Source organism: Kitasatospora sp. NPDC058048, from assembly GCF_042885555.1.
Classification (GTDB): domain Bacteria; phylum Actinomycetota; class Actinomycetes; order Streptomycetales; family Streptomycetaceae; genus Kitasatospora; species Kitasatospora lactacystinica.
In genome coordinates this window covers 1-112,354 of record NZ_JBHVRT010000028.1, presented here as the reverse complement: position 1 = coordinate 112,354, position 112,354 = coordinate 1, and the positions used below count along the sequence as shown (strand labels likewise).

Sequence of the window (112,354 nt, the reverse complement as noted above, 5' to 3'; positions counted from 1 at the left end):
GCCGAGGACGGTGGTTTCGGTGTCGAGGCGGTCGTAGCCGACGAAGTCGGTGCGGCCGTGGCGGGCGGACAGTTCGCGGTAGGCGTCCTGGCGGCGCAGGGCCTCGGCGGTCTTGGCCTTGCCTCCGGCCTTGGCGCGCTTCTGCTGTTCGGCGAGCAGGGCGGTGAAGCGGTCCTCGTCGACGGTCAGGCCGGCATCGCGGGCGGCCTCGATGGTCAGCTCGACGGGGAAGCCGTAGGTGTCGTGCAGTTCGAAGGCGGTCTCACCGGTGAGGGCAGTGGAACGGCCCTCACGGCTGCGCGTGATGGCGGCGTTGAGCAGCCGGGTGCCCTGGGTGAGGGTGCGGGTGAAGGACTCCTCCTCGGCGATGACGACCTGCTCGATGAGGCTGGCCTGGTGGTGGAGTTCGGGCCAGACATCGCCGAGGTTGGCGATGACACTGGCAGTGGCCGGGGCGAGAGCGGGCTGGTCGATGCCGAGCAGACGGGCGTGCCGGATCGCCCGGCGCATCAGACGGCGTAGGACGTAGCCGCGGCCGTCCTTGGCGGGCAGGACGCCGTCCGCGATCAGGTAGGCGATCGAGCGGGCGTGCTCGGAGACAACCTGGAACGAGACCTTCTCCTTGCCGCTGCCGGAGCCGCTGCCCGGGTAGTCGCGGCCGGCGAGTTCCTGGACGGTGGTGAGGGTGGGCAGGAGGAGGTCGGTGCTGCAGACGTTCTCGACGCCTTGGAGGATCGCGGCGAGGCGGTCGAGGCCGAGGCCGGTGTCGATGCTCTGCTGGGCCAGGTTGCCGAGGATCGGGAAGGTGCCGTTGTCGTCGTCCTCGCCGCGCATGGACTGCATGAAGACGAGGTTCCAGATCTCGACGTACCGTTCGCCGTCGACGGCCGGGCCGCCCTCGCGTCCGAACGCCGGTCCGCGGTCGTAGTTGAGCTCGGAGGAGGGGCCGCAGGGGCCGGGGACGCCCATGTCCCAGAAGTTGTCCGCGCCGAGGCGCTGGATCCGATCGGCGGGGACGCCGATCTTGCGCCAGAGCTGTTCGGCCTCGTCGTCCTCCTGGTGGACGGTGATCCAGAGGCGGTCCTTCTCCAGGTTGTAGCCCTGGGTGAGGAGTTCCCAGGCGTAGGCGATGGCGTCGGCCTTGAAGTAGTCGCCGAAGGAGAAGTTGCCCATCATCTCGAAGAACGTGGCGTGCCGGTTGGTGCGGCCGACGTTGTCGATGTCGGAGGTGCGGGCGCACTTCTGGATGGTGGTGGCGCGGGGGTACTCCGGGGTGACCTCGCCCAGGAAGTAGGGCTTGAACTGGTTCATGCCGGCGTTGGCCAGCAGCAGGGTCGGGTCGGAGGGAATGAGCGGGCTGGACGGGACGTGGCGGTGGCCGCGCGTGGTGAAGAAGTCCAGGAAGGTGGAGCGGATCTGCGTCGAGCGCATGGCGGTAGGGCCCTCACGGAAGAGTCGCGGAGAGGTGGGGGGTGATCACACGCCGAGCCGGGCCGAGAACGAGGACTGAGTGGTTCTCAGTTCTCCAGCTCGGCGCAGATAGCTCGCGCCCCCACGGTGTAGACCATGACTCCGGTATTCCGTCGCTCTGAGGTGGCGCAGCCGACAGCGGACGCAACGGTGCGCTGCGACTGCGCCACCAACAGTAGCGGCTCCGGGGTCAAGATCGCTTGGAGTTGTCCTCCTGACGGCCGATGCCGACCAGGAGGGGCAGGACGAAGGCGGCGTGGTCGGCGCGGGGCATCACGAGGTGGGCTCCGGCCCGGGTGAGCGCTTCAGGGCCGGCGAAGCCCCAGCCGGCTCCGACGGCGGTGACGCCCGCGGCGTGGGCGGCGTGGATGTCGGTCTCGGTGTCGCCGACGAAGATGCCCGCTCTCGGGGTGACGTCGAGCCGCTCGAGGGCGAGCAGCACGCCGTCAGGGGCGGGCTTGGGCTGGGCGTCCTCGTAGCAGACGACGGTGTCCAGCTGGTCGAGGATGTCCTGCGGCAGCAGCCAGTTGACCCGTTCGCGGCTTCTCAGGGTGACGACACCGGTGCCGACTCCCGCCTCGCGGAGCGCGGCGAGGGTTTCGGCGACGTAGGGGAACACCTCGGCGGTCAGGGTGGCCGTGGCGCTCGCCGCGGCCCAGCCATCCTCGTTGATCGGTCCGTCCAGCCCGAGGTCGGACAGGACGTACTCGCGCGGGGTGGTCGCGGCGGCGGTAGGGAGGTCGGCGACGGTCACCCGCCTGCCGAGCGCGGCGGTCGCATAGCCTGCCAGGGTGGCGAGTTGGGCGTCCCGGCTGTCGACGAGGACGCCGTCGAGGTCGAAGAGCACGGCCCGCTTCACGCGGCACCGCCCGCCCGGGGCGCCGGCAGGTCGGCCTCGGTGAACAGCGAGTTCAGGGTGACGCGGTGCTCGGCCAGCAGCGTCCGGCCGCCGAGCGGGCGCTCAAGGACGCAGAGCGCGTGGGTGACCGGTCCGCCCACCATCCGCAGGATGCGTGCCATGTGGAGCAGTTGGGCGCCGGAGCGGACCACGTCGTCGACGAGGACGATGCGGCGGCCGTCGATGGGAAGGCCCTCGACCTGGTGGAACGATCCGTAGCCCTTGGGCTTGCGGCGCACGAAGACGGCGGGCAGGCCGGTGGCGGCGGACAGCGCCACGACGAGGGGGACGCCGCCGAGTTCGATGCCGGCGAGCACCTGGGCGTCGTCGGGGACGAGGTCGGCCATGGCGGTGGCGGTGTCGCGCAGGAGCGCGGGGTCGGAGGCGAGCCGGTACTCGTCGAAGTACGCGTCGAGCCGGCCTCCGTCGGCGAGCTTGAACGGGGCGTTGACGCACGCGGTTTCGGCGAGTCGGGCGGCGAGGCCGTCCGACGGGGTGCGGGTGATCATGCTCCTCCGATCGGGGTGGTGTCGAGCGAGGCCAGGTGGGCGCGGAAGGCGTCGGCGGACTCGGCGGTGGCGAGGAAGCCGAGCGGCCGGGTCGGGGTCTCGTACAGCCACCGCTCCTCGCGCAGGAAGGCGAGCAGGCGCAGGGCCGCCGCGCCCGCGAGACAGACCGGCACGGGCCGGATGGTGGTCGCGTAGTAGAGGGCAGCGGTCAGCTCGTGGAGGGTGCCGACTCCGCCGCCCATGGCGACGACCAGGTCGGCGTTCTCCAGGTAGTGGTTGAGGCGGGCGCCGGGGTCGGGCAGGTGGACGGACAGGGTGGTGTGGGGGTTGAACGCGCCCCACTCGTCGTGCTTGCCGGTCAGGGTGACGGCGGCGACCGTGGCTCCCTGGCCTCCGGCTCCGCGGGCGGCGGCCTCCATGAGCCCGTTGTAGCCGCCGTGCAGGAGCTGGTAGCCGGCGTGGGCGAGGGCCCGGCCGATCTCCTCGGCCAGCGTCTCCTCCTGGGCGGAGGCGGGGACGACGCCGCCGAAGAAGACGGCGGTCAGGCCCTCGCGGGCCCGGCTGGCGGCCGGGCCCGCGAGGTGGAGTGCGTTCACACCAGCTCCTGGTAGGTGCGGTAGGCGGCGACGGCGTCGTGCAGGCCGTCGAGCGCCTGCGGGCAGGCCCGCTCGGCCAGGGCGAGCACCCGCTCGATCGCCTCGGTGACGTCGACCGCCTCCGGGACGGCCGGGCCGCTGATCGCGGCGTCCAGGTCGCCCAGGCAGGCGCGGCCGATCGGGGTGACGGCGATCTCCTCGCGCAGCTGGTACCAGCCCCAGAACCGGGAGGCGGGGGCCAGGGCGGTCTTGATCAGGTCCTTCGTGGCCGTGTGCAACCGGTGCCACTCGGAGTACGCCACGAACCGCTGGCCGCGCTTGATCCGCTTGTGCAGGAGAACGGCCAGCACCAGGTGTTCGATCAGCAGCTCGACGCAGGAGCGCGGCCGGGCGAGGAAGGCGGCGGCGAAGCTCTCGGCCGCCGCGACGTCCGGCGCGGCGACCGGTCCGGGCCGGCGGTCGAGGAGGACGGCAGTGCTGACCGTCTCCTGCAGCCGCGGGATCCGGGAGGCCGGCGCGACGTAGAGGTCGATCTGGTGGAGCTTGCCCTCGTCCGGGACGAGGAAGACCATCCCGACACCGCCGAGGTCGGCGACGATCGTGTCGCGCCAGCCGGGCAGCAGGGCGCCGGCCTCGACCGGCATCAGGGTGTCCAGGGCCTCGACGAACGACGGGAAGTGGGCGTCGTGGACGCCGGCGACGAAGTCGACGTCGGACAGACGGTCGGCGGTGCCGTGGGCCAGCGACCCTCGGACCATCAGGTGGGTCACCGCCGGGGAGGTGGCCAGGACGTCGGCGAGCTTCGACAGCAGCGGCAGCTGCGCGGGCCGGTTGGCCTGGGTGATCGCCGCCAGTTGCAGGGTGGGCATGCGCTTCTTCCTTCCGGGCGTAGGTGCGGGCTGGGATCAGGCGGGGATCGCGAGGAGGCGGCGCTTGGCGGTCTCCCAGCGCGTCGCGGCCTCCATGTCGCCGAGGGAGGTGTGCAGTTCGGCGATCAGGTCGTAGACCGTGCCTTCCGGCAGGGCGTACGTGTAGAAGAGCCGCAGCAGCATCCGCTCGGCCGCCTCCGTGTAGCCGAGGGTGGCCATGTTGCGGGCGTTCTCCAGCCGCGCGGCCAGGACCGTCTGGTCGGCGACGGGCAGCGGCTCCGCGACCACCGGGCTGAGCGCGGGACGTCGGGCCAGGTGGCGGTAGGCGTCGTCGGCGTACACGTCGGCGATCAGGTGGATCCGGTCCGGGCCGAGCAGGTTGCACACCCCGTGGGCGTAGGTCGGAGTGAGCCGCCAGATCCGCCCGCCCGTCATGTGCACCTTGGTGCCGCCGGTGACCAGGAAGGCGGACCTGTTGGTGTGCAGCGGGATGTGCAGCCGGTGCCGCTCGACCTGGTCGAGCTCGTCGTAGTCGCGGTGCTCCCAGAGGAAGGCGTTGCCCTCCAGCCGGGCGAGCCGCACCCACATGAAGTCCAGGCCGAGGTCGGCCAGGAACGCGGCGGTGGCCGGCATCCGGCCCAGCAGGTCGGTCGGACGGGCGGCGCAGTCGCCGATCGTCACGTCGGCGGCGTCGCCGGAGGCGTTCATCAGCGAGGTGGTCCACCAGCCGCCGGACTGGTAGGCGCCGTACTCCTCCTTCCAGGGGGCCTGGGCGGTCAGGGCTTCGTGGCGCATCCGCTCCAAGGGGGCGGAGTCCACGGCGTCCAGCTGGGCGATCTGCCCGGCCAGAGCGGTCAGGGTGTTGTCCATCGGTTCCCTCCTGTTCCGGCTTTCGGCATGGCGAGCCGGAGGGCACGTGGTGCTGGATGAATCGGATCGGGCGCCGCTGCCGGCACACCTGATCCCACGCTTCGCTGTCGGGAGTGCATGGACAGCGACGTGGTGGTCGGGATGGCGGCGCCGGGTGTGGCACCGACAGGGGGCCGGGTTTGCGGGAGGTGGTCCCGGCAGGCACTGTTCAGTGAACCGATCCAGGGGCACGATGGGTAGGCGATTCGACACGTAGAGTGGTTTACGCGGTTTACTGCTCCAAGTCGGAGGATCGGTCGTGGCCACGTTCAAAGAGCCCAATCACCGCCTCAGGGAGGCTATTTCAGCCGCCGGATGTACCTATGAGTCGTTGGCGGGCGCGGTGCGGCGGGTCGGTGCGGAGAATGGCGAGAGCTTGTTGACCAACAAGTCCGCCGTGGCCCACTGGATCAATGGCGCACAGCCGGCCGGGCAAGTAGGTCAGTACATCGCGGAGGCGCTGTCCCGTCGCTCCGGGCGCCGCGTCACCCTCGCCGAACTCGGCTTCGCGAGCCCGGAAGAGTCGTTGGCGGCGAGTATCGATCCAGTGGAGGCGGCCGCCAACCTCGGTCGCGCCGATGTGGAGCGTCGGACCTTCCTGGCTGCTGCTGCCTTTACCACCACCGGAGTGGCGATGCCGCTGCTCTACGACCCCGAACCGGTTTCGCGTCTGATGCGAGCTCGAACCGGCATGGCGAGGGTGGGCGAGCTGGAAGTCGAAGTCGTCCGACAGATCACGGCAGTGTTCAGCGCGGCGGACGAACGGCTCGGCGGCGGGCATGGACTGACGACCGTGACCGCCTATCTTGCCGACACGGCAGCCCCGATGCTCAATGGCCGTTTTCCTGACGAAGATACGCGGCGTCGGGCCTTCGGGGCGGTCGCTGAACTTGCCTACCTTGCGGGGTGGAAGCACCATGATCTCGGCCAAGAAGGCGCGGCCCAGCGCTACTACCAGGTCGGCTACCAGCTCGCTGTCGAGGCCGATCCTCATGGTCATGCCGGTTGGATGATGCGTGCCCTGGCCCACCAAGCGCTCAGCCTCAAGCTGTCCAACCACTGTGTCGCGCTGATCGAGAACGCGCTCACCCGAAGCATCGGACGGGTGGACAGTAGGACCGAAGCGTTGCTCCACATCACCCATGCACGCGCTTTTGCTGCAATCCGTGATAAGCCTGCGGCAGCCAAGGCGCTCCTCGCAGCGGAGAACTCGCTTACCCGTGGCGGCGATCAGCAGCCGAGCTTCTCGCTCGTCAGTGGACCGGCAGCCGGCACCGTCGCCAGCCATACGGCGCGTACTCTCACTGATCTTGGAGATCACGTGGGAACGGAGCGGCAGCACCGTGCCGCATTGATCCGTTGGGACGCCGAGAAGTACAGGAGAGTCCATGCCCTCACCTATGCCGATCTCGGCGACAGCGTGGAGGCGCAGGCGCGGGCGGACGAGGCGGTGGCGATCTGGGGGCGGGCGCTCGATCTGATGGAAGGTATGACTTCGGATCGGACGAGAAAGGCGATCTCTTCGATTCGCCCACGCTTGGCGGTCTACCGTAGGCGTGGTGTCCCAGGAGCCGTTGACTTGGAACGCCGCGTACGCGAGGCACTGACATGACAGCCGCACCGCAGGAAGGACCCGACCGACGTGGCTCACTCGACCGTTGATCAGAGCACTCTCGAACCGGCCACGGAGTCGATGACCTTGCTGGTCGCGGCTGTCATCGTCCATGATCTCGAAGCCCAGCGGGTCGTTCTCCTGCGGAGAGGGCCCAAGGCGAAGTTTGCGCAGGGCATGTGGGATCTGCCGGTTGGCAAGAACGAACCCGGCGAGCCGATCACGGAGACCGCGGTGCGTGAGCTCAGGGAGGAGACAGGACTCGTTGTCAGCCCTGACGATTTGTGCCTGGCCCACGTCATCCACGGGGCCCGGGGCGTCGAGGCGCCCAACGGCTTTCTGACCGTCGTCTTCGCCGCTCATCGGTGGTCCGGCGAACTTGCCAACGGGGAGCCTGACAAGCACTCGGAAGTGGCGTGGGTCGGTGTCGATGCCGTACCGGACGAATTTGTCTCCACCACTAAGGGGGCACTGATCAGCTACCTCGGCGATGGTCCGAGCATTTCCCTCGACTCATGGCAGGGTTGACTGCGGTGTGGGCTCTCGGCATGCCGAGAGCCCACACCGGAATCCCGTCCATCTGAATAGCTTTTGTTCTCCTGAGGGAGTGTCCCACGGCATCGCTGCAGGTGTGGATGGCAGCCCGGATGAGGGGAGTTCGGCGAACTGCCTGCCGGGGAGGGGACGGGTGGGCCATCCTCGTGGCCATGACCTCCGAGCAGTCGCCGTCCGCAGGCGGGCCCCGCCCGTCCCGCGGCCTGGTCCTCACCGTCGCCGCCGTGCTGGTCGTCCTGCTCGCGGTGGTGGCCACCGCGGTGCTGTGGCCGGACGACAAGAAGCCGGCCGCCGCGCCGCCGCCGCCCACGCCGACTCCCACGGCCACCCAGACACCGACACCCACCCCTACGCCCACGCCGCAGCCGCCGTACGCGTTCTTCCCGGTCGGCGCCTGCTTCGACCACCCGCAGCTGAGCCCGGTGATCACAAAGCCCGAGGAACGCCCCTGCGCCGGCGACCACGACGGCGAGGTGATCGCCGACCTCAAGCTCGCGGACGGCATCACCGGCGACATTCCGCTCGCGCTCGCCATGCGGGACGGCTGCAAGGAGGCCGAAGCCGCCGCCAAGGCCCGGCAGGGCGACGGGAAAACCTACTACGGCCGCCAGTTCGGCCCGGCGACCGCCAACTACCAGCAGGGCTGGCGCGACTACACCTGCACCCTGACCGCGAGCAACAAGCAGGGCGGCCCCAAGCTCACCTGGCAGCTGCACCCGTAGCGGACTCGTTGTCGGAGGCCGTCGCCCTTCTGCTTTCGGAGCTGGTTCGCTTCTTCGGCCCGCCGGCCCGCCGGCCCGCCGGCCCGCCGGCCCGCCGGCCCGCCTCGCGCGGGCGAGGCGGGCGGGGTGGGTAGTTCTTTCGGTGGTGCCCCTCGGATGCATCCGAGGGGCACCATCAATATTTTTTGAGTCCAGTCGTAATTTTTAGGCCGGGCTCATTGGGCTCTGGCTATGGGTCTGCTCATCGGATTTGCGCTGGTCCTCCACGGGGGAGGGGCCAAGGCGGTCGCCTTCCTCGAGGTGGTTTGGCCCGTGCGCCCCGCTGATGGAGCGGGGTGCACGGGCTCTCAGATATGAGGCCTCCTGGCCGGTGCGAGCTAATTCGGTGGCGATTGTTTCTCTTCTCGGGGTGCCTCTCTCCTCGGTGCATCGAGGAGAGAGGCATCCCGATCTTCTGTAGATTTCTTGTTTTCGAGAGTTTTGCGCTTTCTTCTCTTTTGTGGGCGAGTGATCTGATTGTCTCTCATTTATTGAAATTGCTTTTTCTTGGATGTGAGGGGAGTGCTGCGTGCAGGGCGAACAGGGGGCCGGGGTCGGCCGAGGGCGGCGCTCCGGCGCAGGGAGCGCCGCCCCGCAGGGCAGCCGGGGCGGGCTGACACAATGGTGCTCATGTCCACCACACCCGCCGCCCCCGGCAGCACCGCCCTCGCACCCGAGATCGCCGCGCGGCTCAAGCGCTCCGAGGACGGGCTGGTCCCGGCCATCGCCCAGCAGTACGACACCGGCGAGGTGCTGATGCTCGGCTGGATGGACGACGAGGCGCTGCACCGCACCCTGACCACGGGCCGCTGCACCTACTGGAGCCGCAGCCGCCGCGAGTACTGGGTGAAGGGCGACACCTCGGGCCACGTCCAGGCGGTCAAGTCGGTGGCCCTGGACTGCGACGGCGACACCCTGCTGGTGAAGGTCGACCAGACCGGTGCGGCCTGCCACACCGGCGACCGCACCTGCTTCGACGCCGACGTGCTCCCGCTGTCCTGACCCCACCCCGTCCACAACTCCAGAAGGTGCCGCCCGTCATGGATCTCGAAGCCTTCCGCAAGCTCGCCGTCGACACCCGGGTCATCCCGGTCACCCGCAGGCTCCTCGCGGACGGCCTCACCCCGATCGGCCTCTATCGCAGCCTCGCCGAGGAGCGCCCCGGCACCTTCCTGCTGGAGTCCGCCGAGCAGGGCCGCAGCTGGTCGCGCTACTCCTTCGTGGGGGTGCGCAGCGCCGCCGCGCTCACCGTCGGCCCGGACGGCGGGGCGCGCTGGCTCGGCAGCCCGCCGGTCGGCATCCCCACCGCCGGCGACCCGCTGGAGGTGCTGCGCGCCACCCTGCAGGCCCTGCACACCCCGCGCCGGCAGGACGACGGCCTGCCGCCGCTCACCGGCGGCCTGGTCGGCTACCTCGGCTACGACATCGTCCGCCGGCTGGAGAAGCTGCCCGACCTCAACCCGGACGACCTGGGCCTGCCCGAGCTGACCATGCTGCTCGCCACCGACCTCGCGGTGCTCGACCACGTCGACGGCACGGTGCTGCTGATCGCCAACGCCGTCAACCACAACGACCTGGCCAGCGGCGTGGACGAGGCCTGGGCGGACGCGGTGGCCCGGCTGGACGCGATGGAGGCCGAGCTGTTCAAGCCGGTCGACCCGGGCCTGGCCACCTTCACCCCGGCCGGCCCCGGCGAGGTGCACTCGCCGTTCGGCGGCGAGCCGTACCGGGCCGCGGTGGAGGAGATCAAGGAGCGGATCCGGGCCGGCGAGGCCTTCCAGGTGGTGCCCTCGCAGCGCTTCGAGGCGCCCTGCCCGGCCTCCGCGTTGGACGTCTACCGCGTGCTGCGCACCACCAACCCCAGCCCGTACATGTACCTGTTCCGCTTCCCCGGCCCGGACGGCGGGACCGAGGGCGGCTTCGACGTGGTCGGCTCCAGTCCGGAGGCGCTGGTCAAGGTCAGCGACGGCGAGGCGATGCTGCACCCGATCGCCGGCACCCGGCACCGCGGCGCCACCCCGCACGAGGACGCGGAGCTGGCCGCCGAGCTGCTCGCCGACCCCAAGGAGCGGGCCGAGCACCTGATGCTGGTGGACCTCGGCCGCAACGACCTCGGCCGGGTCTGCGAGCCGGGCAGCGTCGAGGTGGTCGACTTCATGCACATCGAGCGCTACAGCCACGTGATGCACATCGTCTCGACGGTGACCGGCAAGGTCGCCCCGGGGCGCACCGCCTTCGACGTGCTGACCGCCTGCTTCCCGGCCGGCACCCTCTCCGGCGCGCCCAAGCCCCGGGCGATGCGGATCATCGAGGAGCTGGAGCCCACCCGCCGCGGCCTGTACGGCGGCTGCGTCGGCTACCTGGACTTCGCCGGGGACTCGGACACCGCGATCGCGATCCGCACCGCCGTGCTGCGCGGCGGCACCGCGTACGTGCAGGCCGGCGCGGGCGTGGTCGCCGACTCCGACCCGCACGGCGAGGACACCGAGTGCCGGAACAAGGCGGCCGCCGTGCTGCGGGCGGTCGCCACCGCCAATACGCTGCGGAGGCCGGAACTGTCCTGAGGTGCGAGGAGGCGGCCGGGATGCCCGAGGTGCCGTACGACGAGCTGCGCTGGGCGGTCGTGCTCGGCGCCGCCGGGCAGCTCGGCGAGCAGCCGGCGGGCCACGGCCGGGTGCTCTCCGGGGTGGCGGTCGACTTCCCGGGGGTACCCGGCGCACCCGCGCCCGACTCCGCACCCGCACCTGATCCGGGGTCGGGTTCCGTATCCGTGCCCGAACCCGGCACGGTGCTCGCCCCGGACCTGGCCGTGCTCGCCCGGGACGCGGTGCGGGGCGGGCGGGGCCGGTTCGCCGCGGCCGGGGTCGAGGCGGTGCTGGAGGTGGCCCGGCCCGGCCTGGCGGAGGCGGCGAGGGCGTACGCGCGCAGCGGCGTGCCGCTGTACGTGGTGGTCGATCCGGTGGCGGCGGTCTGCACCGTGCACACCGCGCCGTCCCCCGAGGGGGTGTACCGGGAGGCGGAGCGGGTGCCGTTCGGCAACGACCTGTTCCTGCCGCTCGGCGGCCGGACGGTGGTGCTGCGGACGGACGACTTCCCCACGCCGTGACCCACCCTGTCCGCGACGCCGTGACCCACCCCGTTCCCCGCCCGGTTCCCTTCCCGTTCCCCACCCCGTTCCCCACCCCGGGTACGGACCAGGGCGTCGGCCGGGGGATAGTGGACGGGTGACTGAGCAGACCCCCGCCCCCGCCAAGCCCGGCCGCCGCACCCTCGGCGTGATGCTGCTGCTGACCGTGCTGAGCGCCGTGCTGGTGCTGACCGCGGTCGGGCGGACCTGGGCCGAGGGCCGGGCCGGCACCCTGGACGTGTCCGTCAGCGGCGGGAAGATCTCCGAACTGCCCGGCGGGCTGGCCCTGGTGGGCCTCGCCGCGGCCGTCGCGGTGTTCGCGGTGCGCGGCGTCGGACGGCTGGCGGTCGGCGCGCTGACGCTGCTGGCCGGGCTGGGCGTGGCCGCCGCCTCGGTGGCCGGGGCGGGCGACACCGCCGCGCTGGACACCGAGGCCGCCCGCAAGCTGGCGCTGACCGGCTCGGCGGCCACCGAGGTCTCGCACACCGCCTGGCCCTGGGTCGCGCTGGTCGGCGGGCTGCTGCTCGCGCTGGCCGGACTGCTCACCCTGCGCTACGGCCGGGGCTGGCCCGCGATGGGCAGCCGCTACGAGGCGCCGACCCGCAAGGCCCCGGCGAAGACCGACACACCGGGGGACCTGTGGAAGGCCCTGGATCGGGGCGAGGACCCGACCGCGGTGTGAGCTGCGCGCATGTGACGCGATAGACCCGCCACCCGCTTTGGGCCACCGGTGTGTGGCCCGGCACAATGGAACCCGTCAACCCGCCGGCGGCCCCGCAGGCCCGGCCGGGCCCCGAGAGCCAAGGAGCACCACTCAGATGGCAGCAGCAGCACACGGCCACACCCCCGCCGCCTGGACCGGCGTCGTCATCTCCTTCGTCGGCTTCGGCATTGCGGGCGTCGCGATGATCCTGCCGTCGGTGCTGCTCGTCTGGGTCGGCCTGGCGGTCGTCCTGGCCGGCGGCGTGGTCGGCAAGGCCATGTCCATCGCGGGCATGGGCCAGCAGGCCAGCACCAACGTCTACAAGTCGGCCGAGGAGCAGGTCGCGGCCCGCGAGGCCCGCGCCGCCGTCGCCGCCTGACGACGGGTTCGTCGCACCACACGTTTGTCGTACATCGGAACGGCGGGCGCGCCACGCCCGCCGTTTCGTCGTGTCCGGGCCCGACCCGGGCAGAATCGGGGCGTGACCTCCGCCCCCACCGCTTCCGCCCCGCCGCCCGTGCTGCGCCGGCTGAGCCCGCCGCTGACCGCGCTGGCGGCGGTGGCCGTCCCCACCGCCTACGTCGCCGTGGTGGACCCGAACACCCCCGGGCACTACCCCGACTGCCCGTTCCTGACCGCCACCGGCTGGTGGTGCCCCGGTTGCGGGGGGCTGCGCTGCGTCCACGCGCTGACCCACGGGGACCTCACCGGCGCCCTGCACGACAACGCCGTCGCCGTCCTGCTGTTCGGGGTGCTGGCGGTGCTCTGGCTGCGCTGGGGCTGGGCCGCGCTGACCGGCGGGCCGCCGCCCAGGACCACCGTCGGGGCCCGGCGCTGGGTGCTGATCGCGCTGCTGGTGCTGGTGTTCACCGTGGTGCGGAACTCGCCGGTCGGCGCCGGGCTGGCACCGCCGCTGGTGTGATCGGGCCCGTCGAGCCGTTCTGCCAGGTCGGGCCGTGAGCCGCCGGGCCGTGCCGTGAACCGCCGTTGCGGGCCGTGAGCCGCCGTTCCCGGCCGTCGGCCCCGTTTCCCGGCCACCGGTCGGCTCCGGCCGGAAGAGCGTCCTAAACCGGTGCGAAGTCCGTCCGAAAACCGGTGCGGGGCCGGTGAAGCCCCAGCTGGGGACCGCCGTTGCGGGGGTCCGGTCCGCGAGACGTGGTTCGAACCGATGCGCCCCCCGCCCCCGGGTGCCGATACCATCGAAGTGCCGGTGGGCCGTCGCCCGCCGACTCGCGCCGACCAACTGGCAGAAAAGATGGGGGCTCCTGAGTGAGTGTGCTCGACTCGATCATCGAAGGGGTCCGCGAGGACCTCGCCGAGCGACAGGCCCGGGTCTCCCTGGACGAGCTCAAGGAGCTCGCCGCCAGGGCACCGGAGGCCAAGGACGGCGTCGCCGCCCTCAGGGGCGACGGGGTCCGGGTGATCTGCGAGGTGAAGCGCTCCAGCCCGTCCAAGGGCGCCCTGGCCTCGATCGCCGATCCGGCCGCCCTGGCGGTCGACTACGCGGCCGGCGGTGCGGCCGCGATCAGCGTGCTGACCGAGCAGCGCCGCTTCGGCGGGTCGCTGGCCGACCTGGACGCCGTCCGCGCCGCGGTGGAGACCCCGCTGCTGCGCAAGGACTTCATCGTCACCGCCTACCAGCTGTGGGAGGCCCGTGCGCACGGCGCCGACCTCGCGCTGCTGATCGTCGCGGCCCTCGACCAGCCGGCCCTGGTGTCGCTGATCGAGCGCGCCGAGTCGATCGGCCTCACCCCGCTGGTCGAGGTGCACGACGAGGAGGAGATCAAGCGCGCGGTGGACGCCGGCGCCCGGATCATCGGCGTCAACGCCCGCAACCTCAAGACGCTCGAAGTGGACCGCAACACCTTCGAGAACGTCGCCCACGCCATCCCGGACGGTATCGTCAAGATCGCCGAGTCCGGCGTGCGCGGCCCGCTGGACGTGATCAACTACGCCAACCTCGGCGCCGACGCGGTACTCGTCGGCGAAACCCTGGTGACCGGCAAGGACCCGCGTGCCGCGGTCGCCGACCTGGTCGCCGCCGGGGCCCACCCCGCCGTCCGGCACAAGGACTGACACCCATCCCATGAAGATCGCCGCCCGACTCGCCCCCGGTTGCCGCCCGCGCGGCTGCCGCGCACCCGCACGCCGGGTGCTGGGGCGTCGGGTGCGGTACGTCATCGGGTGCGAGCCCGGGCAGGTGCCGGGGCGGCGATGGCGCGTGACGTCCGGCTGAATCCGGTCCGGCCGACCTCCGGCCGGGAAGACGTCATCGTCGTCCATCTCCGTTCAAGGGAAACCACCATGTCCGAAAAGGACTACCTGCCCGGCGCCCAGGTGCCGGACGCGCGCGGCTACTTCGGCGCGTACGGCGGCCGCTTCATCCCCGAGGCGCTGGTCGCCGCGGTCGAGCAGGTCGCCGAGGAGTACGAGAAGGCCAAGGCCGACCCGGCCTTCGCCGCCGAGCTCGACGCGCTGCTCAAGGACTACACCGGGCGCCCGAGCCCGCTGACCGACGTGCACCGCTTCTCCGCCGAGGCGGGCGGCGCGCGCGTCCTGCTCAAGCGCGAGGACCTCAACCACACCGGCTCGCACAAGATCAACAATGTGCTGGGCCAGGCGCTGCTCACCAGGCGGATGGGCAAGACCCGGATCATCGCCGAGACCGGCGCCGGCCAGCACGGCGTGGCCACCGCGACGGCCTGCGCCCTGTTCGGCTTCGACTGCACCATCTACATGGGCGAGGTCGACACCGAGCGCCAGGCGCTCAACGTCGCCCGGATGCGGATGCTCGGCGCCGAGGTGGTGGCCGTCAAGTCCGGCAGCCGCACGCTCAAGGACGCCATCAACGAGGCGTTCCGGGACTGGGTCGCCAACGTCGACTCCACCCACTACCTGTTCGGCACCGTCGCCGGGCCGCACCCGTTCCCGATGATGGTCCGGGACTTCCACCGGATCATCGGCGTCGAGGCGCGGCAGCAGGTGCTCGACCGGACCGGCCGGCTGCCGGACGCGGTCGTGGCCTGCGTCGGCGGCGGCTCCAACGCGATGGGGATCTTCCACGAGTTCATCCCGGACGCCGGGGTACGCCTGATCGGCTGCGAGGCGGCGGGCGAGGGCGCCGAGACGCCCCGGCACGCGGCCACCCTCACCAAGGGCGACCCGGGGGTGCTGCACGGCTCCCGGACGTACGTCCTCCAGGACGAGGACGGGCAGACCGTCGAGTCGCACTCGATCTCGGCGGGGCTGGACTACCCGGGGGTCGGGCCGGAGCACGCCTGGCTGAAGGACACCGGGCGGGCGGAGTACCGGCCGGTCACGGACGACGCCGCGATGCAGGCGCTGCGGCTGCTGTCCCGCACCGAGGGGATCATCCCGGCCATCGAGAGCGCCCACGCGCTCGCCGGGGCGCTGGAGCTGGGGCGCGAGCTCGGGCCGGAGGCGACCATCCTGGTCTCGCTGTCGGGGCGCGGGGACAAGGACATGCACACCGCGGCCGAGTACTTCGGCCTGTACGACGAGCAGGCCGGCGGCGCGGGCGACGGCGCCGCCGAGGGGGGTAAGTGATCATGACTTCCAAGCTGAGCGCCGGCAAGCTGAGCGGTGTCCTGGCGGCCGCCAAGGCCGAGGACCGGGCCGCGCTGATCGGGTACCTGCCGGCCGGTTTCCCGACCGTGGACGGCGGCATCCGGGCGGTCAACGCGCTCATCGAGGGCGGCTGCGACGTGGTCGAGGTCGGGCTGCCGCACTCCGACCCGGTGCTGGACGGCGCGGTCATCCAGACCGCTGACGACATCGCGCTGCGGGGCGGCGTGCGGATCAAGGACGTGCTGCGGACCGTCCAGGAGGTCGCCTCGGCGCACCCCGAGGCCGCGGTGCTCGTGATGACGTACTGGAACCCGGTCGACCGCTACGGCGTGGCGCGGTTCGCGGCGGACCTGGCGGCCGCCGGCGGCGCCGGGTGCATCCTGCCGGACCTGCCGGTGGAGGAGTCCGAGGAGTGGCGCAAGGCGGCGGACGAGCACGGGCTGGACACCGTGTTCGTGGTCGCCCCCAGCAGCAAGGACGCGCGGCTGGCGGAGGTCACGGCGGCCGGGAGCGGGTTCGTGTACGCGGCCGCGGTGATGGGCGTGACCGGGACGCGGTCGGCCGTCGGGTCGATGGCCGAGGACCTGGTCGCCCGGACCAGGGCGACGACGGACCTGCCGGTCTGCGTCGGGCTCGGGGTGTCGGACGCGGTGCAGGCGGCCGAGGTCGCCCGGTTCGCGGACGGCGTGATCGTCGGGTCGGCGTTCGTGAAGCGGATCCTGGACGCGGGCGAGGACGAGGCGGCGGCGCTGGACGCGGTGCGGGCCCTCGCCGGAGAGCTGGCCCAGGGCGTCCGCAGGAGCTGACGCGGTAGGAACATCCGGCCGACGGCCCTCCACTCCTCGGGGAGTGGGGGGCCGTCGGCTTTTCGCGGGGCGTGGGCACGGGCGCGCGGCTCCTCCCCGCGCTCCGGCCGGACTGCGGGCCCGAACGGGTGAACAAGGGGTGGGGACACGCATCAGCCGGGGTTGACGGACGTTGAGTGGAGGGACGAGTGCACGAACGGTTGCGGTGACGAGCGGAAGGGGTGAGCCGGTGCGGGGTCTCCAGCGGGCCGTTCTGCTGCGGGCGGCGGCAGCCGTGCTGGCGCTCGCCGCCGCGGTCGGGGTGCACGTGGAAGTGGGGCACGCGCTGGCCAGGCGCGGGGCCGAGCGCGCGGAGCGGGAGGCGGTGGCGTGCGCGGAGGCGGCCCGGCACCCCGATCTGTTCGAAGCGGGGTGGTCGGCGGGGTGCCGCTGACGCGCAGGTGTTCGGTCCATTCGGACAGAACGTCACCCGTCCGGCTTCATTCCTGAATGCGGAGGAAACCACCCCCCATTCCTCGCGGTTCCTCAGGGAGTGAACGAGTTTCCCGAGGGGGGTTCCCTGATGACCGCGCAGCCCGGTGGCTCCGCGCCCACGCCCCGGGCGGCGAGACCGGTGCCGGCCTGGAGCGAGTGGCTCGGCACGGTCGTGCGGCTCGGCCTCGCGGTGGTCTGGGGATGGGCCGGGCTGGCGAAGGTCTCCGACCCGGCGGAGGCCGCCCAGGCCGTCCGGGCCTACGAGATCCTGCCCGAGGGCCTGGTCAAGCCGATCGGCTACGGCCTGCCGTTCCTGGAGCTGGCCCTGGCCGTGCTGCTGGTGGTGGGCCTCGGCGTCCGGCTGGTGGCCGGGGTCTCCGCGGTGCTGCTGCTGGTCTTCATCGCCGGGATCGCCTCCGCCTGGGCACGCGGCATCTCGATCGACTGCGGCTGCTTCGGTGGCGGCGGGCACGTCGACGAGTCCCGGACCGAGTACCTCCAGGAGATCCTGCGCGACACCGGGTTCCTGCTGCTGGCCGGGTGGCTGCTGTGGCGGCCCCGCACCCGGCTGTCGGTGGACGCCTGGCTGGCGAACTGACCCCCACACCCCTGCACCCGACGAAGGCCCCCGACCGTGGATGTCAAGGCAATGAGCGAGAAGAACCGAGAAGGCAAGCGCACCGCCCGCGAGCGGATGCTGGAACAGCGGGAGGCCGAGGAGGTCTCCTCCCGGCGCAAGAAGAAGCTGATCGTGGGCGGTTCCGTGCTCGCGGTGATCGCCGCCGCGGTGATCGTCGGCGTCGTGGTGCAGAACCAGCGCTCCAAGCCGGAGACGCCGACCGCCGTCCCGGCCGGGACGATCGGCGACAAGAACCTGGTCATCCCGGTCGGCGCGGGCAACGCGCCCTCCGTCCTCACGGTCTACGAGGACCCGCGCTGCCCCGCCTGCGGCACCTTCGAGCGCGAGTTCTCCTCCACCATCGACCAGCTGGAGGACGCCGGGAAGATCTACACGAACTACCACATCGTGTCGTTCATCGACCGGGCCGTGGGGGGCAAGGGCTCCAAGACCGCCGCCAACGCCCTGGGCTGCGCCCAGGACGCCGGGCACTTCCGGGACTTCCACGACGTGCTGTACCGCAACCAGCCGGACGAGACCAACGACGCCTTCGGCGACAAGACCGTGCTGCTCAGCCTGGCCAAGCAGGTCAACGGCCTGGACACGCCCGAGTTCCAGTCCTGCGTCAACGACAACAAGTTCGGCGGGTGGGTGTCCGCGGTGCAGCAGGACTTCGACAAGTCCAGCTTCAAGTCCACCCCGACGGTGCTGCTCAACGGCCAGCCGATCTACCCGAAGAACGGCAGCGAGGAGATCACCCCGGCCAACCTGGTGGCCTGGGTGGACGCCGCGAACCAGGGCAAGCAGCTGGGTACGGCGGGTTCGCACGGGCAGACCCCGGCGCCGACCAGCACCGCCTCGGAGGCCAACAACCCGTCGCCGACGGCCGGCTGAGCCCGCTCCGCCGCGCCGCTCCCTCCCCGTCCGGAGGGGGCGGCGCCGCCCGTTGTTCGGTTTCTGTGACCACAAGGGGCCCCGAACGGGCCGTCGGACCCTGTAGCGTCGGAACTGCCATGGATATCGCCTACATTCCCAGCCCGTCGCGGGGCGTCCTGTACCTGGGACCGATCCCGCTGCGCGCCTACGCCTTCTGCATCATCCTCGGTGTCGTCGTTGCCGTCTGGCTCGGCAGCAAGCGCTGGGTCGCCCGGGGCGGTGCCAAGCACACCGTCGGCGACATCGCCGTGTGGGCCGTGCCGTTCGGCCTGGTCGGCGGCCGCCTCTACCACGTGATCACCGACGGTGGCCGGCTGTACTTCGCCGAGGGGAAGAACCCCTGGGACGCCCTCAAGATCTGGGAGGGCGGTCTCGGCATCTGGGGCGCCGTCGCGCTGGGCGCGGTCGGCGCCTGGATCGGTGCCCGCCGCCGGGGCGTGCCGCTGCCCGCGTACGCCGACGCCATCGCACCGGGCATCGCGCTCGCGCAGGCGCTGGGCCGCTGGGGCAACTACTTCAACCAGGAGCTGTACGGCCGGTCGACCACTCTGCCGTGGGGCCTGGAGATCGACAAGACGCTGGCCAACGGCGAGGTCGTGAAGGGCGTCTACCACCCGACCTTCCTGTACGAGTCGCTGTGGTGCGTCGGCGTCGCGGTGCTGGTGATCTGGGCGGACCGCCGGTTCACGCTGGGCCACGGCCGGGCGTTCGCGCTGTACGTGGCCGCGTACACGGTGGGCCGGTTCTGGACCGAGTGGCTGCGGATCGACGAGGCGCACGTCTACTTCGGCCTGCGGCTGAACGACTGGGTGTCCATCGGGGTGTTCGTCGCCGCGGTGGCGTACTTCGTGATCGTGGGCAGGACGCGGCCCGGGCGGGAGGACCCGGCGAGCATCGATCCGGCCGCGCACCTGGCGGCGGAGGACGCCGAGTCCGGGGAGAAGAGCGGCACGAGTGGGAAGAGCGGGAAGAAGGCTGAGGAGAAGGCCGACGGGAAGCCGGTGCTGCGCGAGCCGGCCGGGCCCGTGGCCGACGTGGCGGCCGCCGAGACGGTCGGCGAGGACGTCAAGAACCCCATCTGACCTGGGGCTTCCCCCGGCCGAGGCCACCCTTCGCGAGGTTTGCGAAGGGTGGCCTCAGTGGTGTTCGGACAGCCTTACTTTGCTGGAAATGCCCAGGTCAGGCGGGCTACGTTCAGGGCTGACGAACCACGACGGAGGGGAACGACGATGAGCACGATCACCATGGAGGCCGACGCCGGACACCAGCCCCGGATACCCGCGGCCGACCACCACCGGGACGTCAACGGGGGCTGGCTGCGGCCGGCCGTGTTCGGCGCGGTGGACGGGCTGGTGTCCAACTTCGCGCTGATGACCGGCGTGGTCGGCGGCGCGGCGTCCAACGGGACGGTGATCCTGACCGGGCTGGCGGGCCTGGCGGCCGGCGCCTGCTCGATGGCGGCGGGGGAGTACACCTCGGTGGCCTCGCAGCGGGAGCTGGTGCAGGCCGAGATCGAGGCCGAGCGGCTGGAGCTGAGCCGCAATCCGCACGGGGAGCTGGCCGAGCTGGCCCAGCTGTACGTGTCGCGCGGGGTGGACCCGGAGCTGGCGCACGAGGTGGCCCGGCAGCTGTCCGCCGACCCGGAGCTGGCCCTGGAGGTGCACGCCCGCGAGGAGCTGGGCGTCGACCCGACCGACCTGCCGTCGCCGCTGGTGGCGGCCGGCTCGTCGTTCCTGTGCTTCGCGCTCGGCGCGCTGCTGCCGCTGCTGCCCTACCTGCTGGGGGCGACCGCGCTGCTGCCGGCGATGCTGCTGGCCGGGGCCGGGCTGTTCCTGTGCGGCGCGGTGGTGGCCCGGGTGACGGCGCGCAGCTGGTGGTTCAGCGGGCTGCGGCAGCTGGTGCTGGGCGGTGCGGCGGCCGGGGTGACCTACCTGCTCGGGTGGCTGATCGGCGGCCATGTGGGCTGACCGGAGTCGTGCATGACTATGCTGAGCAGTGCGTGACGTTTCACACATGGGCGCCCGGCGACGCCTGGCACTGTCTCACCATTCGGGCCCCCGAGCCGCGGATTCGCATCCGCGGACGGGCTCCCGGGATGGAATCGCAGGCGTCCATGATCGGCTTCTGTGGCGGTCCGGTTTCGCCCCTGTTTCGGGCGGTGGACGGTTGGGCACAATCGTCGGGACGTGCACTGTGGCGCGTCCTCCCACACACCCCCTGACCTGCGTGTCGTCCCGCCATGTGGACGGGATATTCCGCTTCTCGGGATCGTGGGCATCATGTAACTTGCACGACACCGCACCATCGCATCAGGGCCAACGTCGTCCCTACTTGCACCAACTTGCCGAAAGACGACGACGGGAGAGCCGATGCTGTCTGCATCCATGCACTCCGCCAACGAGCCCCAGGCCGGCGCCGCCCGCCAGCCGTACGCGCTCGTGCCGGATGCGCGACCTGCTGCTCAGGGCCTGTACGACCCGCGGAACGAGCACGACGCCTGTGGCGTCGGTTTCGTCGCCACGCTGACCGGCATCGCCGACCACACCATCGTCGAGCAGGCGCTGAACGTCCTGCGCAACCTGGAGCACCGCGGCGCCACCGGCGCCGACCCCGACTCCGGCGACGGCGCGGGCATCCTGACCCAGATCCCCGACGCCTTCCTGCGCGGGAAGGTCTCCTTCGAGCTCCCGGCGGCCGGCTCCTACGCCGTCGGCATCGCCTTCCTGCCGGAGGACGACGAGAAGGACGCCGCGGCCGTCGCCCGGATCGAGGGCATCGCCGCCGAGGAGGGCCTGACCGTCCTCGGCTGGCGCGACGTCCCGGTCACCCCCGACCTGCTCGGCGCCGCCGCCCGCAGCGCGATGCCGCGCTTCCGGCAGGTCTTCCTGGCAGGCGCCGACCGGGCCGGCATCGAGCTGGACCGGATCGCCTTCGTGGTCCGCAAGCGGGCCGAGCGCGAGGCCGGGGTGTACTTCCCGTCGCTGTCCGCGCGCACCATCGTCTACAAGGGCATGCTGACCACCGGCCAGCTGGAGCCCTTCTTCCCCGACCTGTCGGACCGCAGCTACGCGTCCGCGATCGGCCTGGTGCACTCGCGGTTCTCCACCAACACCTTCCCGAGCTGGCCGCTCGCCCACCCGTACCGCTTCGTCGCCCACAACGGCGAGATCAACACGGTCAAGGGCAACCGCAACTGGATGCACGCCCGGGAGTCGCAGCTCGCCACCGACCTCATCCCCGCCAACAGCAACGGGCAGGGCCTGGAGCGGATCTTCCCGATCTGCACCCCGGACCACTCCGACTCGGCCTCCTTCGACGAGGTCCTGGAGCTGCTCCACCTCGGCGGCCGCTCGCTGCCGCACTCGGTGCTGATGATGATCCCGGAGGCGTGGGAGAACCACGCCACCATGAGCCCCGCCCGCCGCGCCTTCTACCAGTACCACTCCAACCTGATGGAGCCCTGGGACGGCCCGGCCTGCGTCACCTTCACCGACGGCAACCAGATCGGCGCCGTGCTCGACCGCAACGGCCTGCGCCCGGCCCGGTACTGGATCACCGAGGACGGCCTGGTCGTCCTCTCCTCCGAGGTCGGCGTGCTCGACATCGACCAGGAGAAGGTCACCAGGAAGGGCCGCCTCCAGCCCGGCCGGATGTTCCTGGTGGACACCGCCGAGGGCCGGATCGTCCCGGACGAGGAGGTCAAGTCCGCCCTCGCCGCCGAGCACCCCTACGAGGAGTGGGTGGACGGCGGGCAGATCCAGCTGGCCAAGCTGCCCGAGCGCGAGCACATCGCCCACACCCACGCCTCCGTCACCCGCCGCCAGCAGACCTTCGGCTACACCGAGGAGGAGCTGCGGGTCGTCCTCGCGCCGATGGCCCGCACCGGTGCCGAGGCGCTCGGCTCGATGGGCACCGACTCGCCGATCGCCGCACTGAGCGAGAAGCCCCGCCTGCTGTTCGACTACTTCGTGCAGCTCTTCGCGCAGGTCACCAACCCGCCGCTGGACGCCATCCGCGAGGAGCTCGTCACCTCGCTGCTGTCCAACCTCGGCCCCGAGGGCAACCTGCTGGCCGCCGAGGCCGCCGCCTGCCGCTCGGTCGGCATCACCTTCCCGGTGATCGACAACGACGAGCTGGCCAAGCTCGTCCACATCAACGCCGACGGCGACCAGCCCGGCCTCAAGGCCGTCACGCTCTCCGGCCTCTACAAGGTCGCCACCGGCGGCCAGGGCCTGGCCTCCCGGCTCGCCGAGATCGCCGCCGAGGCCGACGCGGCGATCGCCGACGGCGCCCGGATCATCGTGCTCTCCGACCGGCACTCCGACGCCGAGCACGCGCCGATCCCCTCGCTGCTGCTCACCTCGGCCGTCCACCACCACCTGATCCGCACCAAGCAGCGCACCCAGGTGTCGCTGCTGGTCGAGGCGGGCGACGTCCGCGAGGTGCACCACGTCGCGCTGCTGATCGGCTACGGCGCCGGGGCGGTCAACCCGTACCTGGCGATGGAGTCGGTCGAGGACCTGGTCGCCCAGGGAGTGTTCATCGCGGGCGTCGAGCCCGAGAAGGCCATCCGGAACCTGATCAAGGCGCTCGGCAAGGGCGTGCTCAAGGTCATGTCCAAGATGGGCATCTCGACCGTGGCCTCCTACCGCGGTGCCCAGGTCTTCGAGGCCATCGGCCTCTCCCACGACCTGGTCGACGGCTACTTCGCCGGCACCACCACCAAGCTCGGCGGCATCGGCCTGGAGGAGATCGCCCGAGAGACGGCCGCCCGGCACGCCAAGGCGTACCCGGCCTCCGGCATCCCGGCCGCGCACCGCGCCCTGGAGATCGGCGGCGAGTACCAGTGGCGCCGCGAGGGCGAGCCGCACCTGTTCGACCCGGACACCGTCTTCCGGCTCCAGCACGCCACCCGCAACCGCCGCTACGACATCTTCAAGCAGTACACCGACCGGGTGAACGAGCAGTCCGAGCGGCTCATGACGCTGCGCGGCCTGTTCCAGCTGGACGGCCTCGGCCGGGAGCCGATCCCGGTCGAGGAGGTCGAGCCGGTCTCCGAGATCGTCAAGCGCTTCTCCACCGGCGCCATGTCCTACGGCTCGATCTCGCGCGAGGCGCACGAGACCCTGGCCATCGCGATGAACCGCCTCGGCGGCAAGTCCAACACCGGCGAGGGCGGCGAGGACCCGGACCGGCTGTACGACCCGGAGCGCCGCTCGGCGATCAAGCAGGTCGCCTCCGGCCGGTTCGGCGTCACCTCCGAGTACCTGGTCAACGCCGACGACATCCAGATCAAGATGGCCCAGGGCGCCAAGCCCGGCGAGGGCGGCCAGCTGCCCGGCCACAAGGTGTACCCCTGGGTCGCCAGGACCCGGCACTCCACCCCGGGCGTCGGCCTGATCTCGCCGCCGCCGCACCACGACATCTACTCGATCGAGGACCTGGCGCAGCTGATCCACGACCTCAAGAACGCCAACCCGGCGGCCCGCATCCACGTGAAGCTGGTCTCCGAGGTCGGCGTCGGGACGGTCGCCGCGGGCGTGTCCAAGGCCCACGCGGACGTCGTGCTGGTGTCCGGGCACGACGGCGGGACGGGCGCCTCGCCGCTCACCTCGCTCAAGCACGCCGGCGGGCCCTGGGAGCTCGGACTCGCCGAGACCCAGCAGACGCTGCTGCTCAACGGGCTGCGCGAGCGCATCGTCGTCCAGACCGACGGCCAGCTGAAGACCGGCCGCGACGTGGTGATCGCCGCGCTGCTCGGCGCCGAGGAGTTCGGCTTCGCGACCGCCCCGCTGGTGGTCTCCGGCTGCATCATGATGCGCGTCTGCCACCTGGACACCTGCCCGGTCGGCGTCGCCACCCAGAACCCGGTGCTGCGCGAGCGGTTCTCCGGCAAGCCCGAATTCGTGGTCAACTTCTTCGAGTTCATCGCCGAGGAGGTCCGGGAGATCCTGGCCTCGCTGGGCCTGCGCTCGATCGAGGAGGCCGTCGGCCACGCCGAGCACATCGACACCCGGGCCGCGATCGACCACTGGAAGGCCGCCGGGCTGGACCTCGCCCCGCTGTTCCACGTGCCCGAGCTGCCCGAAGGGGCCGCCCGGCACAGCACCACCACCCAGGACCACGCGCTCGACAAGGCCCTGGACAACCAGCTGATCACGCTCGCCGAGGACGCGCTGGAGCGCGGCGACGCCGTCCGCATCCAGCTGCCGATCCGCAACGTCAACCGCACCGTCGGCACCATGCTCGGCCACGAGGTGACCAAGCGGTACCGGGGCGAGGGCCTGCCGGAGGGGACCATCGACGTCACCTTCACCGGCTCCGCCGGGCAGTCCTTCGGCGCGTTCCTGCCGCGCGGCGTGACCCTGCGCCTGGAGGGCGACGCCAACGACTACGTCGGCAAGGGCCTCTCGGGCGGCGTCGTCGTCGTCCGCCCGGCCCGCGAGGCGGCGGCCATCGGCAACGACGCCCAGAACCACGTCATCGCCGGCAACACCATCGGCTACGGCGCCACCTCGGGCCGCGTCCACCTGCGCGGCAAGGCCGGCGAGCGCTTCGCCGTCCGCAACTCCGGGGCCACCCTGGTGGTCGAGGGCGTGGGCGACCACGGCCTGGAGTACATGACCGGCGGCCGGGTCGTCGTCCTCGGCGAGACCGGACGCAACCTCGCGGCGGGCATGTCCGGCGGCATCGCGTACGTCCTGGACCTGCGCCCCGCCAACGTCAACGACGGCATGGTGGGCATCGAGGCCCCCACCGCCGCCGACCGCGACTGGCTGCGCGACACCGTGCAGCAGCACTACGAGGAGACCGGCTCCACCGTCGCCGCCGAACTCCTGGCGGACTGGGGCAGCGGGGTCTCCCGCTTCTCCAAGATCATGCCGACCGACTACAAGGCAGTGCTCGCCGCCAAGGACGCCGCTGAGCGCGATGGCCTCTCCGAGGCCGAGACCACCGCGAAGATGATGGAGGCGGCTAATGGCTGACCCCAAGGGCTTCCTGACCACGCCCAAGCAGCTGGCCGAGCGCCGCCCGGTCGACGTCCGACTCAAGGACTGGAACGAGGTCTACGTCGAGCGCAGCCTCCTGCCGATCATCACCGAGCAGGCCGGCCGCTGCATGGACTGCGGCATCCCGTTCTGCCACAACGGCTGCCCGCTCGGGAACCTCATCCCCGAGTGGAACGACCTGGCCTACCGGGACGACTTCGTCGGCGCGATCGAGCGGCTGCACGCCACCAACAACTTCCCGGAGTTCACCGGCCGGCTCTGCCCGGCTCCGTGCGAGTCCGCGTGCGTCCTCGGCATCAACCAGGACGCGGTGACCATCAAGAACGTCGAGGTCACCATCATCGACAAGGCCTGGGACCGGGGCGGGGTCACCCCGCAGGTGCCCGAGCGGCTCTCCGGCAAGACCGTCGCCGTGGTGGGCTCCGGCCCGGCCGGCCTCGCCGCCGCCCAGCAGCTCACCCGGGCTGGGCACACCGTCGTGGTGTACGAGCGGGCCGACCGGATCGGCGGACTGCTGCGCTACGGCATCCCCGAGTTCAAGATGGAGAAGCGCCACATCAACCGCCGCATCGAGCAGATGCGGGCGGAGGGCACCCGGTTCCGCACCGGCGTGCACGTCGGCGAGGACATCACCGGCCAGCAGCTGCGCGAGCGCTTCGACGCCGTGGTCGTCGCGGCCGGCGCCACCACCGCCCGCGACCTGCCGGTGCCCGGACGCGAGCTCAAGGGCATCCACCAGGCCATGGAGTACCTGCCGCTGGCCAACAAGGTGCAGGAGGGCGACTTCGTCGAGTCCCCGATCAGCGCCAAGGGCAAGCACGTGGTCGTGATCGGCGGCGGCGACACCGGCGCGGACTGCGTCGGCACCGCGCACCGGCAGGGGGCGGCCTCCGTCACCCAGCTGGAGATCATGCCGCGGCCCGGCGAGGAGCGGCCCGGTCACCAGCCGTGGCCGACCATGCCGATGACCTACAAGGTCACCTCCGCGCACGAGGAGGGCGGCGAGCGGATCTACTCCGTCAACACCACCCGCTTCACCGGAGACGAGGACGGCAACGTCCAGGAACTGCACCTCGTCGAGGTGGAGTTCAAGGACGGCCGGTTCGAGCCGGTGCCCGGCACCGAGCGGGCCGTCCCGGCGCAGCTGGTCACCCTGGCCATGGGCTTCACCGGGACGGACGTGCGGAACGGGCTGGTCGAGCAGCTGGGAGCGGACCTCGACGCGCGCGGTAACATTGCCCGCGATGGCCGGTTCGCCACCAATGTCGATGGCGTGTACGTCTGCGGAGACGCCGGCCGTGGCCAGTCGCTGATCGTCTGGGCCATCGCGGAAGGCCGTTCGGCCGCCGCCGCGGTGGACAGGTACCTGGGCGGCAAGACCCCGCTTCCCGCCCCGATCCGGCCCACGGACCGCCCCCTGGTGGTCTGACGGACGGACGGTCCGACCGGCCTCCACCGAACGCCCGGCGCCGCATCGCCGGGAGCTCAACCCGCTGCCCCCGCCAGCGTCGCCGGGCCAACGCGGTCTCCTGGCGCCTGCCCTCTTCCCCGACCAGTTGGAGGGCGGGCGCCGTCGCGTTCCCCGACGGCCGTCCGGCGCCGGGAGCAGCGGCTCGGGGCCCGGAACTCCGGGCCGGGGACGACCCGGACACCGCCCGGGCTGCGGCGACTCCCGGACAAACGTCCGGAGCCGTGATCCGTCCGGCGGGATCCCGCACAGTGGGCTGTTGTTCGTCGGTGCCAAGTGGCAGACTGCGGCCGACGGCCGGGGGGCTGGGCGAGTGCGGAGGACGACTTCGATGGGCACGACTCAGGCAGGCGGGGGCGCCACCGTACGGCGTCTGCTGCTCGGCACCCAGCTGCGCAAACTCCGCGAGGCCAGAGGCGTCAGTCGGGAGGAGGCCGGGTACTCGATCCGCGCCTCCGAGTCCAAGATCAGCCGGATGGAGCTCGGCCGGGTCGGCTTCAAGGAACGCGATGTGGCCGACCTGCTGACCCTGTACGGGGTCGAGGCCGACCAGGAGCGGGCCACCGTCCTCGGACTGCTGCGCGACGCCAACGTCAGCTCCTGGTGGCACGAGTACGGGGACGTGCTGCCCGGCTGGTTCCAGAACTACCTGGGGCTGGAGGAGGCCGCGGCCGAGATCCGCAGCTACGAGGTCCAGTTCGTCCACGGGCTGCTCCAGACCGCCGACTACGCCCGGGCCGTGGTCACCGCCGGCGGCCACGTCCACGGACCGGAGGAGATCGAGCGCCGGGTCGACGTCCGGCTCAAGCGGCAGGCGGTGCTGACCGCCGAGCGGGCGCCGCAGCTGGTCGCCGTCCTGGACGAGGCCGCGCTGCGCCGGCCCTGGGGCGGGCCGGAGCTGATGCGCGGCCAGCTGGACCGGCTGCTGGAGCTCGGCGAGCTGCCCAACGTCCGGCTCCAGGTGCTGCCGCTGGGCAACGCCGGGCTGAGCGCGGAGAGCGGCGCCTTCACCGTCCTGGGCTTCGCCGAGGCCGAGTTGGCGGACGTGGTGTACCTGGAGCAGTTCACCACCGCGCTCTACCTCGACAAGCCCGCCGAGGTGGCCGAGTACCGGCACGCGATGGACGACCTGGTCGCGGACAGCCTCAGCCCGGAACCGACCCGGAACCTGCTGTACGCGATGCGTCAGGAGTTGTAATTCGTCAGTACGATGACTTCCCATCAGGTCGGTGTATGAGAGGGAACAGATGTCGTACTTCTCCGAGTTGGCGCTGCAGTACATCGACGGCGAGTGGTGCAGCGGCAGCGGCTCCTGGGACATCGTCGACGTCGACCCCTACACCGGCGACAAGCTCGCCACCATCACCGTCGCCACCGGCGCCGAGGTCGACCGGGCCTACCGTGCCGCCGAGCGCGCCCAGAAGGCATGGGCCGCCGCCAACCCGTACCAGCGGCGGCTGGTCTTCGAGCGCGCGCTGCGGCTGCTGGAGGAGCGCGAGCCGGAGATCGTCCCGGCGATCATGGCGGAACTCGGCGGCACCGCGCTGAAGGCGGGCTTCGAGCTGTCGCTCGTCAAGGACGTGCTGCGGGAGTGCCTGCACCTGTCGGTGGCCTCCGAGGGCCGGCTGCTGGCCTCGCCCGCCCAGGGTCGGGAGAACCGGCTCTACCGGCTGCCGGTCGGCGTCGTGGGCGTGATCAGCCCCTTCAACTTCCCGCTGTTCCTGGCGCTCAAGGCCGTCGCCCCGGCCCTCGCGCTCGGCAACGGCGTCGTCCTCAAGCCGCACCAGGAGACCCCGGTCGTCGGCGGCGGACTGATCGCGAAGCTCTTCGAGGACGCGGGGCTGCCGCCCGGCCTGCTGAACGTGGTGATCACCGACATCGCCGAGATCGGCGACAGCTTCCTGGAGCACCCGGTGCCCAAGGTGATCTCCTTCACCGGGTCCGACAGCGTCGGCCGGCACGTCGCTACCGTCGCCGCCGCGCACTTCAAGCGGACGGTCCTGGAGCTCGGCGGCAACAGCGCGCTGATCGTGCTCGACGACGCCGACGTGGACCACGCCGTGGACGCCGCGGTGTTCAGCCGCTTCGTCCACCAGGGACAGGTCTGCATGGCCGCCAACCGGGTGCTGGTGGACCGCCGCGTCGAGGCCGAGTTCACCGAGAAGTTCGTCGCCAAGGTCGCCTCGCTCACCGTCGGCGACCCGAGGGACCCGGCCACCCACATCGGCCCGCTGATCAACCCCGTCCAGGCCGGCGCCCTCGACGCCCAGGTCGACCAGGCGCTCGCGGCCGGCGCCACCGCGCTGCTGCGCGGCACCACGGTCGGCAGCCTGATGGCGCCGACCGTGCTCACCGGCCTCGCCGAGGACGCGCCGATCCTGCGGAACGAACTCTTCGGCCCGGTCGTGCTGCTGGTGCCCTTCGACGGCGAGGACGAGGCCGTGCGGCTCGCCAACAACACGCCGTTCGGGCTCAGCGGCGCGGTGCACACCGCGAACGTCGAGCGCGGCGTGAAGCTCGCCCAGCGGATCGAGACGGGCATGATCCACGTCAACGGCGGCACCATCGCCGACGAGCCGGGCGTGCCCTTCGGCGGCGAGAAGAACTCCGGCGTCGGCCGCCTCAACGGCGAGTCCACGGTGGACGCCTTCACCACGCTGAAGTGGATCTCCGTCCAGCACGAGCGCGCGGTCTTCCCGTTCTGACCGGGGGTTCCCGAAGACACGGAGGGCCTCCCGGCGGCAGTCGCCGGGAGGCCCGTGGTCTCAGGCGGGGTAACGGAGCAGGGTGTCGGTGGCGAGCTCGAAGCCGAACGGGGCCGGGAGCGGCACACGGTCACCGAACTTGCCGTTCCACCGCTGGTGGTAGCCGCTGCCTGAGGGCTCGGAGTAGAGCGTCAGGTCGCCCTCGCGGGGATCGATCACCAGGTACAGCGGGATGGCCATCAGCGGGTAGTCGCGGACCTTGCCGACCAGGTCGTTCTCCGGGTTCGACGGGGAGACGATCTCCACGGCGATGGCCGCCTGCTCGGCGGGGACCTGGTTGCCGCCCTCCTCCAGCGCCGAGAGGGGGATGTAGGTCAGGTCGGGGTTGCGCAGCTTGCCGACGTTCGGGGAGGCGAGGTCGGTGTTCTCGCTCGGCATCAGGTCGGCGGGTTCGTGGGCCTCGAACTGCCTGCGGATGAGCAGCAGGTTGCGCTGGTGGATCACCGAGGGGCCGGCCATCATGATGATCTCGTCGCCGGAGATCTCGATCTTCCACCCGTTGGGAGGCGTCAGACTCTGCGCGTAGGCCAGCAGCCGGGCGTGGCGGTCTGGGATCTGGAACTCGCTCATGGCGTCATTCTTCCACCGGGCAGGCCGAAAGGCCGTCGCCGGCGGGGCGACGGCCTTTCGGCGGGGGTGTCGGTCAGAAGACCGGCTGGCCGGCGCGGACGAGGCGCCAGGAGTCGGTGAAGAACTCGGCGGGGTCGATGGTGCCCTTGGCCTTCACCCAGGCGATCATGGTGTTGCGGATCTCGTCGGAGTTCGACCAGACCATCTTGGCCTTGGCGACGTGCGGGAAGTTGCCGCCGCCGTTGGCCCGGTAGTTGTTGACGGCGAAGACGAACTCGGCGGCCGGGTCGATCGGCTTGCCCTGGAAGGACAGGTTGACGATCCGCGAGCCCTTCGGCTGGGCGATGTCGATGTCGTAGCTCAGGCCGTAGACCGAGTCGTAGTTGTAGTCCGGGGTGGCCTCGGCGCCGGTCAGGGCCTCCTTGTCGACCGGGGCGCCCGGGGCGAGCTGGTTGTAGTACTTGACCGAGTACTCCAGGTAGTCCTTGAGCTGGGCGCCCGTCAGGACGCGGGCCTCCAGGGTGTTCTCGTAGATGTAGAGGCCCGCGGCGTCGCGCAGCTTGACCTGGCCGGACGGGATCAGCGCGGTGCGGTTGAACGGGGCGGCCTGGGCCAGCACCGGGAGCTTGGCGTACTGCCCGCCCGCCAGCGCGGCCTTGACGGCGTCGGCCTGGACCTTGCCGATCAGGTCGATGATCGGGGTGGCCTTGAAGCGGGCGTCGGCGATCGACAGCTCGATCTTGCTGGTGCCGATGTTCTGGTTGACGTACGCGACGACCTTCTTGTGCTGCCCGGCGATCGCGTTGGTGATCTCCGGGTTCTCCGGCACGGTGTTGGAGTTCAGCAGTCGCGCGGAGACCGAGGAGACCTTCCAGGCGCCGGCCGCGAACTCGACCTCGAAGTCGAAGCAGGTCAGCCGCTGGCCGTAGCAGAGCGGCTCGGAGAGCACGACCGTCCGGCCGGTCTTCTTGTTGACGACCAGGCGCTGCGCGATCTCCTTGTGGGCGTGGCCCACCAGCACCGCGTCGATGTCGGGGACGGTCTCCGCCAGGGCCACCGAGGCGTTCTCGGCCCAGGGCAGCTGGTCGCCCCAGGTGGTCGCCTCGTCGCAGCCGGAGTGCGAGGAGACCACGATGACGTCCGCGCCGGCGGCCTTCATCTTCGGCACCCAGGCGGCGGCGGTCTCGACGATGCCGGGGAAGACCATCTTGCCGCTGACGTTGGCCTTGTCCCAGATCGCGATGCCCGGGTTGGTGAGGCCGAGGATGCCGACCTTCACCGGGCGGCCGCCGCCCAGCCGCAGCTCCTTGATCACGTACGGCTTGAAGGCCGGCTTCTCGTTCTTCGCGTTCAGCGCGTTGGCGCCGAGCAGCGGGAACTCCAGCTGGTCCTGGTAGGCCTTCAGGAGCGGGATGCCGTAGTTGAACTCGTGGTTGCCGAGCGCGGCGGCGTCGTACTCCATGAGGTTCATGGCGACGGCCATCGGGTGGTCCGGCACGGTGTCGGCCTCGGTGTCGATCGACTCGATCCGGGCGTAGTAGTAGGACAGCTGGGTGCCCTGGATGGTGTCGCCCGAGTCGATCAGCAGGCAGCGGTTCCAGCCCTTCTCCTCGCGCACCTGGTTGGCCAGCGTGGAGATCTTGGCGAGGCCGACCGCGTTGTGGGCCTTGTCGCTGTACTCGGCGTCGGTGAAGTAGTCCCAGTTGAGCACCCGGCCGTGCAGATCGGTGGTGCCCATGACGGTGAAGGCCTGCTTGTTCGGCTGGCGCTGCTGGCCCTTGGCGGCCGCCGTGTCCGGCTGGGCGGCCGCGGCGGAGGGGGCGGCGGCCAGGGTGGCGCCACCGGCCAGGGCGGCGCCGGCGGCGGTGGCGGCGGACCGGGTGACGAAGTCACGGCGGTTCAGGGGCATGGACGACTCTCCCGAGTGGGAACGACGGCGGATGGACCGTCAACTGGCTTTCGTTGGCAAGTGCGCGTGTACGCGTCGACGCGCGTAGAAGGACGCGCGTAGAAGTGTGCCGTGCGGCCCGGGGTGGTGGATAGCCCCCGGACCTGTCCAAGAGGTGAGATCTTGGCGACTCGTTCGTGACGGGAACGGGGGAGGTCCAGGGTGGTAGGGCCGGCCGACGGAGGACGGGGGTCGGTCGGCGGACGGCGGGTCAGGACGGCAGGTCAGGACAATTCGCCCATGAGCCGGTCGACCTCGTGGCCCAGCCGGAGCGCCGGGTCCGGATCGTCCGGCCCCGCCCACGGCTGCCAGGTCCGCGCCCGCAGGTAACCGGCCACCGCGACCGGCAGCCGGTGCCGGACGATCCGCTCCGCCACCGGGCCCGGGCCGGCCGCCCGCAGCGCTGCCAGCAGGCCGTCCACCCCGGCGGAGGGCGGCAGCGGCACGCTGTCCAGGTAGGCGGCCAGCGCCACCAGCTCCGGGTCGGGCGCGGGGGGCCGCTCGGGCGCCGGGGGCCTCGGCTCCCCGCGCTCCGGCTCCCCGCGCCCGTGCGCGGGCGCCCCTTCCAGCGGGTGCGCCCCTTCCGGCGAGCGCGCCCCGGAGGCCTCGGCGCCGCCGAGGGCCGTCCCCGCTCCCGTCCCCGTGCCCGTTCCGGTGCCGATCCCCGCGCCCGCCCCGGGCCCCGGTCCGATCCCGGCCCCCTCGCGGGGCCTCGGGGCGGGCGTCAGCAGCGCGCCCACCCCGTACAGCCCGACCACGACCCCCGGCCACCAGACCCCGCCCAGTCCGGCGAAGTGCAGCCCCAGGCCGACCGCGCCACCGGCGCAGCCGACCAGGTTCCGGGCCGACTCCAGGTAGCGCAGCACCCGGGGGCCGAACCCGTCACTGGTAGCCACGGATCTCCTCGAACACCCCGTCCAGCGAGCCCGTACCGTCGAACAGCTTGCCGCCGCTCAGGTCCGCGATCCCCTGGAGCTGACCCACCGCCGCCTCCCCGAACTTGATCGGGAACACCGGGATCGACTTCTCCCCGGCCGGCAGCGCGTCGTGGAAGCGCTTGAAGTCGCCGTCCGTCGCACCGGCGTTGCTCTCCCCGTCCGTCATCAGCACGATCGAGGTGAACCGGTCGTCGCCGGCCGCCGCCTGCTGACGCTCGATCACCCGGTACGCCTCCTCCAGCGAGGAGTACACCGCCGTCCCGCCCGAGGCGGCCAGCGACTGCACGTCCGCGTCGATCGACGCCAGCTCCGTCTCCGGGCCCGGCCGGCTGCCGGTGGCCGGCACCACGTGGGTCTTGGTCCACTTCACCGCGGAGGCGAAGGAGAGCAGCGTGATCTCCTCGCGGTCCCGGAAACGGCGCGTCCCGCGGGTGTCGTCCGCCCCGGTCAGCCGGCCCAGCGCGCTCTTCAGCGCGGCGATCCGCGAGCCCTCCATCGAGCCCGAGGTGTCCAGCACGTACACCGTCCTGGACGGGCGGCGCAGCTCGTTCTGGTACGAGGCCAGCAGGCCGTCCGCGACCGCCCGGGTGCCCGGGAACGGCAGCTCCCGGCGGCGGTCCGCGGGCAGCCCGGCGGCCGGGGCCGCGCCCGCCGTCACCGGTCGGCGCAGCGTCGTCTCGGAGATCCGTTTCTGCACGTCCTCCTTGAGCAGGTACGCGGCCAGCCGCTGGAAGGAGTCCCGCTGCTCCTGCGCGGCGGAGGACATCAGCGACAGCGGGTAGTCCGCCGACACCACGCCGTCCGCCGGCCGCACCACCGTCAGCTGCTGCTGCGGCGGCAGCGTCCGGTTCAGCGACAGCAGCACCGACTCGTAGTTCACCAGCGCGCTCACCGTGCCCGACTCGGCCCGGGCGTACGCCTGCGCCAGCCAGCCGGAGGAGCCCGAGGTCAGCTTCTGGCCCTTGAAGAACTCCTTCAGCTGCGGACCCGCCTTCTGCACGTCCGCGTCGGTCAGCGCCGCGCCCGCGCCGGAGAAGGCCGAGGCCACCGCGACGAGGGTGGAGAAGCCCGAGTTGGAGCGGGACGGGTCGGCCATCCCGTACGGCAGCTTTCCGGCCGCCGCCGCCGCGCCGACCTGCGCCCAGGTGACCTTGGAACCGTCGCCCCAGCCGAGTTCGCCGAGCGCCGAGGAACGCACCCCGATCGCCACCGGCGACACCATCACCGGGGTCTCGGAGACCACCTTGGACTTGCCGGCCGGATCGAGCCGCAGGTACTGGTTCGACGGGAACCACACGGCGTCGTACTTGCCGTCGGCCCGGCCCGAGGAGACGGCGTCGGCGCCGTCCAGGGTGCCCGTCCAGGAGAACTGCACGGTCACCCCGGTGGCCTTCCGGGCATCCTCCAGGACCGGTGCCAGGTCCTGGAGTTCACTGCCCGCCAGGACGCGCAGCACGCCCGGGCGGGCGGTCTCGGCGGGCGGGTCGGTGGGCTTCGGGGCGGGGCTGTCGCCGCCACCGGAGGAGGTGCAGGCGGTGGCCGCGGCCAGCACGGCGGCCAGCGCGGCCGTGAGCCAGCCGCGGCGCTTCATCGGGATGGTCACTTGGTCCCCTTCGCCGCGGTGGTCAGCTTGAGCAGGTTGTCCAGCGAGGGCAGGGTCGCCTGCTTGACCTTGGCCGCGGTCAGATCGGGTGCGAAAGTCGGCTTCTTCTCCCGCATCAGGTTCGCGAAGGCCTCCGGTGCGGCCTGCGGCCGGAGCCCGAACCGGGCCTCCAGGCCGCGGAGCACCTCGTCGTTCTGGAGGACGTCGGCGAGCTTGCGGCCGTTGTCGGTGTGGGCCACGACGGTGTGGTCCGAGTAGACCGTGGTGTCCGGGTACAGCACCACCATGTCCCCGGTGGGCTTGCCCTGCAGCGACAGGGCGGCGGCCTGCGACTCGTACGCGAAGATCAGCGGGCTGCCGATCCCCGCGCCGAAGTCCCGGAACGGCTCGTCGCTGCTGCTCTTCTGGATGCCCTGCAGCGCGTTCGCCTTGTACAGGACGTCCTTGACGGCGGCGACGCCGGCGTCGTCCGACACCACCTGGTGGTTGTTGGCGATGTAGGAGAGCAGCGCGAGGTACATCGCGCCCGAGGACGAGCTCTCCGGATCGGTGGTGGTCACGAAGAGCTGGCCGGACAGCTCGGGATGGGCGCCCGCGCCGGTCAGGTCCTCCCAACGGCGGTTGCCCTTCAGTGCGTTGACGTACTCGTCCATCCGGAACGTCCAGACCCCGGTGACGGCGTCCAGGTCGGCCAGCTTGTTCTCCTTCAGGACCTTGGCCACCGACTCGTGCGCCACGATCACCAGCGGCGAGTAGAACGGGACCATCGGGGAGTCCTGCAGCTTCCAGATGCGCTGGATCTCCCGCGCCGGTGCCGAACTCGCCGGGAAGGCGAAGTCCAGCCCCGGCGTCTTGCCCGCCTGGTCGCTCATCGTCCAGGAGCCGGTGGAGTCCGTCCGGACCACCAGGCCCTGCTTCGCCAACTCGGCCTTGACGTCGTCGTTCTCGAAGAAGGCGCGCTTCTCCGAGCCGATCAGGCCGGTGACGGTGACCGTTTCGGTGGTGTCCTTCTTCGGGTCGTCGGGGATCAGCGCGAAGGCGACCCCGCCCAGCAGGGCCAGGGCCGCAACCACCCCCAGTGCGCGTCGCATGCCGAACGCCTCCCCCTCGTCCGCTCCATCGTCCGGGTGGTGACCCGGAGCGCCCCGGCATCCACCCGGGGGTGACGAGCGTCCCGCCGGGCGGGGAGCGGCGGCGGAAGCGGCGGTGAACCAGGGGTGAACACCCCTTCACGGAATCGCATCGGCAGGTGGCGCGGGAGGCGCGGGAGGCGTACGGGCGGCGCGCGGCGGCGACGTGGAGCGGGGCGCTCGCACAGCGGTCCGAGGATGTGTCAGATTGTTCAACTCGCCTTACCGCAACGGTCATCCCGCAGTCCGGACCCGCGTCGTGGTTACGCGCCGGTAATGCCTAGTCTCAGCACTATGCGCCGAGCAAAAATCGTCTGTACCCTCGGGCCCGCCACCGACTCGTACGACCAGATCAAGTCCCTGGTCGACGCCGGGATGGACATCGCCCGACTGAACCTCAGTCACGGCTCGCACACCGAGCACGAGGAACGCTACCGCCGCGTCCGCAAGGCCGCCGACGAGACCGGCCGCAGCGTCGGCATCCTCGTCGACCTTCAAGGCCCGAAGATCCGGCTCGACACCTTCGCCCACGGACCCGTACTTCTCGAACGCGGCGACGAGTTCACCATCTCCACCGACAACGGCGTCGTGGGGGACAAGGACCGCTGCGGAACCACTTACTCCGGGCTCGCCGGAGACGTCAGCCGCGGCGAGCGCATCCTGGTCGACGACGGCCGGGTCACCCTGGAGGTCGTCGCCGTCGACGGGCCGCACGTGCGCTGCCTGGTCATCGAAGGCGGCCTGGTCTCCGACCACAAGGGCCTCAACCTCCCCGGCGTCGCCGTCTCCGTCCCCGCACTCAGCGACAAGGACGTCGCCGACCTGCGGTGGGCGCTGCGCACCGGGGCCGACCTCATCGCGCTCTCCTTCGTCCGCAGCGGGCGGGACGTCGAGGACGTCCACCGGATCATGGCGGAGGAGGGCCGCCGGGTCCCGGTCATCGCCAAGATCGAGAAGCCGCAGGCGGTGGAGAACCTGGAGTCCGTCGTCGACGCCTTCGACGGGATCATGGTGGCCCGCGGCGACCTGGGCGTGGAGATGCCCCTCGAACAGGTCCCGCTGGTCCAGAAGCGCGCCATCAAGCTCGCCCGCCGCAACGCCAAGCCGGTCATCGTCGCGACCCAGATGCTCGACTCGATGATCAACACCTCCCGGCCGACCCGCGCCGAGGCCTCCGACGTCGCCAACGCCGTCCTGGACGGGACGGACGCGGTGATGCTCTCCGGGGAGACCTCGGTCGGCAAGTACCCGGTCGAGACCGTCAAGACCATGGCCCGGATCGTCGAGGCCGCCGAGAACGACATCCTGGCCGCGGGCCTCCCGCCGCTCACCACCGGCAGCAAGCCGCGGACCCAGGGCGGCGCCGTCGCCCGCGCGGCCGCCGAGATCGGCGACTTCCTGCACGCCAAGTACCTGATCGCCTTCACCCAGTCCGGCGACACCGCCCGCCGGCTCACCCGCTACCGCTCGCCCATCCCGGTGCTCGCCTTCACCTACGAACCGGCCGTACGCAGCCAACTCGCCCTCACCTGGGGCGTGGAGACCTTCCTCGGCCCGTTCGCCCCGACCACCGACCAGATGGTCGAACAGGTCGACGCGGCACTCCTGTCGCTCGGCCGCTGCCAGAAGGGCGACATCGTCGTCATCACGGCGGGTTCACCCCCCGGCCTGGCCGGCTCCACCAACCTCGTCCGCGTCCACCACGTGGGAACGCTGGACGCCTGAGGCTCCCGGCGGCGCGGCCCTTCCACGGGCCGCGCCGCTGTCAGTACTTGGGTCCGATGTGGACGTCCATGAGGGCGAGGGAGTCCTTGCGGGCGACGGAGATGTTCGTCGCGCCGGTGGCGCGCGCAGCGGCCTTCCACCGGACGCCGACGGCGTCGAGGGTGGCGGTGAAGAGGCCGATGATGTCGGTGGAGGTGTTGGTGAAGAAGTACCGGGGGTACTCGTAGCGCTTCGTGGCGCCGCCGACCGTACGGGTCGCCCAGTTGGTGATGCGGCACCCGTCGGAGTGGATCAGGCCGCGCAGGAACGCCCAGGGGTGGGCGTCCACGATCGCCTGCTGCCAGGGGGCGAGGACGATCGGCCGCAGGTGCTTCGGGCCGGGGCCGTGCTGGGGGAAGAGGCAGGGCCAGTGCTTGCTGGTGCTGACGACGCTCGTGCAGCCCGGCGCGTGGACACGGTTGACCTTGTTGTGCGGCATGACGGCGGAGACGGCCCGCACGCACTCCTCGATGAGGCCGGGCCAGGTGTCGCAGCAGGCGATGCGGAGGGCGTAGACACTGCGGCGGCCCTCACTAATGCAGCCGTCTCCGAGGTAGAGGCCGAGGAGGTAGGCGTAGTCGGCGTGCGGGCGCGAGGGATCGAGTCGGCCGTCTCGGAGCGGGCATTCGGCGCTCATGCGGGGGCTGGGGACGGCACCGGATGCCCACTCGCGGATCGAGGACCGGGATATTCCGGTCGCGCGGCTGACCTGGCTGAAGGTCAGCCCGGATCCGTGGAGTTCGAGCGCCCGTTGCCGCGTGGCCGTGTCGTACATGCCGCTGTCAGTACTTGGGCCCGATGTGGACGTCCATGAGGGCGACGGAGTCCTTGCGGGCGACGGAGATGTTGACCTGGCCGGTGGGGCGGGGGAGCGAGGCCTTCCATTGGACGCCGACGGCGTCGAGGGCGGCGGTGAAGAGGCCGATGATGTCGGTCGAGGTGTTGGTGAAGAAGTAACGCGGGTATTCGTAGCGGCGGACCACGCCGTCGACCGTCCTGGTCGTCCAGTTGGTGATGCGGCAGCCGTCGGAGTGGATCAGGCCGCGCAGGAACGCCCAGGGGTGGGCGTCGACGATCTCCTGCTGCCAGGGCTCCAGGGCCATGGTGCGCTCGTGCTTCTTGCCGGGGCCGTGCTGCGGGAAGTAGCACGGCAGGTGCTTCGAGTACACCTTGACGTTGTGGCAGCCGGGGCGCCGAACGCGGCAAGGGGTGAGGGTAGGGAAGACCTGCCTCATGGCCGCCTCGACGGCGTCCATGATTCCGGGCCACTTGTCGTCGCAGGCTATGAACAGACTGGCGGTCCGGTGCTGCTTCGGGTGGCTGATGTGACCGTCGCCCAGGTAGAGCCCGAGCAGGTACGAGTACGCGGGGCGGTCGAGATCGTCGCCGTAGCAGTGCAGGCAAGGGGAGCGCCTGCGGCCTGGGAGCCCGCCGCGTTTGGCCAGATCGCGGTGCTTCCACCAGGAGACCGTGCCAATGGGAAGGCCGAGTCGACGAGCTGTCTCAGCGGTGCCGGCTCCACGCCGCAGGAGATGGACAGCTTGTTCGCGAACGGAGAACTCGTGCATGGTGCCGAGCGTGTGCGAATGTTCCGGACCGGTCGGGCGAATGGTCGAAAGTCCACTCGAACCGGTGAAGATCGCCAACCATTGCCTGAGTGGCGGCTTCCTTTGATTTGAAGGAAAAGTGCCCCGAGTGGGATTCGAACCCACACTGTATGGTGTTTGAGACCATTGCCTGCTGCCAATTGGGCTATCGGGGCCTACGAATCGAAGCCCAGGGGCCCGACCGACTGACTCAAACATACCGTGTCTAGGTACCCTCGTGCATGCAGTACCCCGCCGGAACTAGGAGCCCCGTGAGCACCGCCGACGAGCAGGCGCAGCCGCTTGAGACCGATATGCCCCAGATCACCCGGATTGTGATCGCCGAGGACGAGGCGCTGATCCGCCTCGACCTCAAGGAGATGCTCGAGGAGGAGGGGTACACCGTCGTCGGTGAGGCCGGTGACGGGGAGACGGCGGTGCGGCTGGTGGAGGAGCTGAAGCCGGATCTGGCGATCTTCGATGTGAAGATGCCGGTGCTGGACGGGCTCTCCGCGGCCGAGCAGATCCACGACAAGCACCTGGCGCCGGTCCTGATGCTGACGGCGTTCTCGCAGCGGGAGCTGGTGGACCGGGCGCGGGACGCCGGGGCGATGGCGTACATCGTCAAGCCGTTCTCGAAGTCGGACCTGGTGCCGGCGATCGAGATGGCGGTCTCCCGGTACGCCGAGATGCGGGCGCTGGAGAAGGAGATCGGGGACCTCAGCCAGCGGCTGGAGACCCGGAAGCTGGTGGACCGGGCGAAGGGTGTGCTGCAGACCAAGTTCGGGCTGAACGAGCCGGCCGCCTTCCGGTGGATCCAGAAGACCTCGATGGACCGCCGGATGACGATGGCCGCGGTGGCCGAGGCGGTCATCGAGGAGGGCGAGGCCCAGGACCGCAAGAAGGCGGACGAGGCCAAGGGCGAGTAAGTGGTACGGGAAGGGCCCGGCAGAACGTTTCTGCCGGGCCCTTCGACGTGTGCACGGGCTCAGTCCTCGCCGAGGTAGGCCTTGCGGACGGACTCGTCGTGCAGGAGGTCGGGCCCGGTTCCGGAGAGGACGATGCGGCCGGTCTCCATGACGTACCCCCGGTCGGACAGGGACAGCGCCGCCTGGGCGTTCTGCTCGACCAGGAGGATGGTCGTACCGGAGGACTTCAGTTCCACGATGGTGGACATGATCTTCTGCATCATCAGCGGCGAGAGCCCCATCGAGGGTTCGTCCAGCATCAGCAGCTTGGGCCGGGACATCAGCGCCCGTCCCATCGCGAGCATCTGCTGTTCGCCGCCGGAGAGCGTGCCGGCGGCCTGGCGCCGGCGTTCGCCGAGGATCGGGAACAGGCCGTAGGCCCGTTCGACGTCGGCGGTGATGCCGGCGGCGTCGGTGCGCAGGAAGGCGCCGAGGAGGAGGTTCTCCTCGATGGTCATCCGGGGGAAGATGTGCCGTCCCTCGGGGGAGTGGGCGAGGCCGAGGGCGACGATTTTGTGCGCGGGGACGGTCGAGAGGTCCTGGCCGTCGAAGGTGATCCGCCCGGCGGTGGGCTTGAGCAGGCCGGACAGGGTGCGCAGGGTGGTGGTCTTGCCCGCGCCGTTGGTGCCGATGAGGGTGGTGACCTCGCCCTGTTCGACGGTGAAGCCGATGCCCTTGACGGCCTCGATCTTGCCGTAGGCGACGCGGAGGTCCTCGACCTCGAGGAGTGCGGTCACTGGTCGGTCTCCGTAACGTTCTCCGGAACAGCCGGGGTGGTGCCTTCGAGCGGGGCGCCCAGGTAGGCGGTGATGACGCGTTCGTCGTTCTGGACGGTCTCGCGGTCGCCCTCGACGATCTTCTGGCCCTGGACGAGGACCGCGGTGCGGTCGCAGAGGTTGAAGATGAAGCGCATGTCGTGCTCGATGACGAGGATGGAGACGCCCTTGTCGCGGATCGCGAAGACGAGTTCCTCGGCGGCCCGGGTCTCCTGGGGGTTCATGCCGGCGGTGGGTTCGTCGAGCAGCAGCAGGCCGGGTTCGGAGGCGAGGGCGCGGGCGATCTCCAGCTTGCGCTGCTCGCCGTAGGGCAGGTTGCGGGCGAGGTGGTCGGCCTTCTCGGCGAGGCCGGTGAACTCCAGGAGTTCCATGGCCTTCTCGCGGCTCTGCGCTTCGGCGCGGTGGTAGCCGGGGCCGCGCAGGATGGCGGAGAAGATGCCTTCCCTGGTGCGGGTGTGCCGGCCGACCAGGACGTTCTCCAGGACGGTCATGTTGGCGAACAGCCGGATGTTCTGGAAGGTGCGGGCGATGCCGGCCTGGGTGACCAGGTGGGGCTTGGGCGGCAGCAGGGTGTCGCGGAAGCGGACGGCGCCCTCGGTGGGGACGTACAGGCCGGTGAGGCAGTTGAAGAAGGTGGTCTTGCCGGCGCCGTTGGGGCCGATGAGACCGATGATCTCGCCTTCGCCGACGGTCAGGGAGACGTCGTTGACGGCGGTGAGGCCGCCGAAGCGCATGGTGACGCCGGTGACTTCGAGCAGGGGTGCGGCGGTGGTGGTCATCGGGTCGGTCACGCCCCTGCCTTGGTGAGTGCGGTCGGCTCGCCGGTGGCCTGGGCCGGGAGGGCGGCCTCGTGGAACTCCAGCTGCCGGCGCCGGTTGGGGATGAGGCCTTCGGGGCGCACCCGCATCAGGACGATGAGGGCGGCGCCGAAGGCGAGGAGCTGGTAGTCGGCGAGGAATTCGAGCTTCTTGGGGATGAGGAAGAGCAGGGTGGCGCCGGCCAGCGGGCCGCTGATGGTGCCCATGCCGCCGAGGATGACCGCGGCGAGCAGGAAGGCGGAGTTCGGCGGGAGGGCTTCGGCGAAGGTGTACTGGTCGGGGGTGACGGTGTAGCTGACGTGGGCCTGGACGGTGCCGGCCAGGCCGGCCAGCAGGGCGCCGAGGGCGAAGGCGAGCAGCTTGAGCCGGAAGCCGTTGATGCCCATGGCCTCGGCGGCGGTCTCGTCCTCGCGGATGGCGACCCAGGCGCGGCCGATGCGGGAGTCGCCGACCCGGGCGAAGACCAGCACGACGACGGCGGTGACGAGCAGCATCAGCAGGTAGTAGTTGGAGAAGCGGCCGAGTTCGACGCCGAGGACGGTGTGCGGCTTGCCGAGGTCGAAGCCGAGGATCTCCAGGTCGGGGATGCGCGGGATGCCGTTGGAGCCGTTGGTGACCTTGGGGCCGGTGGTGCCGTTGAGGTTGAGCATGGTGATGCGGAAGATCTCGCCGAACCCGAGGGTGACGATGGCGAGGTAGTCGCCGCGCAGTCGCAGGGTGGGGGCGCCGATCAGGACGCCGAAGATCATCGAGACGACGGCGCCGGTGAGCATCGCGGCCCAGAACGGGAACTGGACGTGGATGGGCGAGGCGGGGGAGCCGGAGACCAGGGCGGCGGCGTAGGCGCCGACGCCGAGGAAGGCGACGTACCCGAGGTCGAGCAGGCCGGCCAGGCCGACGACGATGTTGAGGCCGAGGGCGACGGTGGCGAAGATCAGGATGTTGGTGGCGACCGAGGTGTACTGGTCGCTGGTCTGGGTGAACGGGAAGCCGGCGGCGGCGGCGAAGGCGGCGCCGGTGGTGACCGGGCGGTGCTTGACGGTCAGCGCGCGCAGCCGGGCGAGCAGGCCGGACTTGGCCAGGGCGGGGACGGCGAAGGCGACGAACAGCAGGTAGCCGGTGAAGAGTTCGCCGTACTCGGTGTCGATGCCGAAGGTGATCGCGAACAGTCCGGTGCCGAAGGCGAGGACGATCAGCAGCACCTCGGCCCAGGAGGGGAGCTCCCGCGCTGCGGCCAGCGGGCGGTCGATCCGGCCCAGCCGCAGTGCGCTGTTGGCGAGGTGGCCGAGCTGGAGCAGCAGGACGGCGCCGGCGGCGATGGCGAGGCCGCCGGCGAGGGCGGTCAGGACCGGGGCGACCGGCTTGTCCGTGGGGACGGCGTGGGCGCCGAACCAGGCGGCGGGGGCGACCGGGACGAGCAGGAAGAGGCGCTTGTCGAGGATCCGCAGCGGGACGGCGGTGCGGCGGTCGAGCGGCAGGGCGAGGGCGCCGAGGACGGCGAGCAGGCCGCCCGCGGCGAGCACCCAGCCGCCGGGTTCGAGGTTGGCGAGGCCGCCGAGTTCGGCGGAGACGGCGGCGACCGCGTAGACGGCGACGGCGAGGGCGCCGGTGGCGGCGAACAGGACGGCGTTGTTGCTGCGGGTGGGGGCGGCCCAGCGCAGTCCGGGGACGCCCTGGGCGGCGAGCAGCAGGACGAGGGCGAGCAGCCCGGCGGCGAGGGCGAGCCACTGGAGGCCGGCCGGGGAGCCGTAGTACGTGAGGTCGCCGGGGAAGTCGGAGGTCCAGGTCCAGGACATGGCGGCGGAGGCGGCGGTGGCGAGGGCGCCGAGTGCGGTGACGGCGGCGGCGGCGCGGGCCGGCAGCGGGATGACCGGGGTCGTTTCGGTGCGGGTGGTGGTCATGGTGGTCACGCCCTGTCCGCGACGCGCTCGCCGAGCAGGCCCTGGGGCCGGATCAGGAGCACGAGGATGAGGAGTACGAACGCCCAGACGTCCTTCCAGGCGCCGCCTCCGAAGAGGTGCATGCCGGGCAGGTGCTGGATGTACCCGGTGGCGAGGGCTTCGGCGAGGCCGAGGGCGAGGCCGCCGAGCATGGCGCCGTAGATGTTGCCGATGCCGCCGAGGACGGCGGCGGTGAAGGCCTTGAGGCCGAGGATGAAGCCCATCCGGAAGTCGACCTGGCCGCTGCGCAGCCCGTAGGCGACGGCGGCGACGGCGGCGAACGCGGCGCCGATGGCGAAGGCCATGACGATGATGCGGTCGGTGTCGATGCCCATCAGCTTGGCGGTGTCCGGGTCCTGGCTGGTGGCCTGCATGGCGCGTCCGGAGCGGGTGCGGGTGACGAACCAGCCGAGGGCGAGCATGCACAGCGGGGCGGCGATGATCAGGAAGAGGTCGCTGCGCTGGATGGTGACGGAGCCGAGGCTGAACGGGTCGCCGGGGAGCTTGGGGAAGACCCGGGCCTTCTTGGCGTCCGGGTAGAAGGAGAAGACGAGCTGCTGGAGGAAGATGGACAGCCCGATCGCGGTGATCAGCGGGGCCAGTCGGGGGGCGTTGCGCAGGGGGCGGTAGGCGAAGCGCTCGGCGGCGACGGCGGTGAGGGTGGAGACCAGGATGCCGGCGATCAGCATGAGCGGCAGGGCCAGCCACAGGGTGGTGCCGCCGGGGAGGGCGAGGTAGGCGGTCAGGGCGCCGAAGCCGCCGACCATGACGATCTCGCCGTGGGCGAAGTTGATGAGCTGGACGATGCCGTAGACCATCGTGTAGCCGATCGCGACGAGTCCGTAGAGGGCGCCGAGGATCAGGCCGTTGGCCAGCTGCTGCGGTAGGTCGTGCACCGCTGGGCCTCCGTAGTGCGTTCGGGGGTGTCCGCGTGGGTGGTGGATGTGGGTGCGCGCGGGGGCACTCGTGGCGCCCCCGCGCGCGGTGGTGGTGAAGTGGCGCTGGTGGTGCTGGTGGTGACTGGGCGTCAGCCCTTGAAGGTGCCGGACTTCTCCACGGCCCACTTGCCGTCCTTGACGGTGTAGACGGTGAGCTGCTTGTTGGTGGTGTCGCCGAACTCGTCGAAGGAGACCTTGCCGGTCACGCCGTCGAAGCTGACCTTCTGGACGGCGTCGCGGACGGCCTTGCGGTCGGGGACCTTGCCGTTGTTGTCCTTCACGGCCTGCTTGACGCCCTGGATGATGGCCCAGGCGCTGTCGTAGGAGTAGCCGCCGTAGGTCTCGTAGGCGTCCTTGTAGCCGGCGGTCTTGTAGTCGGCGATGAACTTCTTGGCGGTGTCGAGGGATTCGACGGGCAGGCCGACGGCGGTGGCGTAGTCGCCCTGGCTCTTGGGGTTGAGCTTGATGAAGTCGCCGCTCTGGATGCCGTCGCCGCCCATCAGCGGGATGTTGACGCCGGCCTCCTTGAGCTGGAGGGAGAGCGGGCCGGCCGCGGGGTACTCGCCGCCGTAGTAGACGGCCTCGGCGCCGGAGCTCCTGACCTTGGTGACGATGGCGGCGAAGTCGCGGTCGTCGGGGTTGACGTGCTCCTCGCCGACCAGCTGGCCGCCGAGCTTGGTGAACTCGCCCTTGAAGGTGCCGGCCAGGCCCGCGCCGTAGGTCTTCTGGTCGTCGATCAGGAAGACCTTGGTCTTCTTGGCGTCGGTGTAGAGGAACTGGGCGGCGAACGGGCCCTGGACGGCGTCGGTGGTGGCGGTGCGGAAGTAGGACGTGAACGGGCGCTTCTTCTCGCCGCTGGCCCACTTCTCGCCCTGGCTGAGGGCGACGCCGGTGTTGGCGGGGGAGACCTCGACCAGGGAGGCGTCGTCGAAGATCTGCTGCATCGACTGGGCCACGCTGGAGTTGAGCGGGCCGACGACGCCGAGGACCTTGGAGTCGCCGACCAGCTGGGTGGCGTTCTGCTGGCCGGGGGCGGGCTTGCCGGTGTCGTCCAGGGCCTTGATCTCGAACTTGACGCCGGGGACCTCGTTGGCCTCGTTGGCCTTCTTGATCGCGAGGTCGACGGAGTTGCGGATGCCGAGGCCGAGGGCGGAGAGGTCGCCGGTGAGCGGGGCGTCGACGCCGATGACGACGGTGGTGGAGCCGGAGTTGGAGGTGCCGCCGTCGGCCTTCTTCTCTCCGCGGGAGCCGCAGGCGCTGAGGCTGAGGGCGCCGATCACGGCAATGCTCACGACAACTGCTGAACGATGACGCACGAGGGTCCCCTTCGGTTCAGGAGGCGCCCGCGCCTGAATGGCGGGAGCCGGAGTGCGCGGAGGGCCTGGCCCAATCGAATGGCGCGGTGACTGGCCGTGACTCTAGATGCCGTTGGGCGGCTCGGGCAGTGCTGAGGGCAGGCTGTGATTCTCTTGTTATGAGCACACGGAGCATTTGTCTCACGATGTGGTCGTTCTGGCTCGATCGATCCCGCGATGCCGGGCGTTTACGCGCTGGTAGGGCGATGTAAGGCCCAGAAATGGGGGTTGCAGCTGGCAGCGCCGATAATCGGACACCTGTGTCCGATGCCCTGCTTTCGACCTTGAGCGTCCGGATTTCGGACAAGGAGGGCGCGACCGGATGATCCCGGGGCGCCCGCGGGCCTCGGAACCGGCAATTGATCGGATTTCCTACTTGTTACGCAGCGTTACAGGGGCGGGTTTGCGCCGACCGCGCCCGGACATGCGAAGGCCCCCTTGTCCAGACCAACGCCTGCCCAGGGTGGCGGAAGGTCAAACAAGGGGGCGGAAAAGGGACTTGATGTTGTCCGGAGTGAACTCGCCGGTCCGGTAGGGACGTTGTCGGGCGGGACGGCGCGGTCGGAGCCGCCGTCAGAGGTCGCGCAGCATGCAGGTCAGTCGGCAGCTGGTGATCCGCCGGCCGGTGTCGTCGGTGATCGCGATCTCGTAGGTGGCCGCGGTGCGGCCCTTGAACACGGCCGTCGCCACCCCGGTCACCAGCCCGGAGGTGGCCGAGCGGTGGTGGGTCGCGTTGAGGTCCACACCGACCGCGTACCGGCCGGGACCGGCGTGCAGCATCGCCCCGATCGAGCCCAGCGTCTCGGCCAGCGCCGCCGACGCGCCGCCGTGCAGCAGCCCGTACGGCTGCTGGTTGCCCTCCACCGGCATGGTGCCGACCACGCGGTCGCCGGAGGCCTCGACGATCCGGATGCCGAGCTTGTCGCCGAGGTGGCCGCCCGAGAAGGTCTCCGGGTTCACGCCGAGCTTGGCGAAGTGGTCCAGCACGTCCTGCGGGACGTTCAGGACGGGGGCGGTGCCGGGAGTGGTGTCGGGGGCGTCGAGGGGTGCGGTGCCGGGGGCCGCATCGGTCATGGGGGAACTCCTGCCGCTGGGATCTGCTGGGGGGATGTGCCGCCTGTGATCGTACGACCGTCCTACTCATAGGTAGCAGCTGTGGTCGAACCGGCGCGGCGTCCTTTTTGTCGGTGCCGGGCCATAGGATCGGTGGCCGGTAGTGGAATCGGCAGGAACGGACGTTGACGTGGCTACGCAGAGTACGGACAAGGGCGCGACGGGTGGCGGCGGGGCCGGCCCGCGGCCCCGGCTGATGCTGCTCGACGGGCACTCGATGGCCTACCGGGCCTTCTACGCCCTGCCCGTGGAGAACTTCAACACCTCCACCGGCCAGCCCACCAACGCGGTCTACGGCTTCGCCTCGATGCTCGCCAACACCGTCCGGGACGAGCAGCCCACCCACCTCGCCGTCGCCTTCGACCTCTCCCGGCAGACCTTCCGCTCCGTCGAGTTCCCCGACTACAAGGCCAACCGCGCCAAGACGCCGGACGAGTTCCGCAGCCAGGTCGGCCTGATCGGCGAACTGCTCGACGCCATGCACGTCCCCCGGCTGACGGCCGAGGGCTTCGAGGCCGACGACATCATCGCCACCCTGGCCACCGCCGCCGAGGCGGCCGGCTACGACGTCGACATCGTCACCGGCGACCGCGACTCGCTCCAGCTGGTCACCGACCACGTCACCGTGCTCTACCCGACCAAGGGCGTCTCCGAGCTCACCCGCTACACCCCGGAGAAGGTCGCCGAGAAGTACGGCGTCACCCCGCGCCAGTACCCGGACCTCGCCGCGCTGCGCGGCGACCCGTCCGACAACCTCCCCGGCATCCCCGGCGTCGGCGAGAAGACCGCCGCCAAGTGGGTCAACCAGTTCGGCTCCTTCGACGAACTCGTCGCCCGCGCCGACGAGGTCAAGGGCAAGATCGGCGAGAAGCTGCGCGACCACCTCGACTCGGTCAAGCGCAACCGGGTGCTCACCGAGCTGGTCCGCGACGTCGAACTCCCGCTCGGCGTCACCGACCTGGACCGCAAGCCGTTCGACAAGGACGCCGTCGGCTCCCTGATGGAGTCGCTGGAGTTCCGCAACGCCAACTTCCGCGACCGCGTCTTCGGCATCGACCCGACCACCGGCTCGGATGCCGCCGAAGCCGAACTCGCCCCCGGCGTCGAGGTGGACGGCGAACTCCTCACCGACCCCGGCACCCTGGCCGCCTGGCTCGCCGAGCACGCCTCCGACGGCAAGACCACCGTCGCGCTCGCCGCCGTCTACCAGTGGGCGCTCGGCGCCGGCGAGGTCACCGAAGTGGCGCTCGCCGCCGGAGAGACGGCCGCCTGGTTCGACCCGGCGCTGCTCGCCGAGGAGGACGAGCGGGCCTTCGCCGCCTGGCTCGCCGACGCCGGCGCCCCCAAGGCCCTGCACATCGCCAAGCAGGTCATGCGGGCCTTCGCCGAGCGCGGCTGGACCATCGAGGGCGTCGTCGCCGACACCGCGCTCGCCGCCTACCTGGAGAAGCCCGGCCGCCGCACCTTCACCCTGGAGGTGCTCGCCGAGGAGTACCTGGCCCGCTCGCTCACCCCGGCCCCCGCCACCGAGAGCGGCCAACTCTCCTTCGACGCACCGGAGGAGGACGAGACGGCCGCCGCCCGGTCGCTGATGCTCCAGGCCCGCGCCGTGCTCGACCTCGCCGCGCTCTTCGACACCCGCCTCGGCGAGGTCGGCGCCGCCGAGCTGATGCACGACATGGAACTGCCCATCGCCGCCCTGCTGGCCCGGATGGAGCGCTACGGCATCGCCGCCGACCGCGAGTGGCTCACCGGCCTGGAGGCCCAGTTCGCCACCGAGATCCAGCGCGTGGTGGAGGAGGCGCACGCCGCCGCCGGGCACGAGTTCAACCTCGGCTCGCCCAAGCAGCTCCAGGAGATCCTCTTCGGCGAGCTCGCGCTCCCCAAGACCAAGAAGATCAAGACCGGCTACACCACCGACGCCGACGCGCTCACCTGGCTGGCCACCCAGACCGACAACGAACTGCCGGTCATCCTGCTGCGCCACCGCGACCAGGCCAAGCTGCGCACCACCGTCGAGGGCCTGCTCAAGACCGTCTCGCCCAAGGGCCGGATCCACACCACCTTCAACCAGATGGTCGCCGCCACCGGCCGGCTCTCCTCGCAGGACCCGAACCTGCAGAACATCCCGGTCCGCACCGAGGAGGGCCGGGCGATCCGCCGCGCCTTCGTCGTCGGCGAGGGCTACGAGTCGCTGCTCACCGCCGACTACTCCCAGATCGAACTGCGGATCATGGCCCACCTGTCCGAGGACGAGGCGCTGCTGCAGGCCTTCGCCTCCGGCGAGGACCTGCACAACACCGTCGCCTCCCAGGTCTTCGAGGTGCCGCGCGCCGCGGTGGACGCCGAGATGCGCCGCAAGATCAAGGCGATGTCCTACGGCCTGGCGTACGGACTCTCCGCGTACGGGCTCTCGCAGCAGCTCGGCATCAAGCCCGCCGAGGCCCAGGGCCTGATGGACACCTACTTCGAGCGCTTCGGCGGCGTGCGGGACTACCTGCGCCGGGTCGTCGACGAGGCCCGGGCGACGGGCTACACCGAGACCCTGCTCGGCCGCCGCCGCTACCTGCCGGACCTCAACAGCGACAACCGCCAGCGCCGCGAGATGGCCGAGCGGATGGCCCTCAACGCCCCGATCCAGGGCTCGGCCGCCGACATCGTCAAGATCGCCATGCTCAGGGTCGACGAAGCGCTGCGCGCGGCCGGCCTCACCTCCCGGATGCTGCTCCAGGTGCACGACGAAATCGTGCTGGAGCTGGCCCCGGGCGAGCGCGAGCAGGTCGAGACCGTCGTCCGCGAGCAGATGGCGGGCGCCTACCCGCTGCGCGCCCCGCTGGACGTCTCGGTCGGCGTCGGCCCCAACTGGGAGGCCGCCGCGCACTGACGGCACCGCTGTCGCACGGGCCCGGGCACGCGAGTGTCCGGGCCCGTTCCGCCACCCCGGCACCCTGACCGGAAGCGGTCGGCGGTCCTGAGCTTCGGGCCGCGGCCCCGGAAGGCATCCTGCGGACCACCCCCTCCACCACCGGCCCCGTCCTGCCCGAGGACGGCGACTCGCGTCGCGAGCGCGGGCACCCGGCGCTCGATCAGGCCCTCCCGGCCCTCGTCCCTCCGGGGCTGCTCGGCGTCCTCCGCCTGCCCGCGATCCTGCTCGCCGTCGCGGCGGGGGCCCGCCGGCGGTGCCGCTCGGCATCGTCGCCGCGATCGGGCCGGCCGGGACCTCCCGCGCCACGCTGTCCCCGCTGGTTCACCCGCGGGTGGGCGGCGTGCACCGGGAAAACCGCAGGTCGGGCCGCCCGATGAGCGCGGGCCCCGGGACGCTCGGGCTCGCCGGGCGGCCGGGCTCGAAGAGTGGCCCAGTCGGCCCGCGGGGAATTGGTCCGGCAGGATGGGTCAATTCCCCACTACCGTAGGCACAATGACAACAGGACCCACGTCGACCGACCAGCCCGTGTCCCTGGCCGAGGCGCCGATGCGTCAAGCCCGGAACTCCGCCGCCTACTGGACCCTCACCGGCCTCTGCCGGGGACACGAGGTGATCCGGCGTCGCGGATTCGTCGCGGTCGACGGCGACGCGCGTGCAGGACTGCGGATCCTGATCCAGGAGCCCGACCTCGACCCGGGCGAACTGGCCGAGGTGAGCGAGCTGACGCGCCGGGCCGCGGGCCCCGTGAACGTCGAGGATCCGTTCAGCTCGACCGACCTGAACCACCTCGGCATGCGCAACTGGCAGATGCCGATCATGCTGCGCCAGCCCGGGCCCGTCGGAGAACCGGCGCTGGACGTGATCCGGGTACGGCAGTCCGAGGACCTCCAGGCGGCCGAGCGGGTCGTGATCGAGGGCTTCGAGCTGGACGGGTTCGAGCCCCACCGACCCGGCGAGCTGTTCCCGACGGCGTTGATCGAACAGTCCGGCGTGGACGTGTTCGTCGCCACGCTCGACGGCGTGGCCGCGGGAGCCTGCGTCAGCGTCGTGGCCGACGGCGTCGGCAGCCACTACTGGGTCGGTACGTCGTCGGCGTTCCGGTCGCGTGGCGTGGGCCGGGCCGTCATGCTCGGCGCCCTCGCCCACCTGGCGGACCTGCCGGCCACGCTCACCGCTTCGAAGCTGGGCAGACCGCTGTACGAGTCGCTGGGCTATGTCACCGCGACACCCTCGACCTGGTGGGCCTCGCCCTCCGGGACGGCGCCCGGGTTGGAGTGAGGCTGCCCCGGCCCGGCACCCTCGAACTGATGGTGCATCAGGTGCGCCGGGTATCGCGTGCATTGGCCGTGTCAGGGCTCTGGCCGGTCCTGTTCGGCAGTCCTACGCTCCTGGCATGGCTCTGGATGATGTCCTGCGCACCGGCCCCGCCTCGACCGACATCGTCCTGCGCGAGGGCGGCGGCACCCGGCGCAGTGCGCTGCTGTACTGCCTGACGGCCGTCGGGAGCGCGCTGAAGGCGCCGCTGGTGCTCTTCGCGCCGACGTTCACGGTGGCGTTCGTCCTGTGGCTCTTCGGCGCGACCGGGGGCACCGTCGCCGCGGTGGTCGGGGTGATCGTGGGGGTCGAGTACCTGCTTGCCGTCCCGGTGATCGCCCGGATGGAAGTGACCACCGTCCACCGGATCGAGTTCGCCCCGCCCGAGGCGGCGGAGCGTTACCGGCTGGTCCGGGGCGGGCGCCCCGACGACTGGCGGCCGCTGACCGAACTGCCCGCCGTCTGGCTGGTGCACAGCATCATGGAGCCCTACGAGGGCGATCGCGCGCCGGTCGAGAAGGCGCTCGTCGGGCGGCTGGACTTCACCGGCGGGCAGGTGGTGTGGAAGCCGCCCGCCGGCACCGACGCGGAGCGCCTGCGGGAGGCCCTGACCGTGCTGCTCGGCCCCGCCGGCGTCGAGGTCGAACTGATCACCAAGCGCAGCGTGCGGCCCAAGCCCTCGCCGGCGTCCTACTCGCCGTGGATCTCCGGAGGCTCGGGCTCGGCGAACTCGGGCGGCTGCTGAACCGCTCCGTGCAACCCTGGTCGCGATCGCGATCTCGTCGGTGATCTCGGCCGGCTGCCAGGACCACTGCCCGTTCGGGTCGCACTCCGGGAGTGCCACATGCCGTCCGCGGTGACGGCGAAGTCGAAGGTGCCGAAGGTCAGTCGGACGTCGGAGAGGTAGCGGGGGATCGCCTCGGCGACCGGCTTGTCGACCGGCTCGTCGACCGTGCCGGCGGCGTGCTCGGCGGTGAACTCCCGCGCCTCGTGCTCGTCGTCGGCGATCAGCGTGTGGGGTGCCCGGAATCCGAGATGGTTGACGTGGCGCGCCCCGGCAGCGACGCCAGGATGCCACCCGCCCCCCAGACGGTTTGCGCGGCGGCGAACCGGCGGTCCTCGCCGCTGAGGCCGGCAGGCCCCTCGTAGGGCGAGGCACCCCCGTGCAGGTCGGTGCCGGGATCGAGGCGGACCACCGGGGTCATTTCCGGCAACTCCACTGCTGCGCAGAACCGTTCATTGGCCCGCCCTGGTGGGGCGGGGGTGCTGGGGAGCAGGAAGTCGGCGGGGCCGACTTCCTGCGTGCGCCACCGAGGCCGCCGACCGGTCCGGATCGTCGGAATCACTCGTCACTGCTCGCGTTCGCTCACGGGGACCGAGGACCGGGAGGGGAACCGGGCAGGTCGGCCGCGACCAGCTCGGCAGCGCGCTCGGGGTTGCCGTCCGCGCGGGCGAGCAGCGCCTCGATGTCGTAGCCCGAAGGCCCGAAGGCGGCGCCGACGCCGAGGGAACGGCCCCAGCCGAAGCGTTCCATGGAGACGGCGGCGCCCAGGTCGGGACGGACCCGGTCGAGCGTGCAGACCAGCTCCCAGGCGAAGGCGTCCAGGCGGGCCCGCCGAGCCGGGTTGCAGGCGTTCACGGCGTCGGTGACCCAGTCGTCGCCGGGCTCGTACTCCGGGAGGGCCGGCAGCGGTTCGAGGGCATCCGTGGTCGGGGCCGCGCTGAACGTGAGGAGGTGGGCGCCCTCGGGGTTGTCGACCAGTTCGGCCAGGAACGGCACGGCGCGGGGGTCGTGCCGACAGGCCAGTCCGCGGATCGCCTCCGTACGTGTGTCGGTGTGCTCGTCTGCCGTCCGCTCCCAGAGCGCGGCCCGGATCGCGGGGCTGTCCACCTCGGCCTGGACGCCGAGGGTGAACGTCGCCCAGTTGCGGACCTCCGGGTCCGGGTCCTGACTCAGCCCGACGAGGGCGCAGATGTCCGGTCCGTCCGACAGGCCGGTGAGGACCTCCGCGAACGAGCGGGCCACCTCCTCGCGGACCTCGGCGTCAGGATGTTCGGCGAGGGCGACGAGGACGGGCACGGCGCGCGGGTCGTACGTCTTCTCGATCGCGCGCGCCAGGGACCGCAGCACGCCGGCCTCGGTCTCCCGCTGTGCCAGGGTGACCAGCGCGGTGGCCGTCCCGGCGCGGACCGCCTCGTGGTGATAGCTGGTGTCGCGCAACAGGTCGCAGCCCGCCCGGCGCTCGATCGGATCGGCCGAAGCGATCAGCTCCAGGCCGAGCGGCAGCGCCGCCGCCCCGTCGGCGGCCGCCCGCCACAGCAGCGATACGTACTCGGCCCAGCCGTCGTGGTCGTCCGGGTCGTCCGAGGTGGCGATGGCGCGCGCCGCCACCAGTGCCCGCGTGACCAGCTCCGCCACGGTGTCCGTTTCCATGCGGGCATTCTGGTGCACGAACCGCGAGAGCACGCGGGAATTGTCGGCCCGACCGCGCCTCCGGTCCACGCGCGCGTCGACAATCCGGGGCGCAACCGGGCCCGACCGAGACCCCAACTTGTCTTCGAGCTAACGGGATTTAGCGCAGATTCTTCGCTGCGCCCCGGTGCTGCTGTGGCAGTCAGGATCCGGTGCCGGCGCTCGCCTGCGGGCCGGTTCGCGAGCTTGGCGACGATCGGGTCTTCCGCATGGCGGGGCTGTGGGGGTGCGCAGGAAGTCGGCGGGGCCGACTTCCTGCGCAGCGGAGACGAGTTGGAGTAGAGGCGACGTGGGCCCACACGTACTTGCCGACGCCGCAGGCGCGGGATTCGCAGCCCCAGCGTTCGGCGAGTTCGTCGACGACGAGCAGGCCGCGCCCGTGCTCGTCGTCCGGCGCGGCGAGTCGCTCGCCGGGTGCGGTGTCCGCGAGACGCGCGAGGAGACAGGCATCGAGGTCGAGATCACCGGGATCGTCGGCACGTACACCGACCCCCGCCACGTCTTCGCCTACGACGACGGCGAGGTCCGCCAGGAGTTCTCCATCTGCCTCCTCGGACGCCCTCTCGGCGGGGAGTTGCGGGTGTCCGACGAGTCCCACGGGGTGGCGTGGTTCACCCCGGCCGAAACGGATGGGCTGCCGATGGTGGCGAACATCCGCAAGCGGCTGGCCGACTGGCGCTCCGGTGCGATCCCCGTGGTGCGCCAGTGCTGTGACCGGGATGGTCCACGGTGATCGGAACGCGGTTCGCGGGACGAGCGCACGCGCAACGGCTGGTATTACTGGGGCATGCAGGAAGAGACGGCACGCTCCGCGATCGACACGTTCATCTCCGCGTTCAACGCCTCGGACGACAGCTATGTGACGGCCCTGCTCTCCCAGGCCCTGACCTCGGACGTGGTCTTCTGGGGGCCGTTGGGCCGCAGCGAAGGAATCGCGGCGGTCGAGCGGTTCGTGCTGGACATCCGGCGCCACCCGGCGGGGACCGGCACGATGGCGCGCTGCTCGGCGGTGGACATGCCTGGCGAGTGGGCCCGGTACCAGTGGGTCTTCACCATGCCGGACGGAGGCCCCCGCCTGGCGGGAACGGACGTCGTCCATCTGCGGCGGAGCCTCATCGACCAGGTCATCGTCTTTGCGGGGGAGATCGAGCCGTCCGCCTCCTGAGTCGTCCTTCTGTCGCTGTCCTTCTCGTGAACGTGTCCCTTTCGGCACTCCGGGGCTGCGGTTCGCGGTCGGTCGGGCTGCGGCGTCGAGGGGCGCCCGACCCAGCGGATGCCCTTCTCGCTGCGGATGCGGGCGCGTTCCTTGCGTTGGGCGGCAAGTACCAAGTACGTCGGGGTGGCGAGAGTGTGCTCTAGCCTTGCGCGGCTTACTGGTTCGGTCAGGGAGTTGCGAGTGAATGAGGTCTTGCGGGCCATTCATCGTTGCGATGAGGTCCCCGTGGTCGTTGTCGATGGGTTCGAGTCTGCTGAGGAGGCTGTCGCCGGTTCGGGCCCGGCGGTGACGGTGACCGTGTGCGAGAGCCACGTCGGAGCGGCCGATGCATGGCTGAAGGGCTTCCATCCGATTCTGCGAGCCGACGAGAGCGTCGGGCAGGGGTGTGGATGGGTGCACGACTTCCGCGAGCCGGAGGTTGTTCTGCGGGCTCATGTCGATGCCTGGCTGGGCCGACTGAGCGGCCTGGACCTCGCGGACTACGACGACTGGGCGGCGTACCTGTCTGCGGCGCACGAGCGGCTCTGCACCCTGCACGGGCTTGAGCTGGGTCATACGGGAGGCGGTGGGGCCGTGTCCTCGATTGGTATGGCTGCCGGCGAAGGAGACGGCGGTGGCCTGGAGGTGGCCTTGCATTTCCTCGGCCATGCCGAGGTGCTCGCCGCAATGGGCCTGATGACCGACAGCCCGGATTCCTGCTGCTGAGCGGTGCCCTGGCTCCGACTGTGATCCGGCGGAGGCCGGGGCCCGGCATCGCGGGTTCAACTCAGTGGGCCGAGTGTGCGAGTTGCCCGAGATCCCACTGCCGGCAGATGGGTAGTGGGGTCTTCCGTTGCTACTTCCGAGTGTTGGTGCGGCGGGTGGGCTCTGCGGTGGTCGGGTCCTCGGGCCAGGGGTGGCGGGGGTAGCGGCCCCTGAGGTCGGCGCGGACGGCGCGGTAGCCCTCGCGCCAGAAGCTCTCCAGATCACCGGTGACGGCGGCGGGGCGGCCGGCGGGGGAGAGCAGGTGGATGGTCAGCGGTATGCGGCCGCCGGCCAGGGCGGGGGCCGCTGTCCAGCCGAAGAGTTCCTGCAACTTGACTGCCAGCACCGGGCGTTCGGTGGTGTAGTCGACTCGTATCTTCGAGCCGGACGGCACGGTGATGCGTTCGGGGGCGAGGTCGTCGAGGCGGCCGGCCTCGCCAGTGGCCCAGGGGAGGAGCCTCTGGAGGGCGGCCGTCGTATCGATCCTCGCGAGGTCGGAGCGGCGGCGGGCGCGGGAGAGTTCGGGCTCCAGCCATTCCTCCGCGCGTTCCAGCAGCGCCTCGTCGCTGACGTTGGGCCAGGGGTCTCCGATGGCGGCGTGGAGGAACGCCAGGCGCTCGCGGAGGTTGGACGGGAAGCTCAACAGCGTGCTGATGCCCTCGCGCGTGAGGCCTTCGAGGAGGGCTGACCGGACGAGTGAAGAGTCGGGGCGGTTGAGGGGCTTCTCCGCGAGCTCGATGGCGCCCAGCGACTCGACCCGGCGGGAGACGACTTCGCCGCGGCGGGTGTCCCAGTGGACCTCCTCGCGAGCGGTCAGCAGCGCCGCACCCGCGACCAGAGCAGTGTCCTCGTTCAGCGCCGCGGCGTGCAGCACCCGGGCCGAGTGCGAGCCCGCCGGGCGGTCGGCGACTGCGACGGCGAGCCAGGGCACGGCGCCGAGTGTGGTGCCGCGGGCGAGTTCGGCGGCCGTGCCGGAGGCCATCAGGTACGGGCTGCGCTCGCCGGGGGCGGGCTTGTCGACCCGGGCGCGGGCGATGCGTTCGGGGAAGGCGAGGGCGACGACGAGGCCGGCGGCGGCGCCGTCGGAGAGCTGGGTGGCGGGCTCGGAGCCGGTGCCGCGCAGGAGGCGGCGGACCTCGTCGCGCCAGCGGCCCGCGTAGGGGTCCCGGGAGGAGCGAACGGTGCGCCAGACCGCGCCGAGGTCGTCGCCGAGCGCGCGTGGTGGTTCCTCGGAGAGCAGCGCGACCACCTCGGCGGCCCGCCGCGCACCGACCGCCGCCGCGCCGTCGACGAGGGCGCGGCCGAGCCGGGGGTGCAGTCCGGTGCGGGCGAGGCGGACGCCGCGGGCCGTGGCCCGCCCGTCCGGGGAGACGGCGCCGAGGGCCTGGAGGGTCTGTCGGGCGGCGGCCATCGCCCCGGCGGGCGGGGTGTCGGGCAGGGCGAGGCCGGTGGCGTCCGGGTCGCCCCAGCAGGCGGCCTGGAGGGCGAAGGGGGTGAGGTCGGCGAGCGCGATCTCGGGGGTGGGGAAGCGGGCGGCGAGGGCGTCCTCGGCCTCGTTCCAGCAGCGGTAGACGGTGCCGGGGGCCTCGCGGCCGGCGCGGCCGGCGCGCTGGCGGGCGGCGGCGAGGGAGGCCCGGACGGTGACCAGTCCGGCCAGTCCGCGGGCGTGGTCGGTGCGGGGTTCGCGGGCCAGTCCGGCGTCCACCACGACCCGGACGCCCGGCACGGTGAGGCTGGACTCGGCGACGGCGGTGGTGAGGACGACCCGCCGTGCGGGGGACGGGGTGAGGGCGGCGTCCTGTACGGCCTGCGGGGCGCGGCCGTGCAGTTGCAGCACCTCGGCGGTGACGCCGCCCAGTTGCCCGGCGACCCGGGCGATCTCGCCGACGCCGGGCAGGAAGCAGAGCACGTTGCCGTCGCGCTCGTGCAGGGCCCGCCGGACGGTCGAGGCGACGTGGCCGAGCAGGGCCGGGTCCACCCGGGTGCCGTGGGCGGGCCGGACGGCGCGCGGCGGCGGCGCCCAGACCACCTCGACCGGGTGGGACGTCCCGTGCGCCTCCACCACGGGCGCGCCGCCGAGCAGTTCGGCCCAGGCCTCGGTGTCGGAGGTGGCCGAGGCGCAGACCAGCCGCAGTTCGGGTCGCAGCGCCGTCCGGACGTCGAGCAGGAAGGCGAGCGCGGTGTCGGCGTCCAGGTGCCGTTCGTGGCATTCGTCGAGCACCACCACGTCCACGCCGGGCAGTTCCTGGTCGCGCTGGAGCCGTTGCAGCAGCACGCCGGTGGTGACCACTTCGACCACGGTGTCCGGGCCCGCCGTGCGCTCGCCGCGCACGGTGTGGCCGATCCGGCCGCCGACCGGCTCGCCGAGCAGCCAGGCCATCCGCCGGGCGGCCGCCCGTACCGCGAGCCTGCGGGGTTCGGCGACCAGCACCCGGCGCACCGGCCCGTCCGGACCGTCCGGATCGAGCAGTCCGGCCAGGGCGAGCGGCACCAGGGTGGTCTTGCCGGTGCCGGGCGGTGCGGCGAGGACGGCGGTGCCGTGTTCGTCCAACGCGCGGTGCAGGGCGGGCAGAGCGGTGCGGACGGGCAGTTCGCGCCAGGCCGGGTTCATGGAGGGGCTCAGCCCCGCTCGGTGACGAAGATCGCCGTGCCGGGGATCAGCCGCCCGCGCAGCGGGGACCAGCCGCCCCACTCCTGTTCCAGTCCGGCCGGCCACTCGGGCTCGACCAGGTCCACCAGCCGGAAGCCGGCGGTGACGAGTTCGCGGACCCGGTCGCCGAGGGTGCGGTGGTGTTCGACGTAGGTGGCGTGGCCCTGTTCGTCCTGCTCGACGTAGGGGGTGCGGTCGAAGTAGGAGGACGCCGCGGTGAGGCCCTCGACGCCGGGCTCGTCCGGGAAGGCCCAGCGGATCGGGTGGGTCACCGAGAACACCCAGCGCCCGCCGGGCCGCAGGACCCGGTGGACCTCGCGCATCAGCGCGGTGGTGTCGGCGCTGAACGGGACGGCGCCGTAGGCGGAGCAGGCGAGGTCGAAGGAGGCGTCGGCGAAGGGCAGGACGGCGGCGTCGGCCTGGACGACGGCGACGGGGTCGGTGCCGCGGCCGAGGTCGATCCGGCGGGAGTGCTGGAGCTGGCGGTAGGAGATGTCCAGGGCGACCGGCCGGGCGCCCCGGGCGGCGAGCCAGCGGGAGCACTGGGCGGCGCCGGCGCCGATCTCCAGGACGTCCCGGCCGGCCACCTCGCCGAGCAGGCGGGCGTCGGCCTCGTCCAGGCCTTCGGGGCACCAGGTGAAGCGGTCGTCGCCGAGGAACTCGCCGTGTTCGTCCTGGTACTCGTCGGCGTTGCGGTCCCACCAGTGCCGGCTGGCGCGGCTGCTCTCCCCGGTGCCGGCCTCGCGGCGGATCGCGTCGTCGCCGTCCTCCTCCTCGGCCCGCGCGGGGGAGGTGTCAAGATCGTGCAGGTCCGACTGGGGGGTGGTGGCCACGGTGACAATGCCCATCGCGTAGGGTATGGAATGCGGAAGCGCCGCTGCCGCGAACCGGCCCGTCAGGGTCCGGATCCTGGCGGTGGCATCCGGGGACGTGGCCCCTTCGGGTGTCGCCGCAAGGCGCGCATTCGGAGGATATGGCCTGATCCGTACCGGGCTCCACCGTCTTGCCGTCCTTCGGCATTGACCGTGCCTGGCCGTCCCCGTATGCTACAAGTTGCGCTGCGGGCCTGCGCGCCTCGGACGGAGCAGGTCGCGCTCGCATCTGTCGAAGACCCCACGGTCGCAAGACGGACGCCGGTTCTCGTTGTACGGGAATCCCGGTGTGCCGTGTTCTTGGCTGTCCGGCTTTCGGTGGGAGCGATACGGGCCCTCCGCGTGGCATTACCTACGACTTTCATGTCCGTACCGGAGCCCTTTTCCTAATGACGAGCCCCACCGACTCCTCCCTCAGCACCACCCCGCAGGTCGCGGTCAACGACATCGGCGACGCGGAGGCCTTCCTCGCCGCCATCGACGAGACCATCAAGTACTTCAACGATGGCGACATCGTCGAGGGCGTCATCGTGAAGGTCGACCGTGACGAGGTTCTCCTCGACATCGGTTACAAGACCGAGGGCGTCATCCCGTCCCGCGAGCTCTCGATCAAGCACGACGTTGACCCGCACGAGGTCGTCGCCGTCGGTGACAACATCGAGGCCCTGGTTCTCCAGAAGGAGGACAAGGAGGGTCGTCTCATCCTGTCCAAGAAGCGCGCTCAGTACGAGCGTGCCTGGGGCACGATCGAGAAGATCAAGGAAGAGGACGGCATCGTCACCGGTACCGTCATCGAGGTCGTCAAGGGTGGTCTCATCCTCGACATCGGCCTCCGGGGCTTCCTCCCCGCCTCGCTGGTCGAGATGCGTCGCGTCCGCGACCTCCAGCCCTACGTGGGCAAGGAGCTCGAGGCCAAGATCATCGAGCTGGACAAGAACCGCAACAACGTGGTCCTGTCCCGCCGTGCCTGGCTGGAGCAGACCCAGAGCGAGGTCCGCCAGACCTTCCTCACCACCCTGCAGAAGGGCCAGGTGCGCTCCGGCGTCGTCTCCTCGATCGTCAACTTCGGTGCCTTCGTGGACCTGGGTGGCGTCGACGGCCTGGTGCACGTCTCCGAGCTGTCCTGGAAGCACATCGACCACCCGTCCGAGGTTGTCGAGGTCGGCCAGGAGGTCACCGTCGAGGTTCTCGACGTTGACATGGACCGCGAGCGCGTCTCCCTGTCGCTGAAGGCGACCCAGGAGGACCCGTGGCAGCAGTTCGCCCGGACCCACCAGATCGGTCAGGTCGTCCCGGGTAAGGTCACCAAGCTGGTTCCGTTCGGTGCGTTCGTCCGCGTGGACGAGGGCATCGAGGGTCTGGTCCACATCTCCGAGCTGGCCGAGCGCCACGTCGAGATCCCGGAGCAGGTCGTCCAGGTCGGCGACGAGATCTTCGTCAAGGTCATCGACATCGACCTCGAGCGTCGCCGCATCAGCCTGTCGCTGAAGCAGGCCAACGAGGCCCTGGGTGCCAACCCGGCCGAGGTCGAGTTCGACCCGACCCTGTACGGCATGGCCGCCTCGTACGACGACCAGGGCAACTACATCTACCCGGAGGGCTTCGACCCCGAGGCGAACGACTGGCTGCCCGGCTTCGAGAAGCAGCGCGAGGAGTGGGAGCGCCAGTACGCCGAGGCGCAGACCCGCTTCGAGCAGCACCAGGCCCAGGTCATCAAGAGCCGCGAGGCCGATGCCCAGGCCGCCGAGGAGGGTGGCGACGCCGTCGCCGCTGCCGCCGGTGGTTCCTACTCGTCCAGCAGCGACGAGGGCTCGGGCGCCCTGGCCTCCGACGAGGCCCTGGCCGCTCTGCGCGAGAAGCTGGCCGGTGGCCAGAGCTGAGGCTCTCGCTTCCCGCTAGCCGATAGCTAGACGGTGGGCCCCACCCGGATTTCCGGGTGGGGCCCATTTCGTTTTTCGCCATGACTTATCACGCTTTGACTTATGTGTGTTTTATGTGAAGGAAAGTGTGAGATGGGGCTCATTGCCCGCCTATAGGCCGGAGTTCGGGTTGCACCTAGATTGAGGGGAGCTGCCCGAAAGGCTCCTTCATGCGAAACCCCTTTTTCGCCGCCCCCGCCCCCGCCCCTGCCTCCGCCCCCACCGCCGTGGTCGGCGGCCGGCTCGCGGCCCTCGGCCGGTTCTGCTTCCGCCACCGTCGCTGGGTACTCGGCCTGTGGGCCGTCGTCCTGGTGGTCGGGGTCCTGATCGGGGGACGCGTCTTCGAGGGCTCGGTGGCCGGGGCCTCCTCCGCCAGCGCCGAGGCCGACCGGGGCAGCGCGGTGGTCGCCGCTGCCGACCCGGCCAAGGGCACCGTGACCGCCGTGGTGGACGGCAGGCCGGTGGACGATCCGGCGGTGAAGGCCGCCGTCGAGAAGGCCACCGCCGAGATCGCCGCCCTGCCCGGGGTCTCCTCCGCACTCGACGCGTACGGCTCCGGCCCGGCGCCGGCCGCGCTGCGCTCCGCCGACGGGACGGCGAGCCTGGTCACCGTGCGGATGGCCGACACCGCGAGCACCGCCCAGACCGACGCCGTCACCGAGCGGCTCGGCGCGCTGAACGGGGCGGGCGGCGCCCACGTCACGGTCGGCGGGGACCTGGTGCTCCAGCAGGAGGTCAAGCAGCAGACCGAGAAGGACACCCGGTTCGGCGAGATAGTGACGCTGCCGCTCACGCTGATCGTCATGGTGCTGGTCTTCGGCGGGCTGGCGGCGGCCTCGCTGCCGGTGATCGGGGCGGTCGCCTCGGTGGGCGGCGCGCTGCTGGCCATGTTCGGTTTCAGCCGGATCATGGACATCGACACCAGTGTGCTGCCGATCGCCACGGTGCTGGGGCTCGGGCTCTCGATCGACTACGCGCTGCTCATGGTGAATCGTTTCCGCGAGGAACGCGGCCACGGCGCGGACATCGCCGCCGCCGTCGAACGGACCGCGGCGACCGCCGGACGCACCGTGGCCTTCTCCGGGCTGACCGTCGCCGTCGCGCTCTCCGGACTGTTCGTCTTCACCAGCCCGGTGCTCGGCGCGGTGGCGGCCGCCGGGGTGAGCGTGGTGGTGATCGCCGTCGCCGCCGCGCTGACCCTGATCCCCGCACTGCTCGGCTTCGCCGGCGCGCGGATCAAGACACCCGCCGCGCCCGTGGCGGACGAGGGGTTCTTCAGCCGGACCGTGCGCCGGGTGCGCAAGCGGGCGGTGGCGGTCACCCTCGCCTCGGTGGCGCTGCTGATGGCGGCCGGCGCGCCGTTCCTCCACGCCGACATGCGCAGCTCCGGCGCCGCGGTGCTGCCCGCCTCCTCGGCCGGGCGGCAGGTCGCCGAGACGATCGACCAGCGCTTCCCGCAGGCCTCGGCCGCGCCGATCACCGTGGTGGTCGAGGGCGGGGCGTCGGTGGCGCAGGCGTACGCGGACGACGTGGTCGCCAAGCTGCCCGGGGTGAGCGGGGTGCGGGCGGTGTCGCCGGTGGGCGACGCGGTCTCCACGATCGACGTGCTGGTGCACGGGGACCCGCAGGGCGGGCAGGCCAAGCAGGTGGTGGAGGAGCTGCGGGCCGACCGCGGCGGGCTGACCACCTACGTCACCGGCGGCGCGGCCTCGGTGGTGGACTTCCAGGACGAGCTGCTCTCGCGCGGACCGTGGGCGCTCGGGCTGGTCGCGGTCGGCACCCTGGTGCTGCTCTTCCTGATGACCGGCTCGGTGGTGATGCCGGTCAAGGCACTGCTGATGAACCTGCTCTCGCTGGGCGCCTCGCTCGGCGCGCTCACCCTGGTGTTCCAGGACGGCTGGTTCAGCGGGCTGCTCGGGTTCAGCCCGACCGGCGGGCTGGAGACCTTCATCCCGGTCCTGGTCTTCGCCTTCGCCTTCGGGCTGTCGATGGACTACGAGGTGTTCCTGCTCGCCCGGATCAGGGAGCTGACCCTGCGCGGGCACGACTGCGTCCGGGCGGTGGAGCTGGGCGTGCAGCGCAGCGGTCGGATCATCACCTCGGCGGCGCTGCTGATGGTGATCGTCTTCGCCGGGTTCGCGCTCGGGGACATGCTGATGGTCAAGCAGATGGGCATCGCGCTGGCCGTCGCCGTCGCGGTGGACGCCACCCTGGTGCGCTGCCTGCTGGTGCCCGCCGCGATGAGCCTGTTCGGCGAGTTCAACTGGTGGGCGCCCGGCCCGCTGCGGCGGCTGCACCGGCGGTTCGGGCTGAGCGAGCACGTCGACCTGCCGGAGATCGAGCCGGCGGTGCTCCCGGTGCCGCGCGCCGGGACCGGGTCGGAGAGTGCCGGATCCGGGGACGATGCGGCCAAGGGCCTGGTGGGTTCAGCCCAGCCGGCGTAGCAGGTCGACCGCCGAGCGGAGCCGGTCCTGTTCGGCGGGGTCGAGGCGGGACTCGATGGCGGTGGCGATCTGGTGTTCGCGGCGCGCGCGCTGGTCGAGCAGCGCGTCGCGGCCGGCCTCGGTGGCGGCGACCAGCAGTTTGCGGCCGTCGGTGGGGTGGGGCTGCTGGGTGACCAGCCCGGCCTCGGTCATCAGCGCGACGGTGCGGGCCATCGACTGATGGCGGACCCGCTGGAGCGCGGCGAGTTCGGCGACGGTGCAGGAGAGCTCGTCGCGGACCAGCAGGCCGAGGACGGCGGCCTGGTTCTGCGGCAGTTCGTCGTCGGTGCGCAGGGAGCGGACCAGGGTGCCGAGGGCGGCGCGCAGGTCGGCGGCGAGTTCCAGGGTGTCCGGGTGCGGGGCTTCGCTGAGCATGGGAGAAGTCTATCGGCAATTCATACAGCAAGGCTGTACAGCATTGCTGTATGGTTTTTCTCATGCGAATCACCAAGTTCGGACACGCCTGCGTACGCGTCGAGCACGGCGGTACCACCGTCGTCGTCGATCCGGGATCGTTCACCGACCCCGCCGCACTGGCCGGGGCGGACGCCGTCCTGATCACCCACGAGCACATGGACCACTTCGAGGAGTCCCGGCTGCGCGCCGCGCTGGAGGCCGACCCGGCCCTGCGGGTGTGGACCAACCGGGCCGTCGCCGCCCAGCTGGACGGCGTGGCGCAGCGGATCGAGACGGTCGGCGAGGGCGACGCCTTCGAGATCGGCGGGCTCGGCGTCTCGGTGCACGGCGAGTGGCACGCGGAGATCCACCCGGACATCCCGCGGGTGCAGAACATCGGCTTCCTCTTCGACGGCCGGCTGTTCCACCCCGGTGACGCGTTCACCGTGCCGCCGCACGCCGTGGACACCCTGCTGCTGCCGCTCGCGGCGCCCTGGAGCAAGGCCTCCGAGGTGATCGACTACGTCCGGGAGGCCGGGCCGCGCCAGGCGGTGCCGGTGCACGAGGCGGTGCTCAGCCCGATCGGGTTCGCGGTGCAGACCCGGCTGGTCGGGCCGCAGGGGCCGGGCACGGGCGCGGAGCTGACGGTGCTGGGGGAGGGCGAGAGCCTGGAGCTGGGCTGACGGCGTCGCCCGTCGGTGGCCCGTGCCGACGGCGTCGCCCGCCGACGGCCCGCGCCGACGGTGCTCCTCGTCGGTGGCCCGTACTGACGGGCCCGGTGCCGCGCCGGTAGCCTGACGCCATGCTGAAGATCGGACTGACGGGTGGCATCGGCGCGGGCAAGAGCGAGGTGTCCCGGCTGTTCGCCGCGCGCGGCGCGGTGATCGTGGACTCGGACGTGATCGCCCGCGAGGTGGTCGCCCCCGGAACGGACGGTCTGGCGGCCGTGGCCGCCGAGTTCGGACCGCAGGTGCTGCGGGAGGACGGCGCGCTGGACCGTCCGGCGCTCGGGGCGGTCGTGTTCGCCGACCCGGAGCGGCTGAAGGCGCTGAACGCGATCGTCCACCCGCTGGTCCGGGCCCGCTCCGCCGAGCTGGAGGCGGCGGCCGCGCCGGACGCGGTCGTGGTGCACGACGTGCCGCTGCTGGCCGAGAACGGCCTGGCGCCGCTGTACGACCTGGTCGTGGTGGTGGACGCGGCCGACGAGGTGCGGCTGGACCGGCTGGTGCGGCTGCGCGGGATGGCCGAGGAGGAGGCCCGGGCCCGGATGGCCGCGCAGGCCTCGCGGGAGGACCGGCTGGCGATCGCGGACCTGGTGATCGACAACGGCGGCGGCCTGGCTGAGCTGGAGGCGCGGGTGGACGAGGTCTGGGCGGAGCTGGCGCGGCGCGCGACGGTCTGACACCGGGCAGGCCCGGTTCGGGCAGCGCCGCTCCGTTCAGGCGGCGCCGAGCGGCAGCCGGGCCCGGACGGCGAAGCCGCCCTCGGGCGTCGGCCCGGCGTGCAGGGTGCCGCCGAGGTCGCCGGCCCGGGTGTGCATGCCGCGCAGGCCGTGGCCGCCGGAGGGCAGTTCCGGGTGATCGGCCCGCCCGCCGGCGGCTTCGGCGTCCCCGTCGGCGCCCCCGTCGGCGGCGGGGGAGTTGACCACCGTCAGGCGCAGCCCGTCCGGTGCGACCTCGACGGTGACGGCCACCTCGGCGGCCGGGGCGTGCTTGTGCGCGTTGGTCAGCGCCTCCTGGACGATCCGGTAGGCCGCGTACTGCACGGCGGGCACCGGGTCGGGCAGCCCCTCGTCCGGTCCGCTGACGGTCAGCCCGACCGCCAGTCCGGCCAGCCGGGACTCCTCGACCAGAGCGGGCAGCCCGCGCAGCGAGGGCGCCTGTTCGGCGGAGGTGGTCAGCACGCCCAGCAGGCCGCGCAGTTCGGTGAGCGCCTGGAGGCCGAGGGCGCGGATCAGGCCGAGGGTCTCCCGGACGGCGGCCGGGTCCTCGGCCCGGGCGACCTGCCCGGCGCCCGCGTGCAGGGTGATCAGCGAGACCCGGTTGGACACCACGTCGTGCATCTCCCGCGCGAGCCGGGCGCGTTCGGCGGCCACCGCGCGCTCCTCGGCGTGCCGGCGGGCCTCCTCCAGCAGCCGGTTGCGCTCGCCGAGCAGCCGGTTGCGTTCGGCCAGCACGGCGACGGTGCGGGCGCGCTGGTGGGAGGTCAGCCCGAGGGCGAGCGGCACGGCGCAGAAGACCAGCGGGTCCTCGATCAGGTTGGCGAGCTCGGACGGGGCGTCGACGTCCCCGAGGTCGAACGGGACGAGCAGCCGCAGCCCGGCCAGCGCCGCCAGGACGTACACCGGCGCGGTCCGGCCGCGCCGCGCGGCCAGCCCGTAGAGGGCGACGGCCAGCGGGAGTTGGCCGCTCAGCAGGGTGACCGCGGCGACCGCGGCCGGGTGCCGGCGCCGCAGGGCCAGGGCGAGCGCGCCGAGCGCCATCAGGCCCGCGTTGGTCCCCGGCGAGGCGGTCGGGCCGACGTCCGGGTCGTTGGCGGCGAGCGGGACGAGGACCAGCAGCACCAGGGCGGTCGGCGCGAGGGCGCGGACCGGGCGGGGCAGGCGCAGCGGCGGGCCGGGCAGCGGTGCGGCGAGGTCGGCGGCCGACTGGTCGGCGGACGCCTGGTCGGTGGGCTGCTGCATGAGGGGCATGCTGCCACAGCGGCGCGGCACCGGGACGGCCGTCGGACCGAGTGGCTGGGAAGGGACTGGTTAAAGGCCCTGGCAGGAGGAGAGCATGGCGGGATGGATGATCGTTTCTCGCCCGGGCCGCACCCCGCCGGGCCGCCGGTGGTCGAACGGCTCGCGCAGTACGGCCGCGTCGAGCAGGAGGAGATCCTCGGCCCCGGGGAGGACCCGTACGGCGTCGCCCACACCGGGCTGACCTTCCTGCCCAAGGAGATCCACTTCGGTGTCCGGGCCGCCGACGGCCGACTGGTCGCCCACACCGGGTTGCTGCCGCTGCCGCTCACCGTGGGCGGCACCGACCTGACCGCCATGGGCGTCGGCGGGGTCTGCGTCGCGCCCGACCGGCGCCACAGCGGCCTCGCGCGGGCCGTGGTCGGGGCCGCCCTCGACCACGCGCGCACGCTCGGCCACCGGTACGCGCTGCTGTTCTGCCGACCGCCGCTGGCCGCGTTCTACCGGGGGCTCGGATTCCGGGAGGTGGCGGAGGGGGTGACGGTGGAGCAGCCGGAGGGACGGCTGGCGGAGATGCCGCTGCGCACCATGTGGGCGCCGCTGGCGCCGGGGGCCGGGTGGCCGGAGGGGCCGGTGCGGCTGCGGTCGCTGCCGATGTGAGGCGGGCTCGGGGCGCCCCGGCCGGGACCGCCGCCGGTGCGGCCGCCGCAGCGGGCCGGGGGCTCGTCGCCGTCCCCGTGGGGTCCGGCCGGGTGGTCGACACCGCCGCGGCGTCGGGTCAGGCGCTCGTCGCCGCCGCCGTGGAGTCCGCGTGCGCCACGGCGGCGCGGGCCAGGGCGCGGACCATGGGGTGTGCCCGGGTGCCGTCGCCGGACAGCTCGGGCTGGAACAGCGAGGCCAGGAAGAACGGGTGTCCGGGCAGCTCCAGGACCCGCACCTCGCCCGAGGCGTCCGCGCCGCTGAACCGCAGGCCGTGCGCGGTCAGCCGGTCCAGGTAGGCGCCGTTGAGGCCGTACGCGCAGTGGTAGCGCTCCTGGGTGCGGGTGGCGCCGAGGACCCGCTCGGCGAGGCTCCCGGGGGTGATCGCGACGGCCCCCTCGTGGCCGACCAGTGAGCAGGCCAGCGGGGCGATCACCTGCTGCTCCGCCTCCGGGTGCTCCTCGCCGTGGACGGCCCCGGCGAGGCCGCAGACGTTCCGGGCGTACTCCAGCACCGCGTGCTGGAACCCGGCGCAGGTGCCCAGGAAGGGGATGCCGCGTTCGCGGGCGGTCCGGACGGCGGCCAGCGCGCCCGCCTCGCTGCGGTACGGGCTGCCGGGCAGCAGCCAGACCGCGTCGAAGCCGTCCAGGGCGCCGGGTGCGGCGGCGTCCCCGGTCGGGATCCAGTAGGCGTCCAGGACGAGGTGGTCGTGCTCGGCGAGGGCGGCCAGCAGGCCCGGGATCCGGGCGTGCGAGCGGACGGCGGGGGAGCGGTCGCCGACCAGGGCGATCCGGGGGGTCAGGTAGGTCATGCGGCTATCCTGGCCCCGCATCCGAGATCAGCGCCAACGATGATTCCTTAAGTATCGATCAGATCGGTTGATGACCGCCGTGGACCCGCAACAGCTGCGCACCTTCGTCACCGTCGCCCGCCTGGCCTCCTTCTCGGAGGCGGCGCGGGAGCTCGGCTACACCCAGTCCGCGGTCTCCCAGCAGATCGCCGCGCTGGAGGCGGACCTCGGCACGACACTGCTGTCCCGCCGGCCGGTCGGCCCGACCGCGGCCGGGCGGCGGCTGCTGGAGCACGCCGCACCGCTGCTGGTCCGGCTGGAGGCGGCGCGCGCCGACGTCGCGCGCCTGGCCGGCGCCCCGAGCGCCCGGCTGGTGCTCGGAGCCACCCCGCTGGCGGTCGGGGCGACCCTGGGGCGTGCGCTGGGCGAGGTGCGCCGGGCTCATCCGCTGACGGAGCCGGTGGTCCGGGTCCTCGCCCAGGACGTGCTGCCCGCCCAGGTCGCCACCGGCGAGGTCGACCTCGCCCTGATCGACGGGCTGGCCGCGCCCAGCGACCCGCTGCCGCTGCCCGACGTCGGCCCGCTGCGCACCGTCGCGGTGGCCGAGCGGCCGGTCGCCGTCGCGCTGCCCCTCGGCCACCCGCTGGCCGGCCGCGGCGGCCTCGCGCTCGCCGACCTCTCCGCCGCCCGCTGGCTGGACGCCCCCGATCTCACCCCGACGGCGGCCCGGCTGCGCGCGGCCACGGGCGTCGACGGCTTCCGGCCCGCCACCCGCTACCAGGGCACCGACGTGCACGGACTGCTCGCGCTGGTGGCGGCCGGACACGGGCTCACCCTGCTGCCCGAACCGGTGCTCGCGGCGGCACCCGGGGTCGGGTACGCGCCGATCGCCGCGCCCCGGCTGGTGCACCGCACCGAACTCGTCCACGGCAGCCTGCCGGAGGGGCCGGCGGCCCTGCTGGCGCGGCTGCTGGCGCGGTCCCGGGCCTGAGCGGCCCGTCGGAGGCGCCGAATTCGGTTGCGCGGGCCTCCGGTGCCGATGACATCATCACGCGATGAATACCAGTACGACGATCATCAGACGAGTGCGGACCGACGAGTGGCAGCAGCTCAGGGACACCCGCCTGGACGCGCTGCTGGACCCGGTCGCGGCCGTGGCCTTCCTGGAGACCCACGAGCAGGCCGCCGCCAAGCCGGACGAGTTCTGGCAGGACCGCACGACCCGGGCGGCGACGGACCCGCACGTGGCGCAGTTCATCGCGCAGGCCGAGGACGGGACCTGGCTCGGCTCCATGACCGGAGTGGTCGAGCGGTCCGGTGGGGGCGGGGCCCTGGAGGGCGACGTCGTCGAGGTCGACCAGGTGCACCTGGTCGGCGTCTACGTCCGGCCGCCGGCGCGCGGCACCGGGCTGGCGCTCGACCTGATCCGGACCGTCCAGGAGTGGGCGTGGTCGCTCACCGAGCCCCGGATCGAGCGGGTGCGGCTGTTCGTCCACGAGGACAACCCCCGCGCCGAGGCGATGTACCGCAAGGCCGGTTTCGAACCGTCCGGGGTGGTGCTGCCGGTGCCCGGCGGCGGGGCCGGCCGGGAGGTCGAAATGGCGGTCCTGCGGGGCTGACCGGCCGCCCGGCCCGCAGGCCGGGCTGCCGTCTGCGGGGCGCCGGCGAGCGCCGCGGGCGCCGGCGGTGCCGGCGGTGCCGGCCGTCCGCGGCGTGTCGGGGCCCGTCGGGCGTCAGTGCCCGTCGCAGCCCGGGAGGGCCTCGCACATCGGCGCGGTCATGCCGGTGCCGACGTACTTGTCCTCGGGGGCCTTCCAGGCGTCCTTGGGCTGGGCGCCGGCCTTGGTGGTGGCCCAGACCGCCAGTTCGCTGACCGCACCGCCGTCGCTGACCACGTACTCGTGCAGGGTGACAGTGCTGCCGTCGGCCTGCGGGACGGTCAGGACGGCGGCGAAGTAGGGCGCGTCCGGGGCGCTGTCGACCTTCACGGTGGCGCCGGGCGCGGTCTTGGCGCAGGACTTGAGCGCCTCCGTCAGACGGCCCTCGGCCAGGTTGGTGCTCTGCTTGGTGCCGCTGCTGCGGGTCGGGTCACCGTGGAACAGCAGGGTCTGCTCGGCCGTCCAGCGGTCCCCGCCGAAGCCGACCGAGGCCCGGGCGGAGGCGGTGCCGGTGAACAGCGGCTCGTCGTCCTTGGCGACCGCGGCGCGGCACAGCTCCATGCCCTTGAACTGGACCTGGCCGGAGAGCTGCTTGGCGTTGGCCGCCAGCGGCGTGTAGTGGTAACTCTCGTCCATCGGGATGCTCTTGGTGTCCATCCAGGCCTTGTCCGGGATGCCCTTGTCGGACCCGCTGGGCTTGTTGGGGTTGACGCTGGGCCCGGTGGTGGCGGCGGGGAGGGCGGGGGTGGCGTCCTGGCTGCCGTTGTCCGGCCCGCAGGCGCTGAGGGCGCCCAGGCAGACGAGGGCTGCGGCGGTGGCGGTGACGACTCTGGTGGTGCGCAACTGACGGTTCCTCGGATGTCCGGTGGCGTGGGCGGGGGTCGGGCGCGCACCGGCCGTGGGCCGCTGGTGCGCGGCGCCGTCCGTCCGTCCCCGCCGCCCGGTCGACCCGTGGTCGCGGGCTCGCGGCATGGCAGCTCCTCCCCTGTGCATGCGGCCGCCTGGCCCCTCGCCCCGCTGTCCGCCCCGTGACTGATGGCCGGTCAGGGTCGATGGTGTGTCGACGGCGCTCGAAACCTATGCCACCGGACCGCCGGTCGCAAAGCCGGGTTCCGGCCGGAGGCCCGGATTCCCTTTGGGACTGGTGGGGCTGATGGGGTGAATGTGACCGGGCTCGGAGGGGTGCGGTGGGCGGGGCGCGGAGGGTTCCAGGGGCGCGCGACCTCCTCCGCGCGCTGGCCGGGACGGCGCATCCGGGCTGGTGGGGGCGGGTGCGCGGCGCCGCGCGACGGATCCGCGGGGCGGCCCCGGTCAGGCGACCCGGCCGCCGATCCCGGAGCGGCCCGCCGGGACGCCGTCGAGGGTGACCACGGTCTGCCGTCCGACGGCCTCGCCGAGCGCGCCGGTGATCGCCGCGGTGGCCGCCGCGACCAGACGGGCGGGCGCGTCGGGCACCTGCGGCAGGTGGTAGGCCGCCTCCCGCAGGCTCAGCAGGACCACCGGTGCGACCTCCTCGGTCGGCAGTCCGCCGATGCCCCGGCGGCGCTGGGGGACCCCGATCAGCTCGACCGCGACCAGGGGGCGGACCTGTTCGCCGAAGACGGAGGTGACGGCCTCGGTGAGGCCGGCGATGAGGGCCCGCTCGACCTCGGGGTCGAGGGACTCCTCGCGGATGTGCAGGCTCAGGTGCGGCATGGTGGAGCTCCGTTCGGCTCGGTTCGTACCATGGGCTGACGGGTTCGCTTTGCACATAAAACAGCTTTGATATCAAAGGTAACTGGGGAGGGGTGTGCGATGTCAACGGCCGAAGGGGAATCGCCGAACGCGCCGTCGTCGACCGGGGAGGGGCTCGACGACGCGGTGCGGTCGATGCTGCTGCTGATGCCCCGGCTGGTCGGGCGGGCCAAGCGGATCCCCGTCCCCGAGCCGCTGCGCGGCCTCGCGCTGGCGCCCCGTCACCTGTCGCTGCTGGCCTGCCTGCTGCTGGACGGACCGATGGGCGTGAACGACCTCGCCGCCCGGCTGGAGGTCGCCCCCACCACGGTCAGCCTGATGGTCGGCGACCTCAGCCGGCAGGACATCCTCGAACGGCGCGAGGACGAGGCCGACCGCCGGCGCCGGATCGTCGCGATCGCCCCCGCCCGGCTGCCCGCCATCGAGGCCTGGCTCGCCCCGGGGGCCGTCGCCTGGCGCACGGCCCTCGGGCCGCTCGACCCGGCGCAGCGGCGCCTGGTGGTGGACACGCTGCTGGCGTACGAGGCGGCGGTGGGACGGGAGCGGGACTGACGGCGGCCGGGGCGCCGGGCGGGGCGCCGGGCGGGAGGCCGGTCAGCGGCCGGTCAGCGGCCGGGAGCCCGGCGGAAGAGCGCGGTGAGGAGGAAGGGGACGCCGAACAGCGTCGAACCGGGGCCCTGGGCGGCCATCGGGCGGATCTCCAGTGGAGTGAACTCGCGGAACAGCGAGCGGAGTTCGTCCGGCGAGTACGCCAGGCCGCCCTCCAGGGCGCCGAGCCGGTAGAGCTCCTCGTCGGTCCGTTCGGAGCCCGTCGCGCCGGCCGCGAAGGCGGTGACGGCGAAGTGCCCGCCCGGTGCCAGCACCCGGTCGAGCAGGGCCAGGTAGCTGACCCGGCGGTGCGGCGGGAGGTGGTGCAGGCAGCCGGAGTCGTAGACCAGGTCGTAGTGGGCGTGGGGGAGCCGGGCCTCGAAGATGCTCGCCCGGTGGAACCGCAGGCCGGTGCCCGCGCCGGCCTCCCGGGCGCGCTCCTCGGCCCAGGCCACGGCGGTGGCGGAGAGGTCGACGGCGTCCACCTCGAAGCCGAGCGAGGCCAAGTGGACGGCGTTGCGGCCGGCGCCGCAGCCGAGGTCGAGCGCCCGGCCGGGGACGAGCAGGCCGCGGTCCAGGTAGGAGGCCAGGTTCTCGTCCGGTTTCGGCGTGAAGAACGGGCGCTCGGCGGACCGGTCCGCGTAGAACCGGTCCCAGAACGGTTCGGCCGGCGGGAAAAGGCCGTCGAGGAGGGCGAGGACGTCTTCGGTGGTGCGGATCGTACGGTTCATGCCGCCGAGCGTAGGCCGTCCGGCAGGAGGGCGCGCGAGGCGCAAAAGCCGCTGCGCGGTGGGCTGTTGGGGTCGCCGGGGCACGGTTCGGCAGAGGTGTTCCGGACCCGGGCGGGCGCGTGGCGGCACCCCCGCCCCGGGCCGGGAAAGGGCGTTTTCGCGGGGCGGGGAGAGGCGCCTCGGGGGCGTGCCGGAATTCCGCCGGGAAAAGTGCCGTACGGGATTCGAGGGCCACATGCGAACCGGACAAGTCAACATTTACTTCCCCGGATTTCCTCTGCATAGTGGCGGGTCGAATCGAGAGGGGGCTCTTCCTTGTCGCAGATCCACGACAACGCCGCACAGCAGGTGGAGCTGGAGCGGGTGCAGGTGTCCGTCATCGGCGAGCTGTTCGACGAGCGGCTCGCCGGGGCGCGGGAGCAGCTGGGGCGGGTGCTCGCGTCGGCGGCGGACGGCGCGGGCGAGGTGTACGAGCGGGAGGTGGCGGCCGGGCGGCTGGCGGGCGAGGTGCGCCGGCTGCAGGGCGCCGAGGGCGGGCTGGTCTTCGGCCGGATCGACCTGGCGGACGGGACGGTGCTGCGGATCGGGCGGCTGGGGCTGCAACGGGACGAGGACGAGCTGCCGTTGCTGGTGGACTGGCGGGCGGAGGCGGCACGGGCCTTCTACGAGGCGACGCCGGTCCACCCCCTGGGGCTGCGGCGGCGCCGCCATCTGAGCCTGACCGGCCGCACGGTGGTCGGGGTGAGCGACGAACTGCTGGACGGTTCGGAGCCGGCCGCCGGGGACGTCGTCGGGGACGGCCCGTTGGCGGCGGCGCTGCGGGAGCGGCGGACCGGGCGGATGGGGACGGCGGTCGCCACGCTCCAGACCGAGCAGGACGCGATCGTCCGCTCCTCGCACCGCGGGGTGACGGTGGTGCAGGGCGGCCCGGGCACCGGAAAGACGGTGGTGGCACTGCACCGCGCCGCGTACGTGCTGTACGCGTTCCCGAAGGCGGCCGAGCGCGGTGTGCTGGTGCTGGGTCCGAACGCGCGGTTCCTCGACTACATCTCCCAGGTGCTGCCCTCGCTCGGGGAGAACGACGTCGTCCTGGCGACGTGCGAGGAGCTGGCCGGCGTCGCGCCGGGCGCCGTGGACGGGTTCGGGGCGGCGCGCCTCAAGGGCGGCGCCGAACTGGCCGACGCGCTGGCCGGGTCGGTCCGCTCGCGGCAGGCCCCGGGCGGGGACTTCGCCGTCCGGGTCGGGCGGGAGTGGGTCCGCCTGGAGGAGGCGGAGGTCGCCGGGGCGCGGGCGGCGGCGCAGGCGAGCGGCCTCGCCCACAACCGGGCGCGCCGGCTGTTCCTGGAGCTGCTGGTGGACTCCCTGACCGGCGCGCTGGCCCGCGGCACGGTCGAGGCGCTGGAGCGCATCGACGCCGAGGTCGCGCTGCTCACCGGCATCGACCTCGACCGGATGGCGGCCCGGGACCTGCGCAGGCTCGGCGTCGACGACGAACCCGCCACGGGGGCCGACGAGTTCGACGCCGACGCCGTCCGGGCCGCGCTCCTGGACGACGCGTACGTGGACCGGGCCGTCGAGGAGCTCTGGCCGCGGCTCGTGCCGGGCGAGGTCGTCGACGCCCTGCTGGCCGACGCCGACGCACTGGCCGCGCGCCTGCCGCACCTCGGCGACGACGAGCGGGCTTCGCTGCTGCGCACGCCCGGCGCGCCGTGGGCCGACGCCGACGTGCCGCTCCTCGACGAGGCGGCGAGCCTGGTCGACGGGCCGCCCGAGCAGGCCTTCGGGCACGTCGTCGTCGACGAGGCGCAGGAGCTGACGGCGATGCAGTGGCGGATGGTTCTGCGCCGGTGCCCGGGCCGGTCGATGACACTGGTCGGCGACTTCGCGCAGGCGGGCCCGGCGGCGACCGCACGGGACTGGCACGAGGCGCTCGCCCCGCACGTCGGCCGCCGCTTCGACCTGCGGACACTGACCGTCAGCTACCGGACCACGCGGGAGATCCTGGCCACCACCGGGGAGTTGCTCGGCCGGATCGCCCCGGGGCAGCCGCCGGTCCGGTCGATCCGGCACGGCGAGGAGCCCCGGTCCGTCGCGGTGGCGCCGGAGCGGCTCGCCGGTGAGCTGCTGCGCGAGCTGCGGGCGCAGGCCGCCGCGCATCCGGGCGAGCTGCTCGGCGTGGTGTGCGCGGACGGCCGGACGGCGGAACTGGCGGCCGCCGGGGTCGAGCGGTACGCCCGGCTGGTCCCGGCGTCGGAGGCGCGCGGCCTGGAGTTCGACGAGGCCGTCGTGGTCGACCCGGACGGAATCGTCGCCGCCCGGCCCGCGGGCGAACGGGACCTGTACGTCGCCCTGACCCGCGCCACCAAGCGGCTGTGCACGGTGACCCTTCGGGAGGCCGGGGCATAGCGGGGTGCCTCCCGCACGGGAAGTCGGCCCGGCCGACTTCCCGCGCGGGACGGGCTACGTTCCGCGTTTCGGGGTCCTGGTGGTGGGTGACCCGTCGACGCGAGGACACAAGGTGTCCTAAAGTGAATGACGTGTCTTCCCGGGGCTCCGCGGCGCCGCCGGGCGGGTCGCCGCTGCCCGCGGCCCGCCGGTGCGCGCCGCACCCCGCGCCCCGGCGGACCGCTCCGACCGAAGAGCGAAGGAGAACCACGGCGATGGCCGACACGTTCGAGACGGGCAAGACCGACCTGGTGGACCTGGCCCACCAGCGGATGCGGACCGCGATCCCCGACAACGACTGGACGGTGCGCCAGAAACTGGCCCTGACCTGCCGCATCCTGTTCGACGCCGGCCACGACTCCGGGCTGGCCGGCCAGATCACCGCCCGGGCCGAACGCCCGGGCACCTACTACACCCAGCGCCTGGGCCTGGGCTTCGACGAGATCACCGAGGACAACCTCCTCCTCGTCGACGAGGACCTCCACGTCCTGGAGGGCGACGGGATGGCCAACCCGGCCAACCGGTTCCACAGCTGGGTCTACCGGGCCCGCCCGGACGTCAACTGCATCATCCACACCCACCCGCTGCACGTCTCCGCGCTCTCGATGCTGGAGACCCCGCTGGTCGTCTCGCACATGGACATGTGCCCGCTCTACGACGACTGCGCCTTCCTGGACGAGTGGCCCGGCATCCCGGTCGGCAACGAGGAGGGCGAGATCATCTCCGCCGCCCTCGGCGACAAGCGCGCCCTCCTGCTCGCCCACCACGGCCAGCTGGTCGCCACCGGAACCGTCGAGGAGGCGTGCACCCTGGCCCTGCTCTTCGAGCGGGCCGCCGAGCTCCAGCTCCTCGCCGGGGCCGCCGGGAAGATCCAGGAGATCCCCGGACCGCTCGCCAAGGAGGCGCACGACTGGATCTCCACCCCCAAGCGCGGCCAGGCGAACTTCGCCTACTACGCCCGCCGCGCCCTGCGGGCCGGCCACGGCGACGCCCTCGTCACCCGGAAGGACTCCTGAGATGCCCGAGACCACCCTGGAAGGGATCATCGCCTACCCGGTGACCCCGTTCTCCGCGGCCGACGGCGGCCCGGACCTCGACCGGCTCGCCGAGCTGATCGACCGGCTGGTCCGCTCCGGCTGCCACGCCATCGCCCCGCTCGGCTCCACCGGCGAGAGCGCCTACCTCGACGACCAGGAGTGGTACACCGCCGCCGAGGCGTCGGTGGCGGCCGTCGCCGGCCGGGTGCCCACCGTCGTCGGCATCGCCGACCTCACCACCCGCAGCGCCGTCCGCCGCGCCCGGTTCGCCGAACGGGCCGGCGCCGACGTGGTGATGGTGCTGCCGCTCTCGTACTGGCGGCTGGACGAACGCGAGATCACCCGGCACTACACCGAGATCGCCGACGCGATCGGCATCCCGCTGATGATCTACAACAACCCCGCCACCGCCGGGGTCGACCTCCGCCCGGAACTCATGCACCGGCTGGTCGACCAGGTGGAGAACATCACCATGGTCAAGGAGAGCAGCGGCGACATCCAGCGGATGCACCGGCTCACCCAGCTCTCCGACGGCGCCCTGCCGTTCTACAACGGTTCCAACCCGCTGGCCCTGGAGGCGTTCGCGGCCGGCGCGGCCGGCTGGTGCACGGCGGCACCCTGCCTCATCCCCGAGCTCACCCTCGACCTGTACCGGGCGGTTCGCGCCGGTGACCCGGACACGGCCCGCCGGGTGTTCTACCGGCAGCTGCCGGTGCTGCAGTTCCTGCTCGGCGGGGGTCTGCCGACCACGGTGAAGGCGGGCCTGGCCCTGTGCGGCCTGGACGTCGGCGAGCCCCGGCACCCCTTGCTGCCGCTGGACGGGGCGCGGACGGCGCAGCTGTCCGCGCTGCTGTCCGCGGCGGGGGTCGCCCTGGCGGACGGCGCCGGGCCGAAGGCCTGACAGCGGCGTGGGGCCGACCTGAAGCCGGGCTGGGGACGGCTTCAGGGCGGCCCCGGGCCCGCCGGGCCCGTCAGGGCAGCGTGGGAACCCGGTCCGAGGGGCCGTCCGGATCGTCGTGGATGACCACGAGGATCTCGGCCGGCTCCGGCCCGGTGCTCCGGCAGCGGTGGGGCAGCGCCGAGTTGAAGTACACGCTGTCCCCGGGGCCGAGTTCGACGCTCCGCTCGGGGAACTCCAGCACGGCGGTGCCCGCGTGGACGAAGAAGAACTCCTCGCCCGTGTGCGACTTGAACGGCGGGTCCGCCGGTTCGGTCGGCGGGTACATCATGAACGGCACCATCCGCTTGCCGCTGAGCCCGGTCGCGATGCCCTCGTAACGGGAGACGCCGGAGCCCGCCCCGGTGCCGACGGGAGTGCGCTCACCGGCCCGGACGACGGTGACGAGCTCGGGCTCCACCTCGTCCGAGAAGAGCCGGCCGACGTCGACCTTGAGGGCGTGGGCCAGCTTGAGCGCCGTCGAGATCGAGGGGTCGCTGATGCCGCGCTCGACCTTGGAGAGGTAGCTCTTGGTGACGCCGACCTGCTCGGCGAGTGCCTCCAGGCTGAGCCGGTTCTGCTTCCTCAGCACCCGCAACCTGCCGGCCATGCGCCACCTCTCACCCACGGAATCGTCCGGTCCATTATCGGTCCGGCCCGCCCGACCGGCGGCGACCGCCCGCTGTGCCCCGCGCCGCCCGCGCGTGCTAGCTTCCCCCGCACCGAACGGTTCCGCAGGCGGGGGGAAGAATGGTCGAGGTGCCGGTCAGTGCCCGGTGGCTGTCCGGGCTGGGGATCGGGGCGTTCCTGCTGCCGGTGATCCTCGCGGTGGCGGGCTACGGGCCGGTGGGGGCGATCCTCTCCGCGCCCGGGCTGGTGTGCGTCGTGGCCTGTGCCGTGCCGCCGTTCTTCTCCGACCCGAAGCGGCTCCGCGTCGCCTGCACGGCGGCCGGCGTCGTGGTCGCGCTGGTGTCGGCCCCGTTCGCGTTCCTCGGGATGATCTCCGTGGTGCCGATCTGGTACGGGGCCGTCTACCTGTCCTGCCTCGCCATGCCCGTCGCCGCGATCGCCGGCCTGACCGCCGGCTTCCAGCGGGCCGGTGGCCGGGAGCGGGGCCGCCCGGCGGCGGGCTTCGCCTGGGCGGCCGGCGCGGCCGTGCCGGTCGGCTGGGCGGTGCTCACGGGCTTCGCGCTGTCGCTGCCGGCCCTCTGACCCGGCGCGGGACCCCGGCCGCGCTCAGGTCACTAGGATCGGCGGATGATCACCGTACCGTCCGGCCGGGTCACCCTCTCCGACCGTCGCACCCGGCGCAGTTGGGCCGTCGACGTCGCCCCGTTCCGGCTGGCGGCCTGTCCGGTGACCCGCGAGCAGTACGAGGGCGCGACCGGCGACCGCCGCCCCGCGCACAGCGTCTCCTGGCTGGACGCCGTCCGCCACTGCAACGAGCTGTCCCGGCGCGAAGGCCTCGCGCCCGCCTACGAGGCGGACGGCGAGGACGTCTCCTGGGACCGCGCCGCCGACGGCTACCGGCTGCCCACCGAGGCCGAATGGGAACACGCCTGCCGCGCCGGCACGGACGGCCCGCGCTACGGCCCGCTGGACGACATCGCCTGGTACCGCGGCAACTCGGGCGAGCGCCCGCACGAGGTGGGCGGGCTGCGCCCGAACGCCCACGGGCTGTACGACCTGCTCGGCAACGTCTGGGAGTGGTGCTGGGACCGGTACGACCCCGAGGTGTACGGCGAGTACCGCGTCCTGCGCGGCGGCGGCTGGTTCGACGAGCACTGGAGCTGCCGCGCCTCCGTCCGCCGCCGGAGCCACCCGACGCTGCGGATCGACGACGTGGGATTCCGGCTCGCCCGCTCGATCCACAGCCTGCCGCGCACCGATCCCCGGCCGCCGCTCGGTTGAGGAACCGTCGCGTCCGCTCGGGCGTTGGCGCCTGCATGAGTGAAGAATCAGTGTCCCTGCGCCCGATGGCCGAGGCCGACCTCCCCGTGGTCGAGGGACTGGTGAACGACCCGGAGATGCTGGGGGAGTTCCAGTGGTACGGCTGGCGCGATCCGCAGCGGTACCGCCGCCGGTGGCTGGAGAGCGGGCTGCTGGAGGAGGGGCAGTGGATGCTCGCGGTCGAGGTCGGGGGCAGGTTCGGCGGCTTCGTCGCCGCCAACCGCAGCGGGGTGCGGCCGTCCGCCCCGTACTGGAGCATCGGCGTGCAGCTGCTGCCGCACGTGCGCGGGCGCGGGATCGGCACCCGGGCCCAACGGCTGCTGGTGGACCACCTGTTCGCGCACTCCCCGGTGATGCGGCTGGAGGCGGACACCGAGGCGGGCAACCTGGCCGAGCAGCGCGTCCTGGAGAAGCTCGGCTTCACCCGGGAGGGCGTGCAGCGCGCGGTGACCTTCCGGGCCGGCGAGTGGCGCGATGTCGTCCGGTACAGCCTGCTGCGCACCGACCCGCGTCCGTAGGGCGCGGCTAGGCGGTCCCGAACCACTCCTCGGCGAGGGCGTCCAGCGTCCGTGCCGAGGGCTTCAACTCCCGCAGGTACCACGGCAGGTTGCTGTACACGTGGAGCAGGGTGCACGCCATCAGCAGCCGGGGCTCGAAGCGGCGGCCGTAGGCGTTCAGCAGGTGGCCGAGCAGGTGCGGGTCGGCCCGGGTGGTGAAGAGTCCGACGGCGACCAGGTCGTAGGCCGGGTCGCCGATCATCGCGGGCTCGAAGTCGATCAGGCCGGTGAGGCGCCAGCCGTCGGCCGGGTCGGTGAGCAGGTGCTCGCGCATGAACTCGGTGTGCAGCAGGGAGCGCCCGGGGGCGGCGGGGAGCGGGGCGGCGGCGAGGAAGTCCGGGATCTGCTCCAGCCACTCCCGTGCCAGCCCGCGTTCGCGCTGGCGGGCCACCGCGCCGGCGGCCCGGCGGGCCAGGAAGGCCGGCCAGTCGCCGGGGCCGAGGACGTCGGCGAGCGGCTCGGGGTCGAGGGCGTGCAGGGCGGCGAGCGCCTCGCCGCAGCGGCGGGCGATCCGCTCGCGGTCGGGCGGCGGGATGCGCGGCCAGGCCGGGGCGAGGCCCTCGCCGGGCAGGCGGGACATCAGGACGTGGCGCCAGCCGTTGACGTACTCGCCGGCCTCGTGGACGGTCGGGGTGGGGATCGGCAGTGCGCCGTCCAGGCGGGTGAGCACGCGCTCCTCGACGATGCCGTCCCGGGCGGAGGCGGCCGGGAACAGCTTGAGCACCAGCGCGTCGCCGACCGCGTAGACCGGCACGGAGCCCTCCGGGAAGCGCTCCAGGGGCAGGCCCCCGACGCCCAGCCGGGCGCAGAGCGCCTCGGCGCCGGGGCGCATCACCGTCTCGTCGGGGACGACCGCGTCCCACTCCTCGTCCGTCAGCACCAAGGGCAGCACGGGCGCACCGTAGGCGGGCGAACGGCCCCGGCGCAAAGGGTTTTCAGTGCCCCTCCGGGCGGGTGCCGCAGGTCTCCACGCCCGGCGGGACCGGTTCGGGTCCGCCGTCCGGGTCGCGGGTGAGCAGGTAGCGGGCGCCGGGGCCGGCCTCGCCGGCGCGGTCGGCGGCGTTGTAGAGGGCGCAGCGGGAGAGGGACAGGCAGCCGCAGCCGATGCAGCCGGTGAGCTTGGCCTTGAGCCGTTGGAGTTCGGCGATCTGCTCGTCGATCCGGCTCTGCCAGGACGCGGCGACCCGGTCCCACTCGGTGCCGCTGGGGGCCGGGCGCTCGGGGAGGCGGTCGAGGGCGACCTTCGCCTCGTCCAGGGAGAGGCCCACCCGCTGGGCGGCCCGGATGAAGGCGATCCGGCGCAGCGTGCCGCGGGTGTAGCGGCGCTGGCCGCCGGAGGTGCGGGTGGCCTGGATCAGGTCGAGGCTCTCGTAGTAGCGCAGCGCGGAGGCGGCGAGGCCGCTGCGGCGGGCGAGTTGGCCGATGGTGAGCAGGTCGCCGTGGTGCGGGCCGGGGGCCCGGCGGCCGTCGGAGTGGGCGGTCATGGGAGCCCACTGTAGTCGCTTGACCTCAAGTCGGCTTTAAGTTGCACCATCGTGGTCATGACGACGAACGCGACCGCCACGAACGCGACCGCCACGAACGCGACCGGCACCCGGTTCGAGGACCTGCCCGCCCTGATGGCGCTGATGACCGGCGCCGAGAAGCACGGCCCGGCCGCCACCTCCACCCTGGACGCGCTCTGGGTGCTGTACGACCGGGTGCTGCGGGTGACCCCGGACACCGCGGAGGCCCAGGACCGCGACCGCTTCCTGCTCTCCAAGGGCCACGGCCCGATGGCGTACTACGCCGTACTGGCGGCCAAGGGCTTCCTCGACCCGGCCGTGCTGCCGAGCTTCGGCGGCTACGACTCGCCGCTCGGCCACCACCCGGACCGCACCCTGCTCGCGGGCGTCGAGATCGCCTCCGGCTCGCTCGGACACGGCCTGCCGCTGGCCGTCGGCACCGCGCTCGGGCTGCGGGCGCAGGGCCTGACCGACCCGGCGGTGTGGGTGCTGGTCGGCGACGCGGAGTTCGACGAGGGCTCCAACGCCGAGGCGGTGGCCTTCGCCGGGGCCTACGGGCTGGAGCGGCTGAACGTGGTGGTGATCGACAACTCCTCGGCCACGCACGGCTGGCAGGGCGGCATCGCCCAGCGCTTCGCGGCCGAGGGCTGGTCGACCGCCACGGTGGACGGGCGCGACCACGAGGCGCTGCACCGCGCGTACACCGCGGAGCACCCGGGCCGCCCGCACGTGGTGGTCGCCCGGGTCGAGCCCAAGGAGCAGCACTGAGCACCCGGCGGCAGCCCCCGCCCGCCGACACCACGACCCGCCCCGCCGCTACCTGCCCCGCCACGACCGATCAGGCCGCGACCGATCAGGCCAAGACCGAGCCCCCGAGAGGAACTTCACCGATGGACACCATGCGCGAGCGCTTCGTGGACCTGACCACCCGCCTGCTGGACGAGGACCCCCGGCTGGCCGTGGTGCTCGCCGACATCACCGCCGCCGCCTTCGCCCCGGCACAGCTGCGCCACCCCGACCGGGTGGTCAACGTCGGCATCCGCGAGCAGCTGCTGATCGGCGCGACGGGCGGCCTGGCGCTCACCGGGATGCGTCCGATCGCCCACACCTTCGCCAGCTTCCTGATCGAGCGGCCCTTCGAACAGGTCAAGCTGGACCTCGTCCACCAGGGCGTCGGCGCCGTGCTGGTGAGCGCGGCGGGCTCGTACGACTGGCCGGCCGGCGGCCGCACCCACATGTCCCCGGGCGACGTCGCCCTGCTGGACACCCTGCCGGACTGGACGGTCCACGTCCCCGGCCACCCGGACGAGGCCGAGCAACTGCTGCGCCACGCCTACGCGGACGGCGACCGCAATGTGTACGTCCGGCTCTCGGAGCACCGGAACGCGGCCGCGGTGCCGGTCGAGCCGGGCCGCTTCACCACCGTCCGGTCCGGCTCGCGCGGAGCCGTGCTCGCCGTCGGGCCGATGCTGGACGCGGTGCTCGCGGCCACCGAGGGCCTGGACGTCGCCGTGCTGTACGCGACGACGGTGCGCCCCTTCGACGCCGCCGGGCTGCGCGCGGCGCTCGGCGACCAGGCGGACGTGGTGCTGGTCGAGCCGTACCTGGCGGGCACCTCCGCGAACGAGGCGCACGCGGCCCTCGCCGACCGCCCGCACCGGGTGCTGGGCCTGGGGGTGCCGCGCGAGGAGCACCGGCACTACGGCTCGATCGCGGAGCACCTGGCCGCCTACGGCCTGGACGCCCCGGCGCTCCGGGAGCGGATCGGCACCTTCCTCCGGTGAGCCCGGCCGCTCCGGTGAGCCAGGCCGTTCCGGTGGGCCCGGCCGCTACGGTGAGCCCGTCGCGCCGGTGAGCGTCCGGCCGGGCTGCACGGCGACGACCGCCACCGCGTCCGCCGCCAGCCGCACCGCCGTCCCCTCCAGCTCCGCCGCCCCGAAGGCCGCCACCACCTCGCGCCCGGTGGCCCCGAGCGGCAGCGCGGCCCCGTCCGGCCCGAGGTTGACGGCGATCCGGTACGGCCCCCGGTGCACCACCAGCCGGCCCGCCGCCTCGTCGAAGTCCGCGCGCACCGCGCCGAGGTCGGGGTCGGACAGCTCCGGGCGCTCGCGCCGCAGCCGGATCAACGTCCGGTACCACGTGAGCAGTTCGGCATGGGGGGCGCGCCGGAGCTCGGTCCAGTCGAGGACCGAGCGCAGTACGGTGGCCGGCTCCTGGGGGTCGGGGACGGCCTCGGCGGCCCAGCCGTGCCCGGTGAACTCCCGGCGCCGGCCCTGCCGGACGGCCTCGGCGAGGTCCGGGTCGGTGTGGTCGGTGAAGTACTGCCAGGGGGTGGCGGCGCCCCACTCCTCGCCCATGAAGAGCATCGGGGTGAACGGTGAGGTGAGCACCAGCGCCGCGCCGCAGGCGAGCCGGCCGGGGGAGAGGCTGGTGGAGACGCGGTCCCCCAGTGCCCGGTTGCCGACCTGGTCGTGGGTCTGGAGGTAGCCGAGCAGCCGGTGGCCGTTGCCGGGCGGGGTGAACGGGCGTCCGTGCCGGCGGCCGCGGAACGAGGACCAGGTGCCGTCGTGGAAGAACCCCCGGGTGAGCGTCCTGGCGAGGGCGGCGAGCGGCGCGTGCGCGAAGTCCCCGTAGTAGCCCTGGGATTCGCCGGTGAGCGCGCAGTGCAGGGCATGGTGGAAGTCGTCGCTCCACTGCGCGGTGATGCCCTGTCCGCCCGCCTCGGGCGGGGCGGTGGTGGCCGGGGTGTTGAGGTCGGACTCGGCGATCAGGAACAGCGGCCGGTTGGTGGCGACCGCCAACCTCCCCACCTCGGCGGAGAGTTCCTCCAGGAAGTGGACGGCCCGGTCGTCCGCGAGGGCGTGCACGGCGTCCAGCCGCAGTCCGTCGATCCGGTAGTCACGCAGCCAGGCCAGCGCACTGCCGATCAGGTAGGCGCGCACCTCGTCCGAGCCGGGCGCGTCCAGGTTGACCGCCGAGCCCCACGGGGTGTGGTGCCGGTCGGTGAAGTAAGGGCCGTACGCGGGAAGGTGGTTGCCGGACGGGCCGAGGTGGTTGTGCACCACGTCGAGCACCACCCCGAGGCCCTTGCGGTGGGCGGCGTCCACGAAGCGCTTGAGCCCATCGGGCCCGCCGTAGGGCTCGTGGACGGCCCAGAGCGAGACCCCGTCGTAGCCCCAGCCGTGCCGGCCGGGGAACGGGCAGACCGGCATCAGCTCGACGAAGTCCACGCCCAACTCGACCAGGTGGTCCAGGCGTTCGGCGGCGGCGTCGAAGGTGCCGCGGGCGGTGAAGGTGCCCACGTGCAGCTCGTACAGCACCGCGCCGGGCAGCGCCCGGCCGCGCCGGCCGGGCCGCGACCAGCGGAACGCGGCGTGGTCCACCGCGCGGCTGGGCCCCTCCGGGCCGTGCGGCTGCCGGGCCGAGCGCGGGTCGGGCAGCGGCGGGCCGTCGTCCAGCCGGAAGGCGTAGTCGCCCGCCGGGGCCTCGCCGGACCACCAGCCGTCCTGGTCCGGGCAGCGGGCCAGGTCGTAGGCGAAGCCGTTGACGTCGACCCGCACGCGGGAGGCGGCGTTGGGCGCCCACACCTGGTAGCGCGGCATCAGTCCCTCCTCGTCAGCAGGGCCACCGGCAGGGCCGCCAGCAGCTCCGCCACCGGCACCGTGCCCGCCGGGAGGCCGCGCCCGGTCAGCTCGTCCGTCCAGGGCCCGCCGGCCGGCAGCTCCAGCACGGTGTCGCGCCAGCCGCCGGCCCGCTCCAGCCCGTACGGCAGCCGGGTGACGGCGGTGATCACGTCCTCGCCCCGGGCGAAGGCCAGCAGGTGGTCACCGGCGGGGCCCGCGGCGTGCAGCGGCCGGTACGGGCCGAGCGGGCGGGTGCGGCGCAGGTGCAGCGCGGTGGTGGTGAGGTGCAGCTTCTCCCGGGCGAGGTCGCCGGGGCGCGGCGCGGCCGCGTCGGTGAGCCGCACGGCGAGCGCGCCGAAGTCCACCACGCCCCGGTTGTCCGGGTCGACCAGGGTGTACAGCGGCTCCTCGCTGCCCTGGTAGAGGTCCGGCACGCCCGGCACGGTGAGGTGCAGCAGCGCGGCGGCCAGGGTGTTGGCGCGGGCGTACGGGGCGAGGGCGTGGACGGCGCCCTCGATCCGGGGGAGCAGCCCGGGGTTGGCGTGGACCGCGCGGGCGCGCTGCTCCAGGGCCCGCTCGTAGCGGGGGTCGGGGGTGGTCCAGGAGGTGTGGAGCTTGGCCTCGCGGGCGGACTTGAGCAGGGCGGCGACCAGCCGGTCCGGGTCGATCGGCCAGGCGGCGACCAGGGTGTGCCACAGCAGCCAGTCGGCGTCCGGGTCGAAGCCGGGGCCGGCGGCGGTGGACCAGGCGGCGGCCTCGGCGGCCCAGGAGTCCGGCCGCTCGGCGAGCACGGCGAGCCGGGCCCGGGCGTCGGCGCTGCGCTTGGTGTCGTGGGTGGAGAGCACCGTCATGCTGTGCGGCCAGGTGCGTTCCAGGTAGCGGCACCAGTCGTGGAAGTCCGCGGGGCGCAGTCCGGGCCGGGCGGGCTCGCCGCCGACCTCGTTGAGGCCGGGCAGGGCGTTCCAGCGGTAGAAGGCGGTGTCCTCGACGCCCTTGGCGGCCACCGCGGCGGCGGTCTGGGCGAAGCGGGTGCAGAACTCGTCCTTGTCGGCGCCCCGGCCCAGTTCGCCGAGCGCGAGCGCGGCCACCAGCCGGTCTGTCGGGTCGGCGGAGCCCTCCAGGGCGTCCCGCAGCTGCTCCGCCGAGGCGGCCGGGACCGCCTCGCCGGGCCGGGCGTACGGCCGGTACGCCGGGTAGCCGGTGAGCAGCCGGCCGAGCGCGGCGCGCAGCTGCCCCGGCGAGTGGTCGGCGTGCGCGGGCTCGGCGGCGCCGATCCGCAGCGCGATCCGCACCAGCCGGTCGACCTCGGCGGCGAGTTCGCCGTCCGGCCCGGCCATGTCGGCCCGCCCGCGCCGGGCCTCGGCGACGGCGGGGTGCGGGTCCGCGCAGAGGTCCCGGACCGGGCCGCCGTGCCGGAAGGACTCGTAGGCCCCGGCCAGCCGGCAGGCGCCCGTGTGGTCGGTGAGCACGCCGTCGATCCGGCGCAGCGCGTCGTAGCCGGTGGTGCCGGCCACCGGCCAGTCCTCGGGCAGCCGCTCCTCGCCGGTGAGGATCTTCTCGACCACGACGTACGCCCCGCCGGTGGTCCCCGGTGCCCCGCCGGTGGCCGCTGCCAGCCGCCGCAGGTAGCCGCGCGGGTCGGCGAGCCCGTCCGGGTGGTCGATCCGGAAGCCGTCCAGGACGCCGTCCGCGTGCAGCCCGAGCAGGACGGCGTGGGTGGCGGCGAACACCTCCGGGTCCTCGGCCCGCAGGGCGATCAGCTCGTTGACGGTGAAGAAGCGCCGGTAGTTGAGCTCGGTGCGGGCCAGGCGCCACCAGGCGAGCCGGTACCACTGGCGGCCGAGCAGCTCGGGCAGCGGCAGCTCCTCGGTGCCGGGGCGCAGCGGCAGCTCGTGCTCGTGGTAGCGCAGCACGCCGCCGGCCGGGCGGCCGGGAGGCGCCCCTGCGGCGTCCACGGTGAGCTGGTCCAGGACGGCGCCGAGCCGGTCGCCGAGCAGCGGCAGCAGCACCCGGCCGCGCCCGGGGGCGTCGGCGGGGCCGGCCTGGGCGGTCCAGTCGATGTCGAACCAGCGTGCGTACGGCGAGTCGGGACCGTCGCGGAGCACCTGCCACAGCGGCCGGTTGAGCCGTTCGGGGGCGGGCACGGCCATGTGGTTGGGCACCACGTCGGCGATCAGCCGCAGGCCGTGGCGGTGCGCGGCGGCGGCCAGTTCGCGCAGCGCCGGCTCGCCGCCGAGCTGCTCGCTGATCCGGGTGTGGTCGACGGTGTCGTAGCCGTGGGTGGAGCCGGGGACGGCCTCCAGCAGCGGGGACAGGTGCAGGTGGGAGACGCCGAGGGCGGCCAGGTAGGGGACGGCGCCGGTGGCGTCGCGGAGGGTGAAGCCGGGCTGGAGCTGGAGGCGGTACGACGACGAGGGGACGGTGGCGGCCGGGCGGGGCTGCGCGGGCTCGGCGGCGGGGGTCATAGCTCCATAGGTACCCGGGGGAGGCCGCCGCCAAGACCCGCTGCTGGCCCGAACAGGTGACCGCCCCCGGCCGTCCGAAGGGCCCGCGCCGCGTTCGGCGACCGGCCCGGCCGGGCGCCGCGGCACCGCCGGCACGCCCCCGGGCGGCCGCCGCGGCACCGCCGGCACGGGACGGAGTGCCTAGGCCCTCTCTTTCGGATCACGCCAGGCGGTCGCCGCCGGAGCACGCACCTCGCCGGCTTGTCGTCGGTCGCCGATGCTCCGCATGGACTCCCTCCTCCGCACCGCCGATGCACGCACTCCAACGACGCCCACTGGTCCGACGTGATCCGAAAGAGAGGGCCTAGGCGGGCCGCTGCAGCACCATCAGCGAGCGGTCGGTGAGCCAGAGGGCGTCCCCCGCCTTGACCCGGGCGCCCGTGCCGGGGGCGGGCAGCCGGGGCCGGGCGGTGTCGACGACGACCCGCCACTCCTGCCCGTGGTCGGCGGGCACGGTGAACTCCAGCGGTTCGGAGTGGGCGTTGAACATCAGCAGGAAGGAGTCGTCGACGATCCGGCCGCCGCGCCGGTCCGGTTCGGAGATCGCGTAGCCGTTGAGGAAGACGGTCAGCGACTTGGCGTAGCTGGCGCCCCAGTTGCGCTTGGTCATCTCCTCCCCGGTCGGGGTGAACCAGGCGATGTCGGTGAGGTCGTCGAAGCCGCCGGAGGCGGACACCGGCCGCCCGTGGAAGAACCGCCGCCGCCGGAACACCGGGTGGTCGCGGCGCAGCCAGATCATCCCCTGGGTGAACTCCAGCAGCCGTGCCTGCGGCCCGTCGCCCTCGGGCCAGTGCACCCAGGTGAGTTCGTTGTCCTGGCAGTAGGCGTTGTTGTTGCCCAGCTGGGTGCGGCAGAGCTCGTCGCCGTGCGAGAGCATCGGCACGCCCTGGGAGAGCATCAGGGTGGCGATGAAGTTGCGCTGCTGGCGCTCCCGCAGCTCCTCGACGGCCGGGTCGGCGGCGGGGCCCTCGACGCCGCAGTTCCAGGAGCGGTTGAAGGACTCGCCGTCCCGGTTGTCCTCGCCGTTGGCCTCGTTGTGCTTCTCGTTGTACGAGACCAGGTCGCGCAGGGTGAAACCGTCGTGGCAGGTCACGAAGTTGATCGAGGCGATCGGGCGGCGGCCGTCGTCCTGGTAGAGGTCGGCGGAGCCGGTGAGCCGGGAGCCGAACTCGGCGAGGGTGGCGTTCTCGCCGCGCCACAGGTCCCGCACGGTGTCCCGGTACATGCCGTTCCACTCCGTCCACAGCGGGGGGAAGTTGCCCACCTGGTAGCCGCCCTCGCCGAGGTCCCAGGGTTCGGCGATCAGCTTGGCCTGGGAGACCACCGGGTCCTGCTGGACCAGGTCGAAGAAGGAGGACAGCCGGTCCACCTCGTGGAACTGCCGGGCGAGGGTGGCGGCGAGGTCGAAGCGGAAGCCGTCCACGTGCATCTCGGTGACCCAGTAGCGCAGCGAGTCCATGATCAGCTGGAGCACGTGGGGGCTGCGCATCAGCAGGCTGTTGCCGGTGCCGGTGGTGTCCTCGTAGAAGCGCTGGTCGCGGGCGAGGCGGTAGTAGGAGACGTTGTCCAGGCCGCGCAGCGACAGCGTCGGGCCCAGGTGGTTGCCCTCGGCGGTGTGGTTGTAGACGACGTCCAGGATCACCTCGATTCCGGCCGCGTGCAGCGCCTTGACCATGGACTTGAACTCCTGCACCTGCTGGCCGCGGTCGCCGTTGGAGGAGTAGGAGGAGTGCGGGGCGAAGAAGCCGACGGTGTTGTAGCCCCAGTAGTTGGCGAGGCCGAGGTCCCGCAGCCGGTGGTCGCGGACGAACTGGTGCACCGGCATCAGCTCGATCGCGGTGACGCCGAGCTTGGCCAGGTGCTCGATCACCGCCGGGTGGGCCAGGCCCGCGTACGTTCCGCGGATCTCCTCGGGGATGCCCGGGTGCAGCCGGGTCAGGCCCTTGACGTGGGCCTCGTAGATGACGGTGCGGTGGTAGTCGGTGCGCGGCGGCCGGTCGGTGCCCCAGTCGAAGTACGGGTTGATCACCACCGAGTGCATGGTGTGCGGGGCGGAGTCCAGGTCGTTGCGGCGCTCGGGGGCGCCGAAGTGGTAGCCGTAGACCGACTCGTCCCAGTCGATGTGCCCGCTCATCGCTTTGGCGTACGGGTCCAGCAGCAGCTTGGCGCTGTTGTGCCGCTGGCCCAGGCCGGGGTTGTACGGGCCGTGCACGCGGAAGCCGTAGCGCTGGCCGGGCTGGACGCCCGGGAGGTAGGCGTGCCGGACGAAGGCGTCCGTCTCGCGCAGCTCGACGGCCGTCTCGGAGCCGTCCTCGGCGATCAGGCACAGCTCGATCCGGTCGGCGCTCTCGGAGAACACGGCGAAGTTGGTGCCGGCCCCGTCGTAGGTGGCGCCGAGCGGGTAGGGCGTACCGGGCCAGACCTGCATGACTTCTCAACTTCCTTGCTGCCGACGGAAACTGACGTGTGCTCCGACAACGGGACCGGCCGCCTGCCGGGGCCCGGACGCTCTCTTCCCGGCCGGGCGGCCGGGCATGTGCGTGACCGTGCGCCGTGACGCACGGCACAGCCGCTGTGACGCGCGGCACAGGGCATACTCCCCGAGCCCCTCCCCGGGGGCCGGGACATCCGGCCCGGGTTGGGCCGAACGAGCGCCCGTCGGGCATTCGTGTGAAGAGTGCTCCGGTGGTGCGGGAGGGGCCCCGCGCATCCGGCTGCGATCGGCTCGCGGCGGGCAGTACCCTTGATCGTCCGGCCGCCCGGGGCGGGCCGACAGGCTTTCGACGGTCCCCGCGCCCGCGGGGGCCGGCCGCAGCAACCAGATGAGGTGGCGCATGGTGTTCCCCGCCGGCGGCCGCGGTTCCGGGCCCGGCGGCCCCGACCGGGGCGCGACCCGCAGCGAGGCGCCCACGGTGGTCATGCGTCCCACCCTGACCGGCCGGGCCCTGGTGCCCGCCCAGGGCGGCCCGGTCGAGATACCCGCACTGGCCTGGTCGGCCGGCGAATGGGAGGACGCCTACCAGCGGGTCCGGCTGTCCGGCCGCGCCTACGTCTGGCTCAACCTGGTCGAACAGCGGCTGCGCGCCCTGGTCGACGAGGTGCTGCACCCGATCTACGCCCCCGCCCACGGCGAGGACTGGGTCACCGCCGCCGCCGGGCCGGCCGGCGAGGAGTGGGCGCACCGGGCCGGGGCCGTGCGCGAGGTCAGCCGCCGCAAGGGCTACCTCCTCGACCCGGCCGACGACGACCCGCTGGTCTTCCTCACCCTGCCCCAGCTGCGCGAACTGATGGTGCAGCACTGGCCCTGCTTCGAGCCCTACCTGGCCGACCGGCGCGAGATCGAGCTGGCGCTCGACGAACTGGAGGTGGCCCGGCACGTGGTCTCCCGCAACCGGGTGCTCACCCAGACCGTGCTGGCCCAGACCGAGCGGGCCGCCGCCCGGCTGCTGGCCGTCCTGGACGGCGGCGCCGGCGGGGTGCCCGCCGACGTGGTCGAGTCCCTGGTGGCCGGCCGGTACGCGGACGTCGTCGCCGTGCACGCCGACCGGGTCCGGCTCCAGCGTGATCTCCCCGTCGAGGACCTGCTGGACGGCGCCCGGCGCCTCGACGCCCTCGGCATCGGCCTCGGCATGCTCTGCCAGAACTACACCGGCAAGCGCCTGGTGCGCCTGGCCGGCGAAGGCTGCCGGGTGCGGCTGCTCTTCCTCAACCCGGCGAGCAGTGCGGTGCGCCGCCGCGAACGCGAACTCGGCCTCGGCCGCAGCGAGTTGTCGCGCTCCATCGAAATGAACATCATGCACGTGCGGCGGGTGCGGGCCCGGCTGCGGGACCAGGGCGGCTTCGAGATCCGGGTCTTCGACGAGACCCCGCGCTTCACCGCCTACCTGGTCGAGGGCCCCCGCACGGCCGGCCAGGCGGGCGGCCGCCGGCAGGGCCGCGACCTCGGCGTCATCCAGCCCTACCTGCGCCGCGCCCGCGGCATGGAGTCCCCGGCCCTGGTGCTGCGCGGCGGCGCCGGCCAGCAGCCCGGCGGCACCGAGGCCGGACTGCTGGAGGTCTACCGCGAGGAGTTCGAGGGCGTGTGGGCCGACTCCCGGCCGGTGTCCTGACGAAAACGGCTGGTCGGGGCGGTGGCGCGGCTGCCGGACTGCGGGCCGTGACCATCGACCCCGACCGGAGCCCGCGCCCCGCCGCGCCCGAGGACCTCGAAGCCGTCACGGACCTCAAGGCCCAGGTCATGCGCGCCGACCCGGAACGGCTCGGCCGCTGGGACCCGGCCCGCACCGCCCCGTCGGCGGCGCCGGAGTCCGCGCCGGAGTCCGCGCCGAAGTCCTCGTCGGGGCACGGCGGCTGACGGCATAACGATTCCCCCAAAGCACCTGGTCAGGGCCGTGGCCACCGTGGTAGGTGTGGCTGCTGTGAAGATCACGGGGGAGAACGGGGCCGTCCTGCGCCTCGACGACGTACACCGCACCTACGGAACCGGCCCGGAGGCCGTACGGGCACTCAGGGGGGTGGACGTCGAGTTCGCCCGCGGCGGCTTTACCGCCGTCATGGGCCCCTCCGGCTCCGGAAAGAGCACCCTGCTGCAGTGCTGCGCCGGCCTCGACCGGCCCGACAGCGGCCGGGTCACCCTGGACGGGGCCGACCTCGGCGCACTGGGCGAGACCGAACTCACCGTGCTGCGCCGCCAGCGGATCGGCTTCGTCTTCCAGGCCTTCAACCTGGTCGGCTCGCTCACCGCCGAACAGAACGTCGGGCTGCCGCTGCGGCTGGCCGGCCGCCGCCCCGACCCCGCGCAGGTGCGCCGGGCACTCGCCCAGGTCGGCCTCGGCGAGCGCGCCGGACACCTGCCCTCCCAGCTCTCCGGCGGCCAGCAGCAGCGCGTCGCGATCGCCCGCGCGCTGATCACCCGGCCGCGCATGCTGTTCGCCGACGAACCGACCGGCGCCCTCGACTCCGCCAGCAGCCGCGACGTCCTCGCCCTGCTGCGCGACCTCGTCGACCAGGAGGGCCAGAGCACCGTCATGGTCACCCACGACCCGGTCGCCGCCGCCTACGCCGACCGCGTGCTCTTCCTCGCCGACGGCCGGATCGTCGACGACCTGCCCCACCCCACCGCCCAGCACGTCGCCGAGCGGATGACCGCCCTGGAGACGGCGGCATGACCTCGATCACCACCCTGCTGCCGGTCGCCACCGCGAGCCTGCGGCGGCGCAAGTCCGCCTTCGCCGGCTCCTACGTCGCCCTCACCCTCGGCGTCCTGCTCGTCGCCACCACCGGCAGCCTGCTCCACGACACCGCCGGCGACGACTCCCCGCTCGGCGCGCCCTCCCTGCACAAGGTGCTCCAGTTCACCGCCGCGATGGCCGCCTTCGTCGCCGTCTTCGTCGTCGCCGGGACCTTCGCCTTCGCCGTCGCCCAGCGCCGCCAGGAGATCGCGATGCTGCGCGCCGTCGGCGCCACGCCCCGGCAGATCGTCTGGCTGATCACCGGCGAGGCCGCCGTCGTCGCCCTCGCCGCCGCCGTCAGCGGCTGCCTGCTGTCGCTGCCCGGCGCACCCGCGCTCGCCGCCTGGCTGGTCGCCCGCGGCGCCGCCCCCGACGGATTCACCGCACACCCCGCCGCCGGGCCGATGCTGCTCGCCGCCGCCGTCGGCCTCCTCGTCGCCCTGCTCGGCGCCGTCACCGCCGCCCTGCGGGCCGGCCGGGTGCGCGCCGTCGAAGCCCTCGGCGACGCCGCCGCCGACCGCGCGGCCATGACCCCGCTGCGCTGGACCTGCGCGCTGCTCGGCCTCACCGCCCTGGCCGGCACCGTCGGCTACTACCTGGCCGCGCCCACCATGACCCCCGTCCCCGGCGACCAGCCCGACGACCCGCAACTCGCCTCCCAGTGGGTGCTCGGCGCCGACCTGCTCGCCATCACCGCGCTCGCCCTGTTCGCACCGGCCGTCGTACCGCCGCTGCTGCGACTGCTCAGCGCCCCGCTCGCCCGGGCCGTCGCCGCCGCCCCGCTGCTCGCCCGGCAGAACGCCCTCACCGCCGTGCGCCGCACCGTCTCCACCGCCACCCCGGCCTTCCTCGCCATCGCGCTCACCGGCACCGTGGTCGGCTCCACCGCCGCCTTCGCCGACGCCATGACCGCCCAGAACCGGGCCCTCGCCGCCGCCGCGTACGTGCTGCGCCCCGGCGGCGCCCCACTGCCCGCCGACGCCGCCCACCGGCTCACCGCCGCCCGCCCCGGACTGCACGCCACCGCCACCACCGCCACCGTGGTCACCGGCCTCGGCGCCGCCGCCCCCGCCTTCGACGACCACGGCGAGGACTCGCCCGCGAGCGCGCCGTCCGCCGCCACCGTCGTCGACGGCGACCTCGCCACCGCCTGGACACTGCCCGCCGTCGACGGCAGCGCCGCCGACCTGCGCGGCGCCACCCTCGCCGCCTCCACCGACCAGGTCCGCGGCCACGGCTGGAAACTCGGCGACCAGGTCAACCTGCGCCTCGCCGACGGCACCGTCACCAGCCTGCGGCTCGCCCTCGTCTACCGCACCCAGCTCGGCCTGGACGAGGTCCTGCTCAGCGGCGACGCCGTCGCCGGCCACCTGGCGGGCGCCCGCCCCGCCGCCGTCCACCTCGACGCCGAACCGGCCGACCGGCTCGGCGGCACCCTCACCGACGCCCACGACCCCGGGCCCGACCCCGGCGCCCACTACGCCTGGATCGCCACCACCACGATCCTCGGGCCCGCCCTGCTCTACGCGCTGATCGCGATCGTCAACACCATGGTGATGAGCACCGCCGACCGCCGGCGCGACTTCGGCGTGCTGCGGCTGGCCGGGACGGTGCGCCGCCAGGTCACGTGGATGGTCGCGCTGGAGGCCGTCCTGGTCGTCGCCACCGCCGCGCTGCTCGCCCTCGCCGTCACCGCGCTCACCCAGTACGGCACCACCGCCCTGCTCAACCACCGCATCCTGGCCGGCCGGGCCACCGTCGCCCTGCGGCTGCCCTGGGCACCGCTCGGCGCCGGCACGGCCCTGTGCCTGCTGCTCGCCGTCGCTTCCAGCGTCCTCCCCAGCCGCCTCGCCCTCGCCACCCCGCCCCGCTAGCCCACCCCGCCCCGCCGGCCCCGTCCGCCCCGGTCGCATCCCGTGACCGGGGCGGTCGGCATGACGGGCTCTCAGCACTCCCACGGGTTCAGTACGACTGCGCCGGTCCGCGCCAGGTGCTTGACGTTACGGCTGACGAGTGTCCAGCCCCTCGCGATGGCCGTGGCCGCGATCAGCGCATCGGGCGGGTCGATGCTGGTCCCGGCGCTCTTCAGGCGGCGGTGAACGGTGAGGTATGCGGCGGCCTCTTGCTCGCCGATTGCGGCGATCCGCCCTCCGTACTCCGCCCGCACGCCGTTGAGGACCTGCTCGAGCAGGTCCCGGCGCAGTGGATCGGGAGTGGCATCGACGCCCGCCTGGATCTCCGCGACGGTGATGACGCTGAGGCGGTGCGCCGTAGCAGGGACGGAGCGGGCTCAGTCGATGACAGCGGGGGCCGGTTTGGGACGTGTGGTGAGCTCGGCGACCACGTTCGTGTCCAGCAGGTAGATCACTCGGAGTCCGCCGTGTCCTCGTAGGAGCGCGCCCCGAACTCCAGCCCTTCGAAGGGCGTCGTCAGGAGGAAGTCCAGGAAGCCGTCGGTGCCCAGGGTCGCCCAGCGGTGCAGTATCGCCGGCAGCGCGTCGATGTCGGTGTCGGCGAGGTCGGCGTCGAAGTGTTTGACCTGGTCCGCGGGCAGAGAGCCGCGGATCTCCCTGATCGTCCGCAGCGGGTGGACGGCGTCGGGTCGACGAAAGGGCGCGGGCGGGGTCGGGGCGGTGCTCATGGGCGGCTCCTTCGTGCGGGTCCGGGGAACAGCCTAGGCCGGGCGGGCCCGTGACCGGGCTCCCCGCGGGCCGGGTTGTCGGTGGGCCGGGTGATGATAGGGGCTGTTTCGAGAGGCAGGACGGAAGGACACACCTGATGAGCTGGTGGCAGCAGCCACTGGTCGGCTTCGACCTGGAGACCACGGGCACCGACCCGGCCGTGGACCGCATCGTCACGGCCGCACTCGTGGACACCGTCGGGGCCGCCCGGGTGGGCGCCGCGCACTGGCTGCTCGACCCCGGGGTGCCGATACCCGCCGAGGCGGCGGCGATCCACGGGATCGGGGACGAGGTGGCGCGGAGCAAGGGCAGGCCGGCGAAGGAGGCGGTGGAGGAGATAGCCGCCGCGCTGTGCGAGCGGATCGCCGACGGGCGGCCGGTGGTGGCGTTCAACGCGCCGTTCGACCTGTCGCTGCTCGACGCCGAGCTGCGCCGGCACGGGCTGGCGACGCTCGCCGAGCGCCTGGGCAGGCCGGTCGGGCCGGTGCTGGACGCGCTGGTGATCGACCGGGCCGTGGACAAGTACCGCAAGGGCTCGCGCACCCTGCAGCGGGTCTGCGAGCTGTACGGGGTGGAGCTGACGGACGCCCACGAGGCGGGCAGCGACGCGCTCGCCGCCGTGCGGGTCGCCGTCGCGCTGGCCGGGCGCTACCCGGCCGAGGTGGGGGCGCTGGAGCCCGCCGAGCTGCACCGCCGGCAGATCGACTGGTACCGGCAGTGGGCCGAGGGCCTCCAGGACTGGCTGCGCCGCGGCAAGGACCCGCAGGCGGTGGTCGACCCGCGCTGGCCCGCCCGGTGACGGCCGTGCGGCCCGCGCGCCCCGCCGACCTGCCCGGCTTCCTCGCCCTCGCCGCCGAGGTCGAGCACTGGTTCGGCCCGATGGTCGCCGAGCCGGGGTTCCACCGTGCGGTGCGCGCCGGCATCGACGGGGGCCGGGCGACCGTCGCCGAGGACGGCGAGGGGCTGCTCGGAGGCCTGCTGTTCGGCGCCGCGGGCCCGGGGCCGTACCACCTGCACTGGCTGGTGGTGGCCGGGCGTGCCCGGGGCACCGGTGTCGGCCGGGGGCTGGTCGAGGACGTGCTGCGCCGTCATGTCCGGGGCCCGGCCGCCGTCGAGGTGGTGACCTTCGGCCCGGACCACCCGGGCGCGGTGGAGAGCGGCGCCCGGGTCTTCTACGAGCGGCTGGGTTTCACCCCGGCCGAGGCCGCCGCCCCGGGCCCGGAGGGCGGCTCCCGGCAGGTCTACCGGCTGCGCGTGCCCTGACGCGCCCGGACGGCCGCGGTACGGGAGCCCTCCGCGGTACGGGAGGCGGGGACGCGGGGGAGAGCGGGGGAAACGCCCGGAGCGTCAGGGCGGAGCCGAGGCCCCGACGGCCCCGGCCCTACGCGGCCGGGAAGTCGAAGGTGTAGCCCTGGGCGACCAGCCAGGGCAGCAGCTGCTTGAGCGCGGCCACGGTCTGGCTGCGGTCGCCGCCGCCGTCGTGCATCAGGATCACGCCGCCGGGCCTGAGCTGCTTCTGCACGGCCGAGACGATGGCCGGCGTGCCCGGACGCGCCCAGTCGCGCGGGTCGACGGACCAGCCGAGGGAGGACATCCCGAGGCTCGCGGTGATGTGCTCGTTGTCGGCGTTGAAGCCGCCGCCCGGGGCGCGGAACCAGCCGACCTCGGTGCCGGGGCCGCCGGCCTGGACGATCATGTTCCGGGCGTCGGTGATCTCGGCCACGGCCTTGTCGTGCGGGAGCTTGGCGAACGGCTGCGGGTGGTGGACGCTGTGGTCGCAGAGCCGGTGCCCGGCGGCCAGGACGCGCTTGACCATGGCGGGGTTGGCGGCGGCGTTCTGGCCGATCTGGCAGAAGGTGGCCTTGACGTGGTACTGGGCCAGCAGGTCGAGGATCTGGCCGGTGGCCGGGCCGGGGCCGTCGTCGAAGGTGAGCGCCACGGTGCGGCCGCCGGAGGCGGTGGAGCCGATCACGGTGCCCGCCCCGGTGTGCGGGGACGGCGCGGCGGGCGCGGTGGGCGAGGACGGCGTGGCGCTCGGGGTGACCGGTGGGGCCTGGGTGGCCGGAGCGGTGGGCGTGGGGGGCGTGGCGGGCGTGGTCGGCACGGTGGAGACGGGGGAGCCCGTGGCCGCGGTCGGCCTCGGCTTCGCCGGCACCGCCGGTGCGGAGGCGGCCGGTGCGGAAGCGGCCGGGGAGTCCGTGCCCGGTGGTACGGCGTCCGATCCGGGCGCCGGCGCACCAGCGGTCGCCGCCGTCCCGCCCGGTTCGGTGGCGGCCGGCGACTGCGTCCCGGACGGCGCCGCCGCGCTCGGCGGCCGGAGCGCCCCGCTGGCGGTCCCGCACGCGGCCAGCCCCAGGGCGGCGGCCACCGCGACGCAGCCCGCGAGCAGCCGGCGCCTGGATCGGGACGGTCGGGTCGGGGCGGAGGGGCGGCGGGCGGTCCGGTGCATGGCGGCGGCTCCTGAGGTGCGAGTGCGGTGCCGATCTCTCGGGTCAGGACGACTGTCCGACAGGACGCCGATCGTACGTTCCGCGGTTGCGGACCGGACCGACCCGCCGTAAGAGTCTTCTCACACTCGCCCCGCTGGCGGCCCCGCCGCTCCGCGGGTAACGGGGAGGGCCGTCAGAAGGGGTACCAGCGCACCTCGGTGGCCCCGTCCCGCAGCGAGTCGACCCGGCGCCGGAACTCCTTCAGCGCGGCCGGGTTGCTGGCCGCCTGCTGCGCCACCCAGGAGGCGCTGGCGGTCTCCCGGGCGCCGCGCAGCACCGTGAAGCCGGGCCACTCGCGCACGTCCCAGCCGTACGCCCCGGTGAACGCGCGGTACTCCTCGACGGGCACGCCGTAGCGGTCCTGGCTGAGGGCGAGGACCACCAGGTCGTGCTCGCGCAGGTCGTTCGCCATGAACTCCAGGTCGAGCAGCACCGGCCCGTCCGGACCGATGTGGAGGTTGCGCGGCAGCGCGTCGCCGTGGATCACCCCGGGGTGCAGCTGCGGGACGAGGTCGGGCAGGGCGGCCGCGAAGGCGTCCCGGCGGTGGCGCAGGAAGGCGACGTCCACCGGGTCCACGTGGCCCTCGGCGGAGGCCAGCCAGCGCTCGACCGGGGCCAGCAGGTCGCGCCGGCCGAGGGTGAAGGGGGGCAGCGGCAGCTGGTGCAGGGCGTGCAGCAGCGGGGCGAGGTCGACCGGGCGGGCGGGCCGGACGGCGGGCGCGAGCCGGTGCCAGAAGGTGACCGGGTGGCCGTCGGCCAGCTGCGGCTCGGGCGCCACCGCGTCGTACGGGCGGACCACCGGGACGTCCTGGCCGGCCAGCCAGTGGGCCAGGGCCAGTTCGCGGTGGGCCCGGTCGTACAGCTCGGGGCCGCGGCCGACCTTGGCGACCACGGCCGGGTCGCCGAGGTCGAAGACGGCGTTCTCGCCGAGCGCGAGCAGCGTGGCCCCGTCGGGGGCGGCCAGCCCGGCCGACTCGCAGGCCCGGGCGAGCAGCAGCCGGGCGCGGCCCTCGTCGAAGGGGATCATGACTGGGTTTCCGTTCCGCCGACGTTCATCCGGGGAACCCCGGACGGTGATCATCATGACGCAAGGACGCCGGGCCCCGCGCGCTGCGGAGCCCGGCGTCGGGCGGGTCGGAGGAGGCTTGGACGGGTCCCGGACGGGTCTCGGAGCGGTCGGGGACGCTGGGCCTCCGGGGGTGCCGGGGAGGCTCAGACCTCGGCCCGGTGGCGCGCCCCCTGCGCCGGGGCGGCCGGCGGCCCGTGCGGGGCCCGGTCGGCGCCGGTCGGCGGGACGGACTCGCCGTGCGAGAGGTCCGGCAGCCAGTTCAGCCAGCGCGGCAGGTACCAGTTGCGCTCGCCGAGCAGGGTCATCACCGAGGGCAGCAGCACCGCGCGGATCACCGTGGCGTCGATCAGCACCGCGACCGCCAGGCCCACGCCCATCTGCTTCATCACCTGCATGGACAGCGAGCCGAAGACCGAGAACACCGCCACCATGATCACCGCGGCGCTGGTGACCACCCCGGCCGTGGAGCGGATGCCGTGGGCGATCGCGTCCCGGGTCGGCAGGCCGCGGTCGTGGCCCTCCTTGATCCGGGAGACCACGAAGACGTGGTAGTCCATCGAGAGTCCGAAGAGGATCACGAAGAGGAACAGCGGCACCCAGGACTCCACCGCGCCGACCCCGGCGGTGCCCAGCAGCGAGGCGCCCATGCCGTGCTGGAACACCAGCGTCAGCACCCCGTACGCGGCGCCCACCGAGAGCAGGTTGAGCACCACGGCGGTGACGGCGACGACCGGGGAGCGGAACGAGGTGAGCATCAGCAGGAAGGCGAAGACCACCACGAAGCCGAGGACCAGCGGCATCGAGCCGGTCATCTTCCGGTTGAAGTCGTACGAGCCGGCGGTCTGGCCGGTGACCGGGGCCTCGGTGCCGGGCACCGCGAGCACGGTGGCGGGCACCAGGTCCTCGCGCAGGCTCCGCAGGGCTTCGTTGCTGGTGGCGTCGTTGCCGGTGCCGTTGAGCGGGATGTCGACGGTGGCCACGTTCTTGTCGGGGTGCACGGTGACCTCCACCGGGCCGTGCATCCGTCCGCCGGCCAGCGCCCTGGCCTTGAGCTCGGCGATCGCGGCGGTCATCGCGGGGGAGTCGATGTCGGTGGCCCTGATCACCACGGTGGCGGGGGCGGGGCTGCCGGGGAAGGCGGCCTCGATCTTCTGCGAGGCGGCGACCAGGGCGTTGCCCGCGGGCAGCTGCTGCTGGAAGGTCAGCTTGGCGGTGTGCATGGTGAGCAGCGGTGCGGCCACGGCCAGCAGGAAGGCGCCGGCGAGGACGGTGGCGGCCAGCGGGTGGCGCAGCACCGGGGTCAGCACCGCGTTCCAGAACCGTCCGCCGCTCCGGTCCCCGGCGGCCGGGCGGCGCGGCCTGGCGAGGAACGGCACCCGGCCCTTCTCGACCCGGTCGCCGAGCATCGACAGCAGTGCGGGCAGCACGGTGAGCGAGCCGAGCACGGCGGTGATCACGACCACGATCGTGGCGAAGGCCATCGCCTTGAAGGTGGCGATCCCGGTGAGGAACATGCCGGCCATGGCGACGACCACGGTGACGCCGGAGACCAGTACGGCCCGGCCGCTGGTGGCGGCGGCCACGGCCAGCGCGGTGGCGGCGTCGCGCCCGGCGGCCCGCTCCTCGCGCTCGCGGCGCAGGTAGAAGAGGCAGTAGTCGACGCCGACGGCGAGGCCGACCAGCAGCATCACCGAGGAGGCGTCGCCGCTGGTGTGCAGGAATCCGCTGCTGAGGGCGACCAGCCCGGCGGCGGCGACGAAGGCGGTGAGCGCGAGCACCACCGGCAGCACGGCGGCGACCAGCGCGCCGAAGGCGATCAGCAGGATGCCGAGGGCGAGCGGCACGGCCGTCCACTCGGCGCGGGCGAAGTCGTTCGTGAGCTGGTCCTGCATCCACTTGCCGGAGCTGGCGTCGCCGAGCTGGACCACGGTGAGGTCGGGGTGCTGCCGCTGCACGCCGGCCACCGCGTCCAGCACCGGCTGGACGTGGTCCGGCGCCTGCTCGCGGTCGCCCTTGAGCGTCAGCGTCACGAGCGCGGAGTGGCCGTCCGCGGAGACCGCCCGGGTGTCGTACGGCGAGCGGACCTCGGCGGCCTCGCCGGTGCCGTTCACCGCGGCGATCACCTGGCCGACGGCGGCGCGGAACTCCGGGTCGTCGGCGTTGCGGGTGGTGCTCTGGACCAGGACGGTCTCGCCCGCCGGGCTCTGCAGCCCGGCCTCGTCGAGGATCCGCGCGGCCCGGGAGACCTGTCCGGGGATCGACTCGGCCTCGGTCACCTTGGTGCTGCCGTGCGCGGTGCCGAGCGCGGCGGCCAGGACGACGAAGAGCAGCCAGCCGAACACGGCGGTCTTGCGGTGCCGGGCGCTCCAGGCGCCCATGGCGGCCGCCGGGCCGAGTCTGGACTTCACGGGCTTCACGGTGGGTCTTCCCCCCTGGGAGAGCGGCGGTGGTCGCCGGACGGGAGCGGCGGCGGCCCTGGGTCGGGGGAGCCGCCGGTCGCGGTGCGCCGGCTGCTGTCCGGCGTCCCGATCGACAGTAGGGAAGCGGGGGTTGACGGGTAATCCGGCTGGCGGGTGGCCCTCTCCTGGTGTTGTCCTCGGGGCCGGGGTGGGGTTTTCCCTACCCCCGGACCCCGAGACCTCCTCCTGGGGGGTAGGGGATGCGCCTCCACCCTGAGGGGGAGATGGATCCACCCGGAGCACGAGGTCAAGAGGGCTGTGGGCGGGGGAAACTGGGGCGGGGCCGCTTCGGGGCGGCCTACGGGGGTTGAAGCACACGGGGGCTCCTTGCCGGGCGGCAAGCAAGTGCTCGTAGGATGATGCCCCAGATCCACTTACCTGCCGACCGGCAAGGGAGTGCCCGCCGGGCATTCCCCGAGCCGGTCCTGCCGTCGCCCAGCGTCCCGTCCCCCAAGGGCTGCGGTGAACCATGCCCAGGAGGCATCACGAGCATGTTCCACCGACTAGGACAATTCGTCGTTCGCCGTGCGTGGTGGGTGATCGCCGCATGGGTCGTCGCGATGGTCGCCATCGTCGCGACGGCGCCGAAGATCACCGCGCAGACGGACGAGGCGTCGTTCCTCCCCAAGCACTACGAGTCGATCCAGGCCGCCGCGCTCCAGGAACAGGCGTTCCCGGCCAGCTTCACGCCGTCCGCGCTGGCACTCTTCGAGCGCAACGACGGCGGGGCGCTGAACGAGGGCGACAAGGCCGCGATGGCCAAGATCGTCCAGGGCCTCACGGACAAGAAGATCGAGGCGGTCGAGAAGATCATCCCGGTCGGCGAGCAGACCACGTCCAAGGACGGCAAGTACGCGCTCGCGCCGATAGCCATCGACAAGACCAAGCAGCAGGACCCCAAGGTGTTCGGCGACGTCGCCAAGCACCTCCGCGAGGAGGGCAAGGCACTCAGCGCGGGGACCGACGTCAAGTTCCAGCTCGGTGGCGCCGCCGCCCAGTCGCTGGACCAGCAGGACGCCTCCGGCTCGGCCGACGCCCTCATCGGACTGGCGACGATCGTCCTGGTCGCGATCATCGTCGGGATCATCTTCCGCAGCATCCTGGCCGGCCTGCTGCCGCTCCTGGTCTCGCTCGTGGTCGCCATGCCGACCTCCAACGGCCTGATCAACTACGCCACCAAGGCCTTCGGCCTCGAAAGCACCCCGATACTCTCGGCGATCCTGATCGTCGTCGTGCTCGGCGTCGGCACCGACTACTTCCTCTTCCTGGCGTTCCGCTACCGCGAGCGGCTGCGGGCCGGTGACGACCGCAAGGAGGCCGTGGCCAACGCGGTCGGGCGGGTCGGCGAGGCGATCGCCTCGGCCGCCGGCGCGGTCACCGTCGCCTTCGCCGTGCTGATCCTCTCCAGCCTGGGCATGTTCAAGGCCCTCGGCCCCGCACTGGCCATCGCCGTGGTGGTCACCGCCCTCGCCTCGCTCACCCTGGCCCCGGCCCTGCTCGCGGTCATCCCGGCCCGTGCCGTGTTCTGGCCGGGCAAGAAGTGGATGCGGGAGCCGAACGACGCGCGCTTCGCCGCGCTCGGCCGGATGGTGCAGAAGCGCCCGGCGGTGGTCGCACTCGCCTCCGGCGGCGTGCTGCTGGCGCTGTCCGTCGGCGCCCTGGGCTACAACGGCACCTTCGACCTCGCGGGCAGTTCCATGCCCAAGGAGAAGGAGTCGATGGTCGTCCAGGACAAGATGATCAACGGCTTCTCCGCCGGTGCGGCCGACCCGACCCACGTCTTCCTCACCAGCACCACCGGCGCCAAGCTCGACCCGGGCGCGTTCGACTCCTACGCCGCCAAGCTCGGCGAGGTCTCCGGAGTGGCCCAGGCCGCGCCGAAGCCCCAGCTCAGCGCGGACGGCGTGACGGCCGACTTCACCGTCATGCTGAAGGACAAGCCGGACAGCAACGAGGCGATCGCGACCCTCACCCGGCTCCGGGAGGCCGCGCACGGCCAGGTACCGGCCGGGACCGAGGCGAAGGTCGGCGGCCTGACCGCCATCTACAAGGACATCAACCTCGCGATGACCCACGACTACAAGTTGGTCTTCCCGATCGCGGGTCTGCTGATCCTGCTCATCCTCGGCCTGCAACTGCGCAGCGTCGTCGCCCCCTGGTACCTGATGGCCTCGGTCGGCCTGGGCTTCACCGCCACCCTCGGCGCCACCACGCTGCTCTTCCAGAACCTCGGCGGCGAGACCGGCCTGATGTTCATGCTGCCGATCCTCATCTACCTCTTCGTGGTGGCGATCGGCACCGACTACAACATCCTGATCATCGCCCGCCTCCGCGAGGAGGCCCGCGAGGGCCGCAACCCGCGTGAGGCCGCGCGCGAGGCGCTGCGCCACGGCGGCCCGACCGTCGCGGCGGCCGGCTTCATCCTGGCGGCGTCCTTCGCGACCTTCATGCTCGCGGGCAACATCTTCATGCTGGAGTTCGGCTTCGCGATGGCCTTCGGCATCATCCTGGCCGCCTTCGTGATGGCGATGTTCTTCACCCCGGCGCTCACCGCGCTGATCGGCAACAAGGCCTGGTGGCCCGGCCACGGCGCCGACCCCGGCCACGGTCACGGCCACGGCGAGGGCCCGGACCCGCTGCCCGGCGCGCACGGCGTGCCGGAGCCGGCCGGCCGGCGCTGACCCGACCGGTCGGCCCGGTCCGACCGGGTCCGCGAGGACAGGCGGCGTCCCGCTTCGGCGGGGCGCCGCTGCCCCTTTGCCGGAGCCGCCAAACGTGATCTCCGAGGCGGAAAATCCCCGGTCACGCCCGGTTCCACCGTGCTACAGTCGATGCAGTTGCAGTTTTGGTTCCCATGAACGTGGTGTGCGCCTGCTGGTTCCAACCGACAGGCGCATTTGTTTTGTCCGGTGTTTCAGTCTCCGGATGGGGATCGCGGCTACTTGGGGATCCACGAGGTGTGGGTCCCTGATGCCCCAGTTAGAGGAGACGGTTATGGCTACCGGCACCGTGAAGTGGTTCAACAGCGAAAAGGGCTTCGGCTTCATCGAGCAGGATGGTGGCGGCGCCGACGTGTTCGCCCACTACTCGAACATCCAGGCTCAGGGCTTCCGTGAGCTGTTCGAGGGCCAGAAGGTCGAGTTCGACGTCACCCAGGGCCAGAAGGGCCCGCAGGCCGAGAACATCCAGATCATCGGCTGACGTCAGCTCCACGCTGACTCGCGATCATCGCGAAGCGGGGGCCCGCACCGCACGGTGCGGGCCCCCGCTCATGCCGCCGTACGGCCGGGGCGGCACACGCAAATCTCCGACGGCCGACCAGCCCGCAGCCCGGGCTGCCGACCGACCGACGGAGCTCCCGTGACCACCCCTGCCCGCCCGCCGCGCGACCGCGGCCCCCGCACCACCGACCAGGCCCGCCGCACCGCCGGCGGCGACCGCCCGCGCAAGCCGCGCAACCGCGCCGGCGCCCCCAAGCAGGGCCGCCCCGCCGCCGTGCCCGAGGCCACCGAGTTCACCGTGGTCCAGGGCACCCCGCCCCGGCCCCCGGCGGCCTCCTTCGCCGAGCTGGAACTGCCCAGGGGGATCCTCTCCGCGCTCACCCGCGAGGGCGTCACCGAGCCCTTCCCGATCCAGGCCGCCACGCTGCCCGACTCGATCGCCGGGCGCGACGTCCTCGGCCGCGGCCGCACCGGCTCCGGCAAGACCCTGGCCTTCGGCCTGCCGCTGCTCGCCCGCACCGCCGGGCGCCGTGCCGACGCCCGGCACCCGCTGGCGCTCGTGCTGGTGCCCACCCGCGAGCTGGCGCAGCAGGTCACCGAGGCGCTCACCCCGTACGCCACCGCCGTCAACCTGCGGATCACCACCGTCGTCGGCGGCATGTCGATCAACCGGCAGGCCAACGCGGTGCGCCGCGGCACCGAGGTGCTGGTGGCCACCCCGGGCCGGCTGGACGACCTGATCGGGCGCGGTGACGTCAACCTCTCCGACGTCGCGATCACGGTCCTCGACGAGGCCGACCAGATGGCCGACATGGGCTTCCTGCCGCAGGTCAGCAAGCTGCTGGAGCAGGTCGCCGAGGGCGGGCAGCGGATGCTGTTCTCCGCCACCCTGGACCGCAACGTCGACCGGCTGGTCAAGCGCTTCCTCGCCGACCCGGTGACCCACTCGGTCGACCCCTCGGCCGGCGCGGTCAGCACCATGGACCACCACGTCCTCCAGCTGGAGCAGACCGACAAGGTCTCCGCCACCGCGCACATCGCCTCCCGCGACGGCCGCGTGATCATGTTCGTGCACACCAAGCACGGCGCCGACCGGCTGGCCAAGCAGCTGCTCGCCAACGGCGTGAAGGCCGCCGCCCTGCACGGCGGCAAGTCCCAGCCGCAGCGCAACCGGGTCCTGGACCAGTTCCGGGACGGCCACGTCACCGCGCTGATCGCCACCAACGTCGCCGCCCGCGGCATCCACATCGACGGCCTGGACCTGGTCGTCAACGTGGACCCGCCGGTCGACCACAAGGACTACCTGCACCGCGGCGGCCGCACCGCCCGGGCCGGCGAGTCCGGGACGGTCGTCACCCTGGTGCTGCCCGAGCAGCGCCGCGAGGTCAACCGGCTGATGACGGTCGCCGGCATCCGCCCGACCGTCACCAAGATCCGCCCGGGCGACGCCGACCTGGCCCGGATCACCGGCGCCCGCACGCCCAGCGGCGTCGCGGTGACGCTGGCCGTACCGGTCGTCGCGGCCCAGGCCGGGTCCGGCGCCAAGGACGGCGCCGACAAGCCCGCCGGGGCCAAGTCCGGCGCCCCGCGCCGCCGCTCCGGCAAGCGCTCCGCGCTGCCCGCCGACGTCGACATGAACGGCAACCCGCGCCGCCCCCGCCCCAAGCAGCGCATGGGCGCCGCCGCCCAGGGCGACCGCCCGCAGGCGGCCGGCTTCATCGGCCGCTCCTCGGGCCGCGCCAAGCCCGGCAGCGGCTCCAAGTCCGGCTCCAACTACGGCACCGGCCGCCAGCGCCGCAAGACGGACTGACGTCCTTCCGTTCCGACGACGGCCCGGTTCCCCAGGGGGGAGCCGGGCCGTGCGCTGTCCGGTCGGCCCGGCGATCCGCCCGGCCCGCCCGGGAACGTCCCCGCTTCCGCGGCCCGCCCGGGGACGTCCCCGCTTCCGCGGCCCGGCCCCTCGACGGCCCGGCCGTGCGGACCCGGCGAAACTGCCGCCCGGGACGACGTCCCTGCTCAGCCCCACCGCACCCGGCAGCTGCCGGTGATCTGCCGGTTGACGGCCGACCGCGCACCCCCGAGTCTTTCACGCGGCCCACACATCCGACGCACCGTCACCGACGGGGCGTGGACGGTGAGTCGACGTGATTCCCCGATTCGGAAGGACGACCTCCCATGCGCCGAACCTCCGCCCTGCTGACCACCGCCCTGCTCGCCGGGGCCGCCGCCGTGGTGGCACCGGCCACCGCCGCCCAGGCCGCCCCCGCCTGCGCCGCCTACACCTCCGCCTGGAACGCCGTCGGCAGCTGTAGCGGCCTCGACCCGATGCAGACCTGGACCGTGACGGCCAACTGCCTCTACTGGAACTCCACCCACACCGTGCAGTTCTCCCGCCCCGCCATCGGCGGCCTGGGGATGGGCGACGGCACCGTGTCCGCCTCCTGCATGATCGGCGACTCCGTGATGTTCCCGCGCGTCGTCCTCGGTGCCGCGCCGCCGGCCGGCCCGACCGGCCAGATCACCGGCTACGTCAACAAGTGCGTCGACGTGCGGGGCGCCAACCTCGGCAACGGCACCGCCGTCCAGATCTACGACTGCAACGGCTCGGTCGCGCAGAAGTGGCGGATCGGCGTCGACGGCACGATCCGCGCGCTCGGCAAGTGCCTGGACGTGTCGGGCGGCAACACCGGCAACGGCACCAAGGTCCAGATCTGGGACTGCAACGGCACCGGCGCCCAGCAGTGGCAGGCCCGGGCCGACGGCTCGCTGCTCAACCCGCAGTCCGGCCGCTGCCTGGACGACCTCGGCTTCGCCACCGAGAACGGCAACCAGCTCGGCATCTGGGACTGCAACGGCGCCGCCAACCAGAAGTGGAACCTCCCGGTCTGACGGCCGTCCCCGGTCCGCCGCTCCCGGTCCGCCGCCCCCGCGCCGTGCGGGGGCGGCGGACCGCTGTCCGCGCTACACCGGGGCCACCGCTGTTGCCGGGGCCGACGCTGGTGCTGGTGCTGGTGCTGGTGCCGGGGTGCGCAGCCGCTCCTCGGTACCGGCGTCGCGCGGCGACATCACGATCAGCTGCAGGCCCTCGGCGGCCAGCAGCACGTGCTGGTCGATCCGCAGCACGCCCACCCGCTCGTGCCGGATCACCTTCTCGCTGCCGGAGCGCTCCGCGACCTGGTGCTCGTCCAGCCAGCGGTCCGCCTCCGGGTACTCGCCGCGGACCTGCCGGATCATCCGGGCCAGCCGGCGCCCCACGGCCGTCGCCTCGCCGCCGCGCTCGGCATAGGCGGAGCGCAGCTGGGCCAGGAAGCGCCGGGCGTGCTCCTCCCAGTGCTCCACCCGGGCCCGGTGCACCGGGTTGCCGAACACCACCCAGGCCAGGTTGCACTCCTGCGGCGGGCGGCCGGTCAGGCCGAACAGCGCGTCCGCGCCCGGGTTCCAGGCCCGGATGTCCCAGTTGGCGTCCATCACGAAGGACGGCGCCGGCCACTGCGCGCGCATCAGCCGCAGCAGCGAGGCCGGCACGTCCCCGGGCGCGGCCACCTCGCCATCCAGCGGATGCCCGCCGGCCAGCCGGAACAGGTACGCCGTCTCCGCCCGGTCCAGCCGCAGCGTACGGGCGAGGCTCGCCAGCACCTCCGGCGACGGGTGGATGTCCCGCCCCTGCTCCAGCCACGTGTACCAGGTCACCCCCACCCCGGCGAGCAGCGCCAGCTCCTCGCGGCGCAGCCCCGGGGTGCGCCGCCGCACCCCGGGCGCCAGCCCGACCTCCTGCGGCGTCAGCCGCGCGCGGCGACTGCGCAGAAAGCTCGACAGCGCCGAGCGGCGCTCCCCGGTGTCGTCCACGTCCCTCACGTCCACCCCGTCCCCCGTTCTTCCCGGTAGTCCGACTACCAGTATTCCCACGCACTGCTGCGGGCCGGCCGATCGGGCGAGGCTGGACCGCGTCAACGGACCGCACATGCGAGGGAACGCCGATGAGCCACCGTCAGAACCGTACTGCCCGCCGGGCCCTGGCCGCCGTCGCCGCCGCGGCCGCCCTCCTCGGCACGGCCGGGGCGCTGCCCGCCGCGGCCGCCGCCTGCCCGGCACCCGCCGTGATCCAGGGCCGCGCGCCCGGCCTCGTCCCCGAGTCGGGCGACTGGGACGCCGCCCACCACCGCTTCCTGCTCGGCTCGCTGCGGCACGGCACCGTTTCCGCCGTCGGCACCGACGCCGGCGTGCGCACCCTGGTGGACGACCCCGGCACCCTGATCGAGATCGCCGGCCTGCGGATCGACCCGGTCCACCGCCGCGTCCTGGTCACCAACCTCGACAACGGCATCGGCGAGCGCAGCACCCCCGCCACCCTGGGCAAGGTCGCCGGGATCGGCGCCTACGACCTGGACACCGGCCGGCGCCTCTTCTACACCGACCTCGCGGCGGTCGCCGCCGACGGCGCCGGCCACCTGGCCAACGACATCGCCATCGGCCCCGACGGCACCGCGTACGTCACCGACTCCTTCGCCCCCGTCGTCTATCGGGTCGCCCCGGACGGCAGCGCCGCCGTCCTGCTGCGCGACCCGCGACTGGCCCCCGCCCCCGGCGCGTACGGCCTCAACGGCATCGTCCACCGGGACGGCCGGCTGATCCTCGGCAAGTGGGACGACGGCACCCTGTGGCAGGTCCCGCTGGGGAACCCGGCCGCGCTGCGGCGCGTCGAGGTGGCCGGCGGGCAGGCGCTGCTGCACCTGGACGGCCTGCTCGGCCGCCCGGACGGCTCGATCGCGGGCGTCACCAACGCCTTCTTCGGCGCGGGCCGCGACGCCGAGGTCGAGTTGCGCTCCGAGGACCACTGGCGCACCGCCCGCCTCACCGCCGTCCGCCCCTCGGCCGACCCCACCCCCACCGCGGTGGTCGGCGGCCCGGCCGGCAGCCTCTACCAGCTCGCCGGCGGCCTCGCCGAGGCCAACGCCGGGCACCCGACGGACACCTTCACCCTGCGCCGGGTGTGACCCGGGTGCCGGCGGGGCCGCGACGGCGTGCGGCCCGTGCGGCGCGCGCCGTCGCTGCTCCCGGCCGCCGTCACTCGCCCGAGTGACGGCGGCTTGAGCCGTGCAATGCGTTTGCAACACGCTGCTGCTCGTGCATAGTGAGATCTACTGGACCGAGCGCTCCGAGGAGCACATCGCCAGGCACGGAGTGGATCCGGAGGAGGTCGAGGACGTCGTGTTCTGCCGCCCTCACTGGTTCTCGGGCGGCCGTCAGGGGACGACCCTGTGCCACGGCGTGACGCGGTCCGGGCGGTACCTGTTGGTGGTGTTGGCGCGGAGCGCGGCGGTGCCGTCGGCGTGGTACTGCGCCACGGCCCGCGACATGACAGCCGCCGAGAGGCGCTTGTTCCTCAAACGGACGAGTTGAAGGTGACGGATGACTGACAACGGTGCGGACCTTGAAGCGATCGCCGAGTACTACGAGACGCACGAGCTGAGCGAGGACGAGATCATGAGCGCCGAGCCGGGAGAGCCGGTCGCGGCCGAGTCGGTGATGATCACCACCTCGCTGCGGCTGCCCAAACCGGTGATGGACGAGGTTCGGCGCCGTGCGCGGGAGCGGGGGCTGAAGCCGACGGCGATCATGCGGGAGTGGATCGAGGCCGCCATCGCCGACGTCGACGAGCCGGTGCCGCTCAGCGTGATCACCGCCGCGGTCGCCGAGTACCAGCACCGCAAGGCCTCGTGAGGCTCAGGCGGTGAGGGCCGGGGCCGCTTCGGCGGCCCGCAGGGCCTCGTCGTGGCGCTGCAGGAGGAGGGCCGCCACCTCGGGGGACGGGCCGAGGACCGGGGCCAGCACATCCGCCCCGGCCTCCTCGGCGGCGGCCGCGATGCGGTCGGGGAGCAGGCCCGGAGCCAGCAGGTAGGGGGCGACGGCGGTGTGCTCGGAGCCCGCGGCGCGCAGCGCGGCGAGGGCGTCGGGGACACGCGGGCCCGCGGCGGAGGCGTACGCGACCTCGACGGCGGCCCAGCCCCGGGTGCGGCGCCACTCGGCGGCGACCGCGCGGGTCGCGGCGTCGGCGGCCGGGTCCGAGGAGCCGGCCGCCGCCAGCACGACGCCGGTACGGGCCCGGACGGCGGGCGAGCCGAGCGCCGGAGCGGCCTCGGCGAGGCGGCGGTCCAGGGCGGCGAGCAGCAGGGGCGAGGGGCCGAGCACGTCCGCGACCGGCAGCCGGGAGCCGGCGGCGCGCAGCGCGGCCGGGATGTCGTGCTTGGCGTGGAACGCCCGGTTGAGCAGCAGCGGCACCGCCACCGCGTCCGCCAGCCGCCCGACCACCTGCGGGATCCGCGGCGCGCAGTGGTCCAGATAGGCGGTGGCGACCTCGATGCCGGGCCGCTGCGCCCGCACCTCCTCCACGAGCGCGGCCACCGTCGCGGCGTGGCGCGGGTCGCGGCTGCCGTGGGCGATCAGGAGGAGGGCGGGCATCAGCGGTGCCTCACTTGCTCGTGGTGAGGAGGCCGCGGTTGCGCAGGACGCGGCGTTCGACGGGGGTGAAGACGAGGAGTTCGATGGCGATGCCGACGAAGAGGATGAGGATGATGCCGAGGAGGACGCCGGACATGTCGGAGAATTCGCGCTGGTCCTCCAGGAATCGGCCGAGGCCGCGGCCGAGGTCGGGGGAGGAGGCGACGAGTTCGGCGGCCATCAGGGAGCGCCAGGAGAACGCCCAGCCCTGCTTGAGGCCGGCGAGGTAGCCGGGCAGGGCGGCGGGGACCAGGACGTGGCGGGCGCCGTTGAGGCCGGTGGCGCCGAGGGTGCGTCCGGCGCGCAGGAACAGCGGGGGCACCTGGTCGATGCCGGCGACGAGGCCGTTGGCGATGGAGGGGACGGCGCCGAGCAGGATGACGGCGTACATCATGGAGTCGTTGATGCCGAGCCAGATGACGGCGGCGGGCACCCAGGCGACGGAGGGCAGGGACTGCAGGCCCTGCAGGACCGGGCCGATGGCGGTGCGCACCGGTCTGATGCGGGCGACGACCAGGCCGATGGGGGTGCCGATGAGCACGGCGAGGAGGAACCCGGACAGGCCGCGCCAGACGCTGGTCCAGATGATGGAGAACAGTGTGCCCTGGTACCAGAGGTCCTGGCCGGAGCGCCACACGTCGGCGGGGCTGGGCAGCTTGTAGGCGGAGGTGAGCTCCAGGCTGTACGCCCCCTGCCACAGCGCGAGCACCACCAGCACACCGACCAGTGGCGGCAGTGCCTTGCTCCGCAACGCCTCACCGAGCGAGCCGCGCTGCGCGGTGACGGTGTCCAGGGCGTCCAGGCCCGCGCCGACGCCGGCGGTGTCGCTCGCGCCCTGCGGGACCCTGTCGTTCTTGTCCAGGACAGGGGTGGTGTCAGTGCTGGCCATGGCGACGGATCTCCCCACGCAGTTCTTCGGTGATCTCGATGGACAGGTCGGCGACGCCGGCGGATTCGATGCGGCGCGGCTGGGGCAGGTCGATCCGCCATTCGCGGGCGACGCGTCCGGGGCGGGAGGAGAGCAGGACGACGCGCTGGGCGAGGCGGACGGCTTCGCGCACGTTGTGGGTGACGAAGAGGACGGTGAGTTGTCGTTCGGCCCAGATGCGGGTGATCTCGTCGTGGAGGACGTCGCGGGTGATGGCGTCGAGGGC

General features: G+C 72.9%; 102 protein-coding genes, 1 tRNA gene and 2 pseudogenes (1 of these 105 cut by a window edge). 58 read left to right on the top strand and 47 right to left on the bottom strand.

Going from position 1 to position 112,354, the window contains the following annotated elements:
* The 6 genes from alaS to ACFVVA_RS27155 all read right to left on the bottom strand — a co-directional run.
* A protein-coding gene (gene alaS / locus ACFVVA_RS27180; protein ID WP_387693435.1) for an alanine--tRNA ligase crosses the window boundary here: on the bottom strand, nt 1-1,431 show its 5' portion. It extends 1,233 nt beyond the left edge of the window; only the first 1,431 of its 2,664 coding nucleotides appear in the window; the start codon lies at nt 1,429-1,431; its stop codon lies beyond the left edge, outside the window.
* 229 nt (nt 1,432-1,660) lie between these two features.
* Nucleotides 1,661-2,329, bottom strand: coding sequence for an HAD family hydrolase (locus tag ACFVVA_RS27175; protein WP_387693434.1), 669 nt, complete (start codon nt 2,327-2,329; stop codon nt 1,661-1,663).
* Nucleotides 2,326-2,877: an orotate phosphoribosyltransferase gene (locus ACFVVA_RS27170; protein WP_387693433.1), complete on the bottom strand. Its 552-nt coding sequence runs from the start codon at nt 2,875-2,877 to the stop codon at nt 2,326-2,328. Before ACFVVA_RS27170 ends, ACFVVA_RS27175 begins: the two co-directional genes overlap by 4 nt.
* Nucleotides 2,874-3,473, bottom strand: a complete 600-nt coding sequence (locus ACFVVA_RS27165; protein WP_387693432.1) for an LOG family protein — start codon at nt 3,471-3,473, stop codon at nt 2,874-2,876. The genes ACFVVA_RS27170 and ACFVVA_RS27165 overlap by 4 nt, the downstream gene beginning before the upstream one ends.
* Nucleotides 3,470-4,342, bottom strand: a complete 873-nt coding sequence (locus tag ACFVVA_RS27160) for a hypothetical protein (RefSeq protein ID WP_387693431.1) — start codon at nt 4,340-4,342, stop codon at nt 3,470-3,472. Before ACFVVA_RS27160 ends, ACFVVA_RS27165 begins: the two co-directional genes overlap by 4 nt.
* Before the next feature lie 36 nt (nt 4,343-4,378).
* Entirely contained in the window at nt 4,379-5,212 is an 834-nt protein-coding gene (locus ACFVVA_RS27155) for an aspartyl/asparaginyl beta-hydroxylase domain-containing protein (protein WP_359910219.1), read from the bottom strand.
* 298 nt (nt 5,213-5,510) lie between these two features.
* Between ACFVVA_RS27155 and ACFVVA_RS27150 the strand changes: the two genes are divergently transcribed.
* The 22 genes from ACFVVA_RS27150 (at nt 5,511) to ACFVVA_RS27045 (ending at nt 29,615) form a co-directional block, all read left to right on the top strand.
* On the top strand, nt 5,511-6,863 hold the full coding sequence (locus ACFVVA_RS27150) for a tetratricopeptide repeat protein (protein ID WP_387693430.1): 1,353 nt from the start codon (nt 5,511-5,513) through the stop codon (nt 6,861-6,863).
* Between the two features lie 81 nt (nt 6,864-6,944).
* Complete coding sequence (locus ACFVVA_RS27145; protein ID WP_387693460.1) at nt 6,945-7,391, top strand: NUDIX domain-containing protein; 447 nt, start codon at nt 6,945-6,947, stop codon at nt 7,389-7,391.
* Nucleotides 7,392-7,570: 179 nt separating this feature from the next.
* Nucleotides 7,571-8,140 carry a hypothetical protein gene (locus tag ACFVVA_RS27140; RefSeq protein WP_387693429.1) on the top strand — a complete coding sequence of 190 codons (570 nt, stop codon included), beginning with the start codon at nt 7,571-7,573 and terminating at the stop codon, nt 8,138-8,140.
* Between the two features lie 669 nt (nt 8,141-8,809).
* A complete protein-coding gene (gene hisI, locus ACFVVA_RS27135) occupies nt 8,810-9,181 on the top strand; it encodes a phosphoribosyl-AMP cyclohydrolase (RefSeq protein WP_359910212.1) in 372 nt (123 codons plus the stop codon).
* Nucleotides 9,182-9,219: 38 nt separating this feature from the next.
* On the top strand, nt 9,220-10,743 hold the full coding sequence (locus ACFVVA_RS27130) for an anthranilate synthase component I (RefSeq protein ID WP_387693428.1): 1,524 nt from the start codon (nt 9,220-9,222) through the stop codon (nt 10,741-10,743).
* A 20-nt stretch (nt 10,744-10,763) separates the two neighbouring features.
* Nucleotides 10,764-11,285 (top strand): Uma2 family endonuclease, encoded by a 522-nt coding sequence (locus ACFVVA_RS27125; RefSeq protein ID WP_387693427.1) that lies wholly within the window; start codon nt 10,764-10,766, stop codon nt 11,283-11,285.
* 118 nt (nt 11,286-11,403) lie between these two features.
* Complete coding sequence (locus ACFVVA_RS27120; RefSeq protein ID WP_387693426.1) at nt 11,404-11,988, top strand: TIGR02234 family membrane protein; 585 nt, start codon at nt 11,404-11,406, stop codon at nt 11,986-11,988.
* Nucleotides 11,989-12,124: 136 nt separating this feature from the next.
* A complete protein-coding gene (locus ACFVVA_RS27115; protein WP_359910200.1) occupies nt 12,125-12,388 on the top strand; it encodes an HGxxPAAW family protein in 264 nt (87 codons plus the stop codon).
* A gap of 102 nt (nt 12,389-12,490) precedes the next feature.
* Entirely contained in the window at nt 12,491-12,931 is a 441-nt protein-coding gene (locus ACFVVA_RS27110; protein WP_359910197.1) for a DUF2752 domain-containing protein, read from the top strand.
* 347 nt (nt 12,932-13,278) lie between these two features.
* Entirely contained in the window at nt 13,279-14,085 is an 807-nt protein-coding gene (gene trpC, locus ACFVVA_RS27105; protein WP_359910194.1) for an indole-3-glycerol phosphate synthase TrpC, read from the top strand.
* 10 nt (nt 14,086-14,095) lie between these two features.
* Nucleotides 14,096-14,245, top strand: a complete 150-nt coding sequence (gene trpM, locus ACFVVA_RS27100) for a tryptophan biosynthesis modulator TrpM (RefSeq protein ID WP_188296911.1) — start codon at nt 14,096-14,098, stop codon at nt 14,243-14,245.
* A gap of 68 nt (nt 14,246-14,313) precedes the next feature.
* Nucleotides 14,314-15,576, top strand: a complete 1,263-nt coding sequence (gene trpB / locus ACFVVA_RS27095; protein WP_380546877.1) for a tryptophan synthase subunit beta — start codon at nt 14,314-14,316, stop codon at nt 15,574-15,576.
* A 2-nt stretch (nt 15,577-15,578) separates the two neighbouring features.
* On the top strand, nt 15,579-16,403 hold the full coding sequence (gene trpA / locus ACFVVA_RS27090) for a tryptophan synthase subunit alpha (RefSeq protein ID WP_387693425.1): 825 nt from the start codon (nt 15,579-15,581) through the stop codon (nt 16,401-16,403).
* A gap of 229 nt (nt 16,404-16,632) precedes the next feature.
* The gene (locus ACFVVA_RS27085) at nt 16,633-16,836 is read left to right on the top strand and encodes a hypothetical protein (RefSeq protein WP_387693424.1); all 204 of its coding nucleotides are present in this window, start codon (nt 16,633-16,635) and stop codon (nt 16,834-16,836) included.
* 129 nt (nt 16,837-16,965) lie between these two features.
* A complete protein-coding gene (locus ACFVVA_RS27080; RefSeq protein WP_387693423.1) occupies nt 16,966-17,475 on the top strand; it encodes a MauE/DoxX family redox-associated membrane protein in 510 nt (169 codons plus the stop codon).
* 51 nt (nt 17,476-17,526) lie between these two features.
* A complete protein-coding gene (locus ACFVVA_RS27075; protein ID WP_387693422.1) occupies nt 17,527-18,390 on the top strand; it encodes a DsbA family protein in 864 nt (287 codons plus the stop codon).
* 119 nt (nt 18,391-18,509) lie between these two features.
* On the top strand, nt 18,510-19,514 hold the full coding sequence (gene lgt / locus ACFVVA_RS27070; protein ID WP_387693421.1) for a prolipoprotein diacylglyceryl transferase: 1,005 nt from the start codon (nt 18,510-18,512) through the stop codon (nt 19,512-19,514).
* Nucleotides 19,515-19,676: 162 nt separating this feature from the next.
* Nucleotides 19,677-20,399 (top strand): VIT1/CCC1 transporter family protein, encoded by a 723-nt coding sequence (locus ACFVVA_RS27065; protein WP_387693459.1) that lies wholly within the window; start codon nt 19,677-19,679, stop codon nt 20,397-20,399.
* Between the two features lie 417 nt (nt 20,400-20,816).
* On the top strand, nt 20,817-25,418 hold the full coding sequence (gltB, locus tag ACFVVA_RS27060; protein WP_387693458.1) for a glutamate synthase large subunit: 4,602 nt from the start codon (nt 20,817-20,819) through the stop codon (nt 25,416-25,418).
* Nucleotides 25,411-26,871, top strand: coding sequence for a glutamate synthase subunit beta (locus tag ACFVVA_RS27055; protein ID WP_380546870.1), 1,461 nt, complete (start codon nt 25,411-25,413; stop codon nt 26,869-26,871). Before gltB ends, ACFVVA_RS27055 begins: the two co-directional genes overlap by 8 nt.
* Nucleotides 26,872-27,241: 370 nt before the next feature.
* A complete protein-coding gene (locus ACFVVA_RS27050) occupies nt 27,242-28,108 on the top strand; it encodes a helix-turn-helix transcriptional regulator (protein WP_359910170.1) in 867 nt (288 codons plus the stop codon).
* 49 nt (nt 28,109-28,157) lie between these two features.
* Nucleotides 28,158-29,615 (top strand): aldehyde dehydrogenase family protein, encoded by a 1,458-nt coding sequence (locus tag ACFVVA_RS27045; protein ID WP_387693457.1) that lies wholly within the window; start codon nt 28,158-28,160, stop codon nt 29,613-29,615.
* A 60-nt stretch (nt 29,616-29,675) separates the two neighbouring features.
* Here ACFVVA_RS27045 and ACFVVA_RS27040 read toward each other — a convergent pair whose 3' ends face one another.
* The 5 genes from ACFVVA_RS27040 to ACFVVA_RS27020 all read right to left on the bottom strand — a co-directional run bounded on the left by ACFVVA_RS27040 (nt 29,676) and on the right by ACFVVA_RS27020 (nt 35,825).
* Nucleotides 29,676-30,245 (bottom strand): Uma2 family endonuclease, encoded by a 570-nt coding sequence (locus tag ACFVVA_RS27040; protein ID WP_387693420.1) that lies wholly within the window; start codon nt 30,243-30,245, stop codon nt 29,676-29,678.
* A gap of 73 nt (nt 30,246-30,318) precedes the next feature.
* Nucleotides 30,319-32,154 (bottom strand): bifunctional metallophosphatase/5'-nucleotidase, encoded by a 1,836-nt coding sequence (locus tag ACFVVA_RS27035; RefSeq protein WP_387693419.1) that lies wholly within the window; start codon nt 32,152-32,154, stop codon nt 30,319-30,321.
* Between the two features lie 263 nt (nt 32,155-32,417).
* Nucleotides 32,418-33,089, bottom strand: coding sequence for a hypothetical protein (locus ACFVVA_RS27030; RefSeq protein WP_387693418.1), 672 nt, complete (start codon nt 33,087-33,089; stop codon nt 32,418-32,420).
* Entirely contained in the window at nt 33,076-34,722 is a 1,647-nt protein-coding gene (locus tag ACFVVA_RS27025; RefSeq protein ID WP_387693456.1) for an extracellular solute-binding protein, read from the bottom strand. The genes ACFVVA_RS27030 and ACFVVA_RS27025 overlap by 14 nt, the downstream gene beginning before the upstream one ends.
* An 8-nt stretch (nt 34,723-34,730) precedes the next feature.
* Nucleotides 34,731-35,825 (bottom strand): hypothetical protein, encoded by a 1,095-nt coding sequence (locus ACFVVA_RS27020; protein WP_387693417.1) that lies wholly within the window; start codon nt 35,823-35,825, stop codon nt 34,731-34,733.
* Nucleotides 35,826-36,158: 333 nt separating this feature from the next.
* Between ACFVVA_RS27020 and pyk the strand changes: the two genes are divergently transcribed.
* Complete coding sequence (gene pyk, locus ACFVVA_RS27015; RefSeq protein WP_380632655.1) at nt 36,159-37,589, top strand: pyruvate kinase; 1,431 nt, start codon at nt 36,159-36,161, stop codon at nt 37,587-37,589.
* A 40-nt stretch (nt 37,590-37,629) separates the two neighbouring features.
* Here pyk and ACFVVA_RS27010 read toward each other — a convergent pair whose 3' ends face one another.
* From ACFVVA_RS27010 to ACFVVA_RS27000, 3 genes are all read right to left on the bottom strand, one after another.
* On the bottom strand, nt 37,630-38,403 hold the full coding sequence (locus ACFVVA_RS27010) for a transcriptional regulator (protein ID WP_387693415.1): 774 nt from the start codon (nt 38,401-38,403) through the stop codon (nt 37,630-37,632).
* Between the two features lie 7 nt (nt 38,404-38,410).
* Complete coding sequence (locus ACFVVA_RS27005) at nt 38,411-39,196, bottom strand: helix-turn-helix domain-containing protein (RefSeq protein ID WP_387693414.1); 786 nt, start codon at nt 39,194-39,196, stop codon at nt 38,411-38,413.
* A 119-nt stretch (nt 39,197-39,315) separates the two neighbouring features.
* A tRNA-Leu gene (locus ACFVVA_RS27000) sits at nt 39,316-39,390 on the bottom strand.
* A 138-nt stretch (nt 39,391-39,528) separates the two neighbouring features.
* On the opposite strand from ACFVVA_RS27000, the gene ACFVVA_RS26995 reads away from it, so the two are divergent.
* Nucleotides 39,529-40,143: a response regulator gene (locus tag ACFVVA_RS26995; protein WP_359914233.1), complete on the top strand. Its 615-nt coding sequence runs from the start codon at nt 39,529-39,531 to the stop codon at nt 40,141-40,143.
* 59 nt (nt 40,144-40,202) lie between these two features.
* On the opposite strand, the gene ACFVVA_RS26990 is transcribed toward ACFVVA_RS26995, so the two are convergent.
* From ACFVVA_RS26990 to ACFVVA_RS26965, 6 genes are all read right to left on the bottom strand, one after another.
* Entirely contained in the window at nt 40,203-40,919 is a 717-nt protein-coding gene (locus ACFVVA_RS26990) for an ABC transporter ATP-binding protein (protein ID WP_359914214.1), read from the bottom strand.
* On the bottom strand, nt 40,916-41,737 hold the full coding sequence (locus ACFVVA_RS26985; protein ID WP_387693455.1) for an ABC transporter ATP-binding protein: 822 nt from the start codon (nt 41,735-41,737) through the stop codon (nt 40,916-40,918). Before ACFVVA_RS26985 ends, ACFVVA_RS26990 begins: the two co-directional genes overlap by 4 nt.
* A gap of 8 nt (nt 41,738-41,745) precedes the next feature.
* On the bottom strand, nt 41,746-43,677 hold the full coding sequence (locus tag ACFVVA_RS26980) for a branched-chain amino acid ABC transporter permease (RefSeq protein WP_387693454.1): 1,932 nt from the start codon (nt 43,675-43,677) through the stop codon (nt 41,746-41,748).
* A 5-nt stretch (nt 43,678-43,682) separates the two neighbouring features.
* On the bottom strand, nt 43,683-44,612 hold the full coding sequence (locus ACFVVA_RS26975) for a branched-chain amino acid ABC transporter permease (protein WP_359819021.1): 930 nt from the start codon (nt 44,610-44,612) through the stop codon (nt 43,683-43,685).
* A gap of 131 nt (nt 44,613-44,743) precedes the next feature.
* Nucleotides 44,744-45,970, bottom strand: coding sequence for a branched-chain amino acid ABC transporter substrate-binding protein (locus ACFVVA_RS26970; RefSeq protein WP_359914208.1), 1,227 nt, complete (start codon nt 45,968-45,970; stop codon nt 44,744-44,746).
* A 612-nt stretch (nt 45,971-46,582) separates the two neighbouring features.
* Nucleotides 46,583-47,083 (bottom strand): PaaI family thioesterase, encoded by a 501-nt coding sequence (locus tag ACFVVA_RS26965; protein WP_387693413.1) that lies wholly within the window; start codon nt 47,081-47,083, stop codon nt 46,583-46,585.
* 235 nt (nt 47,084-47,318) lie between these two features.
* On the opposite strand from ACFVVA_RS26965, the gene polA reads away from it, so the two are divergent.
* The 3 genes from polA to ACFVVA_RS26950 all read left to right on the top strand — a co-directional run bounded on the left by polA (nt 47,319) and on the right by ACFVVA_RS26950 (nt 52,107).
* Nucleotides 47,319-50,006: a DNA polymerase I gene (gene polA / locus ACFVVA_RS26960; RefSeq protein WP_387693453.1), complete on the top strand. Its 2,688-nt coding sequence runs from the start codon at nt 47,319-47,321 to the stop codon at nt 50,004-50,006.
* Between the two features lie 534 nt (nt 50,007-50,540).
* The gene (locus ACFVVA_RS26955; protein ID WP_387693412.1) at nt 50,541-51,326 is read left to right on the top strand and encodes a GNAT family N-acetyltransferase; all 786 of its coding nucleotides are present in this window, start codon (nt 50,541-50,543) and stop codon (nt 51,324-51,326) included.
* A gap of 115 nt (nt 51,327-51,441) precedes the next feature.
* Nucleotides 51,442-52,107 carry a hypothetical protein gene (locus tag ACFVVA_RS26950; RefSeq protein WP_387693411.1) on the top strand — a complete coding sequence of 222 codons (666 nt, stop codon included), beginning with the start codon at nt 51,442-51,444 and terminating at the stop codon, nt 52,105-52,107.
* A 262-nt stretch (nt 52,108-52,369) separates the two neighbouring features.
* Here the strand turns inward: ACFVVA_RS26950 and ACFVVA_RS26945 are convergent, their stop codons facing one another.
* Nucleotides 52,370-52,567 (bottom strand): hypothetical protein, encoded by a 198-nt coding sequence (locus ACFVVA_RS26945; protein ID WP_387693410.1) that lies wholly within the window; start codon nt 52,565-52,567, stop codon nt 52,370-52,372.
* 161 nt (nt 52,568-52,728) lie between these two features.
* Nucleotides 52,729-53,796, bottom strand: coding sequence for a HEAT repeat domain-containing protein (locus ACFVVA_RS26940; RefSeq protein WP_387693409.1), 1,068 nt, complete (start codon nt 53,794-53,796; stop codon nt 52,729-52,731).
* A 328-nt stretch (nt 53,797-54,124) separates the two neighbouring features.
* Between ACFVVA_RS26940 and ACFVVA_RS26935 the strand changes: the two genes are divergently transcribed.
* Both ACFVVA_RS26935 and ACFVVA_RS26930 read left to right on the top strand, forming a co-directional pair.
* Nucleotides 54,125-54,568, top strand: coding sequence for an NUDIX hydrolase (locus ACFVVA_RS26935; RefSeq protein WP_387693408.1), 444 nt, complete (start codon nt 54,125-54,127; stop codon nt 54,566-54,568).
* A 54-nt stretch (nt 54,569-54,622) separates the two neighbouring features.
* Nucleotides 54,623-55,000: a nuclear transport factor 2 family protein gene (locus ACFVVA_RS26930; protein ID WP_387693407.1), complete on the top strand. Its 378-nt coding sequence runs from the start codon at nt 54,623-54,625 to the stop codon at nt 54,998-55,000.
* 83 nt (nt 55,001-55,083) lie between these two features.
* On the opposite strand, the pseudogene ACFVVA_RS26925 reads toward ACFVVA_RS26930, so the two are convergent.
* Nucleotides 55,084-55,161 (bottom strand): annotated as a pseudogene (locus ACFVVA_RS26925) (integrase); the annotation flags it as partial.
* Nucleotides 55,162-55,231: 70 nt separating this feature from the next.
* Here ACFVVA_RS26925 and ACFVVA_RS26920 point away from each other — a divergent pair.
* Nucleotides 55,232-55,756, top strand: a complete 525-nt coding sequence (locus ACFVVA_RS26920; RefSeq protein ID WP_387693405.1) for a hypothetical protein — start codon at nt 55,232-55,234, stop codon at nt 55,754-55,756.
* Between the two features lie 130 nt (nt 55,757-55,886).
* On the opposite strand, the gene hrpB is transcribed toward ACFVVA_RS26920, so the two are convergent.
* Complete coding sequence (hrpB, locus tag ACFVVA_RS26915; RefSeq protein WP_387693403.1) at nt 55,887-58,406, bottom strand: ATP-dependent helicase HrpB; 2,520 nt, start codon at nt 58,404-58,406, stop codon at nt 55,887-55,889.
* Nucleotides 58,407-58,414: 8 nt separating this feature from the next.
* Nucleotides 58,415-59,293, bottom strand: a complete 879-nt coding sequence (locus ACFVVA_RS26910; protein ID WP_387693401.1) for a class I SAM-dependent methyltransferase — start codon at nt 59,291-59,293, stop codon at nt 58,415-58,417.
* A gap of 413 nt (nt 59,294-59,706) precedes the next feature.
* Between ACFVVA_RS26910 and rpsA the strand changes: the two genes are divergently transcribed.
* Both rpsA and ACFVVA_RS26900 read left to right on the top strand, forming a co-directional pair.
* A complete protein-coding gene (gene rpsA / locus ACFVVA_RS26905; protein ID WP_316520647.1) occupies nt 59,707-61,197 on the top strand; it encodes a 30S ribosomal protein S1 in 1,491 nt (496 codons plus the stop codon).
* A gap of 209 nt (nt 61,198-61,406) precedes the next feature.
* Nucleotides 61,407-63,680: an MMPL family transporter gene (locus ACFVVA_RS26900; RefSeq protein WP_387693398.1), complete on the top strand. Its 2,274-nt coding sequence runs from the start codon at nt 61,407-61,409 to the stop codon at nt 63,678-63,680.
* Here ACFVVA_RS26900 and ACFVVA_RS26895 read toward each other — a convergent pair.
* A complete protein-coding gene (locus ACFVVA_RS26895) occupies nt 63,663-64,094 on the bottom strand; it encodes a MarR family winged helix-turn-helix transcriptional regulator (RefSeq protein WP_387693396.1) in 432 nt (143 codons plus the stop codon). The two genes, ACFVVA_RS26900 and ACFVVA_RS26895, sit on opposite strands and share 18 nt — an antisense overlap.
* 62 nt (nt 64,095-64,156) lie before the next feature.
* On the opposite strand from ACFVVA_RS26895, the gene ACFVVA_RS26890 reads away from it, so the two are divergent.
* Nucleotides 64,157-64,798 carry an MBL fold metallo-hydrolase gene (locus ACFVVA_RS26890; RefSeq protein WP_387693394.1) on the top strand — a complete coding sequence of 214 codons (642 nt, stop codon included), beginning with the start codon at nt 64,157-64,159 and terminating at the stop codon, nt 64,796-64,798.
* Nucleotides 64,799-64,917: 119 nt separating this feature from the next.
* Nucleotides 64,918-65,517, top strand: coding sequence for a dephospho-CoA kinase (coaE, locus tag ACFVVA_RS26885; RefSeq protein ID WP_387693392.1), 600 nt, complete (start codon nt 64,918-64,920; stop codon nt 65,515-65,517).
* A 36-nt stretch (nt 65,518-65,553) separates the two neighbouring features.
* On the opposite strand, the gene ACFVVA_RS26880 is transcribed toward coaE, so the two are convergent.
* Nucleotides 65,554-66,798, bottom strand: a complete 1,245-nt coding sequence (locus tag ACFVVA_RS26880) for a sensor histidine kinase (RefSeq protein ID WP_387693390.1) — start codon at nt 66,796-66,798, stop codon at nt 65,554-65,556.
* 102 nt (nt 66,799-66,900) lie between these two features.
* On the opposite strand from ACFVVA_RS26880, the gene ACFVVA_RS26875 reads away from it, so the two are divergent.
* A complete protein-coding gene (locus ACFVVA_RS26875) occupies nt 66,901-67,455 on the top strand; it encodes a GNAT family N-acetyltransferase (RefSeq protein WP_387693388.1) in 555 nt (184 codons plus the stop codon).
* A 118-nt stretch (nt 67,456-67,573) separates the two neighbouring features.
* Here the strand turns inward: ACFVVA_RS26875 and ACFVVA_RS26870 are convergent, their stop codons facing one another.
* A complete protein-coding gene (locus ACFVVA_RS26870) occupies nt 67,574-68,305 on the bottom strand; it encodes a hypothetical protein (RefSeq protein WP_387693386.1) in 732 nt (243 codons plus the stop codon).
* Between the two features lie 79 nt (nt 68,306-68,384).
* Here ACFVVA_RS26870 and ACFVVA_RS26865 point away from each other — a divergent pair, with 79 nt between their 5' ends.
* Nucleotides 68,385-69,275 (top strand): LysR family transcriptional regulator, encoded by an 891-nt coding sequence (locus ACFVVA_RS26865; RefSeq protein WP_387693452.1) that lies wholly within the window; start codon nt 68,385-68,387, stop codon nt 69,273-69,275.
* A gap of 64 nt (nt 69,276-69,339) precedes the next feature.
* Nucleotides 69,340-69,903 (top strand): GNAT family N-acetyltransferase, encoded by a 564-nt coding sequence (locus ACFVVA_RS26860; RefSeq protein WP_387693384.1) that lies wholly within the window; start codon nt 69,340-69,342, stop codon nt 69,901-69,903.
* 114 nt (nt 69,904-70,017) lie between these two features.
* Here ACFVVA_RS26860 and ACFVVA_RS26855 read toward each other — a convergent pair whose 3' ends face one another.
* Nucleotides 70,018-70,785 (bottom strand): hypothetical protein, encoded by a 768-nt coding sequence (locus ACFVVA_RS26855; protein WP_387693382.1) that lies wholly within the window; start codon nt 70,783-70,785, stop codon nt 70,018-70,020.
* A gap of 468 nt (nt 70,786-71,253) precedes the next feature.
* Nucleotides 71,254-71,637, bottom strand: a complete 384-nt coding sequence (locus ACFVVA_RS26850) for a hypothetical protein (protein WP_387693380.1) — start codon at nt 71,635-71,637, stop codon at nt 71,254-71,256.
* A gap of 99 nt (nt 71,638-71,736) precedes the next feature.
* On the opposite strand from ACFVVA_RS26850, the gene ACFVVA_RS26845 reads away from it, so the two are divergent.
* Nucleotides 71,737-72,228 (top strand): MarR family transcriptional regulator, encoded by a 492-nt coding sequence (locus tag ACFVVA_RS26845; RefSeq protein ID WP_387693378.1) that lies wholly within the window; start codon nt 71,737-71,739, stop codon nt 72,226-72,228.
* Nucleotides 72,229-72,281: 53 nt separating this feature from the next.
* Here the strand turns inward: ACFVVA_RS26845 and ACFVVA_RS26840 are convergent, their stop codons facing one another.
* Nucleotides 72,282-72,995 (bottom strand): class I SAM-dependent methyltransferase, encoded by a 714-nt coding sequence (locus ACFVVA_RS26840; protein ID WP_387693376.1) that lies wholly within the window; start codon nt 72,993-72,995, stop codon nt 72,282-72,284.
* 315 nt (nt 72,996-73,310) lie between these two features.
* Between ACFVVA_RS26840 and ACFVVA_RS26835 the strand changes: the two genes are divergently transcribed.
* From ACFVVA_RS26835 to ACFVVA_RS26825, 3 genes are all read left to right on the top strand, one after another.
* Entirely contained in the window at nt 73,311-75,401 is a 2,091-nt protein-coding gene (locus ACFVVA_RS26835; protein ID WP_387693374.1) for a HelD family protein, read from the top strand.
* A gap of 254 nt (nt 75,402-75,655) precedes the next feature.
* Nucleotides 75,656-76,456, top strand: a complete 801-nt coding sequence (locus ACFVVA_RS26830; RefSeq protein ID WP_387693372.1) for an aldolase — start codon at nt 75,656-75,658, stop codon at nt 76,454-76,456.
* A 1-nt stretch (nt 76,457) separates the two neighbouring features.
* Complete coding sequence (locus ACFVVA_RS26825) at nt 76,458-77,378, top strand: dihydrodipicolinate synthase family protein (RefSeq protein WP_387693370.1); 921 nt, start codon at nt 76,458-76,460, stop codon at nt 77,376-77,378.
* 70 nt (nt 77,379-77,448) lie between these two features.
* Here the strand turns inward: ACFVVA_RS26825 and ACFVVA_RS26820 are convergent, their stop codons facing one another.
* Nucleotides 77,449-78,024: an XRE family transcriptional regulator gene (locus tag ACFVVA_RS26820; RefSeq protein WP_359909615.1), complete on the bottom strand. Its 576-nt coding sequence runs from the start codon at nt 78,022-78,024 to the stop codon at nt 77,449-77,451.
* A 149-nt stretch (nt 78,025-78,173) separates the two neighbouring features.
* Here ACFVVA_RS26820 and ACFVVA_RS26815 point away from each other — a divergent pair, with 149 nt between their 5' ends.
* From ACFVVA_RS26815 to ACFVVA_RS26805, 3 genes are read left to right on the top strand one after another with little or no spacing between them, the layout of a single operon-like run.
* Nucleotides 78,174-78,626, top strand: a complete 453-nt coding sequence (locus ACFVVA_RS26815) for a hypothetical protein (RefSeq protein ID WP_387693368.1) — start codon at nt 78,174-78,176, stop codon at nt 78,624-78,626.
* 45 nt (nt 78,627-78,671) lie between these two features.
* A complete protein-coding gene (locus ACFVVA_RS26810; RefSeq protein ID WP_387693366.1) occupies nt 78,672-79,325 on the top strand; it encodes a formylglycine-generating enzyme family protein in 654 nt (217 codons plus the stop codon).
* Between the two features lie 35 nt (nt 79,326-79,360).
* Entirely contained in the window at nt 79,361-79,882 is a 522-nt protein-coding gene (locus ACFVVA_RS26805) for a GNAT family N-acetyltransferase (RefSeq protein WP_387693364.1), read from the top strand.
* Nucleotides 79,883-79,889: 7 nt separating this feature from the next.
* Here ACFVVA_RS26805 and ACFVVA_RS26800 read toward each other — a convergent pair whose 3' ends face one another.
* Both ACFVVA_RS26800 and soxR read right to left on the bottom strand, forming a co-directional pair.
* Nucleotides 79,890-80,813 carry a phosphotransferase family protein gene (locus ACFVVA_RS26800; protein ID WP_387693362.1) on the bottom strand — a complete coding sequence of 308 codons (924 nt, stop codon included), beginning with the start codon at nt 80,811-80,813 and terminating at the stop codon, nt 79,890-79,892.
* A 43-nt stretch (nt 80,814-80,856) separates the two neighbouring features.
* Complete coding sequence (soxR, locus tag ACFVVA_RS26795; protein WP_387693360.1) at nt 80,857-81,405, bottom strand: redox-sensitive transcriptional activator SoxR; 549 nt, start codon at nt 81,403-81,405, stop codon at nt 80,857-80,859.
* Nucleotides 81,406-81,462: 57 nt separating this feature from the next.
* On the opposite strand from soxR, the gene ACFVVA_RS26790 reads away from it, so the two are divergent.
* The gene (locus tag ACFVVA_RS26790; RefSeq protein WP_387693358.1) at nt 81,463-82,194 is read left to right on the top strand and encodes a thiamine pyrophosphate-dependent enzyme; all 732 of its coding nucleotides are present in this window, start codon (nt 81,463-81,465) and stop codon (nt 82,192-82,194) included.
* Between the two features lie 122 nt (nt 82,195-82,316).
* Nucleotides 82,317-83,210 carry a transketolase family protein gene (locus tag ACFVVA_RS26785; protein WP_387693355.1) on the top strand — a complete coding sequence of 298 codons (894 nt, stop codon included), beginning with the start codon at nt 82,317-82,319 and terminating at the stop codon, nt 83,208-83,210.
* Nucleotides 83,211-83,255: 45 nt separating this feature from the next.
* Here ACFVVA_RS26785 and treZ read toward each other — a convergent pair whose 3' ends face one another.
* The 3 genes from treZ to glgX form a co-directional block, all read right to left on the bottom strand.
* Nucleotides 83,256-85,028, bottom strand: coding sequence for a malto-oligosyltrehalose trehalohydrolase (gene treZ / locus ACFVVA_RS26780; protein WP_387693353.1), 1,773 nt, complete (start codon nt 85,026-85,028; stop codon nt 83,256-83,258).
* Entirely contained in the window at nt 85,028-87,514 is a 2,487-nt protein-coding gene (gene treY, locus ACFVVA_RS26775) for a malto-oligosyltrehalose synthase (RefSeq protein WP_387693351.1), read from the bottom strand. Before treY ends, treZ begins: the two co-directional genes overlap by 1 nt.
* A gap of 343 nt (nt 87,515-87,857) precedes the next feature.
* Nucleotides 87,858-89,981, bottom strand: a complete 2,124-nt coding sequence (gene glgX / locus ACFVVA_RS26770; protein WP_387693349.1) for a glycogen debranching protein GlgX — start codon at nt 89,979-89,981, stop codon at nt 87,858-87,860.
* Nucleotides 89,982-90,471: 490 nt separating this feature from the next.
* On the opposite strand from glgX, the gene ACFVVA_RS26765 reads away from it, so the two are divergent.
* The 4 genes from ACFVVA_RS26765 (at nt 90,472) to ACFVVA_RS26750 (ending at nt 94,658) form a co-directional block, all read left to right on the top strand.
* Nucleotides 90,472-91,662, top strand: coding sequence for an SAV2148 family HEPN domain-containing protein (locus ACFVVA_RS26765; protein ID WP_359909683.1), 1,191 nt, complete (start codon nt 90,472-90,474; stop codon nt 91,660-91,662).
* A 47-nt stretch (nt 91,663-91,709) separates the two neighbouring features.
* Nucleotides 91,710-91,907 (top strand): hypothetical protein, encoded by a 198-nt coding sequence (locus tag ACFVVA_RS26760; RefSeq protein ID WP_387693347.1) that lies wholly within the window; start codon nt 91,710-91,712, stop codon nt 91,905-91,907.
* A 64-nt stretch (nt 91,908-91,971) separates the two neighbouring features.
* Nucleotides 91,972-92,721, top strand: a complete 750-nt coding sequence (locus tag ACFVVA_RS26755) for an ABC transporter ATP-binding protein (protein WP_359909647.1) — start codon at nt 91,972-91,974, stop codon at nt 92,719-92,721.
* Nucleotides 92,718-94,658: an FtsX-like permease family protein gene (locus ACFVVA_RS26750; RefSeq protein ID WP_387693345.1), complete on the top strand. Its 1,941-nt coding sequence runs from the start codon at nt 92,718-92,720 to the stop codon at nt 94,656-94,658. The genes ACFVVA_RS26755 and ACFVVA_RS26750 overlap by 4 nt, the downstream gene beginning before the upstream one ends.
* A gap of 71 nt (nt 94,659-94,729) precedes the next feature.
* On the opposite strand, the gene ACFVVA_RS26745 is transcribed toward ACFVVA_RS26750, so the two are convergent.
* Both ACFVVA_RS26745 and ACFVVA_RS26740 read right to left on the bottom strand, forming a co-directional pair.
* Nucleotides 94,730-95,035 (bottom strand): PIN domain-containing protein, encoded by a 306-nt coding sequence (locus tag ACFVVA_RS26745; protein ID WP_387693451.1) that lies wholly within the window; start codon nt 95,033-95,035, stop codon nt 94,730-94,732.
* Nucleotides 95,036-95,148: 113 nt separating this feature from the next.
* Nucleotides 95,149-95,424, bottom strand: coding sequence for a hypothetical protein (locus ACFVVA_RS26740; RefSeq protein ID WP_387693343.1), 276 nt, complete (start codon nt 95,422-95,424; stop codon nt 95,149-95,151).
* A gap of 137 nt (nt 95,425-95,561) precedes the next feature.
* Here ACFVVA_RS26740 and ACFVVA_RS26735 point away from each other — a divergent pair, with 137 nt between their 5' ends.
* Both ACFVVA_RS26735 and ACFVVA_RS26730 read left to right on the top strand, forming a co-directional pair.
* The gene (locus ACFVVA_RS26735; RefSeq protein WP_387693341.1) at nt 95,562-96,263 is read left to right on the top strand and encodes an exonuclease domain-containing protein; all 702 of its coding nucleotides are present in this window, start codon (nt 95,562-95,564) and stop codon (nt 96,261-96,263) included.
* On the top strand, nt 96,260-96,727 hold the full coding sequence (locus tag ACFVVA_RS26730) for a GNAT family N-acetyltransferase (RefSeq protein ID WP_387693339.1): 468 nt from the start codon (nt 96,260-96,262) through the stop codon (nt 96,725-96,727). Before ACFVVA_RS26735 ends, ACFVVA_RS26730 begins: the two co-directional genes overlap by 4 nt.
* Before the next feature lie 118 nt (nt 96,728-96,845).
* On the opposite strand, the gene ACFVVA_RS26725 is transcribed toward ACFVVA_RS26730, so the two are convergent.
* The 3 genes from ACFVVA_RS26725 to ACFVVA_RS26715 form a co-directional block, all read right to left on the bottom strand.
* Nucleotides 96,846-97,913, bottom strand: a complete 1,068-nt coding sequence (locus ACFVVA_RS26725) for a polysaccharide deacetylase family protein (protein ID WP_387693337.1) — start codon at nt 97,911-97,913, stop codon at nt 96,846-96,848.
* Between the two features lie 173 nt (nt 97,914-98,086).
* Nucleotides 98,087-98,980, bottom strand: coding sequence for an aminoglycoside phosphotransferase family protein (locus ACFVVA_RS26720; protein ID WP_359909662.1), 894 nt, complete (start codon nt 98,978-98,980; stop codon nt 98,087-98,089).
* 185 nt (nt 98,981-99,165) lie between these two features.
* Nucleotides 99,166-101,400: an MMPL family transporter gene (locus ACFVVA_RS26715; protein ID WP_387693450.1), complete on the bottom strand. Its 2,235-nt coding sequence runs from the start codon at nt 101,398-101,400 to the stop codon at nt 99,166-99,168.
* Nucleotides 101,401-101,972: 572 nt separating this feature from the next.
* On the opposite strand from ACFVVA_RS26715, the gene ACFVVA_RS26710 reads away from it, so the two are divergent.
* The 4 genes from ACFVVA_RS26710 to ACFVVA_RS26695 all read left to right on the top strand — a co-directional run bounded on the left by ACFVVA_RS26710 (nt 101,973) and on the right by ACFVVA_RS26695 (nt 107,591).
* Nucleotides 101,973-104,162, top strand: a complete 2,190-nt coding sequence (locus ACFVVA_RS26710) for an MMPL family transporter (RefSeq protein ID WP_387693335.1) — start codon at nt 101,973-101,975, stop codon at nt 104,160-104,162.
* Between the two features lie 313 nt (nt 104,163-104,475).
* Entirely contained in the window at nt 104,476-104,682 is a 207-nt protein-coding gene (locus ACFVVA_RS26705; RefSeq protein ID WP_030060364.1) for a cold-shock protein, read from the top strand.
* 159 nt (nt 104,683-104,841) lie between these two features.
* Complete coding sequence (locus ACFVVA_RS26700) at nt 104,842-106,512, top strand: DEAD/DEAH box helicase (protein ID WP_387693332.1); 1,671 nt, start codon at nt 104,842-104,844, stop codon at nt 106,510-106,512.
* 365 nt (nt 106,513-106,877) lie between these two features.
* A complete protein-coding gene (locus ACFVVA_RS26695; RefSeq protein ID WP_387693330.1) occupies nt 106,878-107,591 on the top strand; it encodes a ricin-type beta-trefoil lectin domain protein in 714 nt (237 codons plus the stop codon).
* 72 nt (nt 107,592-107,663) lie between these two features.
* Here the strand turns inward: ACFVVA_RS26695 and ACFVVA_RS26690 are convergent, their stop codons facing one another.
* On the bottom strand, nt 107,664-108,563 hold the full coding sequence (locus tag ACFVVA_RS26690) for a helix-turn-helix transcriptional regulator (RefSeq protein WP_387693328.1): 900 nt from the start codon (nt 108,561-108,563) through the stop codon (nt 107,664-107,666).
* A gap of 116 nt (nt 108,564-108,679) precedes the next feature.
* Here ACFVVA_RS26690 and ACFVVA_RS26685 point away from each other — a divergent pair, with 116 nt between their 5' ends.
* Nucleotides 108,680-109,696, top strand: a complete 1,017-nt coding sequence (locus ACFVVA_RS26685; RefSeq protein WP_380634984.1) for a hypothetical protein — start codon at nt 108,680-108,682, stop codon at nt 109,694-109,696.
* A gap of 249 nt (nt 109,697-109,945) precedes the next feature.
* Here ACFVVA_RS26685 and ACFVVA_RS26680 read toward each other — a convergent pair whose 3' ends face one another.
* Nucleotides 109,946-110,089, bottom strand: coding sequence for a hypothetical protein (locus ACFVVA_RS26680; RefSeq protein ID WP_380545472.1), 144 nt, complete (start codon nt 110,087-110,089; stop codon nt 109,946-109,948).
* A gap of 22 nt (nt 110,090-110,111) precedes the next feature.
* Between ACFVVA_RS26680 and ACFVVA_RS26675 the strand changes: the two genes are divergently transcribed.
* Nucleotides 110,112-110,423, top strand: coding sequence for a hypothetical protein (locus tag ACFVVA_RS26675; protein ID WP_387693326.1), 312 nt, complete (start codon nt 110,112-110,114; stop codon nt 110,421-110,423).
* Between the two features lie 3 nt (nt 110,424-110,426).
* Here ACFVVA_RS26675 and ACFVVA_RS26670 read toward each other — a convergent pair whose 3' ends face one another.
* From ACFVVA_RS26670 to ACFVVA_RS26660, 3 genes and pseudogenes are all read right to left on the bottom strand, one after another.
* Complete coding sequence (locus tag ACFVVA_RS26670; protein WP_387693324.1) at nt 110,427-111,161, bottom strand: sirohydrochlorin chelatase; 735 nt, start codon at nt 111,159-111,161, stop codon at nt 110,427-110,429.
* 10 nt (nt 111,162-111,171) lie between these two features.
* Nucleotides 111,172-112,089, bottom strand: coding sequence for an ABC transporter permease (locus ACFVVA_RS26665; protein WP_387693322.1), 918 nt, complete (start codon nt 112,087-112,089; stop codon nt 111,172-111,174).
* Nucleotides 112,076-112,354, bottom strand: a pseudogene (locus ACFVVA_RS26660) (ABC transporter ATP-binding protein); the annotation flags it as partial. The gene ACFVVA_RS26665 and the pseudogene ACFVVA_RS26660, both read right to left, overlap by 14 nt.

Bases quoted from the DNA above. Each gene is read 5' to 3' on its own strand.
- rpsA (WP_316520647.1), top strand. From the start codon at position 59,707: ATGACGAGCCCCACCGACTCCTCCCTCAGCACCACCCCGCAGGTCGCG.
- glgX (WP_387693349.1), bottom strand. From the start codon at position 89,981: ATGCAGGTCTGGCCCGGTACGCCCTACCCGCTCGGCGCCACCTACGAC.
- ACFVVA_RS26955 (WP_387693412.1), top strand. From the start codon at position 50,541: ATGACAACAGGACCCACGTCGACCGACCAGCCCGTGTCCCTGGCCGAG.
- trpA (WP_387693425.1), top strand. From the start codon at position 15,579: ATGACTTCCAAGCTGAGCGCCGGCAAGCTGAGCGGTGTCCTGGCGGCC.
- ACFVVA_RS26750 (WP_387693345.1), top strand. From the start codon at position 92,718: ATGACCTCGATCACCACCCTGCTGCCGGTCGCCACCGCGAGCCTGCGG.
- ACFVVA_RS26810 (WP_387693366.1), top strand. From the start codon at position 78,672: ATGATCACCGTACCGTCCGGCCGGGTCACCCTCTCCGACCGTCGCACC.
- ACFVVA_RS26910 (WP_387693401.1), bottom strand. From the start codon at position 59,293: ATGGGCATTGTCACCGTGGCCACCACCCCCCAGTCGGACCTGCACGAT.
- ACFVVA_RS26940 (WP_387693409.1), bottom strand. From the start codon at position 53,796: ATGGAAACGGACACCGTGGCGGAGCTGGTCACGCGGGCACTGGTGGCG.
- ACFVVA_RS26985 (WP_387693455.1), bottom strand. From the start codon at position 41,737: ATGACCACCACCGCCGCACCCCTGCTCGAAGTCACCGGCGTCACCATG.
- ACFVVA_RS26665 (WP_387693322.1), bottom strand. From the start codon at position 112,089: ATGGCCAGCACTGACACCACCCCTGTCCTGGACAAGAACGACAGGGTC.
- pyk (WP_380632655.1), top strand. From the start codon at position 36,159: ATGCGCCGAGCAAAAATCGTCTGTACCCTCGGGCCCGCCACCGACTCG.
- ACFVVA_RS27065 (WP_387693459.1), top strand. From the start codon at position 19,677: ATGGAGGCCGACGCCGGACACCAGCCCCGGATACCCGCGGCCGACCAC.
- ACFVVA_RS26805 (WP_387693364.1), top strand. From the start codon at position 79,361: ATGAGTGAAGAATCAGTGTCCCTGCGCCCGATGGCCGAGGCCGACCTC.
- ACFVVA_RS26685 (WP_380634984.1), top strand. From the start codon at position 108,680: ATGAGCCACCGTCAGAACCGTACTGCCCGCCGGGCCCTGGCCGCCGTC.
- ACFVVA_RS26740 (WP_387693343.1), bottom strand. From the start codon at position 95,424: ATGAGCACCGCCCCGACCCCGCCCGCGCCCTTTCGTCGACCCGACGCC.
- ACFVVA_RS26870 (WP_387693386.1), bottom strand. From the start codon at position 68,305: ATGACCTACCTGACCCCCCGGATCGCCCTGGTCGGCGACCGCTCCCCC.
- gltB (WP_387693458.1), top strand. From the start codon at position 20,817: ATGCACTCCGCCAACGAGCCCCAGGCCGGCGCCGCCCGCCAGCCGTAC.
- ACFVVA_RS26825 (WP_387693370.1), top strand. From the start codon at position 76,458: ATGCCCGAGACCACCCTGGAAGGGATCATCGCCTACCCGGTGACCCCG.
- ACFVVA_RS26830 (WP_387693372.1), top strand. From the start codon at position 75,656: ATGGCCGACACGTTCGAGACGGGCAAGACCGACCTGGTGGACCTGGCC.
- ACFVVA_RS27145 (WP_387693460.1), top strand. From the start codon at position 6,945: ATGACCTTGCTGGTCGCGGCTGTCATCGTCCATGATCTCGAAGCCCAG.
- ACFVVA_RS26950 (WP_387693411.1), top strand. From the start codon at position 51,442: ATGGCTCTGGATGATGTCCTGCGCACCGGCCCCGCCTCGACCGACATC.
- ACFVVA_RS27035 (WP_387693419.1), bottom strand. From the start codon at position 32,154: ATGCCCCTGAACCGCCGTGACTTCGTCACCCGGTCCGCCGCCACCGCC.
- ACFVVA_RS26895 (WP_387693396.1), bottom strand. From the start codon at position 64,094: ATGCTCAGCGAAGCCCCGCACCCGGACACCCTGGAACTCGCCGCCGAC.
- ACFVVA_RS27160 (WP_387693431.1), bottom strand. From the start codon at position 4,342: ATGCCCACCCTGCAACTGGCGGCGATCACCCAGGCCAACCGGCCCGCG.
- treZ (WP_387693353.1), bottom strand. From the start codon at position 85,028: ATGCCGCGCTACCAGGTGTGGGCGCCCAACGCCGCCTCCCGCGTGCGG.
- ACFVVA_RS26900 (WP_387693398.1), top strand. From the start codon at position 61,407: ATGCGAAACCCCTTTTTCGCCGCCCCCGCCCCCGCCCCTGCCTCCGCC.
- hisI (WP_359910212.1), top strand. From the start codon at position 8,810: ATGTCCACCACACCCGCCGCCCCCGGCAGCACCGCCCTCGCACCCGAG.
- ACFVVA_RS26790 (WP_387693358.1), top strand. From the start codon at position 81,463: ATGACGACGAACGCGACCGCCACGAACGCGACCGCCACGAACGCGACC.
- ACFVVA_RS26890 (WP_387693394.1), top strand. From the start codon at position 64,157: ATGCGAATCACCAAGTTCGGACACGCCTGCGTACGCGTCGAGCACGGC.
- ACFVVA_RS27130 (WP_387693428.1), top strand. From the start codon at position 9,220: ATGGATCTCGAAGCCTTCCGCAAGCTCGCCGTCGACACCCGGGTCATC.
- ACFVVA_RS26880 (WP_387693390.1), bottom strand. From the start codon at position 66,798: ATGCAGCAGCCCACCGACCAGGCGTCCGCCGACCAGTCGGCCGCCGAC.
- ACFVVA_RS26845 (WP_387693378.1), top strand. From the start codon at position 71,737: ATGTCAACGGCCGAAGGGGAATCGCCGAACGCGCCGTCGTCGACCGGG.
- ACFVVA_RS27010 (WP_387693415.1), bottom strand. From the start codon at position 38,403: ATGTACGACACGGCCACGCGGCAACGGGCGCTCGAACTCCACGGATCC.
- ACFVVA_RS27040 (WP_387693420.1), bottom strand. From the start codon at position 30,245: ATGAGCGAGTTCCAGATCCCAGACCGCCACGCCCGGCTGCTGGCCTAC.
- lgt (WP_387693421.1), top strand. From the start codon at position 18,510: ATGGATATCGCCTACATTCCCAGCCCGTCGCGGGGCGTCCTGTACCTG.
- ACFVVA_RS27020 (WP_387693417.1), bottom strand. From the start codon at position 35,825: ATGCGACGCGCACTGGGGGTGGTTGCGGCCCTGGCCCTGCTGGGCGGG.
- ACFVVA_RS26785 (WP_387693355.1), top strand. From the start codon at position 82,317: ATGGACACCATGCGCGAGCGCTTCGTGGACCTGACCACCCGCCTGCTG.
- trpM (WP_188296911.1), top strand. From the start codon at position 14,096: ATGAAGATCGCCGCCCGACTCGCCCCCGGTTGCCGCCCGCGCGGCTGC.
- ACFVVA_RS26735 (WP_387693341.1), top strand. From the start codon at position 95,562: ATGAGCTGGTGGCAGCAGCCACTGGTCGGCTTCGACCTGGAGACCACG.
- ACFVVA_RS26695 (WP_387693330.1), top strand. From the start codon at position 106,878: ATGCGCCGAACCTCCGCCCTGCTGACCACCGCCCTGCTCGCCGGGGCC.
- ACFVVA_RS27045 (WP_387693457.1), top strand. From the start codon at position 28,158: ATGTCGTACTTCTCCGAGTTGGCGCTGCAGTACATCGACGGCGAGTGG.
- ACFVVA_RS27155 (WP_359910219.1), bottom strand. From the start codon at position 5,212: ATGGACAACACCCTGACCGCTCTGGCCGGGCAGATCGCCCAGCTGGAC.
- ACFVVA_RS26965 (WP_387693413.1), bottom strand. From the start codon at position 47,083: ATGACCGATGCGGCCCCCGGCACCGCACCCCTCGACGCCCCCGACACC.
- ACFVVA_RS26715 (WP_387693450.1), bottom strand. From the start codon at position 101,400: ATGGGCGCCTGGAGCGCCCGGCACCGCAAGACCGCCGTGTTCGGCTGG.
- ACFVVA_RS27170 (WP_387693433.1), bottom strand. From the start codon at position 2,877: ATGATCACCCGCACCCCGTCGGACGGCCTCGCCGCCCGACTCGCCGAA.
- ACFVVA_RS26930 (WP_387693407.1), top strand. From the start codon at position 54,623: ATGCAGGAAGAGACGGCACGCTCCGCGATCGACACGTTCATCTCCGCG.
- ACFVVA_RS27005 (WP_387693414.1), bottom strand. From the start codon at position 39,196: ATGCACGAGTTCTCCGTTCGCGAACAAGCTGTCCATCTCCTGCGGCGT.
- coaE (WP_387693392.1), top strand. From the start codon at position 64,918: ATGCTGAAGATCGGACTGACGGGTGGCATCGGCGCGGGCAAGAGCGAG.
- ACFVVA_RS26675 (WP_387693326.1), top strand. From the start codon at position 110,112: ATGACTGACAACGGTGCGGACCTTGAAGCGATCGCCGAGTACTACGAG.
- ACFVVA_RS26720 (WP_359909662.1), bottom strand. From the start codon at position 98,980: ATGATCCCCTTCGACGAGGGCCGCGCCCGGCTGCTGCTCGCCCGGGCC.
- ACFVVA_RS26860 (WP_387693384.1), top strand. From the start codon at position 69,340: ATGAATACCAGTACGACGATCATCAGACGAGTGCGGACCGACGAGTGG.
- ACFVVA_RS27025 (WP_387693456.1), bottom strand. From the start codon at position 34,722: ATGAAGCGCCGCGGCTGGCTCACGGCCGCGCTGGCCGCCGTGCTGGCC.
- ACFVVA_RS26820 (WP_359909615.1), bottom strand. From the start codon at position 78,024: ATGGCCGGCAGGTTGCGGGTGCTGAGGAAGCAGAACCGGCTCAGCCTG.
- ACFVVA_RS27050 (WP_359910170.1), top strand. From the start codon at position 27,242: ATGGGCACGACTCAGGCAGGCGGGGGCGCCACCGTACGGCGTCTGCTG.
- ACFVVA_RS26850 (WP_387693380.1), bottom strand. From the start codon at position 71,637: ATGCCGCACCTGAGCCTGCACATCCGCGAGGAGTCCCTCGACCCCGAG.
- trpB (WP_380546877.1), top strand. From the start codon at position 14,314: ATGTCCGAAAAGGACTACCTGCCCGGCGCCCAGGTGCCGGACGCGCGC.
- ACFVVA_RS26765 (WP_359909683.1), top strand. From the start codon at position 90,472: ATGCGTCCCACCCTGACCGGCCGGGCCCTGGTGCCCGCCCAGGGCGGC.
- ACFVVA_RS26980 (WP_387693454.1), bottom strand. From the start codon at position 43,677: ATGACCACCACCCGCACCGAAACGACCCCGGTCATCCCGCTGCCGGCC.
- ACFVVA_RS27055 (WP_380546870.1), top strand. From the start codon at position 25,411: ATGGCTGACCCCAAGGGCTTCCTGACCACGCCCAAGCAGCTGGCCGAG.
- ACFVVA_RS27140 (WP_387693429.1), top strand. From the start codon at position 7,571: ATGACCTCCGAGCAGTCGCCGTCCGCAGGCGGGCCCCGCCCGTCCCGC.
- ACFVVA_RS26840 (WP_387693376.1), bottom strand. From the start codon at position 72,995: ATGAACCGTACGATCCGCACCACCGAAGACGTCCTCGCCCTCCTCGAC.
- ACFVVA_RS26945 (WP_387693410.1), bottom strand. From the start codon at position 52,567: ATGACCCCGGTGGTCCGCCTCGATCCCGGCACCGACCTGCACGGGGGT.
- ACFVVA_RS27075 (WP_387693422.1), top strand. From the start codon at position 17,527: ATGAGCGAGAAGAACCGAGAAGGCAAGCGCACCGCCCGCGAGCGGATG.
- ACFVVA_RS26670 (WP_387693324.1), bottom strand. From the start codon at position 111,161: ATGCCCGCCCTCCTCCTGATCGCCCACGGCAGCCGCGACCCGCGCCAC.
- ACFVVA_RS27125 (WP_387693427.1), top strand. From the start codon at position 10,764: ATGCCCGAGGTGCCGTACGACGAGCTGCGCTGGGCGGTCGTGCTCGGC.
- polA (WP_387693453.1), top strand. From the start codon at position 47,319: ATGCTGCTCGACGGGCACTCGATGGCCTACCGGGCCTTCTACGCCCTG.
- ACFVVA_RS26710 (WP_387693335.1), top strand. From the start codon at position 101,973: ATGTTCCACCGACTAGGACAATTCGTCGTTCGCCGTGCGTGGTGGGTG.
- ACFVVA_RS27080 (WP_387693423.1), top strand. From the start codon at position 16,966: ATGACCGCGCAGCCCGGTGGCTCCGCGCCCACGCCCCGGGCGGCGAGA.
- treY (WP_387693351.1), bottom strand. From the start codon at position 87,514: ATGACCCCCGCCGCCGAGCCCGCGCAGCCCCGCCCGGCCGCCACCGTC.
- ACFVVA_RS27115 (WP_359910200.1), top strand. From the start codon at position 12,125: ATGGCAGCAGCAGCACACGGCCACACCCCCGCCGCCTGGACCGGCGTC.
- ACFVVA_RS26875 (WP_387693388.1), top strand. From the start codon at position 66,901: ATGGATGATCGTTTCTCGCCCGGGCCGCACCCCGCCGGGCCGCCGGTG.
- ACFVVA_RS26705 (WP_030060364.1), top strand. From the start codon at position 104,476: ATGGCTACCGGCACCGTGAAGTGGTTCAACAGCGAAAAGGGCTTCGGC.
- ACFVVA_RS26725 (WP_387693337.1), bottom strand. From the start codon at position 97,913: ATGCACCGGACCGCCCGCCGCCCCTCCGCCCCGACCCGACCGTCCCGA.
- soxR (WP_387693360.1), bottom strand. From the start codon at position 81,405: ATGACCGCCCACTCCGACGGCCGCCGGGCCCCCGGCCCGCACCACGGC.
- hrpB (WP_387693403.1), bottom strand. From the start codon at position 58,406: ATGAACCCGGCCTGGCGCGAACTGCCCGTCCGCACCGCTCTGCCCGCC.
- ACFVVA_RS26995 (WP_359914233.1), top strand. From the start codon at position 39,529: ATGCCCCAGATCACCCGGATTGTGATCGCCGAGGACGAGGCGCTGATC.